Genomic DNA, 92,101 nt, shown 5'->3' with positions numbered 1-92,101 from the left:
GCCGCTTGTACAGCTTGCCGTTCGGGTCGCGCGGCATCGTCTCGATGAAGTCGACGGACTTGGGGCGCTTGTAGCCGGCCAGTCGCCGCTCGCAGTGGCGCAGGATCTCCGCGGCCAGGGCCTCACCCGCCACGAAGCCCTCGGCCGGTTCGATGACGGCCTTGACCTCCTCGCCCCAAGAGGGGTGGGGAATGCCGAAGGCGGCGGCGTCCGCGACCGCCGGATGGGTGAGCAGGGCCGACTCGATCTCGGCCGGGTAGATGTTGACGCCGCCCGAGATGATCATGTCGATCTTGCGGTCGCGGAGGAAGAGGTAGCCCTCTTCGTCCAGTACTCCCAGGTCGCCGACGGTGAAGAAGTCGCCGATGCGGTTCTTCCTCGTCTTGCCCTCGTCGTTGTGGTAGCTGAAGCCGCCGGTGTTCATCTTCAGGTAGACGGTGCCGAGTTCACCGGCCGGCAGCCGGTTGCCGGCGTCGTCGAAGATGGCCAGTTCGCTGATCGGCCACGCCTTGCCCACCGTGCCCGGCTTCTTCAGCCAGTCCTCGGCGGTCGCGAAGGCGCCGCCGCCCTCGCTCGCCGCGTAGTACTCCTCCACGCACCGGCCCCACCAGTCGATCATCGCCCGCTTGACGTGCTCCGGGCAGGGGGCGGCGCCGTGGATGGCGTGCCGCATCGAGGAGACGTCGTACGCGTCCTTCGTCTCCTGCGGGAGCGCGAGGAGCCGGTGGAACTGGGTCGGGACCATGTGCGTGTGCGTGCAGGCGTACTGGTCGATCAGGCGCAGCATCTCCTGCGGGCTCCACTTGTCCATCAGGACCAGCGGGTGCCCGATGTGCAGGGCCGCGCCGGCGAATTGCAGGACGGCCGTGTGGTAGAGCGGCGAGCAGACGAGGTGTACGTTGCCGTCGAAGGGGCGGATGCCGAAGATGCCGAGGAAGCCGCCGAGGTACGTCTCCTCCGGCAGCTTGCCGGACAGCGGGCGGCGGATTCCGCGCGGGCGGCCGGTGGTGCCCGAGGTGTAGTTCATGACCCAGCCGAGGGTGCGCTCCTCGGGGGGCGTCGCGGGCTGTCCGTCGAGGAGCCGGCGGTACGGACGGAAGCCGGCGACCGCTCCGACGGCGTAGCGGTGGCTCGCGGACAGGGCCGCCTCGTCGGCCGCGGCGGTGGCGGCGTCGGCGAAGCGCTCGTGGGCGATGAGGACCTTGGCGCCGGAGTCGGAGACGATCCAGGCGATCTCCGGGCCCACGAGGTGGTGGTTGACGGGGACGAGGTAGAAGCCGGCCTGGGTGGCGGCGAGGTAGGCGGTGAGGAACTCGACCCCGTTGGGCAGGACGACGGCGAAGGCGTCGCCCCTCTCCAGGCCGGCGCCCCGCAGCCCGTGGACCAGCCGGTTGACGTCGGCGTGGAGCCGGCCCGCGCTCCACTCCTCGCCCCCGGGGGTGATCAGGACGGTGCGGTCCGGGTCGGCGGCGGCCTGCGCCCAGAACCCTCCACCGGACTTCGTCCCTAGGGACCCTGCTGCCGGCGCCTGCTTGTCGTTCATGGCGGTCGCGCTCCTCTCTCAGGCTCGGCCGGCGATGCGCGTGATGCGGTCGACGGCCATCTCGAAGCCGCGGGTGAGGTCGTCGAAGACGGCCTGGACGCTGCGCTCGGTGTTCATCCGGCCGACGATCTGGCCGACGGGGGTGCCGAGCAGCGGCTGGACCTCGTACTTCTGGATGCGGGAGACGGCCTCGGCGACCAGCAGGCCCTGGAGCGGCATGGGGAGCGCGCCGGGGCCGTCCGGGTCGTCCCAGGCGTCGGTCCAGGCGGTGCGCAACTGGCGGGCGGGCTTTCCGGTGAGGGCGCGGGACCGGACGGTGTCGCCGGAGCCTGCGGCGAGCAGCTTCTCGGTGAGGGCGCGCGAGTGCAGATCGGCCTCGGTGGTGGTGAGCCAGAGGGAACCGAGCCAGGCGCCCTGGGCGCCGAGGGCGAGTGAGGCCGCGATCTGCTCGCCACTGCCGATACCGCCCGCGGCGAGGACCGGGAGGGGGGCGACCGCCTCGACTATCTCGGGGACCAGGACCATGGTGGCGATGTCGCCGGTGTGTCCGCCGGCCTCGTAGCCCTGGGCGACGACGATGTCGATGCCCGCTTCGGCGTGGCGCCGGGCGTGCTTGGCGCTGCCGGCGAGGGCGGCGACGAGGACGTCGTGGTCGTGGGCGCGCCGGATGACGTCGGCGGGCGGGGAACCGAGGGCGTTCGCCAGGAGTTTGACGGGGTAGTCGAAGGCGACGTCGAGCTGGTTGCGGGCGACCTGTTCCATCCACCCGGTGATCCGCCAGCCGGAAGCCTCTCCCTCGGCGAGTTCGGGCACGTGGTGTGCGGCGAGGGTGTCGCGGACGAACGCACGGTGCGCGGCCGGGATCATCGCCTCGATGTCGGCTTCGCTGATGCCGTCGACGGCCTTCTTGGCGGGCATGACGACGTCGAGGCCGTAGGGCTTGCCGTCGGTGTGCGCCTGCATCCAGTCGAGGTCGCGTTTGAGGTCGTCGGGCTCGGTGTAGCGGACCGCGCCGAGTACGCCGAATCCGCCCGCGCGGGTGATGGCGGCGGCGACCGCCGGGAAGGGCGTGAAGCCGAAGATGGCGTGCTCGACTCCCAGTTTCCTGCTCAGCTCCGTCTTCATGGGCGGCAGGATGCCGCAGCCCGGCGGCCGAGGGAAGGGCTTTTCTGATGCAGCGTCAGATTTCTTAGCGGTTGGCCGGTGCGGGAGATGGGCGATGCGCGGGCAGATATCCACTGAGCCTGTCGTCGAAGTGGGCCCTAAGGCCTGCGGACTGCGGTGTCGTGTGGCGCGAGGCGGCGGCACACCCCGTGTACTGGACGCGTTGGGGCGCCGACGACAGCCGCGGCGAGGTGCGAGCCGGGCGCCGCGGACCGGGCACCATCGCGAGACCACAGCACAGCCACATCACTGCGACACCACGGCGGCGACACCACGGCGGCGACAGGACGACGGCAGAGCCCGGCGGGCGCGGGCAGGGACGAGGAGGAGCGGACATGGGCGGTACGGGGGACAACGGCGCGCCGGAATCGGGCCAGGGCGAGGACGGCCGCCACCTCGGCGGCCGCGACGGCGAAGGCGGCACCCGGCTGCCGCACGCGGCCGCACCGGGCGGAGCGGCGCCGGGCGGAGCCGCACCGAAGGGAGCCGCACCGGGGAGCGCCGCACCGCAGGGAGCCGCACCGGGCGGCGGCTTGAGCCGGCGGCGGCTGGGCGGGCGGCTGCTCGCGCTCGGCGGGGTGCTCGTACTGCACGCGGCGCTCCCGGCGGCCGCCGGGGCGGCGGGCAACCCGGTCGAGCGACGCGCCCTCCAGGGCCTGCGGCTGCGGTACGGGTCCGCCCGCCAGGCCGGACTGCTGGAAAAGCACCTGGAAGGAGTGGTGGACGAGGCGCGGCGCTTCCTGGAGCCCTCGCCCGAACACCCCTACTACGCCGGGGCCGTGGTCCTCGCCGGGCGCGGCCGGACCATCGCACTGCACCGCGCCGTGGGCGACGCCGTCCGGTACGCGGACTACGACGGCCGGACGGACCGGGCCCGGGAGTTCCCGCCGGCCGAACGGATCGCCATGGCGGAGGACACCGTCTTCGACCTGGCTTCGCTGACGAAGCTCTTCACGTCCATCCTTGCCGTGCAGCAGCTGGAGCGCGGCCGGCTGGAGCTGGAGGCCCCGGTGTGCCGGTACCTGCCGGAGTTCTGCGGGGACGCGGCGACCGCCGGCCCCACCGGCCCGACCGCCGGCCCGGAGGCCGGGCCCGGCAAGGAGCTGATCACGGTCCGCCAGCTCCTCACGCACACCTCGGGGCTCCGTTCCTGGGCGCCGTTCTACCAGGAGCGCACCCCTGAGGGGCAGTTGAGACTGCTCGCGTCGGTGCGGCCGCAGGAAACCCCCGGGACGGTGTACCGGTACTCCGACCTGAACCTCATCACGCTGCAACTGCTCCTGGAACGCATCACCGGCCGCACCCTGGACGTGCTGCTCCACGAGGAGATCACCGGCCCGCTGGGAATGCGCCGTACCCGCTACAACCCGCCGCTCTCCTGGCGCCGGGGCACCGCCGCCACCGAGGTGCAGCGTCCGCCCTGGTCCGGCCTCGACCGGGGGCTGGTGTGGGGCGAGGTACACGACGAGAACGCCTACGCCCTGGGCGGTGTCGCCGGTCACGCCGGCATCTTCGGCACGGCGTGGGACCTGGCCGTCCTCGCCCGCACCCTCCTCGACGGCGGGGTCTACGCCGGCCGGCGCATCCTGCGCTCCGCCTCCGTCGAGCTGCTCTTCACCGACTACAACACGGCCTTCCCCGGCGACGACCACGGTCTCGGCTTCGAGCTCTACCAGCACTGGTACATGGGCGCCATGGCCACGCCGCACTCCGCCGGCCACACCGGCTTCACCGGCACCTCCCTCGTCCTCGACCCCTCCACCGACTCCTTCCTGATCATGCTGGGCAACTCCGTGCATCCGGTGCGGACCTGGCGGGCCGGCAGCGCGCCCCGGGTCGCGGTCGCCAACCGCTTCGCCCGCGCCGTTCCCGTCCGCACCCGGCACGGCGGCGCCGCCTGGTTCTCCGGGACCGACCCCGGCGGTTCGGGCACCCTCACCCTCCCGCCGCTGACCCCGGCCACCGCCGCCGCCCGGCTGCGCTGCGCCGTGTGGTGGGACACCGTGCCCGGGGAGGGCGCCTTCCACGTGGAGGCCTCGCCCGACGGGCGGACCTGGCAGCCGCTGGCCTTCAGCACGCTGCGGTCCACGGGCGGTATCGCCGAACAGTGGCCGCGGGGCTCCGCCGGAGGCTGGTCCGGCCGCATCTGGCACCGCCTCGAAGCCCCGCTCACCGCCGCCTGGGCGGGCCGTGAGGTGCGGCTGCGCATCCGACACTCCGCGACCGGCCGCTACGTCGGGCGAGGGGTCTACGTCGACCTCGTACGCGTGGCGGAACCGGGCCGCCTGCTCTTCGCGGAGGACCGCCCGGCCGACGCCGGCCGCGTCAAGGCCATCGGCTGGACCCGCTCGGCCGACTAGACGTGTCTCTCGCATCTCCGTGAGCGGCCGCGGCCGCGGTCAGGCGCCGACGTGGTCCGCCCCGCCACGGTCAGGCGCCGACGTGGTCAATCCAGCCACGGTCAGCCACCGACGTGGTCAGCCGCGATCAGGCAGAAGGGGTGGCCCGCCGGATCGGCGTAGACGCGCCAGTCGCGGCCTTCGGGACCGGGGTCGAGGAGTGTCGCGCCACAGGCCAGTACCTGTTCCTCGGCTCGGCCCAGGTCCGGCACGGTGAGGTCCAGGTGGGACTGCTGGGGCCGGGCCGGGTCCGGCCACCGGGGCGCCTGGAAGTCCGCCGCCCGCTGGAAGGCGAGGACCGAGCCGGAGGGCGTGTGCAGCGTCGCCCAGTCCTCGTCGACCGACCAGCGGCGGTCCGGCTGGTTGACCGCGCCGCCCAGCAGGGTCCGGTAGAACTCGGCCAGCCGGAGCGGATCAGGACAGTCCAGGACGATGCATTGCAGTTCAGCGATCATGTCTGGATCCTACGGCTTTGGACCAGACGGGACGAGGACCGCGTCGAGCATCCGCCGTACGACGGAGGCCAGTTCGGCCGGATCGGGGGCCGGGCGGGAGCGGGCCAGGGCGCCGGCCAGCCGGTCGTAGAGGAGGCCGTCCGCCCAGGCCACCATGAGTTCGGCCGCCTCCTGCGGCCGCTCCGACCCCAACGCCCGGAGGATCGTCGCGGCCCGGTCCCGCGCGCCCAGGCCGGCCTGATGGAACTGCGGCTCCAGCTCCGGATTCCGCGCGGCCTCCAGGCTCAGTTCGAAACGGGCCAGCTGCCTCGCGCGTCCGGTGGTCAGCCAGCGGTGCAGCAGCGCGGCCAGCGCCGCCGCGGCCGCGTCCCGGTCGGCCGGCACGGCGCTTCCCAGACCGCCGCCACCGCCACCGCCACCACCGTCGCCGGCGCCGCCGGCACCGTCCACGTCGGCGAGGTCCAGTTCCGCCAGCCGTTGGTAGCAGGCACCGATCAGGGCCGTCCTCGTACGGAAGTAGTACGAGGTGCTGCCGGCCGGCAGCCGCGCCGCGGTGTCAACGGCGCGGTGGGTCAGGCCCCGCAGTCCGGCTTCGGCCACGAGGCCGATCGCCGTGTCCGCGATCAGCGTGCGGCGGTCCGTGCTCTGCGGATTGGCGTGAGGGGTGGACATGGCTTCACTCTACAGCTGTAGAGTGAAGCCATCGGCTCTACAGCTGTAGAGGCCATGGTGCAATTGCGCGGGAGAGGGAGCACGCCATGCCGGAGGTTCAGCGTCATGCCGTCGTCGCGGGTGCGGGGATCGGCGGGCTCACGGCAGCCGTGGCCCTGCACCGCCGCGGCTGGCGGGTCACCGTGTGCGAGCGGGCGCCGCGGCCGTCCTCCGCCGGCGCGGGGATCGTCCTCGCGCCCAACGCCCTGCGGGCCTTCGACTCCATCGGCTTCGACGTCACCCGCGCCGCCGGGCATGCCGTGGCCGCCGCGCTGGGCGGCCTGCGCCGCCCCGACGGCCACTGGCTCAGCCGCGCCGATCCCGACGCGATCGCCGCCCGCTACGGCCGGCCCGCGCTCGCCGTGCACCGTTCGGCCCTCACCGCGGCACTGACCGACGCCCTCCCCGAAGGCTCCATCCGGTACGCCACCGCCGTCACCTCCGTGGACGGCGCCTCGCCGGACGGCGTCTCCCTGGCCAGCGGCCGCCCCGTGGTCCGCACCGCGGCCGGCGACCTCCGCGCCGACCTCGTCCTCGCCGCCGACGGCATCCACAGCGCCCTGCGCCGCCAGTACTTCCCGTCCCACCCCGGCCTGCGCTACAGCGGTGAGACGGCGTGGCGCACCGTCCTGCCCGCCGGCTCCGCACCCCCCGTGGCCGCCGAGACCTGGGGGCGCGGGGAGCGTTTCGGCGTCGTCCCGCTCGCCGACGGCCGGGTCTACCTCTACGCCACCGCCGTCGTCCCCCAGGGCTACCGCCCCGCCGACCCGCGCACCGAACTCCTGCGCCGCTTCGGCACCTGGCACGACCCGATCCCGGCGCTGCTGGAGCGGATCGACCCGACCGCGGTGCTCCAGCACGACCTCTTCGACCTGGCCGCCCCGCTCCCCCGCTTCCACCACGGCCGGCTCGTCTGGCTCGGCGACGCCGCCCACGCCATGACCCCCAATCTCGGCCAGGGCGGCTGCCAGGCCGTCGAGGACGCCGTGGTCCTCGCCCACCTCCTGGACGGGCCGGAGGTGCCGGCCGCCCTGGCCGCCTACAGCGCGGCCCGCCGCACGCGCACCGAGGCCATCCGGGTGCGGGCCCGCCGGGCCGGCCGGATCGCCGCGCTCGCCCATCCCCTCGCCGTGGCCGCCCGCGACCTCGCGATCCGCGCCACGCCCGCCCGGGCGAAGCAGCGGGCGCTGGACGGCCTGTTCGACGGCTTCGCCCTCCCCGCCCCGGCCCCCGCCTCCCCCGCGCAGCCGGCATAACACCGTGCTCCTGGGCGTTGACACTCGTTGTCGGGTTCATCCACCGTTCAACGTGAAGGCAGGCAGAGCCCTATGACGACGGACATCGACTGGGACAACCCCACCGACCCCAAGCCGGGGAGCTGGCAGCTGGACCACGTCAAGCTGTACACCGGCTCGAACGGAGCCGAGGGCCACCAGTGGAACGGCACCCAGACCCTCCTGCTGACCACCGTGGGCCGCGTCTGCGGAAAGCCCGTCCGGACGCCGCTCATCTACGGGGAGGACCAAGGCCGTTACCTCGTCGTCGCCTCCAAGGGCGGCGCCCCCGAGCACCCCTTCTGGTACAAGAACCTCACCGCGCACCCCGAGGTCCGCATCCAGGTCGGCCCCGAGGTCGTCCAGGCCACCGCCCGCACGGCGACCTCCGAGGAACGGGCCGCGTACTGGCCCCTGATGGTCGAGCACTGGCCCTCCTACGACGAGTACCAGAGCAAGACGGACCGCGAGATCCCGATCGTCGTCATCGAACCCCTGCGCTGACGGCTCGCGCTGCCGGCTCGCGCTGCCGGTTCCCGCCGACCGCTCGCGCTGACGGCGGTCAGCGCTCCAGCACCGCCATCGCCGCGTTGTGGCCGGGGACTCCGCTGACGCCGCCGCCGCGCACGGCCCCCGCGCCGCACAGCAGTACGTTGCGGTGGCCGGTCTCCACGCCCCACCGGCCGGCGCCCTCGTCCTGGCCGGTTCCGTACGGCCAGGACAGGTCCCGGTGGAAGATGTGGCCGCCGGGCAGCCGTAGCTCATCCTCCAGGTCCAGAGGCGTCTTCGCCTCGATGCACGGGCGGCCGTCGGCGTCGAAGGCCAGGCAGTCGGTCAGCGGCTCGGCCAGGTGCGCGTCGAGCTGCGCGAGCGTGGCCGCCAGCAGCGTCTCGCGCGCGCCGTGGTTGTCCCGCTCGAACAGGCGCGCCGGGGTGTGCAGTCCGAAGAGGGTGAGCGTCTGGTAGCCCTGCTCGACGAGCTCCGGCCCGAGGATCGTCGGGTCGGTCAGTGAGTGGCAGTAGATCTCCGAGGGCGGTACGGACGGCAGTTCCCCGGCGGCGGCCTGCGCATGGGCCCGGGCGAGGTCGGCGTACCCCTCGGCGATGTGGAAGGTGCCGCCGAAGGCCTCGCGCGGGTCCACGGCGGTGTCCCGCAGCCGCGGCAGCCGCCGCAGCAGCATGTTGACCTTCAGCTGGGCCCCTTCGGGGGCCGGCCCCTCGGGCGGTGCCTCGCCGAGGAATCCGGCCAGCGCCCGCGGCGAGGCGTTGACCAGTACCGTGCGTCCGGCGATCCGCCCCTCCCCCGCCGCCGTACGGAAGACCACCTCGGCCGGTGAGCTGCCGTCGGTGCCGTCGGTGTCGATGCGCAGTACCTCGTGGCCGGTGGCGATCCGCGCGCCGGCCTGCCGCGCGGCCGCGGCGAGTGCGTCGGTCAGGGCGCCCATGCCGCCCACGGGCACGTCCCAGTCACCGGTTCCGCCGCCGATGACGTGGTAGAGGAAGCAGCGGTTCTGCGCGAGCGAGGGGTCGTGCGCGTCCGCGAAGGTGCCGATCAGACCGTCCGTGAGCACCACGCCCCGTACGAGGTCGTCGGCGAAGTGGCGCTCCACCGCATGCCCGAGCGGCTCCTCGAACAGCATCCGCCAGGCCGCCTCGTCGTCGATCCTCGCCCGCAGCTCCGCGCAAGTGGGGAGCGGCTCGGTCAGCGTGGGGAAGACCGCGGCGGCGACCCGTCCGGTGGTCGCGTAGAAGGCGCGCCAGCTCTCGTACTCGCGGTCCGAGCCGGTCAGCCGTGCGAAGGATTCCCTGGTGCGCCGTTCGCCGCCGCCGACGAGCAGTCCGCCGGGTCGGCCGCCGCGCTCGGTGGGCGTGTACGAGGAGACGGTGCGCCTGCGCACCGCGAACCGCAGGCCCAGCTCGCGCACGATCTTGGGCGGAAGCAGGGAGACCAGGTACGAGTAGCGCGACAGCCGGGCGTCGACGCCCGCGAAGGGGCGGGTGGAGATCGCGGCGCCGCCGGTGTGGCCGAGCCGTTCCAGCACCGCGACCGAGCGCCCGGCCCGGGCCAGGTACGCGGCGGCGACCAGGCCGTTGTGCCCGCCGCCCACGATCACCGCGTCGTACACGTCCTTCTCGAACACGCTCCGGCCGGTGCCCCGCGAGGTCGTCATGGCTCTTGGTAGCACACCTGGCCGAGCCGCTCCAGACAGTGCGCCTCGTCCGCGTGGGCCAGCGCCGTGTCGGGATGGTCGTCGCCGAGGGCCCGTTCGCGGATCCCCGCCAGCTCCCGGTAGACGGGCAGCGCCTCCTCCCAGCGGCCCAGCCGACCGAGCCCGGCGGCGAGTTCCCGGCGGCTGACGAGGGTGTCCGGGTGCTCGGGGCCGAGCACCCGCGCGCGTGCGGCGCCCACCTGCCGCGCCTCGGCCACCGCCTCCTCCCAGCGTTCCAGCCGGCCCAGGTTGACGCCTAGGACGTGCCGGGCGCGGAGCGTCTCGGGGTGGGTGGCCCCGTACGCGCGGGTGCGGTCGGCGACCAGGGCCCGGAACAGGTCGAGGGCCTGCTCGGCGCGCCCGGTGCGGCCGAGCGCGACGCCGACCTCGTAGCGCGCCGCCAGGGTGTCGGCGTGGTCGCGGCCGAGCACCCCCTCCCGTACGGCCGCGACGTGGCGGAAGTCGGCCAACGCCTCCTCCCAGCGGCCCAGCCGGCCCAGGGCGTAGGCCACCTCGTACCGGGAGAGGAGCGTGTCCGCGTGCTCGGCGCCGAGCACGGCCGCGCGGTCGGCGGCGACCTCCGCCGCGGTGGCGTGGGCGTCCGCGAACCGGCCCAGGGCGCCCAGGGCGCAGGCCAGGTTGTGACGGCAGCGCAGGGTGTCGGGGTGGCGCGGGCCCATGGTGCGCTCACGGGCGACGAGCACCGCGCGGTAGATCTCGTAGGCCTCGCGGTGGCGTCCGAGCCTGCCTTTTTCGTACGCCGCCTCCTGTCGCGCCGCGAGGGTGTCGGCATGATCCGGGCCGAGGATCCGCGTGCGCCCCTCGGCCACGGCTTCGTACACGGCCAGAGCCTCCTCGGCCCGGCCGGCGCGGCTCAGGGCGAAGGCGCGTGTGTGACCCGCGGCGAGCGCGTCGGGGGCGCTCCCGGCCGGGCCGGGGCTTGTGCCCGGGCCCGCACCGACGCGGCCGGCGCCGGGGCGGCCCGCGCCGGGGCGGCGGTCGCGCGGGATCCCGTAGGCCGCGGTGAGCCGGGGGTCCTCGGCCGGCTCCGGGCGGACGAGGGGCTGCGGGCCGCTCGGGCGGTCGGCGCGGGGCCCGCCGCCGGGGCGTGCGGCCGTCCAGGATCCGGTGAGCACGGCCCACTCGCCGCTCGCGGGGCGGGGACCCTGCCCGGCTTTGCGCCCGGCGGTCATGCCGCGGGCCCACGCCGGGAGCGGGGCCTGGGCGCCGGGGAGTCCGACCGGGCCGACGCGCGCCTCGACGAGCCGCCGGTGGAGGTGGCGGGCGTCGCCGGGCCGGTCCTCGGGCCGCTTGGCGAGCAGGTCCAGGACGATCCGGGCGAAGTACTCCGGCAGTTCGGGGCGGTGTTCGCGCGGCGGCACGGGTGCGGTGTCGCGGTGTCCGACCAGCACCGACCAGGAGTCGCCGAGGTCGAAGGGCGGGGCGCCGGTGGCGATCTCGTACAGGACGCAGCCGAGGGAGTAGAGGTCGCTGCGGTGGTCCACTTCGCCGCCCGCGATCTGCTCGGGGGACATGTAGTGCGGGGTGCCCATGGCCATGCCGCCGCCGGTCAGCTTGGCGGTGAAGCCGATGTCGTGGGCGAGCCGGGCGATGCCGAAGTCGCAGATCTTCACCGTGCCGTCGGTGAGCCGCATGATGTTGGCCGGCTTCAGGTCCCGGTGGACGACGCCCTGGTCGTGGGTGTATCCGAGGGCGGCGGCCATCTGCTCCGCGATGTCGACGACCACGTCCACGGGGAGCGGGCGCGTTTGGTTGTCCTCCAGGAGCTGGCTGAGGTTGCGGCCTTCGAGGAGTTCCATCACGAGATAGAGGGGGCCGCCGGCGGCGCTGTCGTCGCCGAAGTCGTGGACGACGGTGACGCCCCGGTGCTGGAGGGAGGCGGCGACGCGGGCCTCGCGGCGGAACCGCTCGCGCAGCACCTGGGTGAAGTGGGCGTCCTGCTCCGGCCCGAGGGGCTTGAGGCACTTCACGGCGACCTGGCGGCCCAGCGATTCGTCCCGGGCCCGCCACACCTCGCCCATGCCGCCGCGCCCGATCAGATCGAGCGACCGGTACCGGCCCTGGATCAGCCTGGACTCCGCCATGTCTTGAAGCCGCCCCCGTCGTCGTGCCACGCCCTCCCCGGCCGGTTCAGTATGGCCGCTGATGTGCGCGGTGTGTACGCCGAGGGGCGGCTCCCGGGGCCCGTGCGACACATCGCTCTCAAGATGTGACCTGAAGGCGGCTGTCGGGGCGGACCTGCGGGAATGCTGCGCGGTACGCGGCCGGTGAGGTGCGGGCGCCGGGTGAGGCGTCGTGGGGCGGCGGGTGCGGGGTCCGGGTGCGGTTCCGGGTCAGCTCGGCAGGTCGAGCAGGGCGGACATCGCGGCGACCACCGACGGTTCGACCTTGTAGTACACCCAGGTGCCGCGCCGCTCGGAGGTGAGGAGTCCGGCTTCGCGCAGCTTCTTCAGGTGGTGCGACACGGTGGGCTGCGAGACGCCGACATCCGCGATGTCGCACACGCAGGCCTCGCCGGCCGCGTGAGAGGCGACCTTGGAGAAGAGCCGCAGGCGGACCGGGTCCGCCAGCGCCTTGAACATCGCGGCCATCTTCTCCGCGTCCGCCTGCGACAGCTCGGCGGAGGTGATCGGCGGGCAGCACGGAACGGCAGGCCCGGTCGTCGGCAGGACCGGAAGCTCGACCACCTGAGAATTCGACATATGCCTATGTTGACACTCATCGATACGAGTGACAAGCTCGGCCCTAGACATCGACATGCATCAAATCAGGCCCGACACCCAAAGCCAGAGCGCAGTACGCGAACGCCGATGCCCAGTAGTGAGCAACGCCCGGTACCCGCGCCCAGTTCAGGAGATCACCGCCATGAGCGAGCAGCAGCAGCTTCCCGTCGCCGTCATCGGAGCGGGCCCGGTCGGCCTGGCCGCCGCCGCGCACCTCACCGAGCGGGGCATCGACGCCCTGGTCCTGGAAGCCGGAGCCGCCGCCGGCGCGGCGGTGCGCCAGTGGGGACACGTACGCCTCTTCTCCACCTGGGCCGAGCTCGTCGACCCGGCGGCCGAAAAGCTCCTCGCGCCCACCGGCTGGACCGCCCCCGACGGCGCCACCTACCCCTCGGGCGCCGACTGGGCCGAGGGCTACCTCCAGCCCCTCGCCGACGTCCTCGGCGACAAGGTCCGCTACGGCGCCACCGTGACCGGCGTCTCCCGCCTCGGCCGCGACCGCGTCGTGGACGCCGAACGCGAGCAGCAGCCCTTCACCCTGCGCGTCCTGACCGCCGACGGCGGTGAGGAGCGCATCACCGCCCGCGCCGTCATCGACGCCTCCGGGACCTGGTCCACCCCCGGCCCCATCGGCGGCGACGGCCTCCCCGCGCTCGGGGAGCGGGCCGCCGCCGACCGCGTCTCCTACCGCGTCCCCGACCTCAAGGACCCGGCCCTACGCGCCCGTTACGCCGGCAAGCGCACCGCCGTCATCGGCTCCGGCGCCTCCGCCTTCACCGCGCTGGCCTACCTGGCCGACCTCGCCGAGAAGGAGCCGGGCACCCACGCCGTGTGGATCCTGCGCCGCGGCATCAGCGGCTCCACGTTCGGCGGCGGAGCGGCCGACCAGCTCCCCGCCCGCGGCGCGCTGGGCCTCGCCGCCAAGGCCGCCGTCGACCACGGCCACGCCGACGCCGTGACCGGGTTCCGCACCGGCCGCGTCGAGCAGACGGGCGAGCAGCTGGTGCTGACCTCCGAGGACGGCCGCCGCCTGGACCCCGTCGACGAGGTCATCGTGCTCACCGGTCTGCGCCCCGACCACTCCTTCCTCGGCGAACTGCGCCTCGGCCTGGACGAGCGCCTCCAGGCCCCCGTCGCACTCGCCCCGCTGATCGACCCCAACCAGCACTCCTGCGGGACGGTCTACCCGCACGGCGTGGTCGAGCTCTCCCACCCGGAGAAGGACGTCTTCCTCGTCGGCATGAAGAGCTACGGCCGCGCCCCCACCTTCCTGGCCATGACCGGCTACGAGCAGGTGCGCTCCATCGCCGCCTCCCTCGCCGGTGACCGGGAAGCCGCCGAGCGCGTCGAACTCACCCTCCCCGAGACCGGGGTGTGCGGCGGCGCCGGGCTCTTCGACCAGCCCGAGGCCGAGGAGAGCGCGGGCGGCGGCTGCTGCGCGGCTCCCGCCACGCTCACCATCGGCGCCGCCCCCGCCTCCCGCGGCGGCTGCTGATACGCAAGGCCGCGCGGCGGGCGCGGTACGGGAGCTGACCGTGGCCGTCCTGCCGCCCGGCCTGCCTCGGCTGCGGACGCTGCTCACCTGCCTGCGCGGAACTCGGCCGGGCCGAGCAGGCCCTTGCCACGGCCGAGGAAGGCGAGGCGCTCGCCTCGTCCCGGCGGCCGCCGCAGGAGCCGCCCCGCGTGGCTGGTCGAGCGCGGAATAGCCAACGGCCGGCCCCGGCCCGCGTACACACCGGAGACTGCTGCAACACCGCCAACCGCTGAACCCCGACCGCTCGCCAGCGCCTTTGGTGATGGCCGGTGGGCTTCTCAGGGGCCCTACCCACTGCGGGCCCGGGGAGAAGCTCCGCCCCGGGCCCGCCGTCACGGGAGGATCAACGACCGGCCCCCTGCAGGGTCTGGTCGTTCAACCGTGCTCGTCAGCTCGTCTGCATGGGAACAGCAAGCCACTTGTCGGCGATCCAGCCGGTCTTCCCCTTGTGTACGCCCTCGGTGACCTTCAGGTAGGCCCACGCGCCGCCCTTCGCGGTGCAGTAGACGCGCACCGTGGTGTTGGAGCTCACCGTGCCCTTTGCCGTGTGGTCGGTCCCGGGGCCGGTGCGGAAGTTCACCGTGGTGTCGGTCTGGGAGTCGTAGTCAGCGACATTCTTCGTGCAGGCACTGGAGCCGACCGCGGATGCCGTCGGCGCCAGCGCCACGGTGCCACCAAACACCACTGCGCCGGCAGCGGCCACGCTGGCGAGTCGGGCGGCCATACTGTGCTTCGTCAATTGATGCCTCTTGCGTCCCTCGTGAGCTACAGCCATACACCGCAGTGGTGTTAGAGCCATAACTTCCACATGATCAGGTCCGGTTCAGGCTACGCGAGGGCTGAGTCAGACCAAGATCACCCCCCCCCTCATCACCAACCGCCGACGTCCCACGACCACGGATTTCAAGCACCGACTTGACTGACCAGCAGGTCGCTGCCCATGGCCCCTTCGGTGCGGTGCCGACTGCCAGGAGCTGGAGCGACGCGCAGACCCGTACGCACATCATCGGCCCCGCGCCAAGGTGACGGATGACCAGCCGAGGACGGCGCGTGGGCGAGGTGGAATGCGTCGTGGAAGCGGTAGTCGTCTTCGATGTGGTACTGCCCGCCGCAGCGCCGACCCTCCTCTCAGCGGAAGTCCGCCGCGTGGTCCACCGCCCACTCCCGGAAGGATCGGGCCGGGGCGCCCGTGATGCGCTCCACCTCATCGTTGACCGGCTCCGGACTGTCGAGCATCTCCGCCTGGGCCGGCATCACGGCCTCCACCAGTGCTGCCGGGTAGCCTGCGGCTTTCATCTGCTCCATGGCCTCGTCCAGTGCGACCTCGTCGAACCGTACCGGCCGCCCGATCGCCTCGCTGATCAACGCCACCTGCCGTTCCTGGGTGACCAGCTCGGGGCCGGTGATCAGGGGGCGCGCGTAGAGCAGGGCGTCGGTCGTCAGCGCCTGAACGGCGACGGCGGCCATGTCCGCCTCGTGGATCAGCGGGCGGGCCAGCCTTGCCAGCGGCGCCCGTACCGCACCGGTGGTGCGGACCTCCTGCGCCCAGCCCAGCGTGTTGCTCGCGAACCCGGTGGGCCGCAGCGCCGTCCACTCCAGGCCCGATGCCTCGATCAGCCGCTCCAGCTCCGTGTGGAACATGGTGATCGCCTCGCCCGGCTTCTCCGTCTCGTTCCCGACCCCCGCGGATGACAGGTACACCACCCGTCGGGCGCGCTTACCGATCGCGTCGATCACGTCCGACGCGCCTTCGGCGCTCAGGAACGGCCACACCAGGAAGACCGAATCGATGCCCTCCAGAGCCGTGTCCAGCGACGCCGGATCACCGAGATCACCGCGTACCACCTGCACACCCTCCGGGAAGTCCGCCTCCCTTCTCACCAGCGCCCGCACGGGCACGCCCGCCGCGTGCAGTTGGGTCACCACCGCGCCGCCGACCTTTCCGGTCGCGCCGGTCACCAGGATCCTGGAGTGTGTCATCGGAACCTCCTCGTCTCGCTGTTCGATGACACGACTCTCGTACGTCAACCGAGGTTCAGGTCAAGCACCGGCCGGCCGGAGCAACCGTCAGGAGGGACTGCTGGCCGGCAGGGGTCAAAGGCAGCCGTCAGGGGCGCAGGCCGGTCTGCCTGAGCGCCACCCGGGACAGGTCACCGATGACCTGCTCGTCTCCCCGGCGCCAGGCATCGGCGAGACCCCCCGGCGGGACGGAGACTGCGGCGAGGTCTCCCACCGGTCCGGTCAGGGCACGCAGGGCAAGCAGGTCAGCGCCGCCGGGAGCGTCGCGTAGGCCTCGGACCAGAGCACTGCGGCGGATCCAGCGCACGCGTGGGGGAAGCCAGAGTGCCAGGACGAACGCAACCGAGGTGAGGATCAGGGCGAAGGCGGTCAGGTCGGCCACACGGCCCACCATGTCCTGCATGGACTGCCCGGCATCGGAGAGCCCGTTGCTGGCCTCGGCGGCGGATTGCAGGGGCTTCTTCAGGGTGCCTCCGACCAGCGGCACCTGCGAGGCCGCGTCGCCTGCGTCGTCGAGGCCGGAGGCGAGGGTGCCGCCCGCGTCCTCTACCTTGCGCCCCGGCTCGGCCAGCAGCATGATCCCGTGGTGGACGGCCAGCGCGAGCCTGACCGCGGCCACCACCAGGATCACGGCGACAAGATCAGCGAGTACTTGTCGGCAACGACGTGCCCGGGTCTGGGCGTAAAGGCGCATTGCGTTCTCCTGTTCCGGAGACATCAACGGGTGAGGCACGACAGCCGTGGCACAAGCCACGGCCCACCACCCGACCGTACGCGGCACCCGATGCCGACGTCACCGGCACTGTTCGTACCAGGTCGGGACCGGCAGGCCCGACGTCCGCGAACGCATCCGTCGTCCGCACAGTCGCACGGTCAGCGTCCGGCGCGACGAAGACGAAGACGGCGGTGAAGGCGAGGACCAGGAGCAGCTGGACGCGCTGCGAGGGCTGGGCATCCACTGGGCATGACGCGGCCGGTTCGCCATCCCGCCCACCCCGCCGAGGTGGCCGGTCCGGCAGCAACGGCTCAATCCGCGCCCACTGCGCATCAGTCGACGACACACATCAACCGACGATCAGATGACCGCGAGCGACAGCGGAAACTGAGGCACTGACAGTACGTCTCACAGAAGGAACGACATCACGTGTCTGCTTCATCGCACCGCCGCTCGCCCGCCCGGAAACGTCTGGCTCTGATCGGCGCCGCCTCCCTCCTGGCCGCCGGACTCGCGGCCGTACCGCTGACCACGAGTGCGGGCGCCGCCACCGTCGACCTCGCGCACGCAGTGCTGCCCGCCCATGACGGCTGGGCCGCCAGCGGCTCGGGTACCACTGGCGGACGGGCCGCCGACGCGGCGCACACCTTCACCGTCTCGACCCGCGCCGAGCTGGCCAGGGCCCTCAAGGCCGGCCCTGCCAGCGCCCCCCGCATCATCCAGATCAAGGGGATGATAAACGCCAACACCGACGATTCCGGCAAGCCCCTCGACTGTGCCGACTACGCAGCCGGTACGGGCTACTCACTGAGCGCGTACCTGAAGGCCTACGACCCGGCCACCTGGGGCCGCTCCAAGCTGCCCTCCGGCGCCCAGGAATCGGCGCGTGCCGCGGCGCAAGCGCGGCAGGCCGCCCGCGTGGTCCTGAGCGTTCCTTCCAAGACCACGATCGTCGGCGTTCCCGGCTCCGGCGCGGCGATCGTCGGGGGCAGCCTCCAGGTGAGCAACGCGGACAACGTCATCATCCGCAACCTCAGCTTCAGTGACACCCGTGACTGCTTCCCCCAGTGGGATCCGACCGACGGCTCGACGGGCAATTGGAACTCCCAGTACGACGCGGTCTCGGTGCGCCGCTCCACCCACGTTTGGGTCGACCACAACACGTTCGGTGACGGCCCGCACTACGACAGCTCGAACCCGGCTTACTTCGGCCGCGAGTACCAGGTCCACGACGGCGCCCTGGACATCACCAACGCCTCCGACCTCGTGACCGTCGAGTACAACCGCTTCACCAACCACGACAAGACCATGCTCATCGGCGGCAGTGACAAGGACACCAAGCTGCGGGTGACGCTGCATCACAATGTCTTCCAGGGGATCGTCCAGCGCGCCCCGCTCGCCCGGGTCGGGCAGATCCACCTGTACAACAACTACTACGACACGGCGACGCTCAACGGTTACGCCCACAGTTACAGCATCAACTCCCGGGCCAACGCACAGATCGTCGCCCAGAACAACTACTGGGCTCTTTCCAGCGGCCGGAAGGCCTCGCAGCTGCTCAGCGGCGACGGCACCGGCGCGGTGGCGGGCAGTGGCAACCTGGTCAACGGCACCGCGACCGACCTCGTCGCCGCGTACAACGCCGAACACTCCAGCAAGAAGATCGCGACGGCCGTAAACTGGACCCCTAAGCTGAACGCGGGCCTGGAACCCGCGAGCGGTCTGCCCGCGAAGCTCGCCAAGACAGCGGGTGCGGGCGTACTGAAGAGGGCCGGCGGCAGCACGGGTTGAGGAGCTGCACCGGCCGCGCCGGGTGCCGGATCCGTCATCGTCCGGCGCCGACGGCGGTGCACCCCAGCGGCGAGCTACTGGGCATCCCCGGGGCGCACAGGTCGGACGGCGGGTGGGTGCGGCAGGCAAGCCTCGTGGCAGGGCTGCGCGACAGCAGCGGCTGGTCCCGGCAGGTGGCTCGGTCTGGACCCGGACCAACGACGACCAGCACCGGTTCGGGGGAGCACCATCGACGTCATCAGCGGCGACCGCGACGCGTACGGCCGGGCGTAGAGGGGCTGGCCTCGGCGTGTTGTACGGCGGACCGCCAACTACCGGGCAACGCATCCGCCAACTACGCCACAACGCGGTTCACCGACCGGCAGTTGCCTATCTCACGCTCGCCAAGTAGCGCTCGAAGTCACACACCGGAGCCTACGGTGGAGGTGAAGGCTTCGAACGCTCCCAAAGCCAGGGTGCCGTGCACAGAAACGTAGCCACCCGCCATCCGGTGCGCGCGGCATATACGGGACCAAAGGTGACTTCAGCGGGGGCGCCCATGCCGGTCCCACTGCGCCTGTGGAGCCTCCGCTACACGGCCCGCGGCCTGCGTCGCCAAGCGGCTGGCGCCGGGCTGGTGGTGGTCGTCAACCACTGGGCAGCTGGTGCACTACGGATCCGCGGCGATGCGACTGCACGTGATGCTTCTCGATCGCGACCCGCGCATCAGCGGCTTGGCCGCCCGGCCGCTTTGACTGCGGTGGCGCGAGCTGAGCGGGGTGCGGGCGCACGCCCCTCATCTGATGCTCCGGCTGGCAGATGGCCAGGGGGTGCTCGCCGACTTTGCGGGGAGAGGGGAGCTGCCTCTGCCGGTCAGGTGCGGCTGGTCGCCGAGGACGGTGCGGTAGCGGCGGTTTTGTTGTCTGCTGTTCGCCGATGCGGGGTTCGAAGTGGTGGATGCGCCGGGGGTGCCCAGGGTGCCGCCGCTGGGTTTGCTGGAGTCGTTGCCCGGGGCGGTGCGGGGACGGGCCCTGGCGTGGAAGCGGCATGTGCGGGGCACACCGGGTCTTGTACGTTTTTGCGCGCGTCCGAGCCCACACCCGGCGCGCGTCCACCACGCACTATCACACCGACAGTACGGTCGGCAGATGTCGACCTCCCCCGACCGGGCTCCCCGGCACCGGGCTCCCCGCTGGGCAGCGTTCCTGTGCGCGGCCGGGCTGTTCGCCGCCGGCGCCCTGTTCATGCAGTACCTGGATAACCGGCCGCACGGTCTGGGCAAGCACCGGGAGCAGCGACTGCAGTTCTCCGGTCGTCGCGAGGAGGCGTGCGAGGCCGTCTACGGGCTGGGCCGGCGGTGTGAGACCGCCGGAGCGCGCATCGACGCCTTCCAGCACGCTGTTAGCGCCGACACGCACTGGCTGATCCCCGCGTACAGCCTTGCCCTCCTGTCGATCTTCGGGCTGGGCTTCCTCTTCCTCTACCGCCGGGCGTCGCGGAGGTTCGCCTTTCGGGCGATGCTCCTCACCCCGGTGGCCGCCGCGGCGGATCTGGCTGAGAACGTCTTTCTGCGCAGTGCCTTGCAGCACATGGCCGACGATCCCGACTATGCGTTGATGGCGGCGGCCTCGTTCGCGCTGCTGAAGTGGGCGCTCGTCGCCCCGCTGATCATCGCCGCGGGCTGGGTGCTCCTCACCCTGCTCGCCAGGTGCTTCACGAAGAGGGCGAAACTGCAGCTCGTCCCGAAGGGGCCGGTCCTGCGGGGAAGCCTGGCGATCGCGCACCGGATGGCCCGGACCCGGGCCGTCGAAGGGGTGCGCAAGGCGGCGCTGGTGGCAGGCTGCTGGACGATGCTGATCAGCCGCAGGTTCCGGCGGCACGGTCCGCGGCTTCCCGTACGCTTCGCCCACCGGCTCGCCCACGGCGCCGGCCCGCCGCCGGACGAACTGCAGATCGTCGTGCCGCCGGCCGCGCCGCACCGTTCCGCGCCTCTGGAGGACTGGACCGCGCCCATGAGCGACCATGTGCCGCCGGAGAGTGCGCACCGGCGCTGGCGTGCCCGGTCCCTCCCCCTGCCCGGCCGCGAGGCGGCGGAGGTCGGCATCTGCGTGTCCGGCGGCGGGATCCGCTCCGCGTCGGTCACGCTGGGCGCCCTCCAAGCTCTGCGCGTGGCAGGGGTGCTGACCACGGCGCGTTATCTGGTGTCCGTGTCCGGCGGCGGGTTCACGGCCGGGGCCTTCCAGTTGGCGCTGACCACGGAGCAGCCGCAGGACCGGCAGGAGGGGCCTCGGGCGCGGGCCGACCTGGCGAAGCCTCAGGACGTGTTCGCTCCCGGCAGCCCCGAGGAAGACCATCTGCGCCGGCATGCCAGGTACCTGGCGGACAACCCACCGGAGTTCGTGCGGGCCCTGGCCGCGGCGCTGCGCGGGGTCCTTATCTCCCTCGCGCTGCTGGCCCTGACGTTCACAGTGGCCGGGATCGTGCTCAGCGGGTTCTATTCGCTGGTCCCCGTGATCGAGATCGAACGCTTCCGGCCGGGCGGCTTCAACCCCGACTCAGCCTCGGGTACAGCGTCGGGCGTGCGGCCGTTGCTCCTCCCCCGCTACGCCTGGCTGCCCATCGTCGGCCTCGTCGCGGTCGCCGGAGCGGTGTCCCTGGCGGCTTCCCTGTTCCGGCCCCGAACCGGGGCCGGGTGGCCCCGGTGGCTGCGGATCTCGGTGAAGGGCATCGTGTGGATGGCCGTCGGGATCGCGGTGTACGCCCTCCTCATCCCGCTCGTTCTGTGGTTCTTCGCCTGGCTGGTCCAGCAGGAGCTGCTCCCGGAGGGGGCTAAGGGCGTGTCCCTCCTCGCCGCTTTCACGGCGGCCCTCACCTGGCTGGGCGCGATGTTCACCGCCCTGTACCAACAGGTGAAGAAGATCCGGCCGGACGGTGAGAAGGCGGGATGGTTCTCCGCGGGCGGCACCTCGCTCCTCACCAAGGTCGGTACGGGCTGGCTCCAGCACCTCGTCGTCTGGGTGGTGCTCCTCGTGCTCGGCTTCGTCGGCCTAGCCGTGCTCTCCTGGTCCACCGTGCTGTCCGACCGGTGGCACCTGGGGTGGCGGTTGGGTCTGCCCGCCGCGCTGCTCGTCCTGGCCGTGGTGCTCGACCAGACCTTGTGCAGCCTGCACCCTTTCTACCGGCAGCGGCTGGCCAGCGCCTTCGCGGTGCGCCGCGCGGTCCTTTGGGACGGTTCCGTCGGAGCTTTGCCGTACGACTACCGCACGGAGCTGACCCGGTTGAGCACGCACGCCGAGCGGGTGAAGCCCTTCCCGCAGGTCATCTTCGCCGCCTCCGCGGCGCTGTCCAGCCGCAACCGCACCGCGCCGGGCAGGCGGGCCGTGCCCTTCACTTTCGCCTCCGACTACGTCGGCGGACCCGATGTCGGCTGGGTCAAGACGTCCACCGTCGAGCAGACCTCGCACCCCTTGATCCGGCGCGACCTTACCGTCCAGTCGGCCATCGCCGTGTCGGGCGCGGCCTTCGCGTCCACGATGGGCACGCAGTCCAAGGCGGTGCAGCGACTGCTGGCCCTGTCCAACCTGCGCCTGGGCACCTGGCTGCCCAACCCGCTGTACCTCGCCGAGGTCGCGAAGTTCGCCCCGGACTGGACGATGCCCCGGCTACCGCGGATGCGTCGACTGCGCTATCAGCTCCAAGAGCTGATCGGGCTGTACTCCGACACCAGCCCCATGCTGCTGTGCACGGACGGCGGCCACACCGACAACCTGGGGCTGGTGGAGCTGCTGCGGCTGCGCTGCCGGAATATCTACGTCATCGACTCCAGCGGCGACGTTCCGCCGCTGGCCACCACGCTCGCCCAGGCGATCGCGCTGGCGTACGACGACCTCGGCGTCGAGATCACCTTCGACCTGCCGGATCAGAACATGCTCACGCTCGTACCCGGCAGCGCCGAGAAGCTGAGCCCCGAGGACCCGATGTCGGCCCTCAACGCGCGCTTGTCCGCGCGGTGCGTCGTACGGGGCACCATCCGCTACCCGGAACCCATCGAGTTCTCCCCGGGGGGAGTCGAGACCCGGGAGGGCACAATCATCTTCGCCAAGGCCAGCCTGACCACCGACATGCCCTACGAGCTGCTGAGCTACGCCCTCACCGAGAAGGTCTTCCCCCGCCAAAGCACCTTCGACCAGTCGTTCGATCACGACCAATTCGATGCCTACCTCGCCCTCGGCCGCCACCTCGGCGCTGCAGCGGCGGGCCGCCGGCCCGTCATGCGCGTCCAGCCGAATCTGAGTCTGCGGCACGGCCGCTAACTGATCGTTTCAGAATGCGGTGCGTAGCCGTCTCAAGCAGATGATGGAGCAGGCGAGTTCGAGGAGGCCCTGGTGGAGGTCTGCGCGTATCTCGTAGCGGATGCGCAGGCGCTTGAACTGGTGCAGCCACGCGAACGTGCGCTCTACTACCCAACGGGTCTTGCCCAGGCCAGAGCCGTGTGGGGCGCCTCGGCGGGCGATCTTCGGTGTGATGCCGCGCTTGCGGATCAGCCGGCGGTACTTGTCGAAGTCGTAGCCACGGTCCGCGAACAGCCGTCGAGGCCGGTGCAGTGGGCGGCCTCGGAGTCCTCTGATCCGGGGTATGGCGTCGAGCAGGGGCATCAGCTGGGTGACGTCGTGCCGGTTGCCGCCGGTCAGCGACACGGCGAGCGGGGTGCCGTGTCGGTCGACGATCACGTGATGCTTGGAGCCGGGACGGGCGCGGTCGACCGGCGAAGGGCCGGTGTGAGCCCCCCTTTGAGGGCTCGGACGTGGGAGCCGTCGATCGAGCAGTCGTCCATCCCGAGGAGCCTGGCGCTGCGAAGCTCGACCAGCAGCACCTCGTGGAGACGGGGCCACACCCCGGCCTCGGTCCAGTCCCGCAGCCGCCGCCAGCAGGTGACCCCGCTGCAGCCGATCCGCTCGGCGGGCACGTCCGCCCAGCTCACACCCTTGCGCAGCACGTACACGATGCCCGCCAGGGCAACCCGGTCATCCACCGGCTTCCGGCCCGGGGAAACGATGCCGACGCGGCGGCCGGGCCGGGAGCAGCGGAGCTATCCGCTCCCACAGGTCATCGGGTACAAGATCGTCAGCCATTCGGCAGACCCTGCCCGAAACCACCCCTCAACTCCCAGCCGCCACACCGAACTCATTCTGAAATGATCAGTAAGGGGCGAACGGGTTGGTGTGGCCGGGCAACTGCTGCCCCGGGCGCAGGAACCGCTGGCAACCCTGTTCGTCGCGCACCGCGAGGAACCCGGCGTCCGTCAGCCGCTGTGCGATCTTCCCGCGGCGGATCGCGCCCACCTTGAACGCCACGGTGAAGAGCAGCGTGACCGCCCCGCCGGAGGCGACCGCTTCGACCGGCGACCTGTCGATGAGCAGGAGGACGGTCAGGACCGAGCAGGCGAGGTAGCCCTTCATCTTCTGGCTCCGGTCGGCGACGTACTGGGCCATGACATCGAAAGTGATGAGGTCCTTCAACACGGCCACGGCATCGACCGCTTCGGGGAGCGGCTTCAGCGAGCCCTGCTCCAGCCCCGGCACTGTCCCGGCGTTGCCCGCCTGGGGATGGGCGGTGATGGTGGCCGCCTCGCGGACGCGCGCGTCGGGCTGCGGGTCCCGGTACATCCGGACCTGGACGAGCGAGTTCTTGAATCCGGTCTTGTACGCCATGCCGTACGTGTAGCCGTACTGCTCCGCCACGTGCGCCAGGGCGGCCGCCTTCGGCGTGGTGCCCTGGGGGGCGGTCTCGACGATGTCCTGCTGACGGGCGATCTGCTGGAGCATCCCCGCTATGTGACGTTCTACGGACATCCTATTCCCCGCCGCTCCTGGGACCCCGCGCCTGGGGCCGACCGGCGCACAGCCTAGAGGGTGCGCCGCCGCCTCCGCGGCAGGTCGGAGGCCATGACGATGCGCTGGAGCCGGTTCGCGCCCTCGGCTCCAGCCTGGAGCTTGCCGTTCTCTTGGGCGGCGGGTTGAGCAGCGGAGCAACGAAGAGGGTCAGGGCGGTAGGGGCTATTGCGGCGATCGGGATGCAGGACGGCCCAGTGGTCGTGCAAGGAACTCAGGAAGGGGTGGACGGCAGGCGGCAGCGCGCACGGCGGGTCGCCGAGCGCGCCGGGTCCAGGAGCAGCCGACCGCGGCCGCACGCCGCCCAGCAGCGGCATGTCGGCTCTGCGGCGGGCTCTGTCGTGAAATCCGTCTCGGACTCTGCTTGCGTACGGCCGCATCCTCGTCGAACCTCCCGTCGTGTGCGTTTCCTTGCGGTCTCCGAGAGGGGTGCGCAGGGGACCTCCGTACGCACGCGGTGGTCGGGCGGCCCGCGTGGGCATCGACATCGGCGTGTGCGTACGGCGGTTCCGTGGACGACCAGGAGCCGGATCCATCCAACGACTCTGGGTCGATCAAGTTCGGTGCGGGGACAGGGCGGGGATGTGAAGCCGGGATGAACCCTGCCGACCAGTCGGACAGGTGACGGCTTTTGGGGTCGACTCGTCAACTCGCCTTGCGACCAAGGCTGTTCACGCCTGCGGTAGTCGCGATCCGCCGTCTCTCGCATCGTTCACCTCTCGTACACGCGGGGCCGGGGTTACCGGTCGCCCGGCGGCTGCCGTACCGACACGAAGGAGGCCCACTCTTTCGCAGGACCATCCAGCCCCGCTCCGAGGAGATCCGCGTGACTCGCTCCACGATCGCCCGGTCGGCCGTGCTGGCCGCGACCATGGCCCTGACGGCGGCGGCCCTGGTTGTGCCGACCCAGGCCGACGGCCGCCACCTGGCTTCCGGCGATTCGCTGCCGGCCGTCGCCCCCCGCGTGGAAACGCCGGTGCTGCACGACGACGACGAAGGCGGCAACGCCGACGCGGACGACCCCGCAATCTGGCGCAACGCCGCGGCCCCCGGCCGCAACCTCGTCGTCGCCACCGCCAAGGAGGGCGGCCTGCGCGTCTACGACCTGGACGGACCGGACGTCCGGGAAGTCCTACGCGCTGGTCAGCCGCCGTGAACGCACCAGCATCGCCCTCCTGGAGCTGCTGCCTGCCGCGAACGGCAAGGTCTCGTACCGCAAGATCCGCACCCTGGACCTGCCCTCCTCCTTCCGGCTGCCGACTGCACCGCGTGGACCCCGTGCGGCGAGCCCGGCGAGCTGCCGCAGGTCGAAGGCATGGTCGTCGACCCGGCCAACGGCATGCTCTACGCCGGCAGCGCCGGCCAGGAGGACATCGGCGTCTGGCGGATGCGCGCCGACCTCACCGGCACGCCGACGCTGATCGACAAAGTCCGCGAGTACGGCGTCCCCGGCGTCTACGACGAGGAGACCGAGGAATGCACGCCGGGCGCCGACCCCGGCTTCGGCGGCACGAAGGTCTCCGCCGACGTCGAGGGCCTGACGTTGCTCACCGAGTCCGACGGTGACGGCTACATCCTCGTCTCCAGCCAGGGTGAGAGCACCTTCGCCGCCTACGACCGCGAGCTGGAGGACGCCAACGAGTACGAGGGCGGCTTCCGGGTCACCGCCGCGAACGACACCCTCGACGGCTCCGAGGAGTGCGACGGCGCCGCGGTCCTGAACGCCCCGCTCGGCTCCAAGTACCCCAACGGTCTCCTCGTCGTCCAGGACGGGCAGGACGCCCCCGGCGACGGCGGCCGGGACTCGACCAACTTCAAGTTCGTCGACCTCGGCAAGGTCATGGACGCCCTCGATTCCTGATCCGGTTGCCCAGCGGCAAGCGCGACGGGCGGTACGGGCTGTGGCACCGTCCGTCTCGCATCAGGCCCGTAGAGGTCCTCACCGGCAGCCTCGCCGCAGCTGCTCCGGCCGACGAACGGCCGACTGCCCCACCGGCCAGTTCTGCGCTTGGACAACCGACCGCACCGTCCGGGGCCTGCCAAGCTCCGGCAGGCCCCCGGACGGGGGACGGCCGACCCGGCCCTATGCGCCCCGGTGGGGGCTCGTATGTACCGGGCTGGCTGAGGCGCCCGCGGGGTTGCCGTCGCCCATCTGCTCCAGTCCGCCCTGGTCCAGGTCAACACCTCGCTCATCCAACAAGTCCACGCCGAACCGAGGTTTGTCGCCCCGAGCGTGGGACCGTGAGCAGCGGCGTCAGTACAGGCCCATGCGTCGGGCGGTGTCCTCCCCGTTCCGCATCCGCTGGTGGGCGTCTTCCCCAAGGGCGGTGAGCACTCCGGCGACGACCGTCTCGATGACGGCGAGGGTGGGGACCAGGCTGTCGTAGGGGGAGGGGGCCGCGACCTGGCTCGGCAGGACCACTTCGGCGTGGGTCGAGGCTGGTGAGAGCCACATGTCGGTGAAGAGGATGACCTTTCCGCCGTGGGCTTGTACGAGTTCGGCCATCGTGACCTTGTCCTGCTCGTAGCGCCGGTAGTCGAAGACGACGAGGACGTCACGCCGGTGGAGAGCCGCGAACACGGCGGTGCGTTCGACGCTGCGGTCGGGTAGGAACCGCACGTCGTCGCGCAGTTGCATGAGGTGCAGTCCGAGGTATTGGGCGAACAGGTTGGTGAAGCGCCCGCCCGCGAGGGTGATGCGGCGTTTGCTGTCGGACAGCAGTCTGATCGCGTGTTCTAGGTCGTGCGGGGGCAGTTCGGCGAGGGTCTGTGCTACGGCGGCGCTGAAGACGTTGTTGCCCCTTTGGAGGAGGGTTAGGTCTTCGTCCGGCCCGCCCTTGCTGCGGCCGTAGTCGGTGGCCTCGTAGAGGGAGAGGGGGGAGGCGTTGCGCTCGTCGAGCTCGGCTCGCAGCGCGGCCTGGAAGTCGGGGAAGCCCCGGTAGCCGAGCCGGTTGACGAAGCGCAGTACGGTCGGGGTGCTGACGGCTGCCCGCTCCGCGAGGACGGCCATGGTCTCGAAGCCCGCCGAGGGGTAGCCGGCGAGCAGCACGCGCGCGACCTTGCGTTCGGCGGGGCTGACGTCGCCCAGCTTGAGGCGGATCTCGTCGGCGAGGGTGCCAGGGGCCATGCGCGGGATCTACCTTCGTGGTTGCGGGACAGGGGTGAAAAGGTGGCTGGTCGAGCCTACTGCCGCTCATCGGGGGTGAGGCCGGCCGGACCCCCTCCCGTGTCCGGCCGGCCCGGTCGCCCGGAGTGAGGTGAGGGCAGAGTCATTCCGCAGTGACGGCTATCCGCAGGCTGGTGATGGTTCGCGCGGTGGCGCCGTCACTGGTCCAAGCGGTGAATCCGGGTTGCTTGCTGAAGGTGACGGTGAACCGGGGCCCGCTCTCGAACGTGGCCGCGGTCGCGGTGCGCTGGGTAGCCCTGGCCGCAAGGGCGCGCGCGGTGCCCAGGAAGGAGTACGGAACGCCTGCGGGGTTCGCCGCGGAGTGGAACACGTCGGGGTTGGCGGGGACGGGTGAGGCGGGGGCCGGTACCAGGGGGCGCTTGCCGGCGTCGGGCAGGACGCGCCAGCGGTTGGGGTCGTAGCGGTCGCCGTCGGTCAAGTAGTTGTAGCGGGCTCCGGTGAGGGACCACGCTCCGGATGAAGTCTTCCCGGTCCGGGCCTGGCGGAGGTCTAGGACGGCGACTCCTCGCGGACCCAGCACGCGCAGTCGCTCGTGCGGGGTGCGGGGCGCCTCCACGATGAGGGCGGTGTACTCCTCCAGTGCGTACACGCGGTCGTGTCCGGTGTCGGCGGCTAGGCGCAGGGCCCTGCCTTCGCGGCCGTAGGCGCCGGTGTGGGTGTCGATGAGTCCGGAGTGCAGGAATCCGAATCCGCCCGCGGGCAGGTAACCGAGCTGGGCCGGGTCGTCGAAGTATCCCGGGCTGCTGCCGTCGCGCAAGCCGTCGTAGGAGTCGCCTCCTGTCACCATGTCGGCTCCGGCGGCGATCTGCGCTCCGGCGCTGGAGCCGGATACGACCGCGCCGGTGGCGAGTTTGGCGCGGATCGCGGCGAGGACCTTGGAGTCGGTGTGGGCGGAGCCGTGGAGCAGGGTGGTGACGTAGCGGTGCTGGTCGCCGCCGCCGAAGAAGAAGCCGGTCATGGAGTTGACCTGTCGGACGACCTCGTCGGAGTCGGCGTTGGCGATGTGGTCGAGGTCGACGGGGATCCACTGGGCGTCGGCGGCTCCGTGCCGCTCGAACAGGCCGGCGTAGTAGGCCCCGTTGCACTCCGAGTTGCTGCACTTGTCCGGGTCGTCGGCGTACGGGTCCTGGCTGGCGGGAACGGAGGAGGCGGTGATCACTCCGATCCTCGCCGAGGCTCCGCCGGCCCTTTTGATGATCTCGCTGTAGATCTGGGTGTTGTCCGCCTTCAGTCCGCCGCCGACCAGGACGAGGGAGCCCCGGTCACCTGCATGGCGGGCCGTGTCGGCACCGGCCGCCGGGGCGAGGGCGATGGTGAGCAGGAGAGCGGTGCCGCCCGCCAGTGTGGTGCGGCGGGCTCCGGTCGGGACGCGCATGTGGTGCCTCCTGTGGATGGGGGTCGGTGGTGGCCGGGGCCGCGGCGGCACGGGACTGTCGCGGTCCTGGCCGCGGGCCGGCAGCCGGGTGCCTGGCGGACCGGGCTGCCGGGGGCCGGGTCCCGTACCGGGCAATGGCGCGATCAAACCGGTACGGGACGTATCGGGGGTGTCAGCCGATGCGGCTGTCGCCGAGTTCGGCGACGAGCGACGCCAGGAGCGTGACGCGGAGGGGGACGGTTGAGGTGTCAAGCCATTCCTCAGGGGTGTGGTCGGCGCCGCCGACCGGGCCGAGGCCGTCGAGGGTGGGCACGCCGATGCCCGCGATGAAGTTGGCATCCCCCACGCCGCCCGTCGCCGCGCTGCCGAGCGGTACCCCGAGGTCCGCGGCGATCTTCCTGGCCAGGTCGAACATGCGGCGCGAGGCCGGTGTGTCCTCCATGGGCGGGCACAGGTCCAGCTGCTCCACCGTGGCGGTGGTGCCGGGTACGGCGGGCCGTGCGGCGGCGGCTTCGATCGCGGACCTGGCCGCTCCGATGCCGGCGGCGGCGGCCGATCGCACCTCGACCCGCAGTTCGGCTTCCGGGCAGACGATGTTGGCACGGGTCCCAGCGCGTACGACGCCGACGTTGACGGTGACGTCGTCCCAGTGGCCGTTGAGTGCTTGGAGGGCCACGACCAGGTGCGCGGCCGCCAGGGCGGCGTTCGCCCCGCGCTCCGGCTCGATGCCGGCGTGCGCGGCCCGACCGGTGACCGTCACCCGGAAGTCGGCGACGCCCTTGCGGGCGATGACCACGTCGCCGTTCTCCCGCGCGCATTCCAGGGCGAGCGCGAAATGGGCTCCGCACGCCGCCGCCTCCGTGGCCGGGCGGCTCGCGGGTGAGCCGATCTCCTCGTCCGGGGTGGCAAGGAAGACGAGTTCGGCGTACTGCCGGGCTCCGGTCTCTTCGAGGATCTCCAGAGCGCTGAGTCCTGCGAGCAGGCCGCCCTTGTCGTCGCTGACGCCCGGCCCGCGCGCCATGCGGCCGTCGAGCGCGAAGGGCCGTTCGGCCGCGGTGCCTTCCTCGAACACGGTGTCCAGGTGAGCGACGAGCAGAACGCGCCGGCCGCCTTCGGCGACGGGCAGGTCGCCCCGTTTGCGAGCGACGATCAGGTCGCCGACCGGGTGCCCGTGCATGGGAGCCGGAGCGATGCGCTCGACGTCGAATCCGAGCCTTAGCAGCCGTTCCCGGGTCCAGTCGGCCATCCGGTTGACGCCGGCGGGGCTGTAGGAACCGGAGTCGATGGCGACCAGCTCTGCCAGGTCGGCCAGGTAGCCTTCCAGGCGAGCCTCGGCATACGGGAGCAGCGCGGTGGTGCGCAGCTGCTCCCGTGAGGGGGCGGTCACAGGACCTTCGAGAGGAACGCACGGGTGCGCTCCTGACGAGGTTCGAGGAGGACTTGGCGGGGATCGCCGGATTCGACGACGACGCCGTCGTCCATGAAGACGGCGGTGTCCCCAACCTCGCGTGCGAAGCCGATCTCGTGGGTCACGACGACCATCGTCATGCCGTCGGCGGCGAGCTGCCGCATCACGTCCAGCACGTCCCCGACGAGCTCGGGGTCGAGCGCCGAAGTGGGTTCGTCGAAGAGCATGAGCTTGGGTTTCATGGCGAGGGCGCGGGCGATGGCGACGCGCTGCTGCTGTCCTCCGGACAGCTGAGCGGGGTAGTGGCCGGCCCGGTCGGCGAGGCCCACCCGCTCCAGCAGGTCGTGGGCGTCGGCCCCGGCCTGCGTCTTGTCGATCCCGCAGACGTTGACCGGGGCCTCCATGACGTTTTCGAGGGCGGTCATGTGGGGGAAGAGGTTGAACCGCTGGAAGACCATGCCGATGTCACGGCGCCGCGCGGCGACTTCCTTCTCCCGGAGTTCATGCAGCCGGGGGCCGCTCTGGCGGTAGCCGACCAGCTCGCCGTCGACCGCGAGCTTCCCGCCGTCGACCCTGTCGAGGTGGTTGATGCAGCGCAGGAAGGTGGATTTCCCCGAGCCGGACGGCCCCAGCAGACAGCACACCTGTCCGCGTTGGACGGTCAGGTCGATGCCCTTGAGGACTTCGAGCTTCCCGAAGTGCTTGCGCACGCCCTGGGCGTGGACCATGGGGACGTTCACCGGACCGCCTCCTTGGTGTCCTTCGCGCGAGCGGGTCGGGTGAGGGCTCCGGCGAACATGCGGCGCAGCGGCGAGACGTGGCCGCCGCGCCCGGTGCCGCGGCCGTAGCGGCGCTCCAGCCACGCCTGCGGAACGCTGAGCAGGGTGACCAGCCCGAGGTACCAGAGGCTGGCGACGACGAGCATGGGGATGACCTGGTAGTTCTGCGCGTACACGGCCTGGATGTTGGACATGAGGTCGTGTGCCGAGATGATCGACACCAGAGCCGTCATCTTGAGCATGTTGATCGTCTCGTTGCCCATCGGCGGGATGATCACTCTCATCGCCTGGGGCAGCACGATCCGCCGCATCGTGAGGGCGGGCCGCATACCGAGGGAATGGGCCGCCTCGGTCTGGCCGGTGTCCACTGACTGGATGCCGGCGCGGACGATCTCCGAGGCGTAGGCGGCCTCGTTGAGGCCTAGGGCCAGCAGTGCGGCGACGGCCGGGGTGAGCAGGGAGTTGGTCTCGATCCGGAAGAAGGTGATGTCGGTGAACGGGATACCGATCATCACGTACTGGTAGAGGGCGGCCGCGTACCCCCAGAAGATGATCTGAACCAGCAGGGGTGTGCCCCGGAAGAACCAGACGAAGAGGGAGGACATCCCGTACAGCACGGGATTCGTCGACAGGCGCATCACCGCTATCAATGTGCCCAAGACGAGCCCGAGGGCCATCGCAGCTGCGGTGAGCCAGAGGGTGGTGACCAGCCCGGTAAAGATGAGGTCAGCGAAGAGATAGTGGCCGATGATCTCCCAGTGGAGGTTGTCGTTCTTCGCCAGTGATCCGGCCACGCCGACGAGGGCGGCGACCGCCGCGAGGGCCGCGATCCAGCGGCCGTAGTGGCGCAGCGGAACGATGGTGAGCTCCTCGGGCGCCGCACGGTCGATGTCCGCGGGAGCCGTGGTGGTGGTCATTTCTAGTCCACCGCCGCGTTCTTGGTGGCCTCCTTGACCGCGATGGAGGCGACACCGTACTTGTCGAAGATCTTGGTGACGGTTCCGTCGTCGATCAGGGCTTGCAGCGCCTTCTGGATCGCGTCGCTGAGCTGCGGCAGTTTCTTGGACACGGCGATACCGTTGGGCGAGGCACCGTATCCGCCCTCGGCGGCCGGGTCGTCGATGACTTCGAAGGCGTTCCCCTGGTCGGCGGTCTTGGCGGTCCAGCCGGCAGCGGGCTTCGTCTGCACCTGGGCGACGACCTTGTCGGAGCGCAGGGCGAGCTGGGCGTCGGAGTCCTTGGGGAAGGTCTGGATGTCGATCTCGGCCTTGCCCGCGGCCTTGCACTTGGCCTGGTGTTCCTGGAGCAGGTCGAGCTGGTTGGTCGCCGCCTGCACCGCGGCCTTCTTGCCGCAGAGGTCGTCCAGGGTCGTGATCTTCGCCGGGTTGCCCTTGACGACCATGATTCCGGAGCCGGAGACGGAGTAGTCCACGAAGTCGACGACCGCCTGCCGCTCCTTGTTGTCGGTCATGGCCGACATCGCTGCGTCGAACTTTCCGGCCTGGATGGCGGGCACGATGCCGTCGAACTTCTGCGGCGTGAAGGCGAACTTCACCCCGAGCTTCGCGCCCAGCGCCTGACCCAGGTCGTAGTCGAGACCGGTCAGTTCGGGTTTGCCCTCGGTCACGAACATCTCGAAGGGTGCGTACGGGACATCGGTCGCCACTCGCACCACACCCGCCTCCCTGATCTTCTCGGGCAGGGCGGAGTGCAGCGCCGCGTCTTTGGCGATCGTGACTCCCGCGACCGTGGCGGCGGACGGCTCGGTGGCACCGTCAGAGGCATCGTCCCCGCAGGCCGAGACCGTCATGAGGATCGCCGCGGACAGGGCGGAGGCCGTAGACACGCGACGGAGGGACGGGGGTGGCATCACAGGTAACCCTCTCGGAAGACCGGATCGGCGACGGCTGCGGACGCCACCGTCTGACACGCCAGGAAATTACACTTACGGCACACACTTGGCTAGATGTAACGAATATTTCATTGCTCGAACGAGACGTGATCCGCAGCCGAGCGGACACACAGGCGGCTCCCATCTGCTTAATCAACGCATTGGCCGCCTGCCTGGCCAAGTACTGCGTTACATCTATCGAAGTTTGCGATCGGCCTGTACTTTCCGTTGCTGCAAGCCGCAGTGTCTGCTTCGCCGCATCGCTGCGGTCCCCCTCACCGCTGCTCACGGAGGACCCATGCGTCCGTTCCCCCGCCACACCTCCCCCGCGTTCACCGGCGCTTCATCCGCGCGGCGCCGACCCGCACACCGCATCGCCGCGTGCGTGGCGGCCGCTCTGGCGGTCATCGCGGGCGGGTTCGTCCAGGCCGATCAGGCCGAGGCCGCCGCGAACCGCATTCGCCTCGGCACCTCCGCGGACGTCAGTCGGGCCGCCTGGTCGGGCCCCGCCTTCACCATGAACGGGTCCGGTGGCATCGTCTCCGCCTCCATGACCAAGGCCGTCGACGCCATCCGCGGCGGAACCGGCTCACTCGACGTGGTGGTGCTGGCGGCGTCCACGCCCGGTTCCGGCAGCAGAACACCCGAGTGCGATGCGGTTATGCGCCTGAGCGGGATCAACTCCTGCACCACGTGGACGCTGACCAAGGCGAGTGACGGCAACAACGCGCAGGCCAACACCGACATCCGCAACGCGGAGTTCGTCTACTTCGCGGGCGGTGACCAGTGCAAGTACGCGGCCTGGAAATCCACCTCGCTCCGCTCCTCCGTCCAGTCGGTCGTCGCCAAGGGCGGCGGCTCAGGCGGAGGCAGCGCCGGCCACCACATCAACAGCTCCGTCGTGTACGACGCCTGCCAAGGGAGCATCACCTCCAGCGAGGCCCTGGCCAATCCCTACGACTCGTACGCGACGTTCACCACGGGCATGTTCGACTGGCCCAACTACGCCAGCACCATCAACGACTCACACTTCGTCACCCGCGACCGCATGGGCCGCACCATGGCCTTCGTCGCACGCGCGCTCCAGGACGGACTGACCACCGGCGGAAAGGCCTGGGGCGTAGGCGTCGAAGAGGGCGGCTCCCTCTTCATCGACAAGAACGGCCTGGCCACCCTCTCGGGAGCCGACTCCTACGTCGTCCTGGGAGACCACCAGCCCGAGAAAGCCGTTTCGGGGCAGCCCCTGACCTACTCGAACTTCAAGATCTGGCGTCTTGCCTCCGGCCAGACCTTCGACTTCCAGAACCGTCCCACCTGCGGCTACTACCTCAAGAGCGTCACCAACGGCGTCGCCGAGAGGAACCTGTACAGCGGCGCACCCGTCACCGGCTGCTGAGGGCGTAGACCGATCTGAGCAACAACGAATCATAGAACGGGTCACCCCCGCCAGCAGGAGGCCGCACGCCAGGTATCCGCCCTGCAGGGCGGCTCCGTGGCTGGTCTCGACGAAGCCTTCGCCGAGACTGGCGGCACTCTTCTGGCCGTCACTCTTCTGGCCGTCGCTCTCGGCGGTGTGCTGCTTGACTGTCGGGCCGGGTCGTCGAAGGCCGCGGCGAAGGGCTGGCGGCACATCGGACCGTTGCCGCGCTGCCCAGTCAGCTGCCCACTACGTGCCTGTTGTCAGGACTCCGGGGCAGCAACGGTGAGGCACAGCTGGAGATCGGGCCGTGAGCCGGGCCACGGTGGAGATCCCCACCGAACCCATCGGCAGCATCCCGCGGCCCGCCGAGCTGCTCGCCGCCATGGCCGACCACGCCGCGGGCCGGATCGGCGACGAGGAACTCGCCGCCACCCAGGACCGCGCGGTCCGCGACACCGTCCGCCGACTGGAGGAGCTCCCCGGTCGTCACCGACGGCGAACAGCCCAAGCCCAGCTTCGCCACCTACCCGCTGACCGGCCTGAACCTGGCACCCGACGGCGTCGTCATCCCGTTCGCCGACGGACACCAGCGGCAGCTGCCCCGCCTGACGTCCGGACCGCTGCGCTACAGCGTGTACGCCGACCACTACCTGCACGCCGCCCTCCGGCACACGGCCTCGCCGGTGAAGCAGGCCGTCATCGCGCCGTCGGCGCTGAGCCTGCTCTACCCACCCGACGGCATCGACGGATACCCCCGCGAAGCCTTCCTCGACGACCTCACCGCCGAGGCCGAAGCAGACATCCGCCGGTGTCTGGACGCCGGTGCGTGCCGCGTCCAGCTCGACTTCACCGAGGCCCGTCTCGCGCTGAAACTCGACCCGAGCGGAGACCTGCTGGATCAGTTCATCGCCCTCAACAACAGCGTCCTGGAACGATTCTCCACCGCCGAACAGGCCAGGATCGGAATCCACACCTGTCCCGGCGGCGATCAGGACTCCACCCGCAGCCTGGACGTCGACTACACGGCGCTGCTGCCCAAACTGCTCCGACTCAAGGCGGCGCCTTCTACGTCCAGCTCTCCAGCGAGCCGGAACCCGACAAGGCCCTCGCCGTCCTCGCTGAACATCTTCCCCGTCAGGCCCAGGCGTTCATCGGCGTCACCGACCCGATCGATCCGCGTGTCGAGACGCCCGAGGAGGTACGCGACCGCGTCCTGGCCGCCGCCCGCCACCTGCCCATCGACCGTCTGGGCACCTGCGACGACTGCGTCTTCTCCCCCTTCGCCGACGACACCTCCCGCGACACCGCCTTCGCCAAGATCAGCGCCCGCATCGAAGGCCCGCCCTGGCCGCTGGCGAACTGATCGGCTGAATGACACTCCGCATCAGTCAGTTGAACTCGCGTCACCCAAAGAGTTCTACCCGTCCCGGCCATGCCGCGAAGGCAAACATCGCAGATTGATCACGACGCAATACGCTCCCTAGCCCAGGGAGTGACTCCCCGATCGTGGCTCTGGCTCTCGGCCGTACTGAGCGCATTTCCCCGTCACTTCGGCCTCCTGCGCAACGCCCCTGCGACAGTTGTCCATATCGACGCGATGTACCCGCTCGGCGACCGACGGCTCACACGTCCGGGCGCTCAAAGGGGGCTCACACCGGACCTTCCCCGGTCGACCGGGGCCGGCCTGGCAGCAAGCACCACCTGATCGTCGACCGCCACGGAACCCCGCTCGCCGTCACGCTGACCGGCGGCAACCGACATGACGTCACACACCTGCTACCGCTTCTGGACGCGATCCCACCGATCCGGGGCATGCGCGGACGCCCGCGCACACGGCCACGCCGACTGTTCGCCGACCGGGGCTACGACTTCGACAAGTACCGCCGCCTGCTGTGGAAGCGTGGGATCAAGACACTCCACCCGCTGCGGATCGATGTTGCGGCCGTTGACGATCAGCACGTCCTTGCACCGCCCGATCACGTGCAGCCCACCCTCGTGAGACAGATGGCCCATCAGGGGGGTCTCCGGTGCGTAGCCAGCCGTCCGGCGGAAACGCCCCACTGGAATCGGCGCCGCTCCCGACATAGCCACCGGCCACTGACGGGCCCCTCGCCCAGATCTCGCCCACCTGCCGCTCGTCGCACTGTTTCCCCGCCTGATCGGCGATCCGCACGGCATGGCCGGGCAACGGCCACACGGCACAGCCGGGCCGCCTGGTCGAGGCAGCAAGGACGACGAGCTGTGGGCAAGCCATCGTGCCGGTTGCCGGTGATCGCGCCGATGACCGCTTCAGTGGTGTCCCGTCTTCTGATCTTGGTCCTTCTCCGCACTCAGCCAAGGGGCACGTCGGCAGGGTCAGTCGTGTCGGGCGAGCTTGACCGCGGAGACGAGCAGGATGACGGCCAGAAGGGGGATGAGGACCAGGTCGGGGAAGACCCCGAGGAGCAATCCGCCCAGCACCGCGCCAGCGACGGAGCCCGCGGCCATGATCATGGTGAAGCGGAGGTTGGCGCCGAGGACGGCGAAACCGCCGTCGCGGCTGTAGCGGGCGAAGGCGACCAGCATGGTCGGCAGGGAGACCAGCAGGGAGAGGCTTCCGGCGGTCTTGATGTCCTCGCCGAACAGCAGCACGATCATCGGGATCAGCAGCTCGCCACCGGCAACGCCCATGATCGCGGCGACCACCCCGATGCCGAACCCCGCCACGACCCCGGCAGGGATCTGGGCCCAGAGCGGCAGCGCGAGCGTATCGAGGGTGGTGGTGTGGGTGACGACCAGGGCGGCCGCCATGACGACCATCAGCGCTGCCAGCACCTTGTAGAGGGTGCCGCTGCGCATGCGGACCGCCCAGCTCGCTCCGGCCCAGGCGCCCAGCAAACTGCCGGCCAGCAGGTTGACCGCGACCGGCCAGGCCGCGGCGACCTCGGCCGCCGGCACCGCGGCCATGCGGGCGGGCAGTGCGACGAGAACCACGACCAGGCTCATGGCCTTGTTCAGGATGACGGCCGAGAGCGCGGCGAACCCGAAGAGGCTGATCAGAAGCGGCAGGCGGAACTCCGCGCCGCCCAAGCCGATCATCCCGCCCAGCACTCCGATCGCGGCTCCGGCACCGAAAACGACGGTGGCAGTGTGCGTCGGGCGCATTGGCGCAAGGTTCTGCTCGGCAGTCATGGGGTGCATCCGGGCATCCTCGCTGCTGATGGCCACCTTTTGCCATCACAAGAAGGCACTGGGTGTCCGCTCAGGGTTCGTGCGGTTCTCCGAGCCCAACGAGCGAGACGCACGGAGGCGCAGTCAACACGCCGTGATCGGCACGGCCTGGCCTGGTCTCGCCTGGTCACGTGACCACGTCACCACGCTCGGACGCGGGACGGGTATGGGGGTGCTCACCAGCGGTTCCCCTCGATGGCTGCACTGTGGTGAACCGTTTCCGGGCCGGCGAGCGAGAGCCCTCAGGGCGAGAGGTCAGGCGGCCGATCCGACATGGCACATGCAGCCCGGGGTGTTCGTGCGGGTGCCAGTCCGCTTGGCCACCGCGAAGAGCTCGGCTGAGGCCGACTCGGGCATCGGGGGGCGGCCGATACCGCCCTGGACCGCGATGTGCGCCCCGTCGAGTGCGGAGCCAGTGCCGCGAAGGCGGATTCGATCCGTTCCTTCTCTTCGGCCGTTTCGACCCGGACGTCCACGATGACGGTCGCCTCCGCCGGAACGACGTTGTCCAGGGTCCCGGCGGACGCGACGGTCGGCGTTAGGTCGTGCCGATGTCGGGTCGAGCGAACGCGGCGATGTCCAGCACCTGGTGCGCGGCCTCCATCAGGGCGTTGACCCCGGCGGCGGGCTCCAGGCCGGCGTGCGACGCCCTGCCGGTGATGGAGACCCGGAAGCTGCCACAGCCCTTGCGGCCGGTCTTCAGGCCTCCGCCCTCGGCGGCGCCCTCGAACACCAGGACGGCGCCGCAGGCGAGCGCCCGTTCCTCGATCAGGGCGCGAGAGGAACCGGAGCCGACCTCTTCGTCCGCGGTCACCAGGATCTCGACGCCGGACCGGTCGCCGAGCGCCGCCAGGCCGTGAACCGCCTGCACCAGACCCCCGAGCATGTCGAAGACCCCGGGGCCCGTCGCACGGCCGCCTGCGACGGTGAACGGGCGGTGTTCGAGGGTGCCGAGCGGGAACACCGTGTCGTGGTGACCGAGGATCAGCACTTCGGGATCGCCACCGCCTGACCAGTGGACGTGCGGCCCGGCCTCGCTCTCGACCAGGACGGCCTGCCCGCCGAGGCGGCTCTCGATGACGGCGGCGACAGCTTTGGCCGATGCCTGCAAGGCGTCGAGATCGCGCGATGGAGACTCGACTTCCACGAGCGTCCTGAGGTCCTCGATCATCGCGTCGACACTCACACCGACGGTCTTGTGCATCGTCACGCGGCCAGGGTACTGCGTACGCCGCCACCCCGGGCCGCCCGCCGGACCGGGGTCCGCGCGCGGACCGTACGCCTGGTGGCGGCGGAGTCGAACCACCTGTGGGCGGCCGGAGTTCCCCGTGCCGGTCGGAGGCGTGCACGCCGGCGACGCCGCCGAGGCCAGCCGCGAGCCGTCAGCCGTCAGCCGTCAGCCGTCAGCCGTCAGCTGCATCCTCGGCCTCCCAGCGCAACAGGTCCCCCGGCTGGCACTCCAACGCCTCGCAGAGCGCGGCGAGCGTCGCGAAGCGCACCGCCTTCGCTCGGCCGTTCTTGAGCACGGCCAGGTTGGCGGGGGTGATCCCGACGCGTTCCGCCAAGTCCCCCACGGACATCTTCCGCTTGGCCAGCATCACGTCGATGTCGACGGCGATCGGCATCAGATCACCTCGTCCAACTCGGCCTGCATCCGCGCCGCTTCGACGTCGCGCGCGACCGCCTGGGCGAGGAGCATCCGCAGTACGAGCACGATGAGCGCCACCCCCAGGACGGCCAGGACCACCCCGCCCATCAGGAGGACCACCCCCGGAGCGACGGCTTCGCCCGGCGCCAGCAGGACCGCGAGCGTGAACACCAGGAGGGCCGCCGCCACCATGGCTCCGATCACGACGTGCACGTACCGGAAGGCAGCGTGGGAGAACACCGTGCCGCGGCGCACCATCGTCACCAGCCGCCACACGCAGACCAGGACCACTTGGGCCGTCGCGACGCCCAGGAGCACGATCACGAGGACCGGGACGCGCAGGTGCGCGAGTTCGCTGCCGACCTCCTCCAAGTCGGCGCCGAGCAGCGGCACCATCACCCCTTGCACGAACACCGAGCCGGCGAGCAGCCCCACGAGCACGGCGCGCAGCGCAAGCACCGTCAACTTCCCCATCACGTCTCCCTCGATCGACGAACGATCGAAACCTATCGAAAGTCGATAGGCATGGCAACCGGCTGGCCGCGGAAATCAGGGGGCGAAGTGACGGCGGACTTGTTGGCGATGTCGGAGAAGACCTCCCGCGCCAAGGAGTCCGCACGCTTACGAGCGTGCTCAGCCAGCCACACCCGGCTAGCGGCGGACGCGGGGCATGCCCAGGCCGATCCAGGAGATGATTTCGCGCTGGATCTCGTTGTTGCCGCCGCCGAAGGTGAAGATGACCGCGCTGCGGTAGCCGCGTTCGAGCTCGCCGCGCAGGACCGCTCCGGCGGAGCCGTCCTTGAGGGAGCCCGCGGCGCCGACGATCTCCATCAGCCAGGCATACGCGTCCCTGCGGGCCTCGGAGCCGTATACCTTGACCGCGGAGGCGTCCTGCGGCGTGAGGGTGCCTGCCTGGACGGCGCCCACCATCTGCCAGTTGAGCAGCTTCATGGCATCGAGCCGGGCGTGGGTGCGGGCGAGGCGGCCGCGGACCCAGGAGAGGTCGATGACCCGGCGGCCGTCAGCGAGCTTCGTCCGCGCGGCCCAGCGCTGGACGTCGTGCAGGGCCCGGATGGCCATGGTGCCGTGGGCGGCGAGGGTGACGCGCTCGTGGTTGAGCTGGTTGGTGATCAGGCGCCAGCCCTTGTTCTCACGGCCGACGCGGCGGCTCGCGGGGACGCGGATGTCCTCGTAGTAGCTCGCGGTGGTGTCGTGCGAGGCGAGGGTGTTGATGAGGGTGCAGGAGTACCCGGGGTCCGAGGTCGGCACGAGGAGCATGGTGATGCCCTGATGGGCGGGCGCGTGCGGGTCCGTGCGGACGGCGAGCCAGACCCAGTCGGCGGTGTCGCCGTTGGTGGTCCATATCTTCTGCCCGTTGACGACGTAGGTGCCGCTCTCCTCGTCGCCCTCGCGGACGGCCTTGCACCTGAGCGCGGCGAGGTCGGTGCCGGCGTCGGGCTCGCTGTAGCCGATGGCGAAGTCGATCTCGCCCGCGAGGATCCGGGGCAGGAAGTACGCCTTCTGCTCGTCGGTGCCGAATTTCATGAGCGTCGGCCCGACGGTGTTGAGCGCCATCAGGGGCAGCGGTACGACGGCCTGCGCCGCCTCGTCGAAGAAGATGAACTGGTCCATCGGCGACATGCCGCGGCCGCCGTACTCGGTGGGCCAGCCGACCCCGAGCCATCCGTCGGCGCCGAGCCGGCGGATGGTCTCGCGGTAGAAGCGCTTCTGGGCGGCCGGGTCCTCGTAGCGGGCGTAGACGTCGTCGGGCACCAGCTCGGCGAAGTAGGCGCGCAGCTCGGTGCGCAGCCGCTGCTGCTCGGGCGTGTATTCGAGGTGCACGGCCCCTCCGGGATTCTGACGGTCCATCCGGTCGCTGTGGTGGCGGCGGTCAGATTAGAACCTGTTACAAGAATCCGGAAGGGCCCGGGCTGGTCAGTTCAAGGCCCTGATCATCGCTTCGGCCGTCGCCGCCATCGCCGTACGGGCGGCCGTGAGGTACGGCCTAGGGTCCGCCGGGGTCAGGTGGGTGCGGATGGCTTCGGTCATGGCCACGTTCAGGGCGGTGCCGATGTTGACCTTGCGGATGCCGCCCGCGACGGCCGCCGCGAGCTCGCCGTCCGGCAGCCCGGAGGAGCCGTGCAGGACGAGCGGTACGTCCACCGTCTTGGCCAGCCGCGCCAGGAGCGCGTGGTCCAGGGAGGCCGTCCGGCTGGTCATCGCGTGGCTGCTGCCGATGGCGACGGCCAGCGCGTCGACCCCGGAGTCGGCGACGAACCGCCGCGCCTCGTCGGGATCCGTACGGGCTCCCGGCGCGTGCGGATCCAGGGGCGCGGCGCCGTTCTTGCCGCCCACCTCGCCCAGCTCCGCTTCGATCCACAGGCCGTTGGCGTGCGCCCAGTCGGCGGCGGAGCGGGTCGTCTCCAGGTTCTCGGCGTACGGAAGGTGCGCGGCGTCGTACATCACCGAGCTGTAGCCGGCGTCGCAGGCCCGGCGCAGCAGCTCGGAGCTCTTGACGTGGTCCAGGTGCAGGCCGACCGGGACCGCGGCGGCCTCGGCGCAGGCGGCGGCCGCCCGGGAGATGGGCAGCAGCCGTCCGGCGCGGAACTTCACGGCGTTCTCGCTGAGTTGCAGGATGACCGGCAGGCCGGCTGCCTCGGCCCCGGCCACGACGGCCTCGGCGTGTTCCAGCGTGATGATGTTGAAGGCGGCGACGGCGCGGCCCGCGACGGCCGCCTCCCGCACGAGCGGGCCGGCGGGGACGAGGCTCATCGGCATGCCTCCTCGCCCGCCGTGAGGATCACGGAGCGGGTCAGGTTCCGCGGCGCGTCCGGATCCAGCTCCTGGTGGGCGGCGACGGCGACGGCCAGCCGGTGCACCCGGACCAGCTCGGCGAGCGGGTCGAGCCGTCCGGCCACCCACTGGGCGCCGGCGCCCCGTACCTGTTCGGCCAGTCCGTCGGGGGCCTCGTCCAGCGACCAGGTGACCGTCCCGGGCCCGGTGACGCTGATGGGCCCGTGCCGGTACTCCATCGCCGGATAGGCCTCGGCCCAGGAGAGCGAGGCCTCCCGCATCTTGAGCGCGGCCTCGTTCGCCAGGCCGACGCTCCAGCCCCGGCCGAGGAAGGTGAACTGCCCGCGGCTCTCCAGCTCCGCGGGCAGCGGCTCGGTGAGCGCCGTGCGGGCGTCGGCCACCGCCTGCGCGGTGTGGCGCCCGACGTGGGCACGCAGCAGGGTCAGGGCCGTCGTCGCGAACCGGGTCTGCACGACGGAGCGTTCATCGGCGAAGTCGAGTACGACGGCCTCGTCGGCGAGGGTCATCACCGGGGTCGCCGGGTCGCCGATGACCGCGGTCGTCGGCGTGCCCGCGTCCCGGAGCCCCGCCAGCAGGTCGAGCACCTCGGTCGTGGTGCCTGACCGGGTCAGGGCGACGACGCGGTCGTAGCGGCGGTGGCGCGGGAACTCGGAGGCGGGGAAGGCGTCGGTCTCGCCTTGCCCGGCCTCCTCGCGCAGTACGGCGGCAGCCTGGGCCATGTAGTAGGAGGTCCCGCAGCCGACGATCGCGGTACGCTCCCCCGGCCGCGGCAGCACCGCCCGCCGCGCCGGGGCCAGTTCGGCGGCCCGCTCCCAGCATTCCGGCTGGGTGCCCAGCTCGTGCGCGACGTGACTCATACAGGCTCCCTGGTGCAGCGGCGGATGGGACTGGATGCGGTATGCGTTGCGTTTGCGTTTTCCTGCACGGTATCGGGCTGTTTCACGCAACTTCAAGCATCAACAGACCCATCCCTTGAGTTAATGTCGGCGCGTAGGCCGACCGCGAGGCGTGGGCCGGCGGAGAACAGGGTGAGCACCGAAGGGGGGCGGGCGGTGACCCGCAAGGAGCGCTGGCAGAGCCTGCTGGATCTGCTGGTCGAGCGCGGGGAACTGGAGGTGGAACCGGCGGCGGAGGCCCTCGGGGTGTCCGCCGCCACCATCCGCCGCGACCTCGACCAGCTCGCCGAGCAGCAGCTGCTGGTCCGCACGCGCGGCGGAGCGGTGCTGCACGGGGTCTCGTACGAACTCCCCCTGCGCTACCGCACCTCGCGCCGCGCCGCCGAGAAGGGCCGCATCAGCGAGGCGGTGGCGGCTCTGATCACCCCGGGCGAGGTGGTCGGGCTGACGGGCGGCACCACGACCACCGAGGTGGCGCGGGCCCTGGCCGGGCGGCCGGACCTGGCCTCGGGCTCACCGGCGCTGACCGTGGTGACCAACGCCCTCAACATCGCGGGCGAGCTGGTCATCCGGCCCCAGTTCAAGATCGTGCTGACGGGCGGTGTCGCCCGGCCCCAGTCCTACGAGCTGACGGGCCCCTTCGCGGAGGAGGTGCTCGGGCAACTGACCGTGGACACGGCGGTGGTCGGCGTGGACGGCTTCGATCCGGTGGACGGCGCGGCGACCCGCCACGAGGACGAGGCGTCGGTCAACCGCCTGCTGTGCGAACGGGCCCGCCGCGTGGTGATCGCGGCCGACTCCAGCAAGCTCGGCGTGCGCGCCTTCGCCCGGATCTGCGCGACGTCGTCCGTGGACGTCCTGGTCACGGACACGGGCCTGCCCACGGCCGTCGCCCGGGAGTTCAGCGCGGCGGGCGTGGAGGTCGTACGGGTGTGACCCGGCCCGGCGGGGCGCTGCCGACGCTCAGCGGCCTGGCAGGCGTTCAGCGGACCGGCAGGCGCTCAGTGAGCCGGCAGGCGCTCCGACTCGCGGACCAGGGCGGCCAGGACCGGGGCGATCAGCGGGTGGGATTCGGCTCCGCGGCGGGTGGCGGCGAAAACGCGCCGGGTGGCGGCGGCCGGGCCGGCGACCGGGCGGACCTGGACCTCCTTGAGGTCCATGCCGCGCAGCGCCGAACGCGGCACCAGCGCCACCCCCGCCCCCGCGCCGACCAGCGCCGTCACGGCGCGGAAGTCGTCGGAGGAGTGGGCGAACCGGGGCTGGAAGCCGGCGAGTTCGCACGCCAGTAGCGTGACGTCATGGCACGGGTTGCCGGGGTACTGGCCCACCCAGTCCGAGTCCGACAGGTCCGCCAGCGACACCGTGGGCAGGTCGGCCAGCGGGTGGCCGGCGGGCAGGACCGCGTCGAAGGGTTCCGCGTACAGGGGGAGGACCGAGAGCCGGCCGTCGCCCGCACCCGGCGCACCGCGGTACTCGACCGCCAGGGCGACGTCGGCTTCGCCGTCGAGCAGCAGCGGCACGCTCTGGTCGCCCTCGGCGTCCCGCACCCGCAGCCGGATCCCCGGATGCTGCGACTGCAACCGGGCGATGGCCGGAGCCAGTACCTCCGCGATCCCCGTGGCGAAGGCGGCCACCGTGACCACGCCCGCCGAGCCACCCGCGTACGCGGCGAGTTCGGCCTCCGCGCGCTCCAGCTGCGCGAACACCTCGTGGGCGTGCCCGACCAGGATCTCGCCGGCGGCCGTCAGCCGTACGCCCCGCCCGCTGCGGGACAGCAGCGCGTGGCCCGTCTCCTGTTCCAGCGCCGCGAGCTGCTGGGAGACGGCGGAGGGGGTCAGGTACAGGGCTGCGGCCGCGGCGGTCACCGTACGGTGGTCCGCCACGGCCCGCAGGATGCGCAGCCGGCGGGGGTCGATCACCCTTCCATTGTCTCAGCCCGCGCGGACACCGAGCGCCGCACGGGCGTCGACGAAGGCGGCGACCGCGCGCTCCACGTCGGCCGTCGAGTGCGCGGCGGAGAGCTGGACGCGGATGCGCGCCGCGCCGAGCGGCACCACCGGGTAGGAGAAGCCGATCACGTACACGCCGCGCTCCAGCAGCAGCTCCGCCATCTTGGCCGCCTCCGCCGCGTCGCCGATCATCACGGGGGCGATGGCGTGGTCGCCGGGCAGGATCTCGAAGCCGGCCTCGGTCATCTTCGTACGGAAGAGCGAGGTGTTGGCGGCGAGGCGGTCGCGCAGGTCGTCGGCCGACTCCAGCAGGTCCAGGACCTTGAGGGAGGCCGCCGCGATGACGGGCGCGAGGGAGTTGGAGAAGAGGTACGGGCGCGAGCGCTGGCGCAGGAGCTCCACGATCTCGGCGCGCGCCGCGACGTATCCGCCGGACGCGCCGCCGAGCGCCTTGCCGAGCGTGCCGGTGATGATGTCGACGCGGTCCATGACCCCGTGCAGTTCCGGCGTCCCGCGCCCGCCGGGGCCGACGAAACCGACGGCGTGCGAGTCGTCGACCATGACCATGGCGTCGTAGCGCTCCGCCAGGTCGCAGATCTCCGCGAGGGGCGCCACGTAGCCGTCCATGGAGAAGACGCCGTCGGTGACGATCAGGCGGCGCCGGGCGTCCTGCGCCTCCTTGAGCCGGGTTTCGAGCTCGCCCAGGTCGCGGTTGGCGTAGCGGTAGCGGCGGGCCTTGGAGAGGCGGATGCCGTCGATGATCGAGGCGTGGTTGAGGGCGTCGGAGATCACCGCGTCCTCGGCGCCGAGGAGGGTCTCGAAGACACCGCCGTTGGCGTCGAAGCAGGAGGAGTAGAGGATGGTGTCCTCCTGGCCGAGGAACGCGGACAGCCGCGCCTCCAGCTCCTTGTGCACTTCCTGCGTACCGCAGATGAAGCGGACCGAAGCCATGCCGTAGCCCCAGCGGTCCAGCGCGTCCTTGGCGGCGGCGACCACCTCGGGGTGGTCGGCCAGGCCCAGGTAGTTGTTGGCGCAGAAGTTGAGGACCTCGCCCGGGGCGCCGCCCGAGGTGACCGCGACGGCGGCGTTCTGCGGGGTGCCGATGACGCGCTCGGGCTTGTGCAGGCCTGCGGCGCGGATCTCGTCGAGGGTGGTGCGGAGGTCGTCGCGGACGGACTCGAACATGGTGCGTACTCCTTGTGCGGAGGCGGAGGGCGGAGGGCGGACGGAACATGGGCGGTGGGGGCGGGCTCCTGGGAGGGGAGGGCAGGTACCTGGGCGCGGGCAGGGGCCCGGGGCCCGTGCGGCTCCGCGGTCCTACGTCGTCCAGTCCAGGATGATCTTGCCGCTGCGGGCGGTCGACGCCTCGTCGAAGGCCGCCTCGAACTCCGTGTGCGCATACCGCCCGGTGATGACGGGACTGAGGTCGAGGCCGCCCTCCAGCAGCACCGTCATGGCGTACCAGGTCTCGAACATCTCACGCCCGTAGATGCCCTTGATGGTGATCATCGAGGTGACGACCTTCGCCCAGTCCACCGGGAACTCCTGCGCGGGCAGGCCCAGCATGGCGATCCGCCCGCCGTGCGTCATGTTGTCGATCATGTCTCGCATGGCCTCGGCGCGGCCGGACATCTCCAGCCCGATGTCGAAGCCCTCCCGCAGGCCGAGCCGCGTCTGCGCCTCGGCGATGGAGGACTCGGCGACGTTCACCGCGAGCGTGGCCCCCGCCTTGCGGGCGATCTCCAGCCGCTCGGGGCTGACGTCGGTGATGACGACGCTCCGGGCGCCGGCGTGCCGGGCCACGGCCGCCGCCATGATCCCGATCGGGCCGGCTCCGGTGATCAGCACGTCTTCCCCGACCAGCGGGAAGGAGAGCGCCGTGTGCACGGCGTTGCCGAACGGGTCGAAGATCGCCGCCACGTCCAGGTCCACCGCGGTCCGGTGCACCCATACGTTCTGCGCGGGCAGGACCACGTACTCGGCGAAGGCGCCGTCACGCCCCACACCGAGCCCGACCGTGCTGCGGCACAGGTGGCGGCGCCCGGCGAGGCAGTTGCGGCACCTCCCGCACACCAGGTGGCCCTCGCCGCTGACCAGGGCGCCGATCTCGATGTCGCGCACGTCCGCGCCGAGCGCCGCGACCTCACCGACGAACTCGTGTCCCAGGACGAGCGGGGTCTTGACCGCTCCCTGCGCCCAGCCGTCCCAGGCACGGATGTGCAGGTCCGTTCCGCAGATGCCGGTGCGCAGCACCTTGATCAGCACATCGCCGGGGCCGTAGTCGGGCTCGGGGACGTCCATGAGCCACAGGCCGGGCTCGGCCTTGTGCTTGACGAGTGCCTTCATGGGGTGGCTCCAGGCGTGCGGAAGGGTGGTGCGGCGAGCGCGCGGGCGCGCGCGACGTCCATGTCGGGCACCAATCTGCCGAGCCGCGGGTGATCAGTCCATCGAGACTTTCTTAAGCGGGTCGACAGCGCAGCTTCACGCCTATGCTCCTCAGGTGATGGGGCAGGGGAACGGGGAGGTGGGGGGCGTGCCGAGTCTGCGCAGCAGGGCGCTGTCGGTGGCGCTGTTCGCGGCGGGACGGCGAAGACGGTTCGCGAGCGCCGAGGCGGTACGGAGCCGAGTGGCGCAGTCCGCGCGGCGCCCCGCGTCGCATCTGCCGCCGCGCTCGCTGCGGCGGGTGGCCGACGTCTCGCGGACCTTCGTCGGGGCCTGGCCGGTCTACGACGTGTCGCCGCGCGGGACGGAGCCGACCGCCCAGGTGCTCTACGTGCACGGCGGCGGTTACGTCGGCGAACTGGTGCGGCCGCACTGGGCTCTGATCCGGACCCTGGTCACGCAGGCCCGGGCGCGGGTCGTCGTACCCGCCTACGTCCTCGCCCCGCGCGGGACCGCCGACCGGACGGTCCCGGTCGCCGCCGACCTGCTCAGCGGCCTGATCGCGAGCGGCGGCGCGGGCGGCACGGTGCTCATCGGGGACTGCGCCGGTGCCGGGATGGCGCTGGCGGCCGCCCAGCGGCTGCGCGACCGCAGCGGGGCCCAACCGTCGCGCATCGTGCTGCTGTCGCCCTGGCTGGACGTGACGATGAGCCATCCGGACCAGGTGGCGATCGCGGCGGGTGATCCGGTGCTGGCCCGCCCCGGACTGCTGGAGGCCGGGCGTCTGTACGCCGGCACCCTGGCCGCCGACGATCCCCTGGTGAGCCCGCTGCGCGGGTCCTTCGAGGGGCTGGCGCCGCTGACGGTGTTCACCGGGACCCGGGACGTGCTGAGCACGGACAGCCGGGAACTGCTGCGGCGAGCCCGCGCGGCGGGGCTGGAGGTGGAGTTCCACGAGGCGGACGGGCTGCCGCACGGGTACCCGCTGCTGCCGGTGGCGGAGGGGCGGGCGGCGCGGGAGCGGATCGTGGAGCTGATCCGGGCGGCGGCGTACCTCTGACCGGCCTGGCCGGGCCGCCACCGGGCCGGAAGCGGCTGCGGCAGCGGGCGGGCCGGAAGCGGCCGGGTGGCAGCGGGCGGGTCGGAAGCGGCCGGCTGGCAGCGGGCGGGTCGCCGCCGGGATGCAGGCCCTGCCGCCCCGGGCGCATCCTTACGGTGTGACGGCGAGACCGGACAGGGACGGCCCCGCCCGGGACGCCTCGGCCCAGGCGCTCGCGCGGGCGGCGGCCGATGCGGTGGCAGCCGTCGACGGGTACGCGGGCGGGGTCTACCTGCGCTCCGGCACCGAGCAGCTGCTCCGGCTGGCGGTGCTCACCGGGCTGCCCTCGCAGCTGTTCCGCCCCTGGTGGCGGATCCACGTGAACCGGCCGTACCCGGTCGCCGAGGCCTTCCGCTCCCTCCAGGCCGTCCACCTGCCCGACGCGGAGGCGGCCATGAGGCGCTTCCCGCAGCTGATGGCCGGGCTGCCGTTCCCCTTCGCCTCGCTATACGAGCCGGTGGCCGCCGGACCGGAACGGTTCGGCGTGCTGATGGTGCTGCGCGAGGCGACCCCCGGGGCCACTGTCGGCGCCCTCGACCGAGAGCGGATGCGCGAGGCCGCCGACCGGCTGGCGCAGGAGCTGGCCGCGCTCACGGCGGCGGGCGACGCGGTGGTGTGGGACGGCGCCCCGGTGGAGGTGCCGCCGCCCGCCCCGGCCGCGGACGCGCGGGCGGCCCTGGACCGCCTCGCGCAGGCGGTGCTGTCCGTGGACCGGCAGGGCAGGATCGGTTTCGTCAACGCCGCCGCGCAGGACCTGCTGGGCCTCGACGGGCACCGGGTAGTGGGCCAGACCGTGTGGGAGTCGCTGCCCTGGCTCGCGCATCCCGCCTACGAGGACCACTTCCGGGCCGTTTTCATGTCCACCGAGCCGGTTCACTTCTCGGCCTGTCGTGGGCGCCACCCGCCCTCGGGCTGGCTCTCGGTGGGCCTGCACCCGGGCAGGGACGGGGTGACCGTCACGATCGGCGCCACCGAGGAGCCCGCCTACGCGCCCGCGTCGGTGGCCCAACCGGGCGGCGGCCTGGGCTCGCCCGCCGACCGCGCCACCGCGCTGTACCGGCCGGTCGCCCTCGCCATCGCGCTGACCGAGGCGGTCACGGCCCGCCAGGTGTCGGCGGTGGTCACGGAGGAGCTGCTGCCCGCCTTCGGCGGCCGGCAGCTGGCGATCTACGTGCTGGACGAGCGGCATCTGCACCTCGCCTGGGAGACGGGTTTCCCGCAGGGCTTCCTCGACCAGTTCGACGGTGTCTCCCTGGAAACCCGCCTGCCGGGTGTCGAGACGCTGACCTCCGGCCGGCCGCTGTTCTTCGAGTCGATGGAACATCTCGCCGCGGCCTACCCGGGCATCCCGCTGGACGCCCATCTCGGGGCTCGCGCCTTCCTGCCGCTGATCGCCTCCGGCCGGCCGGTCGGCTCGTGCATCCTCGGCTTCGACGCGCCCCGCGGATTCAGCCCGGAGGAGCGTACGGTGCTGACCGCACTGGCCGGGCTCATCGCGCAGGCCCTGCAGCGGGCCCGGCGCTACGACAGCGAGGCGAAGCTGGCGCGCGGGCTCCAGGCGGGCCTGCTGCCGCACCGCCTGCCGGTACGCGAGCACGTGGACACGGTGGCCCGCTACCTGCCCGGCACGCTCGGCATGGACGTCGGCGGCGACTGGTACGACGTCGTGGAGACGAGCGGCGGGCTGCTCGCCCTGGTCATCGGGGACGTCCAGGGCCACGGGGTGGCCGCCGCGGCGACCATGGGCCAACTCCGCAGCGCCGTACGGGCCTTCGCGCTCAGCGGCAGCAGCCCCGAACAGGTCATGAGCGGCACCAACCAGTTGCTCATCGACCTGGACCCGGGCCAGTTCGCCAGTTGCTGCTACGTGCTGCTCGACCCGCTGTCGGGCGACGCGCAGGCCGTCCGGGCCGGACACCCCCAGCCGCTGCTGCGCCACCCCGACGGCCGGACCGAGGTGATGGACCTGCCGGGCGGGGTGGTGCTCGGCATCGACCCGGACGCCGTCTACCCCGTCACGGAGCTGCGGCTGACGAAGGGCTCCGTACTCGCCTTGTACACGGACGGGCTGGTCGAGGAGGCGGGCGCGGACATCGACCGGGGGGTCGAGCGGCTGCGGGTGGCTCTGGCGGCGGCCCGTCCGAGGCCGCTGACGGAGATGGCCGACCGGCTGATCAGCGAGGCGGGCAGCGCCGCCGACCGGCCGGACGACATCGCCCTGCTCCTGGCCTCCCGTACCGCCGCGCCGGGCGGCCGGACCCCGTAGCACCCGGACGGGTCAGGCCCCCTCCGGGCCCGCGCCCAGGGTGAGGGCGGTGTTCACGAGCCCGATGTGGCTGAACGCCTGGGGGAAGTTGCCGAGCTGGCGGCCCGCGACGGGGTCGTACTCCTCCGCGAGCAGTCCCACGTCGTTGCGCACCTCCAGCAGCCGCTCGAAGAGCTCCCGGGCCTCCTTGACCCGTCCCGTCAGGTGCAGGGCGTCGGCCAGCCAGAACGAACAGGCCAGGAAGGCGCCTTCGTCACCGGGGAGTCCGTCGACGGACGCGCCTTCGGTGCTGTAGCGGCGGACGAGTCCGCTGCTGCCGAGCTCCGCGCGCACCGCGTCGACGGTGCCGACGACGCGCGGGTCGTCGGGCGGCAGGAATCCGACGCGCGGGATGAGCAGGGTCGCCGCGTCGAGCTCGCGCGAGCCGTAGTACTGGGTGAAGGTGTTGCGTTCGGGGTCGTACCCCTTCTCGCACACCTCGCGGTGGACCTCGTCCCTCATGGCCCGCCAGCGCCCGACGTCACCGGGCAGGTCGGGATCGGCTTCGAGGGTGCGCACGGCGCGGTCGGCGGCGACCCACGCCATGACCTTCGAGTGCACGAAGTGGCGGCGCGGGCCGCGCACTTCCCACAGCCCCTCGTCCGGGCGGCGCCAGTTGCGCTCCAGGAAGTCGAGGAGCGCGAGCTGGATCCGCCAGGCGTGGTGCTCGGCAATGAGGCCGGTGTTCCTGGCCAGGTGGAGGGAGTCGATGACCTCCCCGTACACGTCGAGCTGGAGCTGGTGGACGGCCGCGTTGCCGATCCTGACCGGGGCGGAGGAGGCGTAGCCGCGCAGCCACGGCAGCTCGGTCTCGGGGATCCGCCGCTCGCCGGCGATCCCGTACATGATCTGCAGGTCGGCGGGTTCGCCGGCGACGGCGCGCAGCAGCCACGCCCGCCAGGCGCGGGCCTCTTCGAGGAAGCCGGTGGCGAGGAGGGAGCCGAGGGTGAGGGTGGAGTCGCGCAGCCAGCAGTAGCGGTAGTCCCAGTTGCGGACCCCGCCGATCTCCTCGGGCAGGGAGGTGGTGGCCGCGGCGACGATGCCGCCCGTCGGGGCGTACGTGAGGGCCTTGAGGGTGATCAGGGAGCGGGTCACCGCCTCCCGGTAGGGGCCCTCGTAGCGGCACTGGGAGGCCCACGCGCGCCAGTCGGCGACGCTCTGCTCCAGTGCCGCGTACGGGTCGATGGGAGCGGGGCGCGGTTCGTGCGAGGGGTGCCAGGTCAGGACGAAGGCGACGCGCTGCCCGGCTGCGACGGTGAATTCGGAGCGGGTGCTGTTGGCCTCGCCCCAGGTGTGGACGGGCGGTTCGCTGCGGAACCACGTGGAGTCGGGCCCGGCGACGGCCACGCGCTCGCCGTCGCTGCGGCGGACCCAGGGGACGATGTGGCCGTAGTCGAACCGCAGGCGCAGGGTGCTGCGTACGGTGACCTCGCCGGTCAGGCCCTCGACGATCCTGACGACATCGGGCGCGACGTCGCGTTGCGGCATGAAGTCGGTGACCTTGACGGTGCCGTGGGCCGTCTCCCAGTACGACTCCAGGACCAGCGAGCCGTCGACGTAGGCGCGGCGGGTGCAGGGCTGGGCGTCCGCGGCCTCGGCGGGGGCGATGCGCCAGTGGCCGTTCTCCTCGTCGCCGAGGAGGGCGGCGAAGCAGGCCGCGGAGTCGAAGCGCGGGAGGCACAGCCAGTCGATTGACCCGTCGCGGCCGACCAGTCCACTCGTCATCAGGTCGCCGATGAGTGCGTAGTCTTCGATGGGTTGTGTCATTCGTGCGCTCTTCCCCGAATGCCCCGAGCCAATCAGCCGGGGACCGATCAGCCAGGACCGATCAGCGTGGCCCGGTCAGCGCGGCCCGGGGCGCCCGGCAGCGGGCTTCAGCTCCGGACGAGGAGCAGGACGACGCCGAGCACGACGCCGAGGGCGAGTGCGAAGGCTCCGTGGGCCAGTCGGTGGCCGCGCAGCACGGGCAGGAAGCGGTCGACGGCGTACCGGCCGGGGCCGGTGAGGGCGAGGGCCGCGGCGCCGGTGGCCAGGAGCAGTTCGTACTCGATGCCCTCGGGGGCGAAGAAGGCGCCGAGTCCGTGGACGGCGATGGCGTTGATCATGGTGCCGACGAGGGCGGCGCCGGCCAGCGGGGTGAGCACGCCGAGGGCGAGGCCGAGACCGCCCAGGGTCTCGGTCAGGCCGGCGAGTACGGCCATGGCGTCGCCCGCCGGGTAGCCGCTGGCGGTGAAGAAGCGGCCGGTGCCGCTGATGCCACCGCCTCCGAACCAGCCGAAGAGCTTCTGCGTGCCGTGCGCTGCCATGGTCAGGCCGAGGACGAGGCGCAGGAGCAGCAGGCCGGTGTCGTGGCCGGGGGTGGAGGGAGAGAGCTGGACGGCCGGTGCGGCGGCCTGCGGCTGCGTCGAAGTGACGAAGGGGCTGGTCATGGGGGGATCCTTCCGGTCGGGCGGCCCGAGGAGCAGGGAGATTGGTTCGAATTCGAACCGCCGGCCTCGACCCTAGCCGAGTGATTCAAATTCGAACAACCCGTGTACTCTGAAACCATGGCTGAGACGAGATGGCTGGACGAGCGGGAGATGCGTGCGTGGAGCGGCTTCCTGGCGGCGTCGGCTCTGGTGAACCGCTGCCTCGACCAGCAGCTCAAGGACGATTCCGGACTCTCGCACCCGCAGTACGAGATCCTCGTCAGGCTCGCCGCGGCTCCCGGGCGGGAGCTGCGGATGACCGAGCTCGCGAATGGCCTGATCAACTCCAAGAGCGGTCTGACCTACCAGATCACCCAGATGGAGAAGGCCGGGCTCGTCCGCCGCCGCAGCTGCCCCTCGGACGTGCGCGGAGTCTTCGCGGTCCTCACCGACGCCGGCAGCGCCCGGCTGGACGAGGCGGCGCCGGGGCACGTGGCCACGGTCCGCAGCGTCCTCATCGACGTGCTGACGCCCGAGCAGCTCGACGCGCTCGCCGATGGCTTGGGCGAGGTCAGCCGGCGGCTGCGCGAGCGGGCCGCCTGAGCGGCGCGGCCGCGAGGCGGGGTACGCGGGGCGGGGTACGCGAGGCCGGGCGCGGCCGTGGGGTACGCGGCGCGGCGTGCGGGTATTAGGGGTGCGGTAACGGGATGCGGTCCGGGCGAGTACAGGGGGAGGGTGAAGCGCGATGGACGGAAAGGCCTGGCTCACGGTGGCCGTGATCGTCGCCCTCGGGCTGGCGATCACCGCGGCGGTGTTGCTCGTACGGGTCTTGCGGGCCCGACGGCTGCTGCTCGACGCGGGTGTGCCCCTGCGCGACAAGGCGCTCTTCTGGGTGGCCGTGGCCTACACCGTCTCACCGGTGGACCTGATCCCGGATCCGGTCTATCTCGATGACATCGGCGTGCTGCTGCTGGCGCTGCGGTCACTGCACGCGGCCGCGGCGGCGGCCGGGACGACGGTGCGGCCCGCGAAGGAGCCCGGCAGGGTCTGACGGCGCGGCGTGACGGCGCGGACGGGTAGCCGCGGACGGGGAGGACTCGTAGGCGAGCCCCGGACGTCCCACGCCGATCAGGTGCGATCACCGAACGGCTCAGGATCAGGTCAGAGGACGCCGCGAGGGCGGAACTGGACGCTGATGCGGGGTCCGACGGCCCGCGCCGACTTCGGTACGGCGTGCTCCATGGTCCGCTGGCAGGAGCCGCCCATCACCACGAGGTCCCCGTGCCCCAGCGGCAGGCGCAGCAGGGTGGCACCGCCGTCCCGGGGCCGGAACGCCAGATCGCGCGGGTCGCCGACGGAGACGATCGCGACCATGGTGTCCTCGGTCGAGGAACGGCCCGTACGATCGCCATGCCAGGCCACGCTGTCGCGGCCGTCGCGGTAGAGGCACAGCCCCGCGGTGACGAATTCCTCACCGAGTTCGGGGGCGTACAACCCGTTGAGCGCGTCGCGGGCCTCGTCGAGCGAGGGATGCGGCAGGGCCTCCCCCTCGCCGTACAAGGCCAGCAGGCGCGGCACGTCCACTTCGCGCTCGTACATCTTCCGCCGCTCGGCGCGCCACGGCACATCGGCCGCGAGCCGCTCGAACAGCGCGTCGGAGCCGGCCACCCATCCGGGGAGGTGGTCGACCCACGCGCCGGCGCCCAGGTCGGTGCGCCGGATGCCCGTGAGGGGCCCGAGCCGGATCTCGTCGCCCTGGTCGAAGAGGGATCCCTGGAGGTTTTGGGCTGCGTACATGCTTCCAGCGTAACCCCACCACTCGAACGTGCGCGCGAATAACCGGCGCCCCCTGGATGCCCGCCGACGGCTCGGCCGCGGCGGCCACCGGGCCCGGGCGGATCGGCCGCCAACCGGGCCCGCCTCCATTCGGGGGCCGCTCCGAAGGGCGCGCGCGCCGTCCCCCCGCGCCCGGTTCCGCCTCCGTAGGCTCGCGTCGCTCCGCCCGCGCCAACTGAGCGCGCCGGGCGGTGGATCCGCCGTCCGTGCCCCCGTCCGCGTAACCGAACACGTCGAGGAACCACGTGCACCTCTCCCCGAACCGACGCCGTCTCTCCCTCGGCGCCGCCCTGCTCACCGTGCTCGCCGGCGTGGCGCCGGTGACCATGGTCCCGGCCGCCCACGCCGCCGGGACGGCGCGGAATTCCGCGCTCAACAGCCACCCGGCGCCGGACGTCGACGCCCTCGTCCAGGCACTGCGCGATACGACCGGCAGTGGTGCGCCCGGCGCCATGGCGCTCTTCACGGGCCCGGGCGGCTCCCGGACGGCGGCCGTGGGCGTACGCGACAAGAGCACCGGCTCGGCCATGGATCCGCGGGCCCGCTTCCGGATCGGCAGCGTCACGAAGACGTTCTCCACCGTCGTGCTGTTGCAGTTGGTGGCCGAGGGCCGCATGCGGCTGGACACGCCGGTCAACCACTACCTGCCCGACCTGCTGCCCGACGACCGGATCACGGTGCGCCACCTGCTGCGCCACAGGAGCGGGCTGGCGGACTACACGGAAGCCATGTTCGCGCGCACCGTTCCCGGATTCGAGGCGGTCCGCACGAGGGTGTTCAGCTACCGGGAGCTCGTCGCCCTCTCGCTCAAAGAGCCGCGGACGACGGAGCCGGGCGCGGCGTACAAGTACTCGAACACCAATTTCGTCGTGGTCGGCATGCTCATCGAAAAGGCCACCGGAAACCCGGTGGCCGTGGAGTACGACCGCCGCATCATCAAGCCGCTGGGCCTGCGCAACACCTCCTACGTCCATCCCGCGACCGGCATCGGCGGGCTGCACGCACGCGGCTACCTCCATCCGGACGAGGCCGGAGCGCCCCTGGTCGACTCCACCGAGCAGACGGCGTCGTGGGCGCAGTCCGCCGGGGCGATCATCTCGGACCCGGCCGATCTGAACACCTTCACCTCCGCGCTGCTCAGAGGCAGGCTGCTCACCTCCCGCATGCTGGACGCCATGCTCACCACGAGCCCGACCGACGCCGCGGGCACCCGCTTCTACGGCCTGGGACTGCGCCGCTACAAGCTCTCCTGCGGCACGTCGGTGTACGGCCACACGGGCACGGTGCAAGGTTTCTACACCTACGCGTTCGCCTCCCGTGACGGCCGCCGCAGTCTGGCCGCCATGGCGAACACCTCGAACAGGGGCGCGGCCAACACCGCGCTCGGCGGGACGCTCGAAGCCGCCTTCTGCGGTAAGCCGTCCGGCGGGGCCGCCACCCCACGCGGTTTCGCCGTCGCCCCGGCCGAAGCCGACCTGCCGGAGCAGGGCGCACGCTGAGCCGACGGGCGCTGAGCCGACGGGCGCTGAGCCGGCGGGCGCCAGGACGGCGTACGCCAGGGCGGGCGGCCGCGCTGGCCGGAAGCAGACGATCCCTTTGCTCGCGTCTGTGAAGATCATCCCTCCGGGGTTCAGCATTCACCGCGGATCCCCGAGGGATGCGCGTTTCACCGCAGAGAGGCCGCCTTGAGCACTTCCGCAATACCGTACTTCTCTCTGCTCGGGCCGGTGCAGGCCTGGCAGGGCGAGGAGCCGCTCGCGCTGGGGCCGCCGCAGCAGCGCTTGCTCCTGGCCATGCTCCTGGTGCGGCGGCCGGGGGTCAGCGAGCTGGACGAGCTGATCGACGGGATGTGGGGCGAGGAGAGTCCGAGGACGGCGGCGGGCACGGTCCGCTCGTACGTGTACCGGCTGCGCCAGGTGGTGGGGCCGTGCCTCGCCACCGAGGGGCGGGGGTACACGCTCGGCGTGGCGGACGGGGCGGTGGACCTGACCGTCTTCGAGGCCGAGGTGACCCGGGCCCGCGCACGGGTGGCCGCCGGGGACCTCGGCAGCGGGGCCGAGCTCCTGGAGAGCGCTCTGCGCCGGTGGCGCGGGGTGCCGCTGGCCGGGCTGCCGGGCCCCTTCGCCCGGATCCAGCGGGAGCGGCTGGCCGAGCTGCGGCTGTCCGTACTGCTGGAGCGGCTGGAGCTGGACCTGGCACGGGGGCGGCACGCCCAGCTGGTCCCGGAGCTGTCCATGCTGTGCGCGGAACATCCTCGGCACGAGGGGCTGCGGAGCCTGCGGTCCACGGCCCTGGAGCGGGCCGGGCGGCCGGCCGCGGCCCGGGCGGCGACCGTCTCACCGGCGGAACAGGGCGGGGGCGGGGTGCCGGACGGCGGGACGGGTGACGGGTCCTCGGACGGCGGGACGGGTGACGGGTCCTCGGACGGCGGGACGGGCGGCGGGATGGGTGGCGGGATGGGTGGCGGATCTGGCGCTGGAACGGGCAGCGGATCCGGTTACGGGCCGGGCCGCGAGCCCGGCGGCGGCTCGGGCGGCGGATCCGGCGGCGGATCCGGCGGCGCGGCCCGAGGGGCCGACGGAGGCAGGGCCACCGTACGAGGTCCGCAGGCGCCCCACGACGCCGGACCGGCGCCATTCGGGGCCACCACACTGCCGACCCCCGCCCAACTCCCGTACACCACCAGCGATTTCACCGCCCGCGACCATGCCACGCAGGACCTTCTGCGCGTCCTGCGCCCCAACGGCGCCGAGACGGTGGTCATCTCCGCCGTCGGCGGGATCGGCGGTGTCGGCAAGACCACCCTCGCCCTGCATGCCGCGCACCGGCTGCGCGAACACTTCCCCGACGGGCAGCTCTACGCCAACCTCCGCGGCGTACGGGAGGATCCGGCGCGACCCGAAGGCGTGCTCGCCTCCTTCCTGCGAGCCCTCGGCGTCCTGGACTCCGCGATTCCGGAGAACGGCGAGGAGCGCGCCGCCCTGTACCGCTCCCGGCTGGCCGGCCGGCGCGTCCTGCTCGTACTCGACGACGCCCGCGACATCGCGCAGATCGAACCGCTGCTGCCCGGATCCTCCGCCTGCGCCGTCCTGGTGACCAGCCGCAGCACCCTGCCCGAGCTCCCCGCCGCGCTGCGCATCCGGCTCGACGTCCTGGCGCCCGCCGATGCCGTCACCCTGCTCGGCCGGATCCTCGGCGAGGCACGGATCGCGGCCGAGCCCGCCGAGGCCACCGCCCTCGCCGAGCTGTGCGGGGGGCTGCCGCTGGCGCTGCGGATCGCCGCTTCCCGGCTGGCCACCCGGCCGGGCTGGTCCCTGGCCGCGTTCCTGGGGCTGCTGGAGGGCCGGCGCTCGCCCTTCTCCGCCACGGCGGGCGGGGAGGACGGGGTGGAGGCATGCTTCCGGCTGAGTTACGAGCTGCTGGACGAGGACGAGGCCCGGCTGTTCCGGCTCCTGGCGGTGCCCGAACAGGAGGACGCGGAGGTCGCGGACGCGGCGGCGCTGGCCGGGCTGCCGCACGCGCGGGCCGAGGAGTGCCTGGAACGGATGACCGGGCTGGGGCTCCTGGAATCGCCCGCTCCGGGCCGGTACCGCTTCCACGACCTGCTGCGGGCCTTCGCCCGCGCCCGGTCGGCGCGGGAGGACGGTCCCCGGGAGCAGGCCGCGGCGCTGGCCCGGCTGTGCGACCACTTCCTGGCATCGGCCCGCAACGCGTACGCCGTCGAGCGTCCCGGCCATCCGGTGGCCCGCCTGCTCGTCCCGACGGTCTCGGCGGGCACCGCGGTCTTTGAACCAGGGCAGGGGCAGCGTCTGTTCACGGCGCGGCACCAGTCCGTCCTGGCGGTCGCGGTGCAGACGGTCCGGGCCGATCCGTCGTCCGTGGTGCTCGCGGCCGACCTCGTACTCGCCCTCGACCCGGTGCTCGACGGCTCGTTCCTCTGGAACGCGATGGTGGAGCCCGCCCGTCTGATGCTGCGGCTCGCACGCGAACAGACGCGGGTCCGGGCGGCAGGCCGTCTGGGATACATGCTGGGCGGGGCGCTGTACCAGCTCGCCGAACTGGACGAGGCCGAGCAGGTGCTGCGCGAGGCGGAGCGCGATGCGCGGCTCTCGCAGGACGTGGCAGTCCTGACGGAGATCCGCAACTGCCAGGGCCTGGTCTGGTTCGCCCGGGGCGACAGCGAACGGGCCCTGACACTGCAGCGGCAGGCCGTCGAGACCGGTGAGCGGTGCGGCAACGACTGGGGCGCCGGCAACGCGCGCACCTGCTGCGCCGTCTCCCTGGCGGCGGCCGGGCGGCTCGACGAGGCGGCCGAGCAGGGCCACACCAGCCTGGCTTCCGCGCGGGCGGCGGGAGACCCCTTCCGGCAGATCTACGCCCTGTACGCGCTGGGCGGCATCGCCCGGATGCGGGGGCGGCCCGACGAGGGCATCGCGGGTCTGCGGGAGGGGGCGGAGCTGGCGGCGCGTCATCACTACTCCGCCCTGCAGTTGTTCCACGTCCTGGAGGAGACCTTCTGCCACCTGGCGGCGGACCGGCCCCGGGACGCGGCGCTCTTGGGCGAACGGTGCCTGGAGCTGGCGCGTACCAAGGGCTGGCTGTTCGCGGAGGCCCGCGCCCGGCGGCTGCTCGGCACGGCCCTGGCGGCCCTCGGCGAGCGCGACTCCGCGCGGGAGCACCTGACGCGGGCCATCGCCCTCCTCGAACCGCTCCGGCCACCCGAGGCAGCGCAGGCGCGCGCCGTACTGGACACCCTCTAGGGGGGCGAGCGGGGCCTCGCCGGGAGGTGGGGCCTTCCGGGTGCGGGGCCTTCCGGGAGGCGGGGCCCGAGTGCCGGGCCGGGGCACCCATCGATCACCTACCCGCTGTTGATCGCGCTGCGCCACCGTGTGCCGAGCAACATCGTCCAGGGGGAAGGGAGAGCGCGCATGCCGGCGCCGAACAACCGCATCACCGTGACCATCCACGCCGCCGATCCGCTCAGCCGGGCCGGGGTCGTCAGCCATCTTCAGCACAAGCCGACCGTCGAGGTGGTGTCGCGGTCCCGGGAGCGCGACGGGCTCGTGCCCGCCGCGACCGTGGCCGTGATGCTGATCGACCGGATCGACGAGGAGTCCGCCGCCGAACTGCGCCGGTTGTTGCGCGGCGGGGAGCAGCGGGTGGTGCTCATCGCGGGCGAGTTGCGCGAGCCGGATCTGCTCACGGTGGTGGAGTACGGCGTACGGGCCATCGTGTGGCGCCATCAGGCCACCGAGGAGACGCTGGTCAAGGCCGTGCGGCAGGCCGCGCACGGGGAGGGGGTGCTGCCGCCGGACCTGATCAGCCGCGTGCTCGGCCAGGTGGGCCGGCTGCGCCGGTCGCAGACCGCGGCGGCCTGTTCGGGGGCGGGAGGCGTTCCGATGTTCGGCATGGCGCCGCGCGAGACGGATGTGCTGCGGCTGCTCGCGGAGGGGCTGGACACCCGGCAGGTTTCCGAGAAGCTCGCCTACTCCGAGCGGACCGTCAAGAACATCCTGCACGCGTTGATGACCCGGCTCCAGCTCAGCAACCGGGCCCACGCCGTGGCGTACGCGCTGCGCGAGGGCTACATCTGACGGGCTCCACGGGGTCTCGGGGCCACGGGGTCTCGGGCTCCGCGGGGCCACGGACACGGGGGCACCCGCTGCCACACCCGCCCCTCCTGCCACATCCGCCACTTCTGCCACACCTGACGCTCGCGCCACGCATGCGGGCAGCCTGCCGCTTTCCGTCGGGCCCGCGCGGGCTCCGGCCGTACCGAGGACACCACATCACATGATCCACGAGATCGACGAGGCACTGCGCAGCCTGCTGCGCCGCGGCGCGCTGCCCGAGGGGACGGGCGAGATCGCCCTCGAAGCCCCCACCCGGGAGTGGGCGGCCCGGCGCAACACCCCGACGCTCAACGCGTACTTGTACGACATCCGCGAGGACGTGTCCCGCCGGGAGCGGGGCCCGTACACGGAGCGGGACGAGAGCGGGATCGTCCGGCGCCGGCGGCAGCCACCGCGCTGGTTCCGGCTCTCCTACCTGCTCACCGCGTGGACGGCCCGGCCCGAGGACGAGCACCGCATGCTGTCCGCGGCGCTCGCCGCGCTGCTGCCCCACGAGGCTCTGCCGGAGGAGGCGGTCCCGAGCTCCCTTTGGGCACACCGGGCGGTGATCGCGCTGACGGTGGGCGTTCCGCCCGCCGAGTCGCGTTCGCTGGCGGAGGTCTGGTCGGCGCTCGGCGGCGAGCTCAAGCCCTCGCTCGATGTCGTGATCACCCTTCCGTTCCCGGTCACGCCCACCTACCCGGTGGGGCCGCCGGTCACCGAAGGCGCGGTGGTCACCGTACGGGGTACATCGGGTGCACCGGACGATTCCCGGCCGCGCATGCACCGTACGGCGCTGCACCGTACGGCGTCGCGCGGGAGGACCGGTGAGTGAGGCGGGGCACGTTCTGCTGGGGCGGCTGGCGGCGCTGCGGGCGGTGGCGACCGAGCTGGTCGCCCGGCGCTCGGCGGACGATCCGACGGCGCGCGATCCCCTGCGCGGGCTGTACGTGTCCCACGAGACGGCCCTGCGCGTGGGAGCCGGCGCGGGGCCGTTGCCGGACTCGGCCGCGTCCGACCCGGTGGAGGCGGCGCCGGACCCCGTTGGCGGGCCGGACGCGTACGGAGCGCCGGACCGACTGGCCGCGCTTGTACGGGACTTCGGCCTGTCGGCGTTGGATCTGCGGATCCTGCTGGCGGCCCTGGCCCCGGACGTGGACCGCGGCTTCGAGCCGCTCTACGCGTACTTGAACGACGACGTGGGGCGGCGCCGGGCCTCGGTGGCGCTCGCCCTTGAGCTCGCCGGGAGCGGCCCCCACCTGCCGCAGGCACGGGGCCGCTTCCACGCCTCGGCGCCCTTGATCGCGGGCGGCCTGCTCGCGCTGGAGGACGAGGACCGGCCGCTCCCGGGGCGGGCGTTGCGGGTCCCGGAGCGGGTCGTGGCCCACCTACTGGGCGATGACGGCCTCGACGAGGAGCTGTGCCGGGCGGGGGTCACCCTGTTGGCTCCCGTACCGGATGCGCCGGACCTTCCCCTTGCGAGCCCCACGGATCCGGCCGGTCCGGCGGCCCTGCTGGGGCGGTCGCGGCGGCCCGTCACCGTTTACCTGCGGGAGGGGCGCGGCGGGGGTTCTGCCTTCCCCGTGGTCAGGGCGCTGCGGGCGGCGGGCCGGGCGGTGCTGCTGTACCGGCCGGGGGACGGGGATCCGGGGATCGGGCCAGCCCTGCGGCGCGAGGCCCGGCTGCGCGGATCCGGGACGGCGGTGGTGGTCACCGCTCTGCCTCCGGACCCGGGCAGGCTGATCTCCTCGCTCGCCGCCCCCGACATCACCTCGGTCTTCGCGGGTCACGAGCACTGCGATCCGGACTGGGCGGCGGGGGCGGCGGGCGTCTGCCTGCTCGCTCTGGAGGCTCCGGCTGCGGTTCCCGGGAGCGGCGGCGGGGGTGGGGACGAGGCCCGGGGCGGCGCGTCCACCGACCTCTGGCGTGCGCAGCTGCCGGGCTTCGAGGGCGATGTGGCCGACGCCGTCGCCTCGTACCGGCTCGGCGAGGAGCAGATCGGGGCGGTGGCGCGGAGCGCCCGGGAGCTCGCCGCCTTGGAAGGCGTCGCGCTGGATGCGCGGCACGTACGCCTCACCGCGCGCCGGCTGTCGGCGCCGCTGCTCGGCCGGCATGCCCGACAGGTCCGGCCGGCGGTCGGCTTCGCCGACCTGGTGCTGCCGGAGTCGCCCCGCTCCCAGTTGGTCGAACTGGTCGGGCGGGCCCGCTACCGGGACGTGGTGCTCGGCGACTGGAGACTGCGGACCGGCGGCGGACGCGGCCGGGGGGTCGTGGCCCTGTTCGCCGGGGAATCCGGCACCGGGAAGACCCTCGCGGCGGAGGTCGTGGCGGGCGAACTGGGCCTGGACCTCTACGTGGTGGACCTCTCCTCGCTGGTCGACAAATACGTCGGCGAGACCGAGAAGAACCTCGAACGGATCTTCACGGAGGCGGACCGCACCGACGCGGTACTCCTCTTCGACGAAGCGGACGCCGTATTCGGCAAGCGCTCGCGGGTGCAGGGCGCGAACGACCGGTACGCGAACCTGGAGAGCGCGTACCTGCTGCAGCGGCTGGAGTCCTTCGACGGCATCGCCGTCCTCACCACCAACCTGCGGGCCAACGTGGACGAGGCCTTCACCCGACGGCTGGACCTGGTGGTCGACTTCCCCTTCCCCGACGCCGAACTGCGCGCGAGCCTGTGGCGCGGCGCTCTGGCCGGAGCCCCGACCGAGCCGGGCATCGAGGCTGAACTGACCCGGTGCGCGGCGGAGTTCGAACTCGCCGGCGGATCCATCCGCTCGGCGGCCCTCACCGCGTGCTACGCGGCCCGCGTCCGCGGCGACGGCCCGGTAACCCCCGCGGACATCCGCGAGGGAGCCCACCGCGAATACACCAAGTCCGGCCGCCTCCCCCCACCCCCCACGGGGTCCTGGTCCCCCCAGTGACCTGGTCCAGAACCCGCCACGTACGACGCATCCCATCGCCTGATCAAGCCACGACGAGTATCCGGGTGTGAGCAAGCGGGGCTGCGCAAGCAGCCACTCGTGCACGGCCGGCACTTCGTTGAGCGGTGACCTTGCCACATATCTCGCCGCCCGCGAGGCGTGCTTCGGCAACCGCTATTCTCGTCAACCTGGGCCGCTCTGCCACCCCAGGGCGCATCGGCAGTACGCGGTACCGGCTCCCCTGCCTTAAATCTGCGGCTCCGCCCAACGCGAGGACGACAGCATCGGCCCATGAGGCTAGGCAAAGGTGAGACGACGTCGCGACCCACGGCCGGGGCGGGCCGCGGGCTGGTCTTCGCTACACCAACTGGCAGACCTCTCAACCCTGCGACCTCACACGCCGCTGCAGCGGCTTCTGCGGCTTCCGCGTACGGGGCCGGACTCCGGCGCCACGCCATCATCCGGCTCGACGGCCCCAACGGCAGCACCCAGCCTCACCTCCGTCCGCCACGGTCACCCTGCTCGCCGCTGCCATCCGAGCTGCTACCACCCGCGTCCGTGTAACCGTCGTGTCGGACGCGATCGGGGAACGCGAAATCGCCGCCTTCGGCACCGACGCCGAACTGACCGACCAGGCCGTCGCCGCCTACGTGGCCAAGTACGCCACCAAGTCCGCAGACGCCTCCGGCACCCTCGACCGTGCCTTGTACTGCCGCCGCTGCCAGGGACGCGGCGCCACCCTCCTGCCCCACGGAACCGGCTTCCATGCACCGCCTGCAAGGGCACCGGACAGGCCCGGCCCCCGCCTCGGCTCGCGGTCGCCCGTCACGTGCGGCAGATGATCCGCACCTGCTGGGAGCTGGGCAAGCTGCCGGAGTTCGCTGGCCTCAAGCTCTGGAAGTGGGCGCACATGCTCGGCTTCCGCGGCCACTTCTCCACCAAGTCCCGCTGCTACTCCGTCACCCTCGGCGCGCTCCGCGACGCCCGCCGCGCCTGGCGCACCGAACAGGATCGCCTCCACGCCGACCTTCCCGACCTCGACCCGACGACCACCCTCGTCGTCGGCCACTGGGCCTACCAGGGCTCGGGCTACAGCCCCGGCGCGGCACTCCTCGCCGCCGCTGTCTGGCACAGACGAGAGCTGGAACGACAGTTCGCGGCAGAAGGCGGCTGCTGATGGCCACGCACCAGCCCACTGAGCTCCACCACGGGCCGGGCGCGACGGAGGAACTGCTGACGGTCCCCCAAGTCATGGCCCGCCTCCAGCTCGGCCGCTCCGCTGTCTACGACCTGCTCCGGATGCAGCGGCTTGCCTCGATCACTCTCGGCCGCGCCCGCCGCATCCCCTCCCAGGCACTCACCGACTTCATCCACGCCCGCCTCGACCAGGAAGCTTCCCAATGATGTTGTCAAGCAGCAGCCGTGACTGGCGGTGTGGGTTCGTAGCACCGTTGGTCACGGAGCATGGCCCACAGGACGTTGACCCGGCGCCGGGCGAGGGCCAGTACGGCCTGGGTGTGCCGTTTCCCCTCGGCACGCTTGCGCTGGTAGAAGCGCCTGGATTCGTCGCACCAGCGGATGCTGTTCAACGCCGAGTAGAAGAAGACGCGTTGCAGCCCGCGGTGGTATCGCTTCGGCCGATGCAGGTTGCCGCTGACGCGGCCGGAGTCTCTGGGGGCCGGCGCGAGTCCGGCCATGCCGGCCAGACGGCCCGGAGTGCCGAAGTAGTCCATGTCACCGCCGGTGACGGCAAGGAACTCAGCTCCCAGCAGAGGACCAATGCCAGGCAGGCTCGCGACTATTTCGGCGCTCGGGTGCTGGCGAAACCGGCCCTCGATGAGCTTGTCGACCTCGGCGACCTTCTCGTTGAGGGCGAGCACCTCCTTCGCCAGGGTGTGGACCATCTGCGCGGTGATCTTCTCACCGGGCAGAGCCGTGTGCTGGGCCGAGGCGGCCTCGACGGCGGCGCGGGCGACGGTGTCGGCTCCACGGACTTTGCGGTTGACCAGCCACCGCTCCAGACGCTTGACACCGGTGCGGCGCAGGGCGGCCGGGGTCTGGTAGCCGGTCAGCAGGACCAAGGCGCCTTTGTGATTGACGTAGTCGAAGGCCCGCTCCAGCGCCGGGAAGATGCCCAGCAGCTGTTCGCGGAGACGGTTGACAGTGCGGGTGCGGTCGGCAACCAGATCGGCCCGTCGAGCGGTGAGAGTCTTGAGTTCGGTCGTGATCTCGTCCCCCGGACGGATCGGGTGCAGGTCACGGCGCATCCGGGCCTGGTCCGCAATGATCGCGGCGTCCCGGGCGTGCGTCTTGCCCTCGCCCCGGTAGCCACTGGAGGCCCGGTTCACCGCACGGCCGGAGAGGTAGAGCACGGATTGACCGTGGTCGAGCAGGAGCGTCAGCAGCAGGGCCGCCCCGCCGTCGACCAGATCCATCGCCCAGGTGACCTCGTCGCCCAGGTCCAGGACCTCGCCGAGCAGCGCGAGCAACTCGGTCTCGTCGTTGGCGACACGCCGGGACAACAGCCGCCGGCCTTCCTCGTCAATCACCACGCAGTGGTGGTGTCCCTTGCCGATGTCCGTACCGGCCCAGATGCGGCCCATTGTGCCTCCGGTTCCTTGATGAACATGTCCCGCAGACGACCTCGCTGGCGTGGCCCTACACAGCGATCGAATCGCGCATCCCAATCAGCAGCCGAGTCGTCGCGGAGTGCCGGGCGGCCAAGCCTCCAGAGCCATCGAGGGCACCGCCCGATCAGCCACACCCGGCACTCCTGGGTGAGCCAACCCTACGAATGGCTCGCTCAGCCCAAGCAGGAAGGTAGGGCCGCCTGATGACCGCGCCCCGCGAAGCTGTCCCCTCCCGCCGCGTCCGCGCCAACGGCGACGGGACCGTCTACCAGCGCAAGGACGGACACTAGGAAGCCGCCGGCTACGTCCTCGCCCCCGGCAACACCCGCAAGCGCATCCACGTCTGCGGCACCACCCGCAAAGACGCACTGGCCAAGCTCACCGAGAAGATCGCCTCCAGCAACCGCGGCGTCCCCGTTCCCTCCGCACAGGGCAGCGTGGCCGCGTACCTGACATATTGGCTGGAGAACGTCGCCGTCCACCACCTCCGCGAGAACACCCACACCGGCTACACCACCTGCGTCAACCGCTACCTCATCCCCGGCCTCGGCAAGAAGAAGCTCACCAAGCTCACCGCCAAGGACATCCGCACCTGGCTCAATCAGCTCCGCACCACCTGCCAGTGCTGCACGCGCGGCATCGACGCCCAGCGCGACCAGCCCCGCTGCTGTGCCGCCGGCCTGTGCTGCCACAAGCTGCTCTCCCCGCTGACGCTCACCTACATCCACTCCGTGCTCAAGTCCGCCCTGGAGCATGCCGTCCGCGAGGAAGAGATCCCGCGCAACGTCGCTCGCAACGTCCGCACCGGCACCTCACGGCCCCGGCGCTTCGAACCCCTCACCGCCAACGAAGCCCGCCAGCTCCTCACCACCGCCCAAGGCCACCGGCTGCACGCCCTGTTCGAACTCGCCCTCCACACCGGACTCCGCAAGGGCGAACTCCTCGGCCTGCACTGGGAAGACCTCGACCTCGACGCTGGTACTGCCGCCATCCGCCGTACCTTGCAGCGCACCAGCACGGGCGGACTCACCACGCTGCCCACCAAGACCCGGACCTCCGAACGCCGCATCGCCCTCAACGCCCGCTGCGTCCAGTCGCTGAAACTCCACCACGAACAGCAGCAGCGTGAGCGCGAGGCAGCAGGCACCGCGTGGCAGCACAGCGGGCACGTGTTCACCACTGCGCAGGGCGGATCGATCGACCCGACCAACCTCACCCGCGCCTTCACCACGCTCCTCCGCAAGGCCGGCCTCCGCCGCATCCGCTTCCACGACCTCCGGCACTCGACCGCCACCCTGCTCCTGGAACAGGGCATCGAACTCGTCGTGATCAAGGAACTCCTCGGTCACGCCCACATCGGCGTCACCGCCACCGTCTACGCCCACGTCCGACTCCGCCTCCAGCGCGATGCCATCGACCTCCTCGGCCGCGCCCTCGACCACCCCTGACATACGTACCGCAACGGCGGCGGACACCAGGTGTCCGCCGCCGTTGCCGTCAACTACTGCCGTCAAGCGCCTCTGAAGCCTCATCAGCCACACTGGCGGAGCTTCAGATTTCCGAACCTAAACGTCAGGAGCTTGATTCATAGAAGGTGGCCCCCTGGCGATACAAGGGAGTAACCTACGCCTACTCTCTGAAGAATACCCTGATCGGCGAAATCCTCACACGCATCCCTCACGTCAGAATTCCCATAGCGCGCGCCGCCGGAACTCTCAAAGAAGAAGGAGATGTCATACGAGGTGAAGAAATCGCCCTCCGGATCGCCATCAATATGCACCTGTCCACCCGAAGGAAGCACAACCGTATACCCGGCACCATGAACAAAATACTCGCACCCATTGATGCATATACCTTTTCGGGGAATTTCGCCACGGCGCACGGCCGACACGATTTCGAGTGCAGTTTCCCTCGAAAAGGTACGCCTCATGGCGTCTCGAGCCTCGGAGAAGTGCGCCAAGGCCCCCTGGAGGAGAGTCGCGCTGAGTCCGATCACAACTTTCTCCTGTTCAGTCGATTCCCCAAGAACGTCGATGCCGACTCGACCACATCGTCCATATTCTTGTAGCCGAGAAATCCACCATCATTCAATTGCGCGGTTACATCTCGGATGCCCACGGCGTCGACATTCGCCATGCGGGCAGCCACAAGCCGGTGGTGGCCATCTACGACGTATTGCGTCCCGTCTTCGTGCGTCACGACCGAGATCGGGCTTTGCTCCCAGTCAAAGTCGCCCCTGCGCATGTCGTCACGATAGGCTTTAACCTTCTTGGTAGACGCATTTCCCTCGATCTCATGAGTGGGCTTCAATGAGTGCGGGTCAGCAGTATTGCAGTTGTGAACGAGGACGGGCGTGGCCCCCGCCAGCACATAGTACGTGTGAAAGTCGTCGACGGTGAGGTTGTGGGTCGTGACCGCGTACGGGTAATTGCGCGTGGACTGGACCGTGAGAGCGGAGCCGTTGGGCTGGTGGAGCTGTTCGCCCCGGATGAGGTTGCCTGCGTTGACCCACTGGCGGCGGGTCTCGCTCCAGTAGGGGTGGTGAGAGGTGGAGGTGATCGCGACGGGCGGGCCGCGGGGGCTCGCGTCGTCGGTGAGGGTGAGGTCGGTGAATTCCTTGTCGTCCGGGGTCGTGATGGTGGCGGTGACCTGCTTCGGGCGAGTTTCGCCGGTCTGCGGGTCCGTTGCCATTACGGTGTCGCCGACCTGGATGTCCTGGATGGCTTTGGTACCGCCATCGGCCATCTGAACCTTGGTACCCGCGGGGAAACTGTTCCTCTCGACTTCGCAGGAGGCCCCGCTGGAACTGCTCTTGGCGTCGGATCCACTGCCTTGGGACTCGACGTCGTCTTCCGCCTTGGCTGCTTTGCTTTCTGTGCCGGCGGTATCGCTGGCTGATTCAGCTTTGGTGTCGCCTGATTTCGCCGCCTTGGCCGCTGCCGCGGCTGCCTCGTCCTCGGCCTTCTTGGCCTTGGTGAAGGCTTCCATGGCCTGGGCGGCCCTGCGTTCGCCGGCGTTGATGGCGTCGTAGGTTTTGTTGAGCTCTTTGTAGATCTGGAAGGCCTTGATACCGATCTTGATGGCCTTGAAGAGCTTGCCCCAGGGAACCGAATTAAGGGCCGTATTGATGCAGGCCATCACGTCGCCCTTGGTGAAGCAGTCACGGGCGTCGTTGTAGCCGATCAGGTCCATGACCAGGTCGACAACGGCATGCTTCAGCTCGTCGCGCTTCTTCTTGAGCTTGGTGACCTCATTGTTGGCGCTGGCCAGCTCATCCCGGGGAGACGGAGAGCTCGTCTCTTTGTGGTTCTTCAGGGTCTGGGTCTTGATGTACGAAGAGCCGCCGCATTCGCCCTCCTCGCATTTGTAGGCCAAGCCGCTGGGGTCCGACTTGTTGAACGGGTCGTTGTTGGAATACGCATACGCGTTCCACTGCTGCGGGTCGCCCGCGTCGATGATGGGGTCAGGGCTGATGAAGCGGCCGGTGGTGGGGTCGTATTCGCGGGCTCCGAGGAGGGTGAAGCCGGTGGCCTTCTCCTTCGTGCCGCCGACGAAGCCCTTGTCGCCCGCCCAGACTCCGGCGGCGGGCTGGGTGCCGCGTTCGTTGCCGAACGGGTCGGCGGGGCGGCGGACCTGGGCGAGGTCGGTGGCGTTGAACTGGACGCCGTTGGTGCCGTGGTGGTCGGAGGCCTGGTAGGTGAGGTTGGAGGTGCCGGCGGTGGTGGTGCGGGTGATGGACAGGCCGCCCGGGGCGCCGTACGTACGGACGTTGGAGACCTTGGCGGTGGTGGTGTCCAGGGAGATCTGGTCCGCGCCAAGGTTCAGCGTGGTCTTGCCCGGGTCGCGGCGGATGAGCTGGTTGCCGCCGGTGTCGTACACGTAGCTGGTGCCGGCGCTCTCACCGGTGCCGATGACCTTGTCGAGCTTGCCCTGGTCGTTCCAGGTCAGGGTCTTGGTGCCCGGGGTGCTGGTGATGGAGGTGGTGTTGCCGGTGGCGTCGTAGGTGTAAGAGGTCACCTTGGTGCCGGCGGCACTGGTTTCGGTGGACTTCATCAGGGCGTGCGGGCCGCCCGTTCCGGTACCGGTGTTGGGGCCGGTACCGAAGGTCTGGGTGACCGTCGTGTCCTTGGCCGTGTTGCCGGTGACGTCCTTCTTGGTCAGCTTGGTGCGGTTGCCGATCTTGTCGTACTCGTACTGCTGCCAGTACGGGGCCGGTCCGCCCACGCTCGGCTTGCCGGTGAGATCAATCTTCGGTTCGGTGCTGTTGGAGCAGCCTCCGATGCCGCGGACGCTGGGCTGCGGCGCCGTCGTGGTGGTGCCGGTGTCGGTCCAGGCCTGGGTGAGGCGGCCGAGGTAGTCAGTGGTGAAGCACTGCAGGTCGCGGGTGGCGCCGTCCTGGGTGTTGCTGATGGAGGTCAGTTGGCCTACGCGGTTGTAGGTGTAGTCGACGACGTCGACGCTGGCCCTGGTCGCGGTCTGCTTGTCCAGGGTCGAGCGCACGGGCCGGCCGGTGGCCAGGTCGTAGTCGACCGTGGAGACGATCTGCTTGCCGGTGTCGCCCAGAGTGGTACGGATGGCGCGGCCGTAGGGGTCGTAGCGCATGTCCACGACGTACGGCGTGATGACGGAGCCCATGGTGCTGTCGAGGGAGGTGAAACTGCCCGCGATGTTGCTGCCGTAGGTGAGCGTCTCCGCGGCGAGTCCGGCTCCCGGGATGGCAGGCAGCTCGGTCGTCTTCAGCTGGCTGTACTTGTCGTAGGTGTTCTTCGTTTCGTACGTGCCGGCGAGCTGCTTCTCGACGGCCGGGATGGTGACCTTGGTGCCGAGCGGACGGTAGCCGTTGTCGTAGCCGGTGATCTCGGAGACGTAGGCGTTGCCCGCCGCACCGCCGGTGAAGCGGGTGGTGGTGGCCGGCTTGCCGAGGGCCCCGGGCCTGGTGTCGTAGGTGAAGGCGCCGACCTGCTTGGCCGGGTCGACGGCCGTGCCCTCGTAGGTGGCGGTGGTGCGGCCGAGGAGGTCGCTGACGGTGGTTGCGCTCTTGCCCCGGGCGTCGGTGACGGTGACGAGGTTCTTGCTGTCGTCGTAGACCGTGGTCGCGGTGCCCGAGTCCGGATCGGTGGTCTTCACCGTGCGGCCCAGGAGGTCGTAGGCGAAGGTCCACTCGTTGCCCGCGGAATCCTTGCGGCGCAACTCCTGCCCCTGCGTGTTCGACTCGTAGGTCGTCTCGTCGTAGTCGGTGCCGGTCGGCGTGTTGGTCTTGTACTGGCGCAGGACGGAGGTGGTGCCGTTGCTGATGCTCGCCGTGGCGTAGCCGCCGACCGGCGGGGTGGTGCGGACCTCGTCCCCACCCGGGTACTCAGTCTTCGAGCGCCACTGCTCAACACCGAAGGACTGGAAGACGGAGGCGGTGGTGCGGCCGAGGCCGTCGAAGACGGAGACGGTCTGGGCGGGAATGTGGTTGTCCGGGGTGACACCGCCGTTGGGGAGGAACAGGGCTCCGCCCGGAGCTGCCTGGTCGTTGTAGTACGGCGCGCTGGTCTTGACCTGCCGGCCGTGCGAGTCGAAGAGGGCGTCGGTGATCATGCGGCCGTAGGCGCCGGAGGGCGTGTGGGCCTGGGTTTGGCGGATGCGGCCGAGGCCGTCGTAGATGGTGTAGCTGGAGATGTACGAGTCGTCGTTCATGAGCGTCTGGCTCAGAACGGTGGTGGGCGCGTTGACGCCGTTCATGCTGTACGAGAACTTGCGGACGGGCGGATCGACGGTCCGGTCCTGCCCGGGCTGCCAGATGACCGTGACGCGCCCGAGGGCGTCGTAGCCGCGCTCGGCGACGTGCCCGTTCTCGTCGGTGGTCTTCATCGGCAGCGCGCGGCCGGTGTCGAGGGCGGTGGTGGTCTTCCAGCCGAGCGGGTTGGTGTGGGTGACTTCGTAGGGCAGCGCGTTGGGCAGGGCGCGGTACTCGGTCTTGGTGACGGCCCCGTCCGGGTGGGCGGCGTCCTTGCGCACCTTGTTGGTGGTGGTGGCGACACGGCCGTAGACGTCGTAGGTGGAGGTGACGTTCAGGCGGTAGAGGGGCTTGCCCGTGGCGTCGTACTTCTCCAGAACCTCGGTACCGGTCTGGTCGGCGGTGCCACCGGCTTCGCCGAAGGCCTTGCCGTCGAAGTAAGCGCGGGTGTCGCCGACGGTGTTCGCCGCGGTCGGGGTCTGGGCGCACCCGCCGGAACCCTTGAGGACCAGAGTGCGGGCGGCCAGCTGGGTGAGCGCGCCACCGGGGCCCGCGGCGTAGGCGAAGGAAGTGCACAGGCGCTGATCGGGGCGGGCCAGGTCGCTCTTGTCGTCGACCTGCAGGGGGCGGGAGAAGAGAGTGGTGTCGTAGGTGGAGGTCCGCTCGCTGATGCGCCAGGTGTTGTTGGCGAGCTTGGCGCGGCTGGTGACCTTACCGGTGTTCATGGCGCGGGCCGTGATGGCCGGCATGCCACCGGATTGAACGCGGGTCGCGGTGACGCCGCTGAGCCAGGGCGTGGAGACCTCGTCGGCGATGACGCTGCCACCGTCGCGGTCGTAGGTCTGGGTCTGGCGGACGAAGCCGGAGAGGACTTCCTCGTCCTTGATGGTGCCGCCGTGCGCGTCGGGGATGTTCACAGTGCGCTTGGTGCCATTGGCGAGGAAGTCGCCGTCCATGCCGCGCAGGAAGGTGGCGACGGACTTGGTGCGGGGGGCTTCGGCGCTGTTGCCGTTGCCGGTGCGGGTGGTGACCGTCGCGAAACCGCGGAACTGGTCCCACGTCCGCGTCTTGGGGTCGGTGAACTCGGAGTCGTTGCGGTGCCAGGCGATGCCACCGCCGTACTCGTAGTCCGTGACGGTGCTGACCTGGCCCGCGACCTTGTCCTGCTGGGTGACGGACTGAACGACGATCTTGTGGAACCAGTCGTCGACCGGGTCGGGGAAGGACTGGCCCGGCAGGTACCACTTGACCGGCATGCAGGCCATCGTGTTGCTGTCAGCGGCCGCCGGCATGGTGCCTCTGACGCGCGAGCACTCGGGGCCCTTGTAGACGACGTTGATCTGGCCACCGGTCTCGGTGGTGATCGTCTGGATGCGGGGCCGGTTGAAACGGGAAGCACCGGCATCGCTGCCGTCGGGGCGCTTGACGACACCGTCGACGCGGTTGGGTATCTGCTTCGGTTCCCCGAAGGACACGGCCGGGACGGTCAGCGGGGCCCTGGCGTTGGTGGCGGTGCGCTGGATGGAATCGAGCCACAGGGTGGGTGAGGTGCCGTCACCGGGGTCGGCGAAGCGCTGCGTGAGTGCGTAGGAGTCGATGTTGCGGTAGCCGCCGCTGCCGAGGACCTCGGTGTCGATCTTCGTCAGACGCTTGGTGGAGAAGTACGTCGGGGACAGGTTCAGGCACTGGCCCGTGGCCGCGCACTCCTGGTCGACGGGGGTGTCGCCCCAGGCCGTGGGGTTGGATTTGCGCTGTGCGGGGTCGCAGGCGGTGCTCGTCCCGAAGCAGCGGTCGGCGGTGCGCAGCCAGATCTGGGCAGCGGTGGTGGCTGTGCCCTTGGCGGTGATCTGGGCGGGCAGGCGCTGGCCGTAGCCGATCCAGGTCGGGTAGGAGGCGCGCTGGTAGAGGGTGGGCGTGCCGGTGCCGTTGTTCTGGCCGCCGCCGCGTCCGTAGTAGTTGTTCTCCTGCTCGTAGCGGTAGGAGGTCAGGTTCTGGTGCGGGTCGACGACGTAGTCGAGGTTCCACTGCCAGCCCAATTGCTGCCAGGAGCCGTTGGCCGGGGTGTCGGCGCCGAGGCACTTGTCCTGGCCGCTGTTGAAGTACACCGGGACGGTGGAGACGGACTTGGCCTCCGGGTCGGTGCCGTCGCCGCCGGGCAGGCGGTTGGCGCCGAAGTAGTACTGGGTGCCGTCGGTCGTGGTGACCTTGAAGCCCTCGCCCTTCCAGGCCGCGTTGCGCTGGCCGGTGAGACGCTCGATCTTCGTGCCGTCATCGCCTTGGAGCCGGTAGACACAGGTGGCATCGTCGCGGACGATCTGGCCGGCGTGGCCGGCCATGGACAGGGACAGGATGTCGCCGGCCCAGCACTCGTCACCGGACTCGGCGATGCCCGCGTCCTTGCAGCCCTTGTACGAGCGGGAGATCGAGCCGGGGTGCCAGTCCCAGCCCTCACCGATCAGACCGGCCTGCGCGTTCGTCGACGCGGTACGGCCGTCGATGGAGGAGGAGTCGTAGCCGAGCACGACGCTCGGCGCCGCGCCCGCGATGGCCGAGGGTACTTCGGCCGTGTAGCCGTAGGTGAAGTTCGCGGCGTTCGCCCCCGCCTGCCATGAGGCCGACGGCTGGAGCGGAGTCGCGGAGTAGTCGCCGAGGTTGCCGGAGGGTCCCGGCTCCACACCGAGGGCCACGCCCTGAGCGGCCATCATCTGCGGCGCGGCCGCAGGCGCCGACTTCGCCTCGGGCTGGGGCTTGCGCAGGAACACCGAGCCGCTGGAGCTCTTGCGTACGTCGACCTCCGCCACCAGGCGGCCGGAGGCGTCACGGTGGGAGGCCACCGGAGCGCGGGTCGTGCAGCCCTCAGCGCCCGGGGTGGTCAGCGCGCACGTGGGGAGCTGGACCAGCCGGGCACGGCTTGCCCAGTTCGCTCCGGCGTTCTTCGCCCAGGCCGAGACGTCGAGGCCGACCTGAACCTTGCCGGAGGCGGCAACGCCTGTGGGGTCGGTGAGAGCGATCAGGGCTCCGTTGACGCCCGCGGCGCGGGTCTTGGCCGCGTCCTTGACCTCGACCTTGAGACTGCCTGTTCCCTTGGCGGAGGGAGACGTGGCAAGGGTGGACACCGGCGCTGTCGACTTTGCGTCATTTCCGGGTGCGACCCACACGGGCAGGCCGTCGGCCTGGACGGCTCCCGAACCGCTGACGGGCTGGGACGCCGGCCGCGCCCCTACCGCAACTTTCGTGGAACCGGCGGGAGTTTCTGATTTCTTGGCTGGTTTCCACGCTTTGCCCGCAGGCTCCTCCTTCGCGGCAGGCTTGGCGTCGGAGCCTTTGACCGCCTTCGCATTGGGCAGTGCGGTCTTCGGTGGGACCCACACCTTTGGCGGTCTGTCAGCTGCCTGGACCGCGGGAAGACCCAGGCCAGAGACGAGAACAGCGAGCGCGGAGACCACCGCGACCCGTGCTCGACCGTGCTGAGAACGCACGGCAAAGCCACTCCGACGAGACAACTGGATCCCCCCACAGGAAACCGGAACATGAAAAAGGCCGGACCAGCTGGGCCCGGATCAGACGCACTGTAGGGATCGGAAGTTCGACACGTAAGAGTTTTCTAAGGATTTTCTCACGTGGGCAATGTCACTCAGCAGACAAGTTGGCATTTCACGCCGCGAAGGGGACAGCTTGCTCTCACATTTTGTTGACAGCTTTGCAGTCAGGGAGGGAATGTGCGGCTGACTTCTGCTCACATTCCGCTCACAGCGAGGACCTCCGCCATGAGGCCAGCAATCCGTTCACGACTCTTCAGCCCAGGCGGCCTCCGCAGACGGTGGACATCCCGCGTGCTCACGCTGCCGGTGGCCGGCGCCGCGACACTGGCTCTGGGAGCCGGCCTCCTCCTGGGGCCCCCGGCTCACGCCGACGACGCCCGAGGCCACGGGCCCTCCGACAGTGCGTGGCCGGCCCCTGCGCCTCGTCCTCCTTCTGCGGAGGCGGCAGCGGTCGACGCCGCGGCATCGCAGGCCAAGAGCAGTGGCAAGCCGGTTGTCATCGACCACCTCACAACGGCTGTTTCACAGACCTCCGCCACACCGAACGGCACGTTCACCACGGACACCGCGCCAGTGCCTCAGCGCGTCAGAACCACCACCGGAAGCTGGCAGGCGGTCGACGCCACCCTCCGGGCCAATGCCGATGGCACCGTCGCACCGGTGGCCGTTCCCTCCCAGCTCACCCTCTCCGGCGGCGGCACCGGCCCGATGGCCACCATGGTGACGGCTGACGGAAAGAAGCTCGCTCTCAAGGCTCCTTTCCCGCTGCCCAAGCCCACCCTCAACGGCGACAGCGCCCTCTACCCCTCGGTCCTGCCCGACGTCGACCTCGAACTCAGCGCCACGACGCTCGGCGGCTGGCGCCAGGTCCTGATCGTCCGCACCCCAGAGGCCGCCGCGAACCCGGCGGTCAAAAAGCTCCAGCTGAGTGTCGAGGCTGACGGACTCACCGTGAGCGCGGACAACGCCGGCAACCTCAAGGCCACCGACGCCCAGGGCAAGAGCCGCTTCTCCGCCCCGACCCCGCTGATGTGGAACTCGCCCGGCCCTGCTGCCCCTGCGCCCGCCACGCTCTCGAAGTCGGCCGGGGCCAGCACGGCCATGCAGTCCGCCTCGGCCGAGGACACCTCGACGCCGTCAAGCACGGACGGTCCCGGCACGGGCGCGACGGTGCAGAAGATCGACACGACCGTCAACGCCCAGGGCATCCAGCTGGTCCCCGATGCCAGTCTCCTCGGCCAGGGCAACGGGCCCTGGTACATCGACCCGGGCTGGAACCCGACGCTCGACAACGCCAACCAGGCCTGGGCCCAGGTCCAGGAAGCGTATCCGGACACCAACGAGTTCAACGGAACCCAGTACGGGCAGGACAAGCCCGCAGCCGGCTACTGCGGCTACATCGTCGGCAACCCGCCGTGTGACAGGGAGGGACGCTCCCGGGCCTACTTCCAGATCGGCATGGACTCCAGGCTCCACGGCAGCGAGGTCATCAGCGCGATGTTCCACGCGACCGTCGTCTCGTCCGCCAGCCCGAGCACCGTCACCCCCATGGGGCTCTACTCCACCAACTTCATCAGCAATCCCACCAGCTGGAACCAGCAGCCCTGCGCCAAAGCCTCGCGCATGGGCGGCTGCGCCAAGGTCGGGACGGTGAACATGTCCGGATCAGGTGACATCCAGTTCGACGTCACGGGGCTGGTGAAGACCGCCGTCCGAAGCCAGTGGCCCACTGTCACCCTCGGGCTCGCCCCGGATGACGAGTACAACAAGTACTACCGGCAGCGGTTCAGCAACACCCCGCACATCGTCGTCGAGTACGACATCACGCCCACCATCTGGTGGCCCCGCGCCAGCCCGACGCCCGGCTTCGCCGACACCGGCTCCTACGCCGACTGCCGCACCCCCGGCACCGCAAACCCGTGGGACAACCCGGGCTGGGTCGGCGCCAACAACAACATCACCCTCACCACCTCCACGTACTCGGCCACCGGCAAGCAGCTGTGGACGGCCTTCCAGTACTGGGACGACGACAAGGGCGGTGAGAGCAAGTACGCCGAGACCGGATGGCAGAGCAGCTACGGCGCCGTCTCCGTCGACATCGGCCAGCTGACCGACGGCCACCAGTACGGCTGGCAGGCCCGCACCACGGACGGCACGCTCACCAGCGCCAACACGGAGATGTGCTTCTTCCGCGTCGACCGCACCCCGCCGACGGCCACCGTCACCTCCACCGACTTCCCCGCCTCCGGCACCATCGGAGCCCACCCCAAGTACGCCGGCGATCCGGGCATCTTCACCCTCACAGGCGCCGACCCCGGCCCCGTCGGTGGCGGCCGTAGCTCCGGCCTGGCCTGCGCCCGCTGGACCACCGACCCCGTGAAGGCAGCCGCCACCGGCTGGAAGTGCACCGACACCGCACCCGGCATCACCAAGCTGACGGGTGGCAAGGCCACCATCACGGTCACCCCGCCGCGGTGGGGCACCAACTACGTGTACCTGCAGACCCAGGACAACGCGGGCAACATGTCCCAGCCCTTCGTCTACAGCTACTACGCACCCTCGAACCCCGACGCCAAAAAAGCCGTCTTCGGTGACATCACCGGAGACAACAAGCCCGACATCCTGCTGCCCGACTCGGCCGGGGACCTGCGCAAATTCGGTGGCGGTGAAGACCCGTACGGCGCGCCCCGCGCCAAGATGGTCACGGCGGTCGGCAACACGGGGAACTGGAACGGAATCCAGATCAGTCACCGGGGCAGCCTCGGCCGTAAGACTGTCGACGACCTCTTCGCCCATCAGTCCGGCAGCGCCAACCTGTACATCTACCCCAACGACGGCAATGGTGGCTGGTTCGACGGGCAGGCGCCCCTCGCGATCGCCAAGCCCACCAGCTGCCTCAATTCGGGCAAAACGGCCATCCCCTGCGCCACCTACGGCTACGGCGCCAACTGGGCCAAGGTAACCCAGATCGCGGCATTCGGCGGGGTCGGCGGCGAACCCAGCGACTCTCTCCCCCAGACCTCCTTGTTGTTCGTCGAGGACGGGCGTCTGTGGCTCGCCACCGCCGGCACCAACAACCAGCTGGCTTCCCAGGCGATCCTGCTCTCCGGGAACGACACCAAGTGGGACGGCTACGAGCTGATCGCCCCCGGCCGCGCCCAGGGCACGGCCTTCCCCACCCTGTGGGCCCGTTCGAAGACCGATGGCGGCACCATGCACGCCTTCACCGTCAAGGGCGCCACCGACCTCACCGGCTTCACGGACCCGGCTGCGGGACTGATCTCGGGCAAGGTCGATCCGAAGGCCTATCCTCGCGTCGGTTCCGTGGGTGACATCAGCGGCGACGAAATCCCGGACCTGTGGGCCGTCGACACCAACCAACAGCTCGTCTCGTTCTCCGGTACGGGTACCCGCCCCGACAGCAGCGTTCCCCACCCCACCGTCACCGGCGTCGACACCTCACCCGTCACCTTGGCCGACCTGAACCGGCCTACCGCCCAGTGGGGTCTCACTGGCCAGACGGGCACCAAGACACGTGACGAGATCGGACTCGACCCCGCCACTGCGCCCGCCGGCACCAATCCCGCCACCACCGCTGGAATTACCTTCACCCAGCAGGCCATCGGCGGTCGCGACACCACCTACGCGGCGTTCAACGGCCCTGCCTCGACCATCGCCAGCACCACCAAAGCCGTCGACACGCGGGGCAGCTTCACCATCAGTACGTGGGCCAAGGCCGACACGGTCAACGGCGGCATCATCGCCAGCCAGGACGGCACAAGGAGCAGCGCTTTCCTCCTCTATGCGGACCACATCGGCCAGGCCTGGCGCTTCGCCATCGCCCGTGGTGACACGGACGGTCTCATGTACGACTGGACCGACCTCGCCGTCAACAGCGCCGCGCGCTTCACCCCCGGCGAGTGGACCCGCATCTCCGCCGTCTACAACGCCCATACCGGCCTGATGCGTCTGTACGTCAATGGCACCCTCGCGAGTACCGGGCACCATGACGCCACAACCAGTGCTGTGCCCAGCGGCCCGCTCGTCATGGGCCGGTACAAGAAGGACGGCCAGCCCCACTCCCTGACCGGCAACGGCTTCGTCGGCGGTGTCAGCAACCTCGCCGTCTATCCGTATGCCGCCTCGATCACCGCCCCCAGTGCGTCCAGCCCGATCCACCTGGCAGGCGCCGCGACGAACTGCGTCGACAACGACTACGACCGCGCGATCGACGGTAACAAGATCCAGATCGCCGGCTGCAACGGTACGAACGCCCAACAGTTCCAGATCCGCAACGACGGCACCATCCAGACGCACGGCAAGTGCCTCAACGCGGCCGCGGGCGGCACCACGAACACCACGCTCATCGAGCTTCGCACCTGCGACCCGAGCTCCAAGAGCCAGCAGTTCCTCCCTCGCGCCAACGGCGCCCTCTACAACCCCGTCTCCGGTCGCTGCATCGACCTCGGCAGCTACGACACCACACCCGGCCGCCAGCTCTGGCTCTTTGACTGCAACCGGTCCCCGGCCCAGACCTGGACCATCCCCAGCCTCGGTACGGCTCCGCTACCGCTGCCCGTTCCGGTGCCTAACATTCCCACCCCATAACCCTGCCAGCAGAGCGCGGGCCCGCCACCCCACACGGGTTGGCGGGCCCGCCCCCATCGCCTACGATCCCAGCGACTCGGCTGGAGGCCCCACTCGTGCAGGTCTGCGGCCGGCGCAGAGGCCGAGGAGGCAGGGCAGACTGTCCATCCCGTTCAACTCACAGACATAGGGAATCCGTGCCCAAGCGTCGACTTGTCATAGCCGCAGCTGCCCTCGCAGCCGGCGTTGGATTCATACCCGGTATGGCGCACGCCCAGCCGGTGGCACCCGATCCGCACGGCGCAGCCGTCCCCGATGTGGACCCGACCACAGCTGAGACGTCCGGCGCCGAAGTCTTCAGCAGTTCTGCGGACCGTACGGTCCGCAGTGCGGGGCAGACCGCTGGCAGCCGCGCCGCGGCCACCGCCGAGGACGGGAATCTAGCGGTCAAGCTGCACAGCTGGGGCACCTCTGCACACGAAATGCTCGTGCATTCCACCTTCAGCGGGGCTGAAGGCTCGCTTAGCGTTGCCTTCTCCTGGGGCGACGGCACCACGGAAACGTTCACTGCCGACGCTGCCGAGCCGCTGGTGAGGAAGCACACGTACACCGAGGTCGGCCAGTACACGATCACCGTGACGGTGACCGAGCCGACAACGAACACTCAGGCTGTCAACAAAGTGACCGTGAAGACACTGGGCTCGGACTTCACCCCACACGCCCCCTTGCGCCTTCTGGACACCCGCAACGGCACAGGCCGGGAAATGGGCAAAATCCCTGCGTACGGCGCGACCAGTGTCAAGATCACGGGCAATGGCACGATCCCTGACGGAATCACCGCCGTGGCCCTCAACGTCACCGTCACCAATACCATCGGCAGTGGCCACATCATCGCTGCGGGCAGTGGTCGCCCGATACCGGATACATCCAGCGTTAACTACGGTCCCGGCGAAACCGTGCCGAACCTGGTCATCCTGCCGGTTGGCACAGACGGACGCGTGAACCTGCACAACGTCGGCTGGGAGTCCGTCGACCTCATCGCAGACGTGACCGGCTACTTCACCGCAGCCGCGTCCAGCGGCTTCACCTCGCTCTCACCGACCCGATTCGTCGACACCCGCGAAGGTCAGGGCACGGCCAAGGGGCAGGTCGCCGGGCAGGGCTCGTTCGGCGCGCAGGTCGTCGGGGTGGGCGGCGTTCCGAAGGGCGCCACCGCCGTCTCGCTCAATGTCACGGTCACGAACCCACGCGAGGCCGGCCACCTGACCGTCTACCCCAGCGGGCAGGCAGCGCCGACGGCGTCCAATCTGAACTTCACCACGGGCCAGACGGTCGCCAATTCGGTCATCGTGCCGGTGGGCCCGGACGGCCGGATCATCGTTCGCAACGGGGCCTGGCAGCCCACCGACGTCGTCATCGACGTCAACGGCTACTACACCCCTGACAGCAAGGCCGCCTACGTGTCGAACCACCCGACGCCGACCCGCATGGTCGACACCCGCAGGGACGGCCGCCCCCTGGCGGCCCGTGACTACTACCACCTGCAGCAGATTCCCAACGCCGAGGCTTACGTCGTGAACACCACGGTCACCAACACGACAGGCGCCGGCTTCCTGTCCGTGGCCCCGGACCCGAACACACGGGAGCAGTACGAGAACGGCACCGCGACCCCGCCCGCGCGTCCGGTGTCCTCCAATCTGAACTGGACGGCGGGCGCAACGGCCGCGAACTTCGTCCAGGCGAGCCCCTCCGACAGCGGCATGGTCGCCTTCTGGAACCAGGGCTGGGAGGACGTCGACCTGATCATCGACTACTTCGGCTACTACGGCACCAACTGACCCAACACACGAAGCGCGCACAGCGGGGTGGTGCCCACACCAGGCACCACCCCGCTCGCGTGCCCCGTGCGGTCAGCGGCCCGGGCGGCCCGGGGCGTTGACGGAGCCGCCCAGGAGGGCGTTGACGGTGCGGGTGTCGGCTACGCCCGTCACCGGCAGCTGGACGGACTGCTGGTACTCGCGGACCCGGTCGCGGACCTTGGTGTCGAAGGTCGTCGGGGCGGCGTTCTGCCCGCCCGACTTGAAGTAGTTGACGCCGAGCTGCGCGAACGAGCGGTCCGCCTGGAGGTCGCTGTCGGAGATGCTGGCCTGGGTGGCCCAGCGCAGGGCCGCGTCGAGCCGTGTGACGTCGAAGTTCCTCGACCCGGACGTCAGCTGGTCCGCGGTGACGCCCTGCATCCACATCGAGGAGAGCGTGGCGCGGCCGAGCGTGCCCAGCGCGTCGGTGGCCGTCAGGGCGCGCGTGGTCTTCTGGTCGGCCATGACCGCCTTCTGATAGCAGGTGAGCGAGGCCTCGGTCTGCTGGTCGATCACGCCCTCCTTCCACTGTCCTTTGAGGGTGCAGGGGTTGTTGCCGAGAGCGGCCAGCCGGCGCTGCGCGAAATGGACCACGACGTCGGCCTCGTAGCCGGCCCGCCAGGGCGGTCCCTGTTTCGCGGTCTGCGGGCTTCCCGGCGGAGGCTGCGGCGCTCCACCGCCCCCGCCGGGCTGGGCTCCGCCGCCACCGCCTCCGCCGCCACCACCACCGCCGGCACCCGCGCCTGAGCCGGTCCCGCCGCCCGCCCCGCCCGCGCCCGGGTCACCGCCGACGGGGAGGCCGCCCGGAACCGACGGGTCCACGGGCGGCGGAGGAGCCGACGGGAGCGGACTCTGGCCGCCGAGCGGGCCGGGCAGCACCGCGCCGGCTTCCGTCTTCATCTCCCCGGCGGCCGAATTGACCTTGGGGGAGAACCCGAACCAGAGAACGGCGAAGGCGACCGCCCCGGTGACGAGCAGTCCGCCCACGAGCAGCAGCCAGCCGGGGAACACCGGGCACTGCTCGAAGTCCCCGGTGAGTTCCAGGTCCGCGGCGTCCCCCGACCGGCGTACCGTCACGGTCGTGCGGTGCGTCTCCGGCCGTCCGGTCCAGGAGATCTGCTGGGGCCGGATCTCCAGGTCCGCGAAGACCGCCCGGCCGGGAGCGACCTGCACCGACTTGGGACGGATGTCGAAGGTGAGCCGGCCGGACTCGTCCCGGGCGGTGAGGGAGGCGGTGAGCGGGGTGTTGCCGAGGTTGTCGACGGCGATGGCGGCCCGGCCCCGGAACCTGGCGACGAGCCTGGGGGGCACCAGTTCGGCGCGCAGCTCCGTGAAGGGCGCCACGGTGACCCGGCCTTCGAGGACGTCCCGCAGCTGCGGGTGCTCGCGCGGTTCGACGAGGATCCCGTACGGAGCCGGGCCGGCCGGCGCGTCGGACGTGCGGGGCGGGGCCAAGGTGATCTCGGCGGTTCCCTCAGCGCCCGGGTAGAGCCGCAGGGTCCCGGGTTCGATCCGGGCCCATCCGGCGGGGTCGCCCACGATCGAGAGCCGGTATTCCTCCACCGTGTCCCCGGTGTTGCGTACCCGCAGGCGGGCCGTGCCCCGGCCGCCGGGGTCGACGGCCACGGCGGCCGGATCGAGAGTGGTCCACATCGTCATGCGGGAAGGCTAGGGCGCCGGGGGCCGGCGACCGGTGCCCGAAAGTACCGGACCCCGGGCACGTCTGACTGCCCGTACGGACACCGGGGCGCCAGCGCGAGCCGGGGCCGGCACCGCTGTCACGGGTGGGGTCGGGCCGCAGGTGGTCGCTGGGGCCCGGCCGCAGGTGGTCGCTGGGGCCGGGCCCCGTGCAGGGCGAACTCGCGGACCAGCGGATGGTAGCGGTAGCTGCCGGAAGCACCGGGCCGCAGCAGGCCGGAGTCGACCAGTTCGTCGATCGCCTCAGCCGCCTCGGCCTCCGGGGCGCCGGTCAGGACCGCGGCCTCGGCGTGGCCGAAGCCGCCGGTCGCCGCCGCCGTGGTGCGCAGCGCCCGCGCGGCCGGCGGCGTCAGGGGGTCCAGGCAGCGGCGGAACCGGTCCTCGACGGCCGTACCGTCCGCCCTCAGCTCCGCGAGCAGGCCGGGGCCGTCGAGGGAGGCGAGGGCGGTCACCGTGAGACCGGGGTCCAGCCGCAGCCGACGGCCGGCCAGGTGGAGGGCGAGCGGGAGTCCGGCGCACCGGCTGGCGAGTTCACGCAGCGCCCGGGGCTCCTCCTGCGCCCGCCGGGCCCCGGCAACCGCGGCGAGCAGCTCCAGAGCGGCCCCGTCGTCCAGTTCTCGTACCTCGGTCAGCCGCGCTCCCGGTACGAGGAGCCCGCCGCCGGTGCTCGTCACCAGTGCGGCGCACCCCGGGGCCCCGGGCAGGAGCGGCAGCAGCCCGGCGGTGTCGCGGGCGTCGTCCAGGAGGACGAGGATGCGGCGCCCGGCCAGCAGGGAGCGGTACAGCGCCGCCCTGGCTTCGAGCCCCTCCGGCACCGCCGGGCCGGGTACGCCGAGGGCGCGCACGAGACGGGCCAGGGGCTCAGTGCTGCCACCGCGCAGGCAGGCGCGGAGGACGCCGTCGGGGAAGGAATCCCGGACGCGCGCGGCCACGTGTTCGGCGAGGGCTGTCTTGCCGATGCCCGGCATTCCGGTGAGGACCGCGACGGGTACGGCGGTGGGGGCGGCGCCGGCGAGCACCTGTACGAGGCGGGCGGTCTCCGCCGGACGGCCGGTGAAGGGGACCACCGGGGCGGGCATCGGGGCACATCCGGTGGCCCGCGCCGGCCGGCTCTGCGGGGCAGCCGAAACGCGGGACCGGGGCGGTTCGGGCCGGTGGTGCGGGTCCTCGGGGCGCCCGGCGCGGTAGCCGGTCTCAGCCGCCAGCCGCCGGTGCAGAGCGGCCAGTTCCGGCCCGGGGGCCACCCCGAGTTCGAGATCGAGGATCTTGCGGGTGCCCTCGTACACCGCCTGCGCTTCGCCGGACCGGCCCGCCCGGTGCAGGGCCAGCATGAGGAGTCCCTGCGTCCGTTCGCGCAGGGGGTGCTCGGCGGCGAAGGCCCGCAGGGCGGCGACGGCCGCGATGTCCCGGTCCAGGCCCAGTTCCAGGGCGCCGTGGAAGTGGTCCTCCCGGGCATTCAGCCACAGCTCGGTGAGCCGGTCCCGCTGGGCCTCGGCGTACGGGCCGGGCAGTCCCGCCAGCGGCGTACCCGACCAGAGCCCGATGGCGTCCCCCAGGGTGCGGTACGCCTCACCGGTGGCCCCGGCCGAGCGCAGCCGGGCGGCGGCGGCCAGCCCCCGCTCGAACTGGTCGATGTCCAGCACCGGTTCGAGCAGCCGCAGGGCGTAGCCGTCGGGGGTGGACACCAGCAGGCGGGCCGGTGCGCGGGCGGGCCGGTCCGGTTCGAAGAGGGTGCGCAGCCGGGATACGTACGTCCGCAGCGTGCCGATGGCGCGCGGCGGCGTCCGCTCCCCCCAGAGGGCGTCGAGGAGTTCGGACATGCGGGCGGCCCGCCCGCGCCGCAGCAGCAGTACGGCGAGCAGGGCCCGCTGCTGGTTCGACCCCAGAGCCAGTTGTCCCCCGCCGGGTGCCCGGGCGGTCATCGGTCCGAGCAGCCGAAACCGCAGCCCGGCCGCCATGCCCCCGCACTGATCCGGGCCCACTCACACCCCATTCCCCCGCACAACGGTCGAAGGGAACGTTACTTCGGCCCTGCGGCGCGTGTACGGGCGGGCAGCCCGAGCTGCCCCCGGCCCCGTCCGCCCGGCCCTCCCGGCGGGGTAGCGGATGCGGCAAGGTCACTGTGACCAGCGGAAAGCGATCACGCCCAGGGGGAGGTCCGCCGTCCGCACGTCGGCTCCCCGCAACGGCTCGGCTTCCTCACCGGCTTCCTCTACGGCTTCCTCAACGGGGCCCGCTCCGGCTCCGGCTTCCGCTCCGGCTCCGGGTGAAGCCCCTGCGCCGCATCCGCCCGCGGGCCGCCCGCCCCACCACGTGACCAGCACAGCAAGGAGATCACCGCGTGCCCAGCTACCTTTCGCCCGGCGTCTACGTCGAGGAAGTCGCCGGCGGGTCCCGGCCCATCGAGGGAGTGGGGACCTCCGTCGCCGCCTTCGTGGGACTGGCACCCTTCGGGCCGCTGAACGAGCCGACGCTGGTGACCAACTGGTCCCAGTACGTCGCCGGGTTCGGTGATTTCACGGACGGCTGCTACCTGGCGCACTCCGTGTACGGGTTCTTCAACAACGGCGGCACGGCGGCCTACGTCGTCCGGGTCGGCGGGGCTCCGGCAGGGTCGGCGGCGGCTACCGAGCCCGTGCCCGCGGCGACCGAGCCGCCGGCGGTCAGCGCCGGTGAGGCCGTCGCCCTCGGAGCGTTCAAGGTGGCGGCCCTCACCGCCGGCGGGGCGAGCGGCGGGGCCCTCACCGTGGTGGTCCAGGACGTGGAGGGGGAGGGCGGCGCCGACCGCTTCAAGCTGCTGGTCAAGGACGCTGACACCGTCGTCGAGGAGTTCGACGTCAGTGCCAAGAAGTCGGCGCGCAACTACGTCGTCACCCAGGTCCGCCAGCGTTCCAAGACCATCGTGGTCGAGGAGGCGGCGCCCGGAGTCGCGCAGTCCCGGCCCGACGCGCAGACGCTGACCCTGGCCCCACCCGCACCCGCACCCGTCGCTGCCGCCGCCGCGAACCGTACGGCGGCCGCGCCGGCTGCCCCGGTGGGACGGCTGGAGCCGGGGCAGTTCATCGGCGACTCCGCCGACCGCACCGGCTTCGGTGGCCTGGAAGCCCTGGACGAGATCAACATGGTGGCCGCCCCCGACCTGATGGCCGCCTACCAGCAGGGTCTGATCGGCCTGGAGCAGGTCAAAGCCGTCCAACTGGGCATGGTCGCGCACTGCGAGCTGATGGGCGACCGGATGGCGGTCCTCGACCCGCCCCCCGGACTGAACGCCCGCGACATCCGCAAGTGGCGGATGGACGTGGCCGGTTACGACTCGCGCTACGCCGCCCTCTACTACCCGTGGATCAAGGTCTTCGACCCGTCGAACGGTCAGACCAAGGTGGTGCCGCCGTCCGGCCACATGGCCGGCGTCTGGGCGCGCAACGACGCCGAACGCGGAGTGCACAAGGCCCCGGCCAACGAGATCGTGCGCGGCGCCGTCGATCTGGAGCTCCAGATCACCCGCGGTGAGCAGGACCTGCTCAACCCCGTCGGCGTGAACTGCGTCCGCGCCTTCCCCGGCCGCGGGATCCGCGTCTGGGGCGCGCGCACCCTGGCTTCAGATCCGGCCTGGCGCTACCTGAACGTGCGCCGCTACTTCAACTACCTGGAGGAGTCGATCCTGATCGGCACCCAGTGGGTGGTGTTCGAGCCCAACGACCAGGCGCTGTGGGCGCGGATCCGCCGCAACATCTCGGCCTTCCTGGTCAACGAATGGCGCTCGGGCGCGCTGTTCGGCCAGCGCCCGGAGGACGCGTTCTACGTGAAGTGCGACGCGGAGACCAATCCCGTCGAGTCCGTGGACCTCGGCCGGGTGGTGTGCGAGATCGGTATCGCCCCGGTGAAGCCGGCCGAGTTCGTGGTCTTCCGGCTGGCCCAGTTCTCGGGTGGGGGCGGGGAGTTGGAGGAGTAGGCCCGCACTCCCCCGGCCCGTTGCCTCATTGCCTCATTGCCCACTTGCCCCGTTGCCCCGTTGCCCACTTGCCCCATGGCCTTCACGGCACCGCCCCTGACCGCCCGCACGGCACGCACCCGCAGACACGTACAAGGAGCACCCCCGTATGTCCCTTCAGCCCGGTGACGCGCTCACCTCACACAATTTCGGCTTGCAGATCGACGGCGTCATGGTCGAGTTCCTGCAGGAGGTCAGCAGCCTGTCCATGGAGCAGGACGTCATCGAGTACCCGCAGGTCTCGGCGGACGGCCGCCCCGTCATCAAGAAGCTGCCCGGCGTGAAGAAGGCGGGTCAGTGCTCGGTGACGCGTGGTGTGACCCAGTCCACCGCGTTCACGGAATGGATCACGGCCTCGATCAACGGCGACATGGGCTCCGCCCGCAAGAACGCCACGATCATGATGATGGACTACCAGGACAACCCGGTACGCCGGTACAACCTGCGCAATGCCTGGTGCTCCAAGGTGGAGGTCAGCTCGGTGAAGGCCGGTGCCGCCTCGGCGCTCACCGAGCAGGTCACGATCACCTTCGAAGAGCTGGTCATCGAATAATGCGACGCCAGGGACCGGGAGCAGGACCGGGCACAGCACCTGGGCCGGGGCCGGCACCGGGTACCGCAGGGGACGCGCAGGCGTCCGGTGCGGTGGGTGCGGGCACGAGTACGGGCGTACGGGAGCCGTTGCGCACGGAGTTCGAGTTCGAGCTGCCGCGCGGTTTCGTGGACGAATCGGGGACGGTCCACCGCAGCGGCACGATGCGGCTGGCCACGGCCCGCGATGAACTGCTACCGCTGCGGGACGTCCGAGTGCGTGAGAACCCGGCGTACCTGTCGGTGGTTCTCCTGGGCCGGGTCATCACCCGGCTGGGCACGCTGGCCCTGGTGCACGACGGGACGGTGGAGAACATGTTCGCCTCCGACCTGGCCTTCCTCCAGGACTTCTACCGGCGGATCAACGCGGAGGGGCACACCCGGGCGGCGGTCTCGTGCCCGCACTGCGAGGGGGCGTTCGAGGTCGAGCTTGCCGGGAGCCGCCTGGGGGAATCGTGACGTACGCGGCCGACCTGATCGAGGAAGAGACCGCGTACCTGGCCTACCACTTCCACTGGGACATGGACGCGATCCTCGATCTGGAGCATGCGGACCGGCAGGCGTACGTACGGCAGGTGGCGCGGCTGGTGGAGCCGTAGGCGGGTCCCCGCCAGCGGTAACGGCCAGCGGTAACCACCAGCGGTAACGACCGGCGGTAAGGGGCAGCAGTCTCGGCCGGCACGGGGAAGCGGAAGGGAAGGGGAGGGTCATGGGGCTGTTCGGGCGGCGCCGGCGGGAGCGCGCGAAGGCGCGGCCGGTCACGGAAACGGCCGGGGGCGTGCCGGTGCCGGTGCCGGTGCCGGGCGACGGTGGGTGGTCGGCCACAGCGCCGGTCCAGCGGGTGCTGGGAGTACCGCGGTTGACGGCCGACCGGGACTTCGCCGCGTCCCTGGCCACGCGGCAGACCCTGGCCTTCAACGGGGGGATCGGGCACGCCGTGGCCTCGTCGGCCCCGTCCGGCCTGCTCCTCGACTCCGTCGTTCCGGTCCCGCCGGGCGCGGCACAGCACCCCGTCTCCCCGTCCCTGCAGCGGCTGCCGCTGGCGGGAGCGGCCGCGGAGTTCCCGGCTCCGTCGGGGTCTGCGGAGCACCGGGGCTCGCCGGGTGCGCCGGTCCCGGCGCTTAGCCCGGCTGCGTCTGTGCGGGCCGCAGCGCCCCCGCCCGTCGGGACGGGCGAGCCCCTGCCGGTGGCGGCGCCGATGACGGCGAACGGGCCGGTCCCGCCCACGGGGGCGAGCCGGGCGGCTGCTTCCGCGCCGGTGACGGCGGGTATCCCGAAGGCGGCCTCCGCGCCCGTCCCAGCGAGCGGACCGACCCCCTCCAATGCCTCCGCGCCGACTCATCAGCCCCTGCCCGCCGCTGCGCCGACCCCGAACAGCGCCTCGGCCCCGGCTATTGCGACCGCGCCGGTACCGGCGAGCGGGCCGACCCACACCGGCGCCTCCCAGCCGACCCGGAAGTCCGTGCCCGCCGCCGCGCCGGCCCCAACCGCCGCTTCCGTCCCGACCGTCGGCTTCGAGTCGGCGGCTGCTGCGCCGGTCCGAGAGAGCGGGCCGGTCCCGCCCATGGGAGCGGTCCCGGTGAGCTCCGTACCTCGGGCGGGGGCTGACGCTCCCGCGCCGCCGCTCCCGGTGACCACAGCCGCCGGGCGCGAGCCGAGCACCGCTTCAGTGTCGGCGCCGACATCGAGGCCGACGCCGACGCCGACGGTTCAGCGTCATGCCCTTCCCGGGGCGGTCGCCGGCTCCCCCGCGCCCCGTGCACAGCGCGCCGTCGCTCCGGTGCCCGCGCTCCCCGTGTCCGTCCCGGAGGCGGAAGCCGTGTCCGCGCCCCTCCCCGGCCCGGATCGCGCGGATCACTCCCCCGCTGCTGCCCCGGCGCCCCCGGCGCCCGTGGCCGGGTTCGCGGAATCCGGCCCGCCGCGCCCCGCCGCGACCGGCATGCCCCCGGCCTCCGTGAATCCGCCCTCGCGGACGCTTCCGGCCGCCGTCGCCCCCGCCGTCCAGCGCGCCAGCACCCCGGAACGGACGGTCCCGATAGGCAGCACACCTTCGGCCGCCGCCCCGACGCCCGGACCGGTCGCACCCGTCGTCCACCGCGCCAGCACCCCGGAGCGGACCGTCCCGACACGTACGACTCCTTCGGCCCCCGCCCCGACGCCCGGACCCGTCGCCCCCGGCGTCCAGCGCGCCACCGCGACGAGGGCCATACCGTCCACAGCGCCCACCGTCATACCGGCACCCGCAACACCGCGGGCCTCCCCCACCGAAGCCGCGCCCCCGCCTGTGCCCGTCGTACGGCCCGGGACCCCTTCGCGTGGTGCGCGCGAGCAGGCGCGGGCCCTGCCCGCCGCCGTCCAGCGCGCCGCGACCGAGTCGCCCTCGCTGTTGACCTCCGCCCCCCGGCCGCTCCTGCCGTCGCGGACGGTGCGGCCCGTCGGCGCCCCAGCCGTCCCCGTACCCGTTCCTCCCCCAGGGCCGGGTACGGGGACCCCCGAAGCGCTCGCCGCAGCCGCTGTCCCGATCCCCCGGCCCGCCCCCGCTGCCCCCGCACCCAGTACGGGATCGGCGAAGCCGCTGGTCCGGCGGATCCAGCGCGCCCCGGAAGCCGAGCCGCCGGCCAAGGTACGACGGCCGCTGATCGGTGCCCCGATCAGGCCCGCCCCCGCCTCCGCGCAACCGCCCCCGGCACCCGCACCCGCCCCGGCCCCAACTCCGGTCCCTGCCCCGGCTCCGGTTCCGGCTCCCGGCCCGACGCCCGCACAGCCCCTCCCGTCCGTACGGATTCCCGCGCCCCCGGTCCAGCGGGCACCCGCAGCCCCGGCCCTGCTGGCCTCGGGGCGCCCGATCACCCCGGCGGGGCCCACTGCGGAGCCGGGGCCGGGCGTGCCCGCCGCGCTGCGCCGGACCACGGCCGCACCCGCCGGTGCCGCACCCCTCCCGCTCGCCACCCTCAGCCCGCACACCCCGACGGCAGCCGCACCGGCACCGGCACGAGAACCCGCACCCGCACCCCCGACCCCCGCCGCGCCGAGCAACGTCCCCGTGCAGCGGACCTTCACCGCAGGCGTAGGTACGACCTTCCAGCGCACGCCCACCCCCACCCCCGTCACACCGGCACCCCCACCCGCGCCCGTCCCCGTACAGGCAGCTCCACCGACCCCGCCCCCGGCCGCGGGGGCCGCAGCACCTCCCCCGCCACCCCAGGCCGAACTCGACGCCCTCGCACGGCGCCTCGTCGCGCCGCTCTCGCGGCTGCTGCGCGCCGAACTGCGCGGGGACCGCGAACGCCTGGGCCGCCTCCGCGACCGCTGACCACCGGCCGACCGCTGCCCCCTGCCCATCACCATCACCCTCACCCTCACCCTCACGCCGAACAGAGAGTCCGCATGCCCACGCCACCCGACCCCGCCTCCACCGTCTTCTTCAACCTCAGCATCGACGGCCAGAACCTCGGGTTGTTCAACGGCTGCGACGGGCTCTCCTCCCAGGTCGAGGTCGAGCAGCACCAGGAGGGCGGAAACAACGGGTTCGTCTGGCAGCTGCCGACCCGTGTCACCTTCTCCACCATCCGCCTCACCCGGCCCCTGACCGCCGACACCGCCCGCGTCGCGGCCTGGATCTCCTCCCTCGCCACCGGCATCACCCGCCCCACCGCCCAGATCGCCGCCCTGCGCGCCGACGGCTCCGTCGTCGCCCAGTGGGGGCTGGTGGAAGTGCTGCCGGTGCGTTGGACGGGGCCGACGCTGAATCCGGCCAGCCCTTCCGTCGCCACCGAGACCCTGGAGATCGCGCACCACGGGTTCACCGACGCCGGAGGGGTCTGACGTGCCGGCCCCCACCGGCGGCAGCACCGCCGCAGGGCTCTCGCGCGCCTCGCTGGCCGTCCACCAGCCACCCGCCCGGCTCGGC

At 71.5% G+C, this 92,101-nt stretch carries 65 protein-coding genes and 6 pseudogenes (1 of these 71 cut by a window edge); 33 read left to right on the top strand and 38 right to left on the bottom strand.

The genetic code is table 11. From position 1 onward, the window contains the following. Together ACWDX7_RS06425 and ACWDX7_RS06420 are read right to left on the bottom strand one after the other, a co-directional pair. Positions 1–1,543, bottom strand: a 1,543-nt coding sequence (locus ACWDX7_RS06425) for an acyl-CoA synthetase (protein ID WP_451749713.1), incomplete at its 3' end; no start/stop codon positions are given. 18 nt (positions 1,544–1,561) lie between these two features. After that, positions 1,562–2,668 (bottom strand): nitronate monooxygenase, encoded by a 1,107-nt coding sequence (locus tag ACWDX7_RS06420; RefSeq protein WP_451488364.1) that lies wholly within the window; start codon positions 2,666–2,668, stop codon positions 1,562–1,564. Between the two features lie 374 nt (positions 2,669–3,042). Here ACWDX7_RS06420 and ACWDX7_RS06415 point away from each other — a divergent pair, with 374 nt between their 5' ends. After that, positions 3,043–5,067, top strand: coding sequence for a serine hydrolase (locus ACWDX7_RS06415; protein ID WP_451488363.1), 2,025 nt, complete (start codon positions 3,043–3,045; stop codon positions 5,065–5,067). Positions 5,068–5,168: 101 nt separating this feature from the next. Here the strand turns inward: ACWDX7_RS06415 and ACWDX7_RS06410 are convergent, their stop codons facing one another. Beyond that, a complete protein-coding gene (locus ACWDX7_RS06410) occupies positions 5,169–5,561 on the bottom strand; it encodes a VOC family protein (protein ID WP_451488362.1) in 393 nt (130 codons plus the stop codon). 9 nt (positions 5,562–5,570) lie between these two features. After that, on the bottom strand, positions 5,571–6,233 hold the full coding sequence (locus ACWDX7_RS06405; RefSeq protein WP_451488361.1) for a TetR/AcrR family transcriptional regulator: 663 nt from the start codon (positions 6,231–6,233) through the stop codon (positions 5,571–5,573). Positions 6,234–6,319: 86 nt separating this feature from the next. Here ACWDX7_RS06405 and ACWDX7_RS06400 point away from each other — a divergent pair, with 86 nt between their 5' ends. Together ACWDX7_RS06400 and ACWDX7_RS06395 are read left to right on the top strand one after the other, a co-directional pair. Then, positions 6,320–7,528 carry an FAD-dependent monooxygenase gene (locus ACWDX7_RS06400; RefSeq protein ID WP_451488360.1) on the top strand — a complete coding sequence of 403 codons (1,209 nt, stop codon included), beginning with the start codon at positions 6,320–6,322 and terminating at the stop codon, positions 7,526–7,528. A gap of 72 nt (positions 7,529–7,600) precedes the next feature. After that, positions 7,601–8,050 carry a nitroreductase family deazaflavin-dependent oxidoreductase gene (locus ACWDX7_RS06395; RefSeq protein ID WP_451488359.1) on the top strand — a complete coding sequence of 150 codons (450 nt, stop codon included), beginning with the start codon at positions 7,601–7,603 and terminating at the stop codon, positions 8,048–8,050. A 58-nt stretch (positions 8,051–8,108) separates the two neighbouring features. On the opposite strand, the gene ACWDX7_RS06390 is transcribed toward ACWDX7_RS06395, so the two are convergent. The 3 genes from ACWDX7_RS06390 to ACWDX7_RS06380 all read right to left on the bottom strand — a co-directional run bounded on the left by ACWDX7_RS06390 (position 8,109) and on the right by ACWDX7_RS06380 (position 12,478). After that, on the bottom strand, positions 8,109–9,716 hold the full coding sequence (locus ACWDX7_RS06390; protein ID WP_451488358.1) for a phytoene desaturase family protein: 1,608 nt from the start codon (positions 9,714–9,716) through the stop codon (positions 8,109–8,111). Continuing rightward, complete coding sequence (locus ACWDX7_RS06385) at positions 9,713–11,860, bottom strand: protein kinase domain-containing protein (RefSeq protein WP_451488357.1); 2,148 nt, start codon at positions 11,858–11,860, stop codon at positions 9,713–9,715. Before ACWDX7_RS06385 ends, ACWDX7_RS06390 begins: the two co-directional genes overlap by 4 nt. A gap of 249 nt (positions 11,861–12,109) precedes the next feature. Next, on the bottom strand, positions 12,110–12,478 hold the full coding sequence (locus ACWDX7_RS06380; protein ID WP_451488356.1) for a metalloregulator ArsR/SmtB family transcription factor: 369 nt from the start codon (positions 12,476–12,478) through the stop codon (positions 12,110–12,112). 163 nt (positions 12,479–12,641) lie between these two features. Here ACWDX7_RS06380 and ACWDX7_RS06375 point away from each other — a divergent pair, with 163 nt between their 5' ends. Next, positions 12,642–13,994: an FAD-dependent oxidoreductase gene (locus tag ACWDX7_RS06375; protein WP_451488355.1), complete on the top strand. Its 1,353-nt coding sequence runs from the start codon at positions 12,642–12,644 to the stop codon at positions 13,992–13,994. A 427-nt stretch (positions 13,995–14,421) separates the two neighbouring features. Here ACWDX7_RS06375 and ACWDX7_RS06370 read toward each other — a convergent pair whose 3' ends face one another. The 3 genes from ACWDX7_RS06370 to ACWDX7_RS06360 all read right to left on the bottom strand — a co-directional run bounded on the left by ACWDX7_RS06370 (position 14,422) and on the right by ACWDX7_RS06360 (position 16,683). Beyond that, a complete protein-coding gene (locus ACWDX7_RS06370) occupies positions 14,422–14,772 on the bottom strand; it encodes an SH3 domain-containing protein (protein ID WP_451749705.1) in 351 nt (116 codons plus the stop codon). Positions 14,773–15,161: 389 nt separating this feature from the next. Beyond that, positions 15,162–16,013, bottom strand: coding sequence for an NAD(P)H-binding protein (locus tag ACWDX7_RS06365; protein ID WP_451488353.1), 852 nt, complete (start codon positions 16,011–16,013; stop codon positions 15,162–15,164). A gap of 127 nt (positions 16,014–16,140) precedes the next feature. Continuing rightward, the gene (locus ACWDX7_RS06360) at positions 16,141–16,683 is read right to left on the bottom strand and encodes a hypothetical protein (protein WP_451488352.1); all 543 of its coding nucleotides are present in this window, start codon (positions 16,681–16,683) and stop codon (positions 16,141–16,143) included. A gap of 513 nt (positions 16,684–17,196) precedes the next feature. Between ACWDX7_RS06360 and ACWDX7_RS06355 the strand changes: the two genes are divergently transcribed. After that, entirely contained in the window at positions 17,197–18,558 is a 1,362-nt protein-coding gene (locus tag ACWDX7_RS06355) for a pectate lyase family protein (RefSeq protein ID WP_451488351.1), read from the top strand. Positions 18,559–19,685: 1,127 nt separating this feature from the next. Continuing rightward, positions 19,686–22,850: a hypothetical protein gene (locus ACWDX7_RS06350; protein WP_451488350.1), complete on the top strand. Its 3,165-nt coding sequence runs from the start codon at positions 19,686–19,688 to the stop codon at positions 22,848–22,850. Between the two features lie 9 nt (positions 22,851–22,859). Here ACWDX7_RS06350 and ACWDX7_RS06345 read toward each other — a convergent pair. Next, positions 22,860–23,669 (bottom strand): annotated as a pseudogene (locus ACWDX7_RS06345) (IS5 family transposase). Between the two features lie 66 nt (positions 23,670–23,735). After that, on the bottom strand, positions 23,736–24,389 hold the full coding sequence (locus ACWDX7_RS06340; protein WP_451488349.1) for a hypothetical protein: 654 nt from the start codon (positions 24,387–24,389) through the stop codon (positions 23,736–23,738). Between the two features lie 910 nt (positions 24,390–25,299). On the opposite strand from ACWDX7_RS06340, the pseudogene ACWDX7_RS06335 reads away from it, so the two are divergent. Then, positions 25,300–26,289: pseudogene (locus ACWDX7_RS06335) on the top strand (phytase). 393 nt (positions 26,290–26,682) lie between these two features. Here the strand turns inward: ACWDX7_RS06335 and ACWDX7_RS06330 are convergent. From ACWDX7_RS06330 to ACWDX7_RS06305, 6 genes are all read right to left on the bottom strand, one after another. Beyond that, on the bottom strand, positions 26,683–27,555 hold the full coding sequence (locus ACWDX7_RS06330) for a MurR/RpiR family transcriptional regulator (protein ID WP_451488348.1): 873 nt from the start codon (positions 27,553–27,555) through the stop codon (positions 26,683–26,685). Between the two features lie 142 nt (positions 27,556–27,697). Beyond that, the gene (locus ACWDX7_RS06325; RefSeq protein WP_451488347.1) at positions 27,698–28,990 is read right to left on the bottom strand and encodes a cyanophycinase; all 1,293 of its coding nucleotides are present in this window, start codon (positions 28,988–28,990) and stop codon (positions 27,698–27,700) included. Positions 28,991–29,162: 172 nt separating this feature from the next. Next, positions 29,163–30,377, bottom strand: coding sequence for a M20/M25/M40 family metallo-hydrolase (locus tag ACWDX7_RS06320; RefSeq protein WP_451488346.1), 1,215 nt, complete (start codon positions 30,375–30,377; stop codon positions 29,163–29,165). Then, the gene (locus ACWDX7_RS06315) at positions 30,374–31,126 is read right to left on the bottom strand and encodes an amino acid ABC transporter ATP-binding protein (RefSeq protein ID WP_451488405.1); all 753 of its coding nucleotides are present in this window, start codon (positions 31,124–31,126) and stop codon (positions 30,374–30,376) included. Before ACWDX7_RS06315 ends, ACWDX7_RS06320 begins: the two co-directional genes overlap by 4 nt. 8 nt (positions 31,127–31,134) lie before the next feature. After that, the gene (locus ACWDX7_RS06310) at positions 31,135–32,094 is read right to left on the bottom strand and encodes an amino acid ABC transporter permease (protein ID WP_451488345.1); all 960 of its coding nucleotides are present in this window, start codon (positions 32,092–32,094) and stop codon (positions 31,135–31,137) included. Between the two features lie 2 nt (positions 32,095–32,096). Continuing rightward, positions 32,097–33,023, bottom strand: coding sequence for an ABC transporter substrate-binding protein (locus ACWDX7_RS06305; RefSeq protein WP_451488344.1), 927 nt, complete (start codon positions 33,021–33,023; stop codon positions 32,097–32,099). 343 nt (positions 33,024–33,366) lie between these two features. On the opposite strand from ACWDX7_RS06305, the gene ACWDX7_RS06300 reads away from it, so the two are divergent. The 3 genes and pseudogenes from ACWDX7_RS06300 to ACWDX7_RS06290 form a co-directional block, all read left to right on the top strand. After that, positions 33,367–34,464, top strand: a complete 1,098-nt coding sequence (locus ACWDX7_RS06300) for a hypothetical protein (RefSeq protein WP_451488343.1) — start codon at positions 33,367–33,369, stop codon at positions 34,462–34,464. A 656-nt stretch (positions 34,465–35,120) separates the two neighbouring features. Further along, complete coding sequence (locus tag ACWDX7_RS06295) at positions 35,121–35,972, top strand: hypothetical protein (RefSeq protein WP_451488342.1); 852 nt, start codon at positions 35,121–35,123, stop codon at positions 35,970–35,972. Between the two features lie 120 nt (positions 35,973–36,092). Further along, a pseudogene (locus tag ACWDX7_RS06290) lies at positions 36,093–36,447 on the top strand (transposase); the annotation flags it as partial. A 396-nt stretch (positions 36,448–36,843) separates the two neighbouring features. On the opposite strand, the gene ACWDX7_RS06285 reads toward ACWDX7_RS06290, so the two are convergent. The 7 genes and pseudogenes from ACWDX7_RS06285 to ACWDX7_RS06255 form a co-directional block, all read right to left on the bottom strand. Next, entirely contained in the window at positions 36,844–37,632 is a 789-nt protein-coding gene (locus tag ACWDX7_RS06285) for a TSUP family transporter (protein ID WP_451488341.1), read from the bottom strand. Between the two features lie 378 nt (positions 37,633–38,010). Then, a pseudogene (locus ACWDX7_RS06280) lies at positions 38,011–38,902 on the bottom strand (M20/M25/M40 family metallo-hydrolase); the annotation flags it as partial. A 199-nt stretch (positions 38,903–39,101) separates the two neighbouring features. Continuing rightward, complete coding sequence (locus tag ACWDX7_RS06275; protein ID WP_355412092.1) at positions 39,102–39,323, bottom strand: helix-turn-helix domain-containing protein; 222 nt, start codon at positions 39,321–39,323, stop codon at positions 39,102–39,104. After that, positions 39,323–39,820 (bottom strand): DUF2975 domain-containing protein, encoded by a 498-nt coding sequence (locus tag ACWDX7_RS06270; protein WP_451488340.1) that lies wholly within the window; start codon positions 39,818–39,820, stop codon positions 39,323–39,325. Before ACWDX7_RS06270 ends, ACWDX7_RS06275 begins: the two co-directional genes overlap by 1 nt. Before the next feature lie 177 nt (positions 39,821–39,997). Beyond that, on the bottom strand, positions 39,998–41,188 hold the full coding sequence (locus tag ACWDX7_RS06265) for an acyl-CoA dehydrogenase family protein (protein WP_451488404.1): 1,191 nt from the start codon (positions 41,186–41,188) through the stop codon (positions 39,998–40,000). A gap of 93 nt (positions 41,189–41,281) precedes the next feature. Further along, positions 41,282–42,118 carry a class II fructose-bisphosphate aldolase gene (locus ACWDX7_RS06260; protein ID WP_451488339.1) on the bottom strand — a complete coding sequence of 279 codons (837 nt, stop codon included), beginning with the start codon at positions 42,116–42,118 and terminating at the stop codon, positions 41,282–41,284. Then, positions 42,115–43,017: an SIS domain-containing protein gene (locus ACWDX7_RS06255; RefSeq protein ID WP_451488338.1), complete on the bottom strand. Its 903-nt coding sequence runs from the start codon at positions 43,015–43,017 to the stop codon at positions 42,115–42,117. Before ACWDX7_RS06255 ends, ACWDX7_RS06260 begins: the two co-directional genes overlap by 4 nt. A 195-nt stretch (positions 43,018–43,212) precedes the next feature. Here ACWDX7_RS06255 and ACWDX7_RS06250 point away from each other — a divergent pair, with 195 nt between their 5' ends. Continuing rightward, positions 43,213–43,992, top strand: coding sequence for a DeoR/GlpR family DNA-binding transcription regulator (locus tag ACWDX7_RS06250; RefSeq protein WP_451488403.1), 780 nt, complete (start codon positions 43,213–43,215; stop codon positions 43,990–43,992). A 65-nt stretch (positions 43,993–44,057) separates the two neighbouring features. Here the strand turns inward: ACWDX7_RS06250 and ACWDX7_RS06245 are convergent, their stop codons facing one another. From ACWDX7_RS06245 to tdh, 3 genes are all read right to left on the bottom strand, one after another. Continuing rightward, positions 44,058–44,975 carry a LysR family transcriptional regulator gene (locus tag ACWDX7_RS06245; protein ID WP_451488337.1) on the bottom strand — a complete coding sequence of 306 codons (918 nt, stop codon included), beginning with the start codon at positions 44,973–44,975 and terminating at the stop codon, positions 44,058–44,060. 12 nt (positions 44,976–44,987) lie between these two features. Continuing rightward, a complete protein-coding gene (locus tag ACWDX7_RS06240) occupies positions 44,988–46,190 on the bottom strand; it encodes a glycine C-acetyltransferase (RefSeq protein WP_451488336.1) in 1,203 nt (400 codons plus the stop codon). 132 nt (positions 46,191–46,322) lie between these two features. Further along, the gene (gene tdh, locus ACWDX7_RS06235) at positions 46,323–47,351 is read right to left on the bottom strand and encodes an L-threonine 3-dehydrogenase (RefSeq protein ID WP_451488335.1); all 1,029 of its coding nucleotides are present in this window, start codon (positions 47,349–47,351) and stop codon (positions 46,323–46,325) included. A gap of 187 nt (positions 47,352–47,538) precedes the next feature. On the opposite strand from tdh, the gene ACWDX7_RS06230 reads away from it, so the two are divergent. Both ACWDX7_RS06230 and ACWDX7_RS06225 read left to right on the top strand, forming a co-directional pair. Further along, complete coding sequence (locus tag ACWDX7_RS06230; RefSeq protein WP_451488334.1) at positions 47,539–48,447, top strand: alpha/beta hydrolase fold domain-containing protein; 909 nt, start codon at positions 47,539–47,541, stop codon at positions 48,445–48,447. Positions 48,448–48,568: 121 nt separating this feature from the next. Then, positions 48,569–50,752: a SpoIIE family protein phosphatase gene (locus ACWDX7_RS06225; RefSeq protein WP_451488333.1), complete on the top strand. Its 2,184-nt coding sequence runs from the start codon at positions 48,569–48,571 to the stop codon at positions 50,750–50,752. 12 nt (positions 50,753–50,764) lie between these two features. On the opposite strand, the gene ACWDX7_RS06220 is transcribed toward ACWDX7_RS06225, so the two are convergent. Both ACWDX7_RS06220 and ACWDX7_RS06215 read right to left on the bottom strand, forming a co-directional pair. Then, positions 50,765–52,558 (bottom strand): glycoside hydrolase family 15 protein, encoded by a 1,794-nt coding sequence (locus tag ACWDX7_RS06220; RefSeq protein WP_451488332.1) that lies wholly within the window; start codon positions 52,556–52,558, stop codon positions 50,765–50,767. Positions 52,559–52,665: 107 nt separating this feature from the next. Further along, positions 52,666–53,220 carry a DoxX family protein gene (locus ACWDX7_RS06215; RefSeq protein WP_451488331.1) on the bottom strand — a complete coding sequence of 185 codons (555 nt, stop codon included), beginning with the start codon at positions 53,218–53,220 and terminating at the stop codon, positions 52,666–52,668. Between the two features lie 117 nt (positions 53,221–53,337). Between ACWDX7_RS06215 and ACWDX7_RS06210 the strand changes: the two genes are divergently transcribed. Next, complete coding sequence (locus ACWDX7_RS06210; protein WP_451488330.1) at positions 53,338–53,802, top strand: MarR family winged helix-turn-helix transcriptional regulator; 465 nt, start codon at positions 53,338–53,340, stop codon at positions 53,800–53,802. Between the two features lie 142 nt (positions 53,803–53,944). After that, positions 53,945–54,250 (top strand): DUF1232 domain-containing protein, encoded by a 306-nt coding sequence (locus tag ACWDX7_RS06205; RefSeq protein ID WP_451488329.1) that lies wholly within the window; start codon positions 53,945–53,947, stop codon positions 54,248–54,250. Between the two features lie 110 nt (positions 54,251–54,360). On the opposite strand, the gene ACWDX7_RS06200 is transcribed toward ACWDX7_RS06205, so the two are convergent. Further along, the gene (locus ACWDX7_RS06200) at positions 54,361–54,996 is read right to left on the bottom strand and encodes an alpha-ketoglutarate-dependent dioxygenase AlkB (protein WP_451488328.1); all 636 of its coding nucleotides are present in this window, start codon (positions 54,994–54,996) and stop codon (positions 54,361–54,363) included. A 284-nt stretch (positions 54,997–55,280) separates the two neighbouring features. On the opposite strand from ACWDX7_RS06200, the gene ACWDX7_RS06195 reads away from it, so the two are divergent. From ACWDX7_RS06195 to ACWDX7_RS06160, 8 genes and pseudogenes are all read left to right on the top strand, one after another. Then, on the top strand, positions 55,281–56,534 hold the full coding sequence (locus tag ACWDX7_RS06195; protein WP_451488327.1) for a serine hydrolase domain-containing protein: 1,254 nt from the start codon (positions 55,281–55,283) through the stop codon (positions 56,532–56,534). A gap of 186 nt (positions 56,535–56,720) precedes the next feature. Next, positions 56,721–59,795, top strand: coding sequence for an AfsR/SARP family transcriptional regulator (locus tag ACWDX7_RS06190; protein WP_451488326.1), 3,075 nt, complete (start codon positions 56,721–56,723; stop codon positions 59,793–59,795). Between the two features lie 168 nt (positions 59,796–59,963). After that, complete coding sequence (locus tag ACWDX7_RS06185; RefSeq protein ID WP_451488325.1) at positions 59,964–60,629, top strand: response regulator transcription factor; 666 nt, start codon at positions 59,964–59,966, stop codon at positions 60,627–60,629. A gap of 199 nt (positions 60,630–60,828) precedes the next feature. Next, complete coding sequence (locus ACWDX7_RS06180) at positions 60,829–61,482, top strand: DUF4255 domain-containing protein (protein WP_451488324.1); 654 nt, start codon at positions 60,829–60,831, stop codon at positions 61,480–61,482. Beyond that, positions 61,475–63,574, top strand: a complete 2,100-nt coding sequence (locus tag ACWDX7_RS06175) for an ATP-binding protein (protein WP_451488323.1) — start codon at positions 61,475–61,477, stop codon at positions 63,572–63,574. Before ACWDX7_RS06180 ends, ACWDX7_RS06175 begins: the two co-directional genes overlap by 8 nt. A 491-nt stretch (positions 63,575–64,065) precedes the next feature. Further along, positions 64,066–64,416, top strand: a pseudogene (locus ACWDX7_RS06170) (replication initiator); the annotation flags it as partial. Beyond that, a complete protein-coding gene (locus ACWDX7_RS06165; RefSeq protein WP_451488322.1) occupies positions 64,413–64,751 on the top strand; it encodes a replication initiator in 339 nt (112 codons plus the stop codon). The pseudogene ACWDX7_RS06170 and the gene ACWDX7_RS06165, both read left to right, overlap by 4 nt. Further along, positions 64,751–64,978: a helix-turn-helix domain-containing protein gene (locus ACWDX7_RS06160; RefSeq protein WP_451488321.1), complete on the top strand. Its 228-nt coding sequence runs from the start codon at positions 64,751–64,753 to the stop codon at positions 64,976–64,978. The genes ACWDX7_RS06165 and ACWDX7_RS06160 overlap by 1 nt, the downstream gene beginning before the upstream one ends. Positions 64,979–64,983: 5 nt before the next feature. Here ACWDX7_RS06160 and ACWDX7_RS06155 read toward each other — a convergent pair whose 3' ends face one another. Continuing rightward, positions 64,984–66,177 (bottom strand): IS110 family transposase, encoded by a 1,194-nt coding sequence (locus ACWDX7_RS06155; protein WP_451488320.1) that lies wholly within the window; start codon positions 66,175–66,177, stop codon positions 64,984–64,986. Between the two features lie 230 nt (positions 66,178–66,407). Between ACWDX7_RS06155 and ACWDX7_RS06150 the strand changes: the two are divergent. After that, a pseudogene (locus tag ACWDX7_RS06150) lies at positions 66,408–67,652 on the top strand (tyrosine-type recombinase/integrase). A gap of 137 nt (positions 67,653–67,789) precedes the next feature. On the opposite strand, the gene ACWDX7_RS06145 reads toward ACWDX7_RS06150, so the two are convergent. Both ACWDX7_RS06145 and ACWDX7_RS06140 read right to left on the bottom strand, forming a co-directional pair. Next, entirely contained in the window at positions 67,790–68,200 is a 411-nt protein-coding gene (locus ACWDX7_RS06145) for a DUF6896 domain-containing protein (RefSeq protein WP_451488319.1), read from the bottom strand. Continuing rightward, a complete protein-coding gene (locus ACWDX7_RS06140; RefSeq protein ID WP_451488318.1) occupies positions 68,197–75,042 on the bottom strand; it encodes a polymorphic toxin-type HINT domain-containing protein in 6,846 nt (2,281 codons plus the stop codon). Before ACWDX7_RS06140 ends, ACWDX7_RS06145 begins: the two co-directional genes overlap by 4 nt. A 999-nt stretch (positions 75,043–76,041) precedes the next feature. On the opposite strand from ACWDX7_RS06140, the gene ACWDX7_RS06135 reads away from it, so the two are divergent. Continuing rightward, a complete protein-coding gene (locus ACWDX7_RS06135) occupies positions 76,042–80,076 on the top strand; it encodes a ricin-type beta-trefoil lectin domain protein (protein ID WP_451488317.1) in 4,035 nt (1,344 codons plus the stop codon). 242 nt (positions 80,077–80,318) lie between these two features. Next, positions 80,319–81,893, top strand: a complete 1,575-nt coding sequence (locus tag ACWDX7_RS06130) for a hypothetical protein (RefSeq protein WP_451488316.1) — start codon at positions 80,319–80,321, stop codon at positions 81,891–81,893. Between the two features lie 72 nt (positions 81,894–81,965). Here the strand turns inward: ACWDX7_RS06130 and ACWDX7_RS06125 are convergent, their stop codons facing one another. Continuing rightward, positions 81,966–83,570 carry a peptidoglycan-binding protein gene (locus ACWDX7_RS06125; RefSeq protein ID WP_451488315.1) on the bottom strand — a complete coding sequence of 535 codons (1,605 nt, stop codon included), beginning with the start codon at positions 83,568–83,570 and terminating at the stop codon, positions 81,966–81,968. A gap of 119 nt (positions 83,571–83,689) precedes the next feature. Beyond that, the gene (locus ACWDX7_RS06120; protein WP_451488314.1) at positions 83,690–85,531 is read right to left on the bottom strand and encodes a BTAD domain-containing putative transcriptional regulator; all 1,842 of its coding nucleotides are present in this window, start codon (positions 85,529–85,531) and stop codon (positions 83,690–83,692) included. 419 nt (positions 85,532–85,950) lie between these two features. On the opposite strand from ACWDX7_RS06120, the gene ACWDX7_RS06115 reads away from it, so the two are divergent. The 4 genes from ACWDX7_RS06115 (at position 85,951) to ACWDX7_RS06100 (ending at position 88,790) form a co-directional block, all read left to right on the top strand. Next, a complete protein-coding gene (locus ACWDX7_RS06115) occupies positions 85,951–87,561 on the top strand; it encodes a phage tail sheath family protein (protein ID WP_451488313.1) in 1,611 nt (536 codons plus the stop codon). A gap of 148 nt (positions 87,562–87,709) precedes the next feature. Continuing rightward, positions 87,710–88,153, top strand: coding sequence for a phage tail protein (locus tag ACWDX7_RS06110; protein ID WP_451488312.1), 444 nt, complete (start codon positions 87,710–87,712; stop codon positions 88,151–88,153). Continuing rightward, positions 88,153–88,650: a hypothetical protein gene (locus ACWDX7_RS06105; protein WP_451488311.1), complete on the top strand. Its 498-nt coding sequence runs from the start codon at positions 88,153–88,155 to the stop codon at positions 88,648–88,650. Before ACWDX7_RS06110 ends, ACWDX7_RS06105 begins: the two co-directional genes overlap by 1 nt. Next, the gene (locus tag ACWDX7_RS06100; protein WP_451488310.1) at positions 88,647–88,790 is read left to right on the top strand and encodes a hypothetical protein; all 144 of its coding nucleotides are present in this window, start codon (positions 88,647–88,649) and stop codon (positions 88,788–88,790) included. Before ACWDX7_RS06105 ends, ACWDX7_RS06100 begins: the two co-directional genes overlap by 4 nt. Before the next feature lie 742 nt (positions 88,791–89,532). Here ACWDX7_RS06100 and ACWDX7_RS06095 read toward each other — a convergent pair. Both ACWDX7_RS06095 and ACWDX7_RS06090 read right to left on the bottom strand, forming a co-directional pair. After that, complete coding sequence (locus ACWDX7_RS06095) at positions 89,533–89,853, bottom strand: hypothetical protein (RefSeq protein WP_451488309.1); 321 nt, start codon at positions 89,851–89,853, stop codon at positions 89,533–89,535. A gap of 192 nt (positions 89,854–90,045) precedes the next feature. After that, a complete protein-coding gene (locus tag ACWDX7_RS06090; protein ID WP_451488308.1) occupies positions 90,046–90,423 on the bottom strand; it encodes a hypothetical protein in 378 nt (125 codons plus the stop codon). A 652-nt stretch (positions 90,424–91,075) separates the two neighbouring features. Between ACWDX7_RS06090 and ACWDX7_RS06085 the strand changes: the two genes are divergently transcribed. The 3 genes from ACWDX7_RS06085 to ACWDX7_RS06075 all read left to right on the top strand — a co-directional run. Then, complete coding sequence (locus ACWDX7_RS06085; RefSeq protein ID WP_451488307.1) at positions 91,076–91,504, top strand: extensin; 429 nt, start codon at positions 91,076–91,078, stop codon at positions 91,502–91,504. Between the two features lie 74 nt (positions 91,505–91,578). Then, entirely contained in the window at positions 91,579–92,016 is a 438-nt protein-coding gene (locus ACWDX7_RS06080; RefSeq protein ID WP_451488306.1) for a phage tail protein, read from the top strand. Position 92,017: 1 nt separating this feature from the next. Further along, on the top strand, positions 92,018–92,101 hold the beginning of the coding sequence (locus ACWDX7_RS06075) for a CIS tube protein (protein ID WP_451488305.1). 642 nt of this gene lie beyond the right edge of the window; the window shows 84 of its 726 coding nt (coding positions 1–84); the start codon lies at positions 92,018–92,020; its stop codon lies beyond the right edge, outside the window.

This window comes from Streptomyces sp. NPDC003034 (assembly GCF_053591375.1).
The sequence above is the reverse complement of the archived record's forward strand: the minus strand, read 5'-3'. Positions and strand labels throughout refer to the sequence as shown.

Coding starts and splice junctions, on each gene's coding strand:
- ACWDX7_RS06420 (WP_451488364.1), bottom strand. CDS start 2,668: ATGAAGACGGAGCTGAGCAGGAAACTGGGAGTCGAGCACGCCATCTTC.
- ACWDX7_RS06415 (WP_451488363.1), top strand. CDS start 3,043: ATGGGCGGTACGGGGGACAACGGCGCGCCGGAATCGGGCCAGGGCGAG.
- ACWDX7_RS06410 (WP_451488362.1), bottom strand. CDS start 5,561: ATGATCGCTGAACTGCAATGCATCGTCCTGGACTGTCCTGATCCGCTC.
- ACWDX7_RS06405 (WP_451488361.1), bottom strand. CDS start 6,233: ATGTCCACCCCTCACGCCAATCCGCAGAGCACGGACCGCCGCACGCTG.
- ACWDX7_RS06400 (WP_451488360.1), top strand. CDS start 6,320: ATGCCGGAGGTTCAGCGTCATGCCGTCGTCGCGGGTGCGGGGATCGGC.
- ACWDX7_RS06395 (WP_451488359.1), top strand. CDS start 7,601: ATGACGACGGACATCGACTGGGACAACCCCACCGACCCCAAGCCGGGG.
- ACWDX7_RS06390 (WP_451488358.1), bottom strand. CDS start 9,716: ATGACGACCTCGCGGGGCACCGGCCGGAGCGTGTTCGAGAAGGACGTG.
- ACWDX7_RS06385 (WP_451488357.1), bottom strand. CDS start 11,860: ATGGCGGAGTCCAGGCTGATCCAGGGCCGGTACCGGTCGCTCGATCTG.
- ACWDX7_RS06380 (WP_451488356.1), bottom strand. CDS start 12,478: ATGTCGAATTCTCAGGTGGTCGAGCTTCCGGTCCTGCCGACGACCGGG.
- ACWDX7_RS06375 (WP_451488355.1), top strand. CDS start 12,642: ATGAGCGAGCAGCAGCAGCTTCCCGTCGCCGTCATCGGAGCGGGCCCG.
- ACWDX7_RS06365 (WP_451488353.1), bottom strand. CDS start 16,013: ATGACACACTCCAGGATCCTGGTGACCGGCGCGACCGGAAAGGTCGGC.
- ACWDX7_RS06350 (WP_451488350.1), top strand. CDS start 19,686: ATGTCGACCTCCCCCGACCGGGCTCCCCGGCACCGGGCTCCCCGCTGG.
- ACWDX7_RS06340 (WP_451488349.1), bottom strand. CDS start 24,389: ATGTCCGTAGAACGTCACATAGCGGGGATGCTCCAGCAGATCGCCCGT.
- ACWDX7_RS06330 (WP_451488348.1), bottom strand. CDS start 27,555: ATGGCCCCTGGCACCCTCGCCGACGAGATCCGCCTCAAGCTGGGCGAC.
- ACWDX7_RS06325 (WP_451488347.1), bottom strand. CDS start 28,990: ATGCGCGTCCCGACCGGAGCCCGCCGCACCACACTGGCGGGCGGCACC.
- ACWDX7_RS06315 (WP_451488405.1), bottom strand. CDS start 31,126: ATGGTCCACGCCCAGGGCGTGCGCAAGCACTTCGGGAAGCTCGAAGTC.
- ACWDX7_RS06310 (WP_451488345.1), bottom strand. CDS start 32,094: ATGACCACCACCACGGCTCCCGCGGACATCGACCGTGCGGCGCCCGAG.
- ACWDX7_RS06300 (WP_451488343.1), top strand. CDS start 33,367: ATGCGTCCGTTCCCCCGCCACACCTCCCCCGCGTTCACCGGCGCTTCA.
- ACWDX7_RS06285 (WP_451488341.1), bottom strand. CDS start 37,632: ATGCGCCCGACGCACACTGCCACCGTCGTTTTCGGTGCCGGAGCCGCG.
- ACWDX7_RS06275 (WP_355412092.1), bottom strand. CDS start 39,323: ATGCCGATCGCCGTCGACATCGACGTGATGCTGGCCAAGCGGAAGATG.
- ACWDX7_RS06270 (WP_451488340.1), bottom strand. CDS start 39,820: ATGGGGAAGTTGACGGTGCTTGCGCTGCGCGCCGTGCTCGTGGGGCTG.
- ACWDX7_RS06260 (WP_451488339.1), bottom strand. CDS start 42,118: ATGAGCCTCGTCCCCGCCGGCCCGCTCGTGCGGGAGGCGGCCGTCGCG.
- ACWDX7_RS06255 (WP_451488338.1), bottom strand. CDS start 43,017: ATGAGTCACGTCGCGCACGAGCTGGGCACCCAGCCGGAATGCTGGGAG.
- ACWDX7_RS06240 (WP_451488336.1), bottom strand. CDS start 46,190: ATGTTCGAGTCCGTCCGCGACGACCTCCGCACCACCCTCGACGAGATC.
- tdh (WP_451488335.1), bottom strand. CDS start 47,351: ATGAAGGCACTCGTCAAGCACAAGGCCGAGCCCGGCCTGTGGCTCATG.
- ACWDX7_RS06225 (WP_451488333.1), top strand. CDS start 48,569: ATGCAGGCCCTGCCGCCCCGGGCGCATCCTTACGGTGTGACGGCGAGA.
- ACWDX7_RS06220 (WP_451488332.1), bottom strand. CDS start 52,558: ATGACACAACCCATCGAAGACTACGCACTCATCGGCGACCTGATGACG.
- ACWDX7_RS06215 (WP_451488331.1), bottom strand. CDS start 53,220: ATGACCAGCCCCTTCGTCACTTCGACGCAGCCGCAGGCCGCCGCACCG.
- ACWDX7_RS06210 (WP_451488330.1), top strand. CDS start 53,338: ATGGCTGAGACGAGATGGCTGGACGAGCGGGAGATGCGTGCGTGGAGC.
- ACWDX7_RS06205 (WP_451488329.1), top strand. CDS start 53,945: ATGGACGGAAAGGCCTGGCTCACGGTGGCCGTGATCGTCGCCCTCGGG.
- ACWDX7_RS06200 (WP_451488328.1), bottom strand. CDS start 54,996: ATGTACGCAGCCCAAAACCTCCAGGGATCCCTCTTCGACCAGGGCGAC.
- ACWDX7_RS06185 (WP_451488325.1), top strand. CDS start 59,964: ATGCCGGCGCCGAACAACCGCATCACCGTGACCATCCACGCCGCCGAT.
- ACWDX7_RS06180 (WP_451488324.1), top strand. CDS start 60,829: ATGATCCACGAGATCGACGAGGCACTGCGCAGCCTGCTGCGCCGCGGC.
- ACWDX7_RS06165 (WP_451488322.1), top strand. CDS start 64,413: ATGATCCGCACCTGCTGGGAGCTGGGCAAGCTGCCGGAGTTCGCTGGC.
- ACWDX7_RS06160 (WP_451488321.1), top strand. CDS start 64,751: ATGGCCACGCACCAGCCCACTGAGCTCCACCACGGGCCGGGCGCGACG.
- ACWDX7_RS06155 (WP_451488320.1), bottom strand. CDS start 66,177: ATGGGCCGCATCTGGGCCGGTACGGACATCGGCAAGGGACACCACCAC.
- ACWDX7_RS06130 (WP_451488316.1), top strand. CDS start 80,319: ATGGCGCACGCCCAGCCGGTGGCACCCGATCCGCACGGCGCAGCCGTC.
- ACWDX7_RS06125 (WP_451488315.1), bottom strand. CDS start 83,570: ATGACGATGTGGACCACTCTCGATCCGGCCGCCGTGGCCGTCGACCCC.
- ACWDX7_RS06120 (WP_451488314.1), bottom strand. CDS start 85,531: ATGACCGCCCGGGCACCCGGCGGGGGACAACTGGCTCTGGGGTCGAAC.
- ACWDX7_RS06110 (WP_451488312.1), top strand. CDS start 87,710: ATGTCCCTTCAGCCCGGTGACGCGCTCACCTCACACAATTTCGGCTTG.
- ACWDX7_RS06105 (WP_451488311.1), top strand. CDS start 88,153: ATGCGACGCCAGGGACCGGGAGCAGGACCGGGCACAGCACCTGGGCCG.
- ACWDX7_RS06090 (WP_451488308.1), bottom strand. CDS start 90,423: ATGACGGTGGGCGCTGTGGACGGTATGGCCCTCGTCGCGGTGGCGCGC.
- ACWDX7_RS06080 (WP_451488306.1), top strand. CDS start 91,579: ATGCCCACGCCACCCGACCCCGCCTCCACCGTCTTCTTCAACCTCAGC.